The 112,841-nt window shown below is 67.2% G+C and carries 104 protein-coding genes and 2 pseudogenes (2 of these 106 cut by a window edge); 38 read left to right on the forward strand and 68 right to left on the reverse strand.

What is annotated here, in order from left to right:
* Together E5P2_RS33005 and E5P2_RS33010 are read right to left on the reverse strand one after the other, a co-directional pair.
* Positions 1–269, reverse strand: the start of a protein-coding gene (locus tag E5P2_RS33005) for a hypothetical protein (protein WP_162571295.1). Its footprint begins 610 nt before the window's first position; 269 of the gene's 879 nt are visible here — the first part of the coding sequence; its start codon is at positions 267–269; its stop codon lies off the left edge, out of view.
* A complete protein-coding gene (locus tag E5P2_RS33010; RefSeq protein ID WP_162571296.1) occupies positions 257–1,339 on the reverse strand; it encodes a type IV toxin-antitoxin system AbiEi family antitoxin in 1,083 nt (360 codons plus the stop codon). Before E5P2_RS33010 ends, E5P2_RS33005 begins: the two co-directional genes overlap by 13 nt.
* Positions 1,340–1,764: 425 nt before the next feature.
* Between E5P2_RS33010 and E5P2_RS33015 the strand changes: the two genes are divergently transcribed.
* The 4 genes from E5P2_RS33015 to E5P2_RS33030 are packed head-to-tail and all read left to right on the forward strand — an operon-like array spanning position 1,765 to position 8,282.
* Positions 1,765–5,499 carry an ATP-binding protein gene (locus E5P2_RS33015; RefSeq protein ID WP_162571297.1) on the forward strand — a complete coding sequence of 1,245 codons (3,735 nt, stop codon included), beginning with the start codon at positions 1,765–1,767 and terminating at the stop codon, positions 5,497–5,499.
* Positions 5,486–6,214 (forward strand): hypothetical protein, encoded by a 729-nt coding sequence (locus tag E5P2_RS33020; protein ID WP_197908645.1) that lies wholly within the window; start codon positions 5,486–5,488, stop codon positions 6,212–6,214. The genes E5P2_RS33015 and E5P2_RS33020 overlap by 14 nt, the downstream gene beginning before the upstream one ends.
* A complete protein-coding gene (locus tag E5P2_RS33025) occupies positions 6,211–7,488 on the forward strand; it encodes a hypothetical protein (RefSeq protein WP_197908647.1) in 1,278 nt (425 codons plus the stop codon). Before E5P2_RS33020 ends, E5P2_RS33025 begins: the two co-directional genes overlap by 4 nt.
* The gene (locus E5P2_RS33030; RefSeq protein WP_162571298.1) at positions 7,485–8,282 is read left to right on the forward strand and encodes a DUF7281 domain-containing protein; all 798 of its coding nucleotides are present in this window, start codon (positions 7,485–7,487) and stop codon (positions 8,280–8,282) included. Before E5P2_RS33025 ends, E5P2_RS33030 begins: the two co-directional genes overlap by 4 nt.
* Positions 8,283–8,356: 74 nt before the next feature.
* On the opposite strand, the gene E5P2_RS33035 is transcribed toward E5P2_RS33030, so the two are convergent.
* From E5P2_RS33035 to E5P2_RS33050, 4 genes are all read right to left on the reverse strand, one after another.
* Positions 8,357–8,620, reverse strand: a complete 264-nt coding sequence (locus tag E5P2_RS33035; RefSeq protein WP_162571299.1) for an ATP-binding protein — start codon at positions 8,618–8,620, stop codon at positions 8,357–8,359.
* Between the two features lie 209 nt (positions 8,621–8,829).
* Positions 8,830–10,383: a helicase-related protein gene (locus tag E5P2_RS33040; RefSeq protein WP_443083572.1), complete on the reverse strand. Its 1,554-nt coding sequence runs from the start codon at positions 10,381–10,383 to the stop codon at positions 8,830–8,832.
* Between the two features lie 517 nt (positions 10,384–10,900).
* Positions 10,901–12,457: a long-chain-fatty-acid--CoA ligase gene (locus E5P2_RS33045; RefSeq protein WP_162571300.1), complete on the reverse strand. Its 1,557-nt coding sequence runs from the start codon at positions 12,455–12,457 to the stop codon at positions 10,901–10,903.
* 31 nt (positions 12,458–12,488) lie between these two features.
* On the reverse strand, positions 12,489–13,685 hold the full coding sequence (locus E5P2_RS33050) for an ABC transporter substrate-binding protein (RefSeq protein ID WP_162571301.1): 1,197 nt from the start codon (positions 13,683–13,685) through the stop codon (positions 12,489–12,491).
* Positions 13,686–13,826: 141 nt separating this feature from the next.
* Here E5P2_RS33050 and E5P2_RS33055 point away from each other — a divergent pair, with 141 nt between their 5' ends.
* From E5P2_RS33055 to E5P2_RS33100, 10 genes are all read left to right on the forward strand, one after another.
* Positions 13,827–14,714 (forward strand): acyl-CoA thioesterase, encoded by an 888-nt coding sequence (locus tag E5P2_RS33055; RefSeq protein WP_232080967.1) that lies wholly within the window; start codon positions 13,827–13,829, stop codon positions 14,712–14,714.
* Between the two features lie 133 nt (positions 14,715–14,847).
* Entirely contained in the window at positions 14,848–16,059 is a 1,212-nt protein-coding gene (locus E5P2_RS33060; RefSeq protein ID WP_162571303.1) for an ABC transporter substrate-binding protein, read from the forward strand.
* A 14-nt stretch (positions 16,060–16,073) separates the two neighbouring features.
* Complete coding sequence (locus tag E5P2_RS33065; RefSeq protein WP_162571304.1) at positions 16,074–17,621, forward strand: acyl-CoA synthetase; 1,548 nt, start codon at positions 16,074–16,076, stop codon at positions 17,619–17,621.
* Positions 17,622–17,639: 18 nt separating this feature from the next.
* Positions 17,640–18,680 (forward strand): phosphotransferase family protein, encoded by a 1,041-nt coding sequence (locus E5P2_RS33070; RefSeq protein WP_232080968.1) that lies wholly within the window; start codon positions 17,640–17,642, stop codon positions 18,678–18,680.
* Between the two features lie 4 nt (positions 18,681–18,684).
* Positions 18,685–19,227: a hypothetical protein gene (locus tag E5P2_RS33075; RefSeq protein ID WP_162571306.1), complete on the forward strand. Its 543-nt coding sequence runs from the start codon at positions 18,685–18,687 to the stop codon at positions 19,225–19,227.
* Positions 19,224–20,345 carry a hypothetical protein gene (locus E5P2_RS33080; RefSeq protein ID WP_162571307.1) on the forward strand — a complete coding sequence of 374 codons (1,122 nt, stop codon included), beginning with the start codon at positions 19,224–19,226 and terminating at the stop codon, positions 20,343–20,345. The genes E5P2_RS33075 and E5P2_RS33080 overlap by 4 nt, the downstream gene beginning before the upstream one ends.
* On the forward strand, positions 20,345–21,358 hold the full coding sequence (locus tag E5P2_RS33085; RefSeq protein ID WP_162571308.1) for a phosphotransferase family protein: 1,014 nt from the start codon (positions 20,345–20,347) through the stop codon (positions 21,356–21,358). The genes E5P2_RS33080 and E5P2_RS33085 overlap by 1 nt, the downstream gene beginning before the upstream one ends.
* Entirely contained in the window at positions 21,355–21,825 is a 471-nt protein-coding gene (locus E5P2_RS33090; protein ID WP_162571309.1) for a hypothetical protein, read from the forward strand. The genes E5P2_RS33085 and E5P2_RS33090 overlap by 4 nt, the downstream gene beginning before the upstream one ends.
* Positions 21,826–21,866: 41 nt before the next feature.
* On the forward strand, positions 21,867–23,054 hold the full coding sequence (locus E5P2_RS33095) for an ABC transporter substrate-binding protein (protein WP_162571310.1): 1,188 nt from the start codon (positions 21,867–21,869) through the stop codon (positions 23,052–23,054).
* Positions 23,055–23,061: 7 nt separating this feature from the next.
* Complete coding sequence (locus E5P2_RS33100; protein WP_232080969.1) at positions 23,062–24,003, forward strand: MBL fold metallo-hydrolase; 942 nt, start codon at positions 23,062–23,064, stop codon at positions 24,001–24,003.
* A gap of 16 nt (positions 24,004–24,019) precedes the next feature.
* Here E5P2_RS33100 and E5P2_RS33105 read toward each other — a convergent pair whose 3' ends face one another.
* The 12 genes from E5P2_RS33105 to E5P2_RS33160 form a co-directional block, all read right to left on the reverse strand.
* Complete coding sequence (locus E5P2_RS33105) at positions 24,020–25,579, reverse strand: acyl-CoA synthetase (protein WP_162571311.1); 1,560 nt, start codon at positions 25,577–25,579, stop codon at positions 24,020–24,022.
* Positions 25,579–27,387: an AMP-dependent synthetase/ligase gene (locus E5P2_RS33110; protein WP_162571312.1), complete on the reverse strand. Its 1,809-nt coding sequence runs from the start codon at positions 27,385–27,387 to the stop codon at positions 25,579–25,581. The genes E5P2_RS33105 and E5P2_RS33110 overlap by 1 nt, the downstream gene beginning before the upstream one ends.
* A complete protein-coding gene (locus E5P2_RS33115; RefSeq protein ID WP_162571313.1) occupies positions 27,387–28,172 on the reverse strand; it encodes an ABC transporter ATP-binding protein in 786 nt (261 codons plus the stop codon). Before E5P2_RS33115 ends, E5P2_RS33110 begins: the two co-directional genes overlap by 1 nt.
* Positions 28,169–28,996 (reverse strand): ABC transporter ATP-binding protein, encoded by an 828-nt coding sequence (locus tag E5P2_RS33120; RefSeq protein WP_162571314.1) that lies wholly within the window; start codon positions 28,994–28,996, stop codon positions 28,169–28,171. The genes E5P2_RS33115 and E5P2_RS33120 overlap by 4 nt, the downstream gene beginning before the upstream one ends.
* The gene (locus E5P2_RS33125; RefSeq protein WP_162571315.1) at positions 28,993–30,069 is read right to left on the reverse strand and encodes a branched-chain amino acid ABC transporter permease; all 1,077 of its coding nucleotides are present in this window, start codon (positions 30,067–30,069) and stop codon (positions 28,993–28,995) included. The genes E5P2_RS33120 and E5P2_RS33125 overlap by 4 nt, the downstream gene beginning before the upstream one ends.
* A 4-nt stretch (positions 30,070–30,073) precedes the next feature.
* A complete protein-coding gene (locus E5P2_RS33130) occupies positions 30,074–30,949 on the reverse strand; it encodes a branched-chain amino acid ABC transporter permease (protein WP_162571316.1) in 876 nt (291 codons plus the stop codon).
* Positions 30,950–31,115: 166 nt separating this feature from the next.
* Positions 31,116–32,258 (reverse strand): hypothetical protein, encoded by a 1,143-nt coding sequence (locus tag E5P2_RS33135; RefSeq protein WP_162571317.1) that lies wholly within the window; start codon positions 32,256–32,258, stop codon positions 31,116–31,118.
* Positions 32,255–33,430, reverse strand: a complete 1,176-nt coding sequence (locus E5P2_RS33140; protein WP_162571318.1) for a CaiB/BaiF CoA transferase family protein — start codon at positions 33,428–33,430, stop codon at positions 32,255–32,257. Before E5P2_RS33140 ends, E5P2_RS33135 begins: the two co-directional genes overlap by 4 nt.
* A 1-nt stretch (position 33,431) precedes the next feature.
* Positions 33,432–33,830 (reverse strand): nuclear transport factor 2 family protein, encoded by a 399-nt coding sequence (locus E5P2_RS33145; protein WP_162571319.1) that lies wholly within the window; start codon positions 33,828–33,830, stop codon positions 33,432–33,434.
* A gap of 22 nt (positions 33,831–33,852) precedes the next feature.
* On the reverse strand, positions 33,853–34,269 hold the full coding sequence (locus E5P2_RS33150; protein WP_162571320.1) for a nuclear transport factor 2 family protein: 417 nt from the start codon (positions 34,267–34,269) through the stop codon (positions 33,853–33,855).
* An 8-nt stretch (positions 34,270–34,277) separates the two neighbouring features.
* Positions 34,278–34,733, reverse strand: a complete 456-nt coding sequence (locus E5P2_RS33155) for a nuclear transport factor 2 family protein (RefSeq protein WP_162571321.1) — start codon at positions 34,731–34,733, stop codon at positions 34,278–34,280.
* Between the two features lie 41 nt (positions 34,734–34,774).
* On the reverse strand, positions 34,775–36,340 hold the full coding sequence (locus tag E5P2_RS33160; RefSeq protein ID WP_162571322.1) for a class I adenylate-forming enzyme family protein: 1,566 nt from the start codon (positions 36,338–36,340) through the stop codon (positions 34,775–34,777).
* 288 nt (positions 36,341–36,628) lie between these two features.
* On the opposite strand from E5P2_RS33160, the gene E5P2_RS33165 reads away from it, so the two are divergent.
* Positions 36,629–37,234 carry a TetR/AcrR family transcriptional regulator gene (locus tag E5P2_RS33165; protein ID WP_162571323.1) on the forward strand — a complete coding sequence of 202 codons (606 nt, stop codon included), beginning with the start codon at positions 36,629–36,631 and terminating at the stop codon, positions 37,232–37,234.
* Between the two features lie 8 nt (positions 37,235–37,242).
* Here the strand turns inward: E5P2_RS33165 and E5P2_RS33170 are convergent, their stop codons facing one another.
* Genes E5P2_RS33170 through E5P2_RS33235 form a run of 14 tightly spaced genes read right to left on the reverse strand, consistent with a single transcriptional unit; the run spans position 37,243 to position 52,910 of the window.
* Positions 37,243–38,481, reverse strand: a complete 1,239-nt coding sequence (locus E5P2_RS33170; protein WP_162571324.1) for an NAD(P)/FAD-dependent oxidoreductase — start codon at positions 38,479–38,481, stop codon at positions 37,243–37,245.
* A gap of 11 nt (positions 38,482–38,492) precedes the next feature.
* On the reverse strand, positions 38,493–39,722 hold the full coding sequence (locus E5P2_RS33175) for a CoA transferase (RefSeq protein WP_162571325.1): 1,230 nt from the start codon (positions 39,720–39,722) through the stop codon (positions 38,493–38,495).
* On the reverse strand, positions 39,719–41,392 hold the full coding sequence (locus E5P2_RS33180; RefSeq protein WP_162571326.1) for an acyl-CoA dehydrogenase family protein: 1,674 nt from the start codon (positions 41,390–41,392) through the stop codon (positions 39,719–39,721). The genes E5P2_RS33175 and E5P2_RS33180 overlap by 4 nt, the downstream gene beginning before the upstream one ends.
* Positions 41,389–42,696, reverse strand: a complete 1,308-nt coding sequence (locus tag E5P2_RS33185; RefSeq protein WP_162571327.1) for a phytoene desaturase family protein — start codon at positions 42,694–42,696, stop codon at positions 41,389–41,391. The genes E5P2_RS33180 and E5P2_RS33185 overlap by 4 nt, the downstream gene beginning before the upstream one ends.
* A 53-nt stretch (positions 42,697–42,749) precedes the next feature.
* Entirely contained in the window at positions 42,750–44,270 is a 1,521-nt protein-coding gene (locus E5P2_RS33190; protein ID WP_162571328.1) for a 3-hydroxyacyl-CoA dehydrogenase, read from the reverse strand.
* Positions 44,271–44,279: 9 nt separating this feature from the next.
* Positions 44,280–45,092, reverse strand: a complete 813-nt coding sequence (locus E5P2_RS33195; protein WP_162571329.1) for an enoyl-CoA hydratase-related protein — start codon at positions 45,090–45,092, stop codon at positions 44,280–44,282.
* Positions 45,089–45,889, reverse strand: a complete 801-nt coding sequence (locus tag E5P2_RS33200; RefSeq protein ID WP_162571330.1) for an enoyl-CoA hydratase/isomerase family protein — start codon at positions 45,887–45,889, stop codon at positions 45,089–45,091. The genes E5P2_RS33195 and E5P2_RS33200 overlap by 4 nt, the downstream gene beginning before the upstream one ends.
* Entirely contained in the window at positions 45,886–47,091 is a 1,206-nt protein-coding gene (locus E5P2_RS33205; protein ID WP_162571331.1) for an acetyl-CoA acetyltransferase, read from the reverse strand. Before E5P2_RS33205 ends, E5P2_RS33200 begins: the two co-directional genes overlap by 4 nt.
* Positions 47,092–47,093: 2 nt before the next feature.
* Positions 47,094–48,584 (reverse strand): hydroxymethylglutaryl-CoA synthase family protein, encoded by a 1,491-nt coding sequence (locus E5P2_RS33210; protein WP_162571332.1) that lies wholly within the window; start codon positions 48,582–48,584, stop codon positions 47,094–47,096.
* 9 nt (positions 48,585–48,593) lie between these two features.
* Positions 48,594–49,529: an alpha/beta hydrolase gene (locus E5P2_RS33215; RefSeq protein WP_162571333.1), complete on the reverse strand. Its 936-nt coding sequence runs from the start codon at positions 49,527–49,529 to the stop codon at positions 48,594–48,596.
* Complete coding sequence (locus tag E5P2_RS33220; protein ID WP_443083573.1) at positions 49,526–50,272, reverse strand: SDR family NAD(P)-dependent oxidoreductase; 747 nt, start codon at positions 50,270–50,272, stop codon at positions 49,526–49,528. The genes E5P2_RS33215 and E5P2_RS33220 overlap by 4 nt, the downstream gene beginning before the upstream one ends.
* On the reverse strand, positions 50,273–51,103 hold the full coding sequence (locus tag E5P2_RS33225) for an enoyl-CoA hydratase/isomerase family protein (protein ID WP_162571335.1): 831 nt from the start codon (positions 51,101–51,103) through the stop codon (positions 50,273–50,275).
* A 44-nt stretch (positions 51,104–51,147) separates the two neighbouring features.
* Positions 51,148–51,642: an aromatic-ring-hydroxylating dioxygenase subunit beta gene (locus E5P2_RS33230; RefSeq protein WP_162571336.1), complete on the reverse strand. Its 495-nt coding sequence runs from the start codon at positions 51,640–51,642 to the stop codon at positions 51,148–51,150.
* The gene (locus tag E5P2_RS33235; protein WP_232081012.1) at positions 51,642–52,910 is read right to left on the reverse strand and encodes an aromatic ring-hydroxylating oxygenase subunit alpha; all 1,269 of its coding nucleotides are present in this window, start codon (positions 52,908–52,910) and stop codon (positions 51,642–51,644) included. Before E5P2_RS33235 ends, E5P2_RS33230 begins: the two co-directional genes overlap by 1 nt.
* A 178-nt stretch (positions 52,911–53,088) precedes the next feature.
* On the opposite strand from E5P2_RS33235, the gene E5P2_RS33240 reads away from it, so the two are divergent.
* The 4 genes from E5P2_RS33240 to E5P2_RS38000 all read left to right on the forward strand — a co-directional run bounded on the left by E5P2_RS33240 (position 53,089) and on the right by E5P2_RS38000 (position 55,140).
* Positions 53,089–53,391: a 2Fe-2S iron-sulfur cluster-binding protein gene (locus E5P2_RS33240; RefSeq protein WP_332107580.1), complete on the forward strand. Its 303-nt coding sequence runs from the start codon at positions 53,089–53,091 to the stop codon at positions 53,389–53,391.
* A gap of 381 nt (positions 53,392–53,772) precedes the next feature.
* A complete protein-coding gene (locus tag E5P2_RS33245; RefSeq protein ID WP_162571339.1) occupies positions 53,773–54,516 on the forward strand; it encodes a hypothetical protein in 744 nt (247 codons plus the stop codon).
* 104 nt (positions 54,517–54,620) lie between these two features.
* Positions 54,621–54,851, forward strand: a complete 231-nt coding sequence (locus E5P2_RS33250; RefSeq protein WP_332107576.1) for a BrnT family toxin — start codon at positions 54,621–54,623, stop codon at positions 54,849–54,851.
* Between the two features lie 73 nt (positions 54,852–54,924).
* Entirely contained in the window at positions 54,925–55,140 is a 216-nt protein-coding gene (locus E5P2_RS38000; protein ID WP_332107577.1) for a BrnA antitoxin family protein, read from the forward strand.
* A 407-nt stretch (positions 55,141–55,547) separates the two neighbouring features.
* Here the strand turns inward: E5P2_RS38000 and E5P2_RS33260 are convergent, their stop codons facing one another.
* The 3 genes from E5P2_RS33260 to E5P2_RS33270 are packed head-to-tail and all read right to left on the reverse strand — an operon-like array spanning position 55,548 to position 56,489.
* Positions 55,548–55,778: a hypothetical protein gene (locus E5P2_RS33260; protein ID WP_162571340.1), complete on the reverse strand. Its 231-nt coding sequence runs from the start codon at positions 55,776–55,778 to the stop codon at positions 55,548–55,550.
* A 43-nt stretch (positions 55,779–55,821) separates the two neighbouring features.
* Entirely contained in the window at positions 55,822–56,235 is a 414-nt protein-coding gene (locus E5P2_RS33265; protein ID WP_162571341.1) for a type II toxin-antitoxin system VapC family toxin, read from the reverse strand.
* Positions 56,235–56,489, reverse strand: a complete 255-nt coding sequence (locus E5P2_RS33270; protein ID WP_162571342.1) for a type II toxin-antitoxin system Phd/YefM family antitoxin — start codon at positions 56,487–56,489, stop codon at positions 56,235–56,237. The genes E5P2_RS33265 and E5P2_RS33270 overlap by 1 nt, the downstream gene beginning before the upstream one ends.
* A gap of 449 nt (positions 56,490–56,938) precedes the next feature.
* Between E5P2_RS33270 and E5P2_RS33275 the strand changes: the two genes are divergently transcribed.
* Positions 56,939–57,199 (forward strand): hypothetical protein, encoded by a 261-nt coding sequence (locus E5P2_RS33275; RefSeq protein ID WP_162571343.1) that lies wholly within the window; start codon positions 56,939–56,941, stop codon positions 57,197–57,199.
* A 189-nt stretch (positions 57,200–57,388) separates the two neighbouring features.
* Positions 57,389–59,941, forward strand: a pseudogene (locus E5P2_RS33280) (Tn3 family transposase); the annotation flags it as partial.
* A 529-nt stretch (positions 59,942–60,470) separates the two neighbouring features.
* On the opposite strand, the gene E5P2_RS33285 reads toward E5P2_RS33280, so the two are convergent.
* Positions 60,471–61,433, reverse strand: a complete 963-nt coding sequence (locus E5P2_RS33285) for a Bug family tripartite tricarboxylate transporter substrate binding protein (protein ID WP_162571344.1) — start codon at positions 61,431–61,433, stop codon at positions 60,471–60,473.
* A 37-nt stretch (positions 61,434–61,470) separates the two neighbouring features.
* The gene (locus E5P2_RS33290; RefSeq protein ID WP_162571345.1) at positions 61,471–62,337 is read right to left on the reverse strand and encodes an isocitrate lyase/PEP mutase family protein; all 867 of its coding nucleotides are present in this window, start codon (positions 62,335–62,337) and stop codon (positions 61,471–61,473) included.
* A gap of 111 nt (positions 62,338–62,448) precedes the next feature.
* Here E5P2_RS33290 and E5P2_RS33295 point away from each other — a divergent pair, with 111 nt between their 5' ends.
* From E5P2_RS33295 to E5P2_RS33315, 5 genes are all read left to right on the forward strand, one after another.
* Complete coding sequence (locus tag E5P2_RS33295) at positions 62,449–63,252, forward strand: N-acyl homoserine lactonase family protein (protein ID WP_162571346.1); 804 nt, start codon at positions 62,449–62,451, stop codon at positions 63,250–63,252.
* A 31-nt stretch (positions 63,253–63,283) separates the two neighbouring features.
* A complete protein-coding gene (locus E5P2_RS33300; RefSeq protein WP_162571347.1) occupies positions 63,284–63,607 on the forward strand; it encodes an antibiotic biosynthesis monooxygenase in 324 nt (107 codons plus the stop codon).
* A gap of 80 nt (positions 63,608–63,687) precedes the next feature.
* Positions 63,688–65,334: a thiamine pyrophosphate-binding protein gene (locus tag E5P2_RS33305; protein WP_162571348.1), complete on the forward strand. Its 1,647-nt coding sequence runs from the start codon at positions 63,688–63,690 to the stop codon at positions 65,332–65,334.
* 18 nt (positions 65,335–65,352) lie between these two features.
* A complete protein-coding gene (locus tag E5P2_RS33310) occupies positions 65,353–65,850 on the forward strand; it encodes an aromatic-ring-hydroxylating dioxygenase subunit beta (RefSeq protein WP_232080970.1) in 498 nt (165 codons plus the stop codon).
* Positions 65,851–65,864: 14 nt separating this feature from the next.
* Positions 65,865–67,139 (forward strand): aromatic ring-hydroxylating oxygenase subunit alpha, encoded by a 1,275-nt coding sequence (locus E5P2_RS33315; protein WP_162571349.1) that lies wholly within the window; start codon positions 65,865–65,867, stop codon positions 67,137–67,139.
* 2 nt (positions 67,140–67,141) lie between these two features.
* Here E5P2_RS33315 and E5P2_RS33320 read toward each other — a convergent pair whose 3' ends face one another.
* From E5P2_RS33320 to E5P2_RS33335, 4 genes are read right to left on the reverse strand one after another with little or no spacing between them, the layout of a single operon-like run.
* Complete coding sequence (locus E5P2_RS33320; RefSeq protein ID WP_162571350.1) at positions 67,142–68,146, reverse strand: Bug family tripartite tricarboxylate transporter substrate binding protein; 1,005 nt, start codon at positions 68,144–68,146, stop codon at positions 67,142–67,144.
* Between the two features lie 12 nt (positions 68,147–68,158).
* A complete protein-coding gene (locus E5P2_RS33325; protein WP_162571351.1) occupies positions 68,159–68,926 on the reverse strand; it encodes an SDR family NAD(P)-dependent oxidoreductase in 768 nt (255 codons plus the stop codon).
* Positions 68,926–69,789: a TauD/TfdA dioxygenase family protein gene (locus tag E5P2_RS33330; protein ID WP_162571352.1), complete on the reverse strand. Its 864-nt coding sequence runs from the start codon at positions 69,787–69,789 to the stop codon at positions 68,926–68,928. Before E5P2_RS33330 ends, E5P2_RS33325 begins: the two co-directional genes overlap by 1 nt.
* 29 nt (positions 69,790–69,818) lie before the next feature.
* A complete protein-coding gene (locus tag E5P2_RS33335) occupies positions 69,819–71,471 on the reverse strand; it encodes a thiamine pyrophosphate-binding protein (protein WP_162571353.1) in 1,653 nt (550 codons plus the stop codon).
* Between the two features lie 183 nt (positions 71,472–71,654).
* On the opposite strand from E5P2_RS33335, the gene E5P2_RS33340 reads away from it, so the two are divergent.
* Positions 71,655–72,629, forward strand: coding sequence for a tripartite tricarboxylate transporter substrate binding protein (locus E5P2_RS33340; RefSeq protein ID WP_162571354.1), 975 nt, complete (start codon positions 71,655–71,657; stop codon positions 72,627–72,629).
* 44 nt (positions 72,630–72,673) lie between these two features.
* Positions 72,674–73,447, forward strand: coding sequence for a glutaredoxin domain-containing protein (locus tag E5P2_RS33345; RefSeq protein WP_162571355.1), 774 nt, complete (start codon positions 72,674–72,676; stop codon positions 73,445–73,447).
* Positions 73,448–73,471: 24 nt separating this feature from the next.
* Here E5P2_RS33345 and E5P2_RS33350 read toward each other — a convergent pair whose 3' ends face one another.
* A complete protein-coding gene (locus E5P2_RS33350) occupies positions 73,472–74,275 on the reverse strand; it encodes an SDR family NAD(P)-dependent oxidoreductase (protein WP_232080971.1) in 804 nt (267 codons plus the stop codon).
* A gap of 115 nt (positions 74,276–74,390) precedes the next feature.
* On the opposite strand from E5P2_RS33350, the gene E5P2_RS33355 reads away from it, so the two are divergent.
* Together E5P2_RS33355 and E5P2_RS33360 are read left to right on the forward strand one after the other, a co-directional pair.
* Positions 74,391–74,672, forward strand: coding sequence for an FAS1-like dehydratase domain-containing protein (locus tag E5P2_RS33355; RefSeq protein WP_162571357.1), 282 nt, complete (start codon positions 74,391–74,393; stop codon positions 74,670–74,672).
* 105 nt (positions 74,673–74,777) lie between these two features.
* Positions 74,778–75,149, forward strand: coding sequence for an acyl dehydratase (locus E5P2_RS33360; RefSeq protein WP_232080972.1), 372 nt, complete (start codon positions 74,778–74,780; stop codon positions 75,147–75,149).
* Here E5P2_RS33360 and E5P2_RS33365 read toward each other — a convergent pair.
* From E5P2_RS33365 to E5P2_RS33385, 5 genes are read right to left on the reverse strand one after another with little or no spacing between them, the layout of a single operon-like run.
* The gene (locus E5P2_RS33365) at positions 75,122–77,719 is read right to left on the reverse strand and encodes a CaiB/BaiF CoA transferase family protein (protein WP_162571358.1); all 2,598 of its coding nucleotides are present in this window, start codon (positions 77,717–77,719) and stop codon (positions 75,122–75,124) included. The two genes, E5P2_RS33360 and E5P2_RS33365, sit on opposite strands and share 28 nt — an antisense overlap.
* Positions 77,720–77,727: 8 nt before the next feature.
* A complete protein-coding gene (locus E5P2_RS33370) occupies positions 77,728–78,939 on the reverse strand; it encodes an acyl-CoA dehydrogenase family protein (RefSeq protein WP_162571359.1) in 1,212 nt (403 codons plus the stop codon).
* Positions 78,940–78,965: 26 nt separating this feature from the next.
* Positions 78,966–80,315 carry an MmgE/PrpD family protein gene (locus tag E5P2_RS33375; RefSeq protein WP_162571360.1) on the reverse strand — a complete coding sequence of 450 codons (1,350 nt, stop codon included), beginning with the start codon at positions 80,313–80,315 and terminating at the stop codon, positions 78,966–78,968.
* A 5-nt stretch (positions 80,316–80,320) separates the two neighbouring features.
* Entirely contained in the window at positions 80,321–81,298 is a 978-nt protein-coding gene (locus E5P2_RS33380; protein WP_162571361.1) for a hydroxymethylglutaryl-CoA lyase, read from the reverse strand.
* Positions 81,299–81,314: 16 nt separating this feature from the next.
* Positions 81,315–82,976: a thiamine pyrophosphate-binding protein gene (locus tag E5P2_RS33385; RefSeq protein ID WP_162571362.1), complete on the reverse strand. Its 1,662-nt coding sequence runs from the start codon at positions 82,974–82,976 to the stop codon at positions 81,315–81,317.
* Positions 82,977–83,104: 128 nt separating this feature from the next.
* On the opposite strand from E5P2_RS33385, the pseudogene E5P2_RS33390 reads away from it, so the two are divergent.
* The 4 genes and pseudogenes from E5P2_RS33390 (at position 83,105) to E5P2_RS33405 (ending at position 88,302) form a co-directional block, all read left to right on the forward strand.
* A pseudogene (locus E5P2_RS33390) lies at positions 83,105–84,414 on the forward strand (NAD-dependent succinate-semialdehyde dehydrogenase).
* Between the two features lie 32 nt (positions 84,415–84,446).
* Entirely contained in the window at positions 84,447–85,421 is a 975-nt protein-coding gene (locus E5P2_RS33395; RefSeq protein ID WP_162571363.1) for a Bug family tripartite tricarboxylate transporter substrate binding protein, read from the forward strand.
* A gap of 38 nt (positions 85,422–85,459) precedes the next feature.
* A complete protein-coding gene (locus tag E5P2_RS33400; protein WP_162571364.1) occupies positions 85,460–87,079 on the forward strand; it encodes an AMP-binding protein in 1,620 nt (539 codons plus the stop codon).
* Between the two features lie 59 nt (positions 87,080–87,138).
* A complete protein-coding gene (locus tag E5P2_RS33405; RefSeq protein WP_162571365.1) occupies positions 87,139–88,302 on the forward strand; it encodes a CaiB/BaiF CoA transferase family protein in 1,164 nt (387 codons plus the stop codon).
* A 99-nt stretch (positions 88,303–88,401) separates the two neighbouring features.
* Here E5P2_RS33405 and E5P2_RS33410 read toward each other — a convergent pair whose 3' ends face one another.
* The 4 genes from E5P2_RS33410 to E5P2_RS33425 all read right to left on the reverse strand — a co-directional run bounded on the left by E5P2_RS33410 (position 88,402) and on the right by E5P2_RS33425 (position 93,521).
* On the reverse strand, positions 88,402–88,611 hold the full coding sequence (locus tag E5P2_RS33410; RefSeq protein WP_232080973.1) for a hypothetical protein: 210 nt from the start codon (positions 88,609–88,611) through the stop codon (positions 88,402–88,404).
* 61 nt (positions 88,612–88,672) lie between these two features.
* Positions 88,673–90,403 carry a hydantoinase B/oxoprolinase family protein gene (locus E5P2_RS33415; protein WP_232080974.1) on the reverse strand — a complete coding sequence of 577 codons (1,731 nt, stop codon included), beginning with the start codon at positions 90,401–90,403 and terminating at the stop codon, positions 88,673–88,675.
* On the reverse strand, positions 90,394–92,502 hold the full coding sequence (locus E5P2_RS33420; protein WP_162571367.1) for a hydantoinase/oxoprolinase family protein: 2,109 nt from the start codon (positions 92,500–92,502) through the stop codon (positions 90,394–90,396). Before E5P2_RS33420 ends, E5P2_RS33415 begins: the two co-directional genes overlap by 10 nt.
* Positions 92,499–93,521, reverse strand: coding sequence for a Bug family tripartite tricarboxylate transporter substrate binding protein (locus tag E5P2_RS33425; RefSeq protein WP_162571368.1), 1,023 nt, complete (start codon positions 93,519–93,521; stop codon positions 92,499–92,501). The genes E5P2_RS33420 and E5P2_RS33425 overlap by 4 nt, the downstream gene beginning before the upstream one ends.
* A 153-nt stretch (positions 93,522–93,674) precedes the next feature.
* On the opposite strand from E5P2_RS33425, the gene E5P2_RS33430 reads away from it, so the two are divergent.
* The gene (locus tag E5P2_RS33430; RefSeq protein WP_162571369.1) at positions 93,675–94,676 is read left to right on the forward strand and encodes a LysR family transcriptional regulator; all 1,002 of its coding nucleotides are present in this window, start codon (positions 93,675–93,677) and stop codon (positions 94,674–94,676) included.
* A 59-nt stretch (positions 94,677–94,735) separates the two neighbouring features.
* Here E5P2_RS33430 and E5P2_RS33435 read toward each other — a convergent pair whose 3' ends face one another.
* From E5P2_RS33435 to E5P2_RS33495, 13 genes are all read right to left on the reverse strand, one after another.
* Complete coding sequence (locus tag E5P2_RS33435) at positions 94,736–95,197, reverse strand: FAS1-like dehydratase domain-containing protein (protein WP_162571370.1); 462 nt, start codon at positions 95,195–95,197, stop codon at positions 94,736–94,738.
* A complete protein-coding gene (locus E5P2_RS33440; RefSeq protein WP_162571371.1) occupies positions 95,194–95,673 on the reverse strand; it encodes a MaoC family dehydratase in 480 nt (159 codons plus the stop codon). The genes E5P2_RS33435 and E5P2_RS33440 overlap by 4 nt, the downstream gene beginning before the upstream one ends.
* A 22-nt stretch (positions 95,674–95,695) precedes the next feature.
* Positions 95,696–96,112: a Zn-ribbon domain-containing OB-fold protein gene (locus tag E5P2_RS33445; protein ID WP_232080975.1), complete on the reverse strand. Its 417-nt coding sequence runs from the start codon at positions 96,110–96,112 to the stop codon at positions 95,696–95,698.
* A 2-nt stretch (positions 96,113–96,114) separates the two neighbouring features.
* On the reverse strand, positions 96,115–97,269 hold the full coding sequence (locus E5P2_RS33450; protein ID WP_232080976.1) for a thiolase family protein: 1,155 nt from the start codon (positions 97,267–97,269) through the stop codon (positions 96,115–96,117).
* Positions 97,266–98,504 carry a CaiB/BaiF CoA transferase family protein gene (locus E5P2_RS33455; RefSeq protein WP_162571373.1) on the reverse strand — a complete coding sequence of 413 codons (1,239 nt, stop codon included), beginning with the start codon at positions 98,502–98,504 and terminating at the stop codon, positions 97,266–97,268. The genes E5P2_RS33450 and E5P2_RS33455 overlap by 4 nt, the downstream gene beginning before the upstream one ends.
* Positions 98,501–99,751 (reverse strand): CaiB/BaiF CoA transferase family protein, encoded by a 1,251-nt coding sequence (locus E5P2_RS33460; RefSeq protein ID WP_162571374.1) that lies wholly within the window; start codon positions 99,749–99,751, stop codon positions 98,501–98,503. Before E5P2_RS33460 ends, E5P2_RS33455 begins: the two co-directional genes overlap by 4 nt.
* Positions 99,748–100,527 (reverse strand): enoyl-CoA hydratase/isomerase family protein, encoded by a 780-nt coding sequence (locus tag E5P2_RS33465; RefSeq protein ID WP_162571375.1) that lies wholly within the window; start codon positions 100,525–100,527, stop codon positions 99,748–99,750. Before E5P2_RS33465 ends, E5P2_RS33460 begins: the two co-directional genes overlap by 4 nt.
* A gap of 34 nt (positions 100,528–100,561) precedes the next feature.
* Complete coding sequence (locus E5P2_RS33470) at positions 100,562–103,105, reverse strand: CaiB/BaiF CoA transferase family protein (protein ID WP_162571376.1); 2,544 nt, start codon at positions 103,103–103,105, stop codon at positions 100,562–100,564.
* Positions 103,106–103,127: 22 nt separating this feature from the next.
* Complete coding sequence (locus E5P2_RS33475; RefSeq protein ID WP_162571377.1) at positions 103,128–104,036, reverse strand: NAD(P)-dependent oxidoreductase; 909 nt, start codon at positions 104,034–104,036, stop codon at positions 103,128–103,130.
* A 17-nt stretch (positions 104,037–104,053) separates the two neighbouring features.
* Positions 104,054–104,431 (reverse strand): 4-carboxymuconolactone decarboxylase, encoded by a 378-nt coding sequence (gene pcaC, locus E5P2_RS33480; protein ID WP_162571378.1) that lies wholly within the window; start codon positions 104,429–104,431, stop codon positions 104,054–104,056.
* Between the two features lie 54 nt (positions 104,432–104,485).
* Complete coding sequence (locus tag E5P2_RS33485) at positions 104,486–105,856, reverse strand: MmgE/PrpD family protein (protein WP_162571379.1); 1,371 nt, start codon at positions 105,854–105,856, stop codon at positions 104,486–104,488.
* Positions 105,841–106,620, reverse strand: a complete 780-nt coding sequence (locus E5P2_RS33490) for an SDR family oxidoreductase (RefSeq protein WP_162571380.1) — start codon at positions 106,618–106,620, stop codon at positions 105,841–105,843. Before E5P2_RS33490 ends, E5P2_RS33485 begins: the two co-directional genes overlap by 16 nt.
* Before the next feature lie 87 nt (positions 106,621–106,707).
* Positions 106,708–107,730, reverse strand: coding sequence for a LacI family DNA-binding transcriptional regulator (locus E5P2_RS33495; protein WP_232080977.1), 1,023 nt, complete (start codon positions 107,728–107,730; stop codon positions 106,708–106,710).
* 140 nt (positions 107,731–107,870) lie between these two features.
* On the opposite strand from E5P2_RS33495, the gene E5P2_RS33500 reads away from it, so the two are divergent.
* From E5P2_RS33500 to E5P2_RS33510, 3 genes are read left to right on the forward strand one after another with little or no spacing between them, the layout of a single operon-like run.
* Positions 107,871–108,671: an N-acyl homoserine lactonase family protein gene (locus E5P2_RS33500; RefSeq protein ID WP_162571382.1), complete on the forward strand. Its 801-nt coding sequence runs from the start codon at positions 107,871–107,873 to the stop codon at positions 108,669–108,671.
* Between the two features lie 19 nt (positions 108,672–108,690).
* Positions 108,691–109,731: a tripartite tricarboxylate transporter substrate binding protein gene (locus E5P2_RS33505; protein ID WP_162571383.1), complete on the forward strand. Its 1,041-nt coding sequence runs from the start codon at positions 108,691–108,693 to the stop codon at positions 109,729–109,731.
* On the forward strand, positions 109,732–110,502 hold the full coding sequence (locus E5P2_RS33510) for an SDR family NAD(P)-dependent oxidoreductase (protein ID WP_162571384.1): 771 nt from the start codon (positions 109,732–109,734) through the stop codon (positions 110,500–110,502). It begins immediately after the preceding gene.
* A 26-nt stretch (positions 110,503–110,528) separates the two neighbouring features.
* Here the strand turns inward: E5P2_RS33510 and E5P2_RS33515 are convergent, their stop codons facing one another.
* The 4 genes from E5P2_RS33515 to E5P2_RS33530 all read right to left on the reverse strand — a co-directional run.
* Complete coding sequence (locus E5P2_RS33515) at positions 110,529–111,509, reverse strand: Bug family tripartite tricarboxylate transporter substrate binding protein (RefSeq protein ID WP_162571385.1); 981 nt, start codon at positions 111,507–111,509, stop codon at positions 110,529–110,531.
* Between the two features lie 52 nt (positions 111,510–111,561).
* Positions 111,562–111,888: a non-heme iron oxygenase ferredoxin subunit gene (locus tag E5P2_RS33520; protein WP_162571386.1), complete on the reverse strand. Its 327-nt coding sequence runs from the start codon at positions 111,886–111,888 to the stop codon at positions 111,562–111,564.
* A gap of 67 nt (positions 111,889–111,955) precedes the next feature.
* Positions 111,956–112,666 carry an ABC transporter ATP-binding protein gene (locus tag E5P2_RS33525; RefSeq protein ID WP_162571387.1) on the reverse strand — a complete coding sequence of 237 codons (711 nt, stop codon included), beginning with the start codon at positions 112,664–112,666 and terminating at the stop codon, positions 111,956–111,958.
* A protein-coding gene (locus E5P2_RS33530) for an ABC transporter ATP-binding protein (RefSeq protein WP_162571388.1) crosses the window boundary here: on the reverse strand, positions 112,663–112,841 show its 3' end. The gene runs 592 nt beyond the window's last position; the window shows 179 of its 771 coding nt (coding positions 593–771); the start codon falls outside the window, past its right edge; it ends in the stop codon at positions 112,663–112,665. Before E5P2_RS33530 ends, E5P2_RS33525 begins: the two co-directional genes overlap by 4 nt.

Genomic DNA, 112,841 nt, shown 5'->3' on the forward strand with positions numbered 1-112,841 from the left:
TGACCCTGTAGCGATTCAATCAACATGGCGTATTCGCCGTCGCCCAATGCGTCCGCGTCCAGGCCGAGGTCCACGTCGAGCGTGCCGACGTGCGGCATGTCCTCGTTGCCCAGCAGCAACCACGGTACGGCGCCGCCGACGATGGCGAACTTGCCCTTGAAGCTCCCGAGGATCTGGCCGATTTCGACCAGCACCGTTTTGACCGCCGCTGTGGTGCGGTCATCGTAGTCGGCGGCGGACTGTGGCTCGCCGGGAGTCATTTCTGCCATGTCAGCCTTTCTTGTCGTAGGTGGTCGGCCGCCTCCCGCCCTCGCTCCCCGGCCGCGGCGAGGTCCAGGTAGGTCTGGACGGGATTGGTGCAGACGACGCCAGGTGCTGGCTCCACCGAATCGCGGAATACACCGAGGTCCTTGAGGACGGTCACCGTCACGTTCTCACCTTTGGAGCTCGAAGACAGCTTCAAGCCCTCATGCAGACGTTCAAGACCTGCATCGTCTGCATAGAAATACTGCATGCCCGTGCGGCCATACGGGGCGAGCCAATGCGCTGCAGAGAAAGACGCAAATACCGCTAGGCCTGACTCGCGATCCACGTGCAACACCCGCCGCGCGGCCTCCTCTAACGAACTACCGTGCAACGTCGTGTAGAAGCTCATTCGCCGGCCAGCCGGTGGCTCGTAGGCGTCGCACCACTCATCCAGAAGGGCATCGGGCTCAGACAGGTACAGGCCTTCGTCGGACACTTGTGCCCACTCACGATCCAGCAAACCTGTGCGCACGTTGCTCACATGCCCCAGGCTGACATCAGCGACTTGCGCAAGCTCCGTGACGCGCCATGCTCGGTGCGGATCACGAAGCATGGCGCGCAGCACCTGTGCGGACTTCGGCTTGAACAGCGACCTGAGTTCGCGCCGCTCGGCAACAGGCTTGCTTGCAACTTGGCGCTCGATGAAGATGCCGTCAAAAACCAGGCGCGCATTGCCTTCGAGATCCATAAAACCTACGTCCTGCTCGCGACATAGCGCTTGGGCTTCGGGCGTCAGATAGGGGGCGATGAAGACGGGCGTGGCATCCTTCGCCTGATGAGCCACGTAGTTGCGTAGCTGAAGCAACGCCATCCGAACATGGCGCGGCTGGCCACTGGACTTGACTTCGCAGACCAGCGCATGGCGCCTGCCAGACACGTCGATATGCGCCACGATATCGACCCCGGAGTCCTGTTTCAGCGTCTCGTGCTCAATGTCCAAAAGTTGGATCGCGGACACCTGCTCCAGCAGCAGCCGGAGAGCGTTTGCCGCTTGGCGCTCTACGTTCTTCATCGAATCACTGATTTTCAGCATCCGCTGAAAATACCATCTTTGGTGAAACTATCAAAGTAAATTTCACCATAAGAATGACTTTCAGCAAACGCTGAAATGGTACTGGTGGGTGAAACTGGGCAGCAGCGGAAATGACGACTCTGACCAGCGGCCTTCAAACACGCGTACAGGGCCGCCCGGCGCGGGACCTGTCGTAGCAACACATCCAAGGGCCATAACCCCGCTCGCTAGGGGTCAAGAACGCATGGGCAACGAAGCGCATGGTCGCGACAGCGCACCGGGCGACGAAAACGTCAAGGCAGACTGCAGGAAGGCTGGGCTTCTTTCACTCTTCGGTACATTCCGTATCAAGATGGTCCACAGAACCTTGCCGCGCCTCGTCTCGACCGGCACCTAGATGCTCCGGAAGCCGAGCCCGCCGCCCTGTCCTGAACGAAAGACGATCCATGCCCCATCAGCTGCGCCGCATCATCGGTGTGAACCTCTACAACCCGAAGGACGATCGCCCTTCCGGGCGAATCGCCATCATGGATCCCCGCGGCGGTGTCTTGGCCGTCGGGGTCAATGGTGCGGGCAAGACCACTTTCCTGCGCCTCCTTCCTCTCTTCTACGGCGCGACGGCCTCGCAGATCCTGCGCGGTACGGGCCGGCGCAGCATGATCGCGTACACCCTGCCGGACGCGAGCAGCGCGGTCGCCTTCGAGTATGAGCGCGAGTCCGAGGACGACTTGCGCACGGTGGTCATGCATTGCCGCCCCAACGAGGACGTGCCCCAGTTCCATATCGTCACCAGCGGCTTCAGGGAAGACTTCTTCTACGACGAGAACAACCAGTTCGTGCGGCGCGAGGATTTCAAGGCGCGCATCGAGGCCATGCGTCACGGGCCCAAAAACGACCAGACGATCGAGGTGTCGCCGAAGCTGCACCTACACCAGTACCGAAGCGTCATCCTCAATGAGCGCCTCGCCACCAAGGAAGCCGTGGAGTTGCGCCGACTGGCAGAACGCCACTCCCTGGGGCCCCGGCGACTGGTGAACCTTAACCAAATCGCCGCGGCCATGGCCAACGAGAAGATTTCGTTTCGGGACCTCCAGAACATCGTCATCGACCAAGTCTCCGACCTGCCCACCGAAGGTGCGGTCGCTGCGAACAACCGCGTGCTACTGAAGAACCGGGACGACGTGACGGGACTGCTTGACGACTGTGCCCACCTCGCAAAGATCATGAAGGCCGAGCCCACGGCTCAGGCGATGACAGCGAAGGCCGATGCCCTGAAGAAGCACCACTACAGCCTTTGCTCTCTGCACGTCGCCATCAAGGCCGCCTTCGGTCAGGTCGAGCGCGAGCTCGAGGAGCTGAAGGACAGTGAATCGGGGGTGAAAGCCGAGTATGAAGCCTCCCATCGCGCTCTCGTCGACCAGCTGGCGGGAGCCAACGATGCGCTCGGCACGGCCCGCAGCGAACTGCGTATCCTTGCCGAGACGGTGTCGACCGCCGAGGCGCAGCGCGCGAATTTCGACGCCAAGGACGCCGAGTCGCTCGCCTCCGAGCAGGACAACGAGGACCGACTGGCCTCGGAGCGCCAGGCGTTGCAACGCGAGCTCCAGCCACTCGAGGATGCCGCGGGCGCGGTGGCGGCCACCGAGATCAAACGCCTTGCCGAGGTGGACCGCGCGCATTCCGATCGCGTTGCGCAGATCGATCAGCGCCTGATCGAGGCGACGGATGAGGCTGCGGCACGTTCGCGCGAGATCGACGAAGCCAAGGATGCCGCCGGTGAAGCCATGGAGGCCCCGCCACGCCTTGCGGAGATCGCGGCCGAGACCTTGGCGCTCCACCAGCAGATCGGTGCCCTGGACGCCCTCGTCAGGCGCCCGGTGGAGTCGGAGGCCTCCCGCGCCGAGCTCGAGCGCACGAACGACGCCATGGGCGCGGCCAACGACGCATTGGCGACGGCCCGGGCAGCCGTACATGCTGCGAGCCAGGCGCAGCGCGAGGCGAAGGACCAAGTCGACCAGGCCCTGGGCCGTGTCCGAAGTGCCGAGGCGGAAGGCGTGCGCCTTGCCGAAACCCTTGCCGCTACGGAGCGCCAGGCGTCCCCGGTGCCGGGTTCCTTGCTTGAATTCCTGCGCAAGTCGGACCCAGCGGTTTGGGCTGGCACAGCCAAGATCATTGCGCCCGAACTGCTCGATCGGACGGACTTGAAGCCGCGGCTCCTGGAAGATCTGGCGGACCAGCCGGGCGATCAGGGCGTGGTCGCCGCGGGCGCGATCGCGATCGCCACGGGCGAGGTGGCAACGCCCGCCTGGGTCGACACTGCCGAGATCCAGGCGAAGCTGCAAGCGCTTCGCGCCGCCATCGTCGCGAACTCGGAGATTCTCGCGAAGGCTCGTACCGAGGCCGCCCGGGAGACCAAGGTGCGCGTTGTGGCGGACACGACCGTGTCACAGCGCCAGGGCGATGAAGCATTGGCGCTGGCAGCGCACGAGACGGCGGCAGCGAACCTTCGGCGCGCGAAGAATTTCGCCGAGGCCGAGCGTGGCCGCGTGGGCAGCGAAGCCGCTGCGACGAAGCGCACGGTCGAGGAGCGTATCCGGTCGCTCGGCAACGAAGACTTCATGATCCGGAACGCCGAGGAGGCACGGCGCGAGGCTGTGCGCCGTGAGTTCCAGACGCAGCAAAGGCGCGTTGAAGAGGACTTGAAGTCCGCGCGCAAGCGGCTCAATCAGGAGAAGCTGGGCGCCGGCGAGACCCGCACGCGGGAGCGCGCCCGGGTGGCCGACGACGTGAAGCGTGAACTCGAAGGCCTCGGCGTCGACCCGATCTGCCGAAAGGCCTTGAAGGACGAGATCGCCAGCCTCCATGAGCGCCTCACCCGCATCGAAGCGAACAAGCACGTGGTACAGGCTTGGCGCGCCTTCCTGCGCGACGTCGCACCCACGATGGAGGAAGCTCAGGCTCGCCACGATGCGCAGGTCAGGCGCTGCGAGGAGCTGGCGCGAAAGGTGCGCGAGATCGAGAGGTTCACGTCAGACCTGCTCAACGCATTCAGCCATCGTATCGGAGACATCGGCCGGGCCCGCGCGCGTCACGACGAGGACCACCACCGGCTATCCACCATGCTGGCCGGCCCACTGAAGGACTACCTGGACTATGTGCCGAAGAACCTGAGCGTCGACTGGGGCATCCACGAGCTCGAGCCGCAGGTGCGAAAGCACCTGACTGCCGTCGAGCAGGTCGGCGGTGAGCTCAGCCGCGAGCGCCGGCAGTTGCGCGACGTGCTGACCTCCAGGCCGGGCCCGATCGCCCACTGGGTCGAACTGGCCGAGCGCGACCTGCCGGACCCACAGATTCTGCTGGAACACCAGTACACCTGGGAGGCCGCGCTCCTCCTGGTCGCCTGGTTCCGGCCTGACGAGCATGGCCCTTACGTCAGTGCCATCAACACCGTGATGGATGGCTTTCTCAGCATAGCCAGCAGCTTCGTGCGCGATCTCGAACTTTTCGATCGGAAGGTCGAGTCGTTCAACAAGGAACTGCAGCAGGCCCTGAAGGGCACCGAGCACTTCGAGCGGTTTCGCAATCTCTCGGTCACGGTGCGCTCCAAGGTGAAGGACTTCAACGCCATGGTCACGCTGCGCAAGATGCGCGACGTGCACGACGCCAGCTTCTCGTCGTTCCGCACTTCAATTGGCCAGAACACGACCATGCCGAGCGACGAGTCGATCCAGTTGATCCGCGCGTTTCGCGACCTGCTGCCAGCCGATGGCGTCCTGCGCGTGAACCTGAACGATCAGATCCGCCTCGAGTGTTCGCTGGAGGAGAACGGCAAGCACCAGACCATTACTAACGAGGAGGAGTTCAAGGCAGTGTCCTCCAACGGGAACACCGCGCTCATCACGGCAATGTTCCTCATGGGCTTCGTTCAGATGATTCGGGGCAAGGACTCCCCGGTTCGGCTCATCTGGATCACCGACGAGGTCGGTAGATTCGATGCCGCCAATGTCGAGGCCTTCCTGCAGACGCTGGATGCCCATCGCATCGATGTCGTCAGCGCCTCGCCGAGCATCGATCCGGCGATCGCGAGATTCTTCCCGCGCATCTGCATGTTCGAGTCCAACGGACAGATCAAGACGTCGCTCACCAACCGGGCGCAGGAGGTTGACTATGTCGCAGCTTGAATCCGCGCTGAAGCGCCTCGCCGAAGGCCGATTCGTCTGCGCGACCCGCTACCCGGACGAATACGACGCGCTGAGCGATCCGGCGGGCCAGCGCAAGGCCGAGGAGTGGTTGTCGATGATCGGCTACCGTCTGGCGCGCCTGAGCGACGAGGGCGCATTCTTCATGGCCCATGCCGTCGTGACCACCGAGCTGCGCACCCGGGTACGGGCCGAGATGAAGAACGTGCGCGGCAAGCTCGAGCCGATGGTGAAGTTCCTCGAGACGATCCGCCGTACGCAGGGCCGCAACCCGCATGTGCACGCGGGCGACATGCTGTGGGGCACCGAGATCAGCGAGGTGGCGCGCTCTTCGGCTCGCCTCGAGCACCGGGTCACCAGCATGCATGAGATCAGCGGCGCGCGGGTCGGCGATTCGGTTCCGTTGCGCGTGGAGCGGATGCTCGACCAGATGGTCGCCGAGGGCTACCTGGTGGCCTCGCATCCCCAGACCCAGGGCTACACCGTCACGGGCAAGATCGACTACCTGTACCAGCTCATCGACTTCATTGCCGCGAACACCTCGCACCTCTCCGACGAGGACGTGGTCGACCAGCTCGACCCGCAAGCTCGCATTGATCAGCCGCCCGGCGCTTACGCGTCCAACTCCGATGCGGGCGACGTCGCATCCGGCGGCGGCCCATCGGAGTCGACCGAAAAGGCGGACGACGCTCAATGACCTCGCCGATTCGTGACCTGCTGGCCACGCTGAGCCGCCATTCGGAGGTGATCGAGCAGGCGCTCACGGCAAACGTGCTGCCGGATGCGGGAGCGACCGTGGCGGCCATCTCGGCCCTGCGCCAGGTGAGCGCGCTGCGTGCCGCCGGCGAGGAAGGCTACCGCCTGCACCCGCGGCTGCGCGAATACCTGTTCGATCACCTGCAGCTCTTCCCTGCATACCAGGAGCTCGCGGAGATCGGCTCGAAGATCACGCAGGTCGCCAGCCTCTGGAACGAGATCGAGCTCGTTCGCAGCAGCACGGACACGGAGGCGATCGACTCGCTGACCGAGAGCCTCTACACAACGATCTACGACATCGCGGACAACATGGATGGCAATGTCCTGTGGTTGCAGACGCTCATGAGCACGCGCTTCGGCAACGTGCGCTCGGCCGTCGCCAAGAAGAGCCAGAACCGCTACTACCAGCAGCAGTCCGCGACGCTGGCGCAGGACCTCGCACGGCTGTCGCGCATGGTGGCCAATGTCGAGCGCGACGCGGCCGCGCGCGGAATGCACGATCTGGCGCGCTTTCTGCGCCGCAGCTGCCTGATGCGCATCCTCGGCTGGCAGCAAGGCCTTTCCGAGATCCAGACCGAGATCCGCGCCGATCTCTACCGCACGCGCGAGATCGAGAAGAACCTGAAGCAGTTGTCCCGGATGGACATGCTGCTTCAGCAGCAACCGGCGTGGCAGGGGTTCTCGGCCACCCTCGATGGCGACATCCCGGACTTCCTGCTCGCCGCATCCTTGCCCCCATTGGATCCGCACGTCGAGCCGATGGACCACGACCGACAGATCGCGGAGGAGCTGGAATCGCTGGCGCTCGCGTTGCCTCCGCGGCGGCAAGCGCATGCCGAAGAGGAACAGAAGAAGCGGTATACGCGGATCGTCGACGAGGACGAGCCGGTGGTCGAGTCACCCACAGCCATGGCTCTCTCCCGCCTGGTGGGCGACGTCAAGGCGACGGCCGGGCCCCGCGGCCTCTCCATCGTCGAGTGGCGCGCTCGCGATGCGCACGCGCAGACGATGCGCCCCGACGTCTGGCTGGTGTTCGCGGTGGTGGGACTTCGAAGCCACCATCTGCGTGTCGAACTCGTCAATGATCTGCCTGAGGTCGGCGAGAAGTTCACCCACACCTTCCACGACGCCAGGGCCTACGGCTTCCATGCGGCCGCCGCCGGAGCTGGGGTCGCGGCCTCGATGGACAGGGGCCTCCAAGGCATCGACGTATGAACGCGAACGTGGTGTCCTTCCTTCGGAGGTTGGTGGCCGATCGGGCGCTCGTGCGCAGCCGTGGCAGCACGGCACTGGCGATCGCAGATGCCGAGGGCATCGGCCAGGTCAGGACCTCGTCGGTCACCTACACCGAGCAGGACCACGTAAAGGCTGCCAACCTGCTCGCCTCCCGCGGCTACGCGCTAGCAAAGCCCGAGGCGCTCGCCCCACGCAGCGATGCCGTCGGCGCAGATTCCGAGAAGTCCAATGCCCTGAGGGTCACCGACGACATGGTGGCCGTGGTACCGATCGGCATTCCCGGCGTCGAGTGCCCTCGGGCCGCCTTCCTGGCCATGGCAGCGCCCGCGGCTGCGGCGCTTCGCTTCGAGGTGCTTGTCGTGTGCGAGAACCTGGAGCCTATGCGGCGACTGCATGAGTACACCTGGCTCGGCGGCCTCTTGCGCGGCCGGCCCGCGCTCGCCGTCTTCCGCGGTTCACCAGGCTTCTTCCGCGTCGATGTCGCGTCCCGGTTCGTGAAGGGCGACATCCGCCCGACGCTGGCCTTCTTCGATTTCGACCCGAAGGGCCTCTCGATGGCCGCCAGCCTGCCTCGCAGGGAGGCGCTATGCCTGCCCTCTCTGAACGACTTGGTGCTCGAGACCAGGAAGCAGCGGCGCGCGATCCTCTTTACAAACTCTGCGGCCGCCAGCAGGCCGCACCTCGATCTGCTTGTCGATCCCGCCATCAAGGCGGCCTGGGAAGCGATGAAGCTGATCGGCTATGGTCTGGGCCAGGAGAACTTCCCTCGATGACCTGCTGCGGTATGCGATGTTTGCGCCTGCCCTCATGCCGCGCCGTCGCCCCTTTTAAAGGCGAGGCTGTATGGCTACAGGGCGGCGACTTGCAGCACCTCTGACGGGATGGCGCGCCGTGCGACTTCCAACAAGTGTTCATGGTGGGTAAATACAACCACTTGGCCGCCTTGCGAGAAGTCCGCCAGCGCCTGTAGCACGCAGCCAGCCCGGCCGTCGCTGGAGGTCATGAGCACATCGTCGAGCATCATCGGCAACTCCACCCCCGCATCGCGTCGCAGGCTGACCGCCGCTAGGCGCAGCGCCAGATACAGTTGATCGCGCGTGCCTTCACTCATGGCCTGTCGATGTGAAGGTCTGCCGCGTGAATGAATTTGAAGTCCATAGCTTTCATTCCCTGATCAATACCAGTAACTGGGGCCGAAGGGGGCCCCCTCGACAAAGACAAAAATGCAAACAGGGCTTAGAGCCCGGCCATGAGAGCTTTCCAGACGCTGCACTGATCGGACCTAGGGTGTGGACGAGAGGAGCGGCAACCCGCATGGCACTATGGCATCGACGCGGCAAAGGCTCGTGCCCAGCCAAGCGCCTCATCGATATCCAGGTGCACACTCGCGTAGGCGTGCCGAAGCAGGTTATCAGGAAGAGCCCAGTCCCACTTTTCGCGCTGGAGGTTCTTCACATCCGCGAGCAGCACGTCCAACGGGGGCGTCTCGTCCATCGCGGCGTCCTGAACTGCGTCAAGCACATTCTCGGTGGTGTTCTGGCCTTTGATGACTGCGACTCCTGGGCCGGCGGGGGTCGCCTTGAATCCTCTTCGAAGCAAGATGCACGCTAGCGCCTCGTGGGCTGCGTCTCCCAGCCAGGTCAGGAGCCGGACCTCGCGGCCCTCGTCCACGACAGAGGAACCCGCCAGGCCGCGGCTGGCGTAGTTCGCTTGAGCCTGTGAGAGAAATACCTTGGCCTGTCGGTCGAGAAAGCCGGGCATTTCGTTGCTCTCAAGAAGCTTACGCATTCGCTGTCGCACGACGGTATGGCAGCGGCCTGCCCCGCCGCTGAAGAGGGGCGGAACGCCGCCGCCAGCTCTTGTCACGAATATCGTCTTCTGCGGCTCGTCGACGTCTTGCACGAGCCAAGTCTTGCCTGCGAAAAGAATGCGCTGCCCGATGGTCAGCATCTGATCCACCGGGATGGTTCCCAGCGTTCGACCGCCGGCAATCACGCGGTACTCCTCGTCCGATGCGAAGGCCGCGTAGAACGTGTAATGGTTGACGAACTTTTCGCCAAGCCGACCATGCAGAAGAACTCCGGAGGAGTCCTGCATCAAGAGCTCACGTGTGCCCAGGTGGCGCACCAAGCCGGCGAACTCCGCCTTCGAGATCCCTGCAAAAGGCGCGTCTGGCGCACAGAGCAAGGCATACAGGTGGGCAATGGTCGCGCCTCCAGTCTGCGCGATGGCCGAGAGCAACTGCTGGATGAGCGTCGAATAGTGGCGACCCTGTGCCCTTGGTGGTTCGAACCAGCTTTCCGCGAGGAGCGACACCATCGCGGCCATGTGCACGGTGCCAAGCCGAAGGTCCGCCTCGAGGGACTGCGCACCTCCGAGTTCGTCCTCGACGCAGTATCCCCAAAGGGTTGCGGGTTCACCCTTGCGACGGCCAGATCGGCCAAGTCGTTGCCGCAAGCTCGCAACGGACGGAGCCGCCCCGACCTGCGCGACGCTCTTGACGGCGCCGATGTCGATGCCCAGCTCGAGTGTGTTCGTACAGATCGCCGTGGCTGGATACTCCTTCTGCTTGAGCGCGGCCTCGGTCTCTGCGCGGATTTCCTTGGAGAGGCTGCCGTGGTGCGGCCAGAACTCGTTCGGGACCTTCTGCTGCTCGCATAGCCGGTTCAAGAGATGGGTATATCGCTCCACCTCGCGGCGGGAGTTTGGAAACACGAGGTTGTTCGAGCCGCGCAGCCTGCTGAACATGTGCGCGGCGATCTGGCCCGGTGTGGTTGGCTCCTTGGGTTCAGGCCGAGCGTCGCCTGCATCCTCGCCAGCAATCTTGGGCTCTTCGGGGAGGACCAAGGGTTCCTCGTAGCCTTTCACCAGCACCTGGAGCTCGGGTCGCCGCTGCGCAGAGACGAAGACCTGGACTTGATCTTCACCTGGCGCGAGCAGCGCAAGGTGTCGCTGTCGCTCACCTTGAACTATGCGCGCGAGATCTACATGCTCGCGAACACGGCGGGCATCTGAATTTGGGTTTGACAAGCATGTGTAGGAGCGATTTGGCAATGTCGCGTTCCAGCCGAATTCAAATATCGCAAAGTCGCTCGGCCCAGGTTCTGGGCTTGGGGTACGGCCATGGCGACATCGACGGCGACCATCACGATGACGATGCGCGAGGCCACAATGCGCAGCGCAGCGCAGCGCGGCCGCGTCGTGGATGTCCGTGAGGCGCGGGAAAGCCAGCCGCGCCAGATTCTTGGGATCGCGGAATCATCGAGTTGCTGCTCGGCGCTCATCGTGCCAAAGGACTGTCGTCAAGACGGGCTCGCCACGAGCGAGTCGGACATCGCCCGGCTCGCCTTCTGCTGGTGGTCCGAAGGATGTTTCAGTCGATCGACTGCATTCAAATTTTTCGTGCCGTTCCGGTCCAATAAGGATCGCGCAGCACGTTCTTGCGGATCTTGCCAACCGGGGTTGTAGGCAATGGCGTGTCTCGAAATTCGATGCTGCGCGGGCACTTGTATCCGGCGATCAGCGTCCGGCAGTGCGCGAGGAGATCTTCGTAGGTCGCCTGCATTCCTTCCCGCAACACCACCACTGCATGTACGGCTTCGCCCCATTGCGCGTGCGGGATGCCGATCACCGCGGCCTCGCGCACACAGGGATGGGCATAGAGCGCTCGCTCGACCTCGACCGAATACACGTTCTCACCGCCCGAGACCACCATGTCCTTGATGCGGTCGGCGATGAAGAGATAGCCATCCTGATCGAGGTAGCCCGCATCGCCCGTGTGCATCCATCCATCGACGAGCACCGCGCGCGTCGCTTCGGGGTTGCCGAAGTAGCCGGTCATCAGGGCGTCGCTGCGAACCGCGATCTCGCCGACCTCGCCGACCGGCGCGACGCTGCGGTCCGGACGACGCACCTGGACCTGCACGCCCATCGCCGCCTGTCCGGCGGACCGCAGCTTGGTGCCTCCATCGGCCGGCAGCACGTGGTCGCGCCAGCGCAGCATCGTGGCGAAGCCGCCGCTCTCGGTCATGCCGTAGATTTGATAGAAGGACCAGGTGGGCAATTCCTTCATGGCGGCGAACATCAGCGCCTCGGGCATGGGCGCTCCCCCATAGATGCAGGTCTTCATGCTGGTGAGGTCGTACTTCCTGAAGTCCGGATGACTCATCATCATGGTGACCATCGTCGGGATGAGCGTGGCATTCGTGACGCCGTGCTCGCCGATCGCCTGCATCGCGCTGACCACCTCGAATTTCGGCGGAATCACATGGGTTCCTCCCGCGAGCGTGATGTACCACATGGGGCTCGCGCCGGAGAAATGAAAGAAGCCGCCCACGTAGAGGAACTTCAGAGACTCGATCGACGGCAGCATGGCCAGGTAGCACAGCGACGCGTACACGAGCGCTCCGTGCGAGAGCGCGACACCCTTCGGATGGCCCGTGGTGCCGCCGGTATAGAACACCACATAGAGCTCGCCATCCTTCACGCAGGCATCGGGCACCGGACCGCACCCTTCGACCAGCCGCTCGTAATCGGCCATGTCGTGGGGCGCTTCGCCCTCCCCCATGAACACGACGCGAGCGAGCGACGGGCAACGTGCCAGGAGTTCCTGCGCCTGGTCGAGATAATTCTCGTCGACGAACAGGATCGTCACCTGCGCGTCGTCGATCGCATACGCGTTCTCCGCCACCGACCATCGGATGTTGAGCGGCACGCAGGCGCCACCCGCCCACGGCACGGCGAAGAAGAGCTCGAGATAGCGATCGGAATTCATCGACAGCATCGCAACGCGGTCGCCGCGCGCCAACCCCAGCGACTGAAGGGCGCCGGCGAGCCGCGGGACGCGCTCGCCCACCTCACTCCACGTGCGCCGGCGGCCATTGCTGATGGTGGCGATTCGATCCCGTGATCCGGTCACGGCCTGGTTCAGCATCTGCGTAGCCTGCATCGCGCGCAACTCCTGGGAACCGTGTCCCGATTTACTGCTTCAACTCGAGGAAATCCGAGACCGGCACCCACCTGCCATGGGTCACCTGCGAGATCCGGACTTGCGAGCCGCCGAGACGGCGTGTCGGGCTCCACGCATAGGGGGGATTGTTGAGGAAGCTTCGGTCGTACTTCATGGACTCGAGCGCGGCCGTCACCTTGTCGGTCGTCGGCTCCGGCCCGGCGGCGGCGATCGCCTTGGCAAGGATGTCGATGATCACCCAACCGGTCGCGCTGTAACCGTCCGGTGCCATCGAGAACTTGGCCGTGTAGGCGTCCATCCAGGCATTGAGTTCCTTCGAATTCTTCGGATCGTCGCGGTACATGACAGGGTAGTCGGCGATCGCCTGGAAGCCCTCGAGCGGTGCGCCGCCCAGCTTGGCGACGTCGGCCTGGTAGGCCGCAATGCTGCCGAGGAATGCCCCGCTGTAGCCGAGCTGGCGCATGGCAGTGGCGGAGCCGATGGTTTCGCGCGTCGTGGTGGCCATCACGATCAGCTGCGGCGATGCCGAGACGAGGCGCTGTGCCTGCGAGGAAAAATCGGTCGCGCCGCGTTTGTAGGAGGCCTTCTCGACGAGCGTCAGCCCGTGCGACTTCAAGACCTCTTCCGTCGCGCGCAGGTTGTCGAGGCCGAGTTCATCGTCCTGGTAAAGAATGCCGACGCGCGTGATGCTCTTCTTCTTGATCAGCTCGTTCAAGCCGATCTTGATGCCCGTATCGAACGGCGTGATGAGCGCGAATCGAAGCCGGTTGAAAGGCTCGAAGTTGCCGCGGTGAGCACTGATCGGAAACAGATTGAGCACGCCCTTGTCCGCGATGATCGGCGCGACGGCCAGCGAGATCGCCGTTCCCATGTTGCCGACGAAGGCGAACACCTTGTCGCTGTCGACCAGCTTCTGAACGCCAAGAACGCCACGCTTGGGGTCGTAGCCGGTGTCTTCCACCAGCAGCTTGAGCTTGCGCCCGCCCACCCCGCCGGCCGCATTGATCTGCTCGACGCGCAACTGCATGCCGCTCAGGGTCGGCTTGGTGATCGACACCACCGGCCCCGAGAGATCCTGGACCGTCCCCAGCAGGATCTCGTCCTTGGTGATGCCTTGGGTCAGGCTCTGGGCCCGGACAGGAAGAGACAGGCCGAAGGCCGTGACGGCAGCGACCAGTGCCGCGCCGAGAAGCGCTCTGTGTTTCATGTGCATTCCTTGCATGTGGATGTGTCCTCGGTCGACATGAAGTAAAGTCCGACTGGACGGACTAATTATCGCGACACGCCATCGCGCGCAACCTAGCGACAACCCTAGGTCGTCGAGCCCCAAGGACTTTTCGCCTTCACCATGACCACCGCAATGACCGCCTGGGATGGCACATCCCTCGACACGCTGCTCGACCTGGAGCGCACCGGGCCTTCGACCTGGCGTACCCGATGGATCGACATGAACAAGAATGGCCGCGCCTACGGCGGGCAAACGCTCGGCCAGGCGATGGCGGCGGCCTGTGCAAGTGCACCCGCCGAGCGCCATCCCACCGCGATGCAGTTGATGTTCCTCTCGGGTGTGCGACCGCACGCGCCGGTGGACTTCGAGGTGACGGCCCTGCAGGACGGCAAGCGCTTCGCCTCGCGGCACGTGCGCGCTTCGCAGGGCACCCGACCGGTCGCCGATGCCCATGTCTCGTTCGAGGTGCCGACTGCCGGACGCTCGCACCAGGTCGACATCTCGCCGATCGAGAGCGATCCCGAGCGCTGCGTGCCGCTGTCGGCCATGCCGTGCGAGTGGGAAGCCAGGCTCAACCAGGTGAGCGGCTATTCGCTCACCGAGAAGCCATGCCTGGAGTTCCGCATCCCCGAGCCGGAGCGGCAACTCTTCGATCCGGCGGCGGGGCATCGCATCGAGTTCTGGACGCGCGTACGCAGTGGCATCACATCCACGCCGCACGCCCGCGCGGCGGCCTTCGCATACACGTCCGACTGGTGGCTCAACTACAGCGGCGCCGGCGGCCATCTGGCAGGCATGACGGCCAGCGAAGCACTCTACGGCGCCAGCCTGAACCACGGCCTGTGGCTCTATGCCGGCCTCGACCCCACCTGCTGGATGCTCTTCGCCAGCGCGAGTCCGCTCACGCGCGGCGGCAGGGGCTTGTCGGTGGCCCATGTCTACGATCGATCCCTCACGCTTCGCGCCATCGCCAGCCAGGAAGGACTCATGACGCCGGTCGCGCCCTGAGCGCGCTGCGCTCGCGCGTCCGTTCTCTCGGCCTTGTCCGATAGGCGTTCACCCCGTTGACTTTGTCAGGCCTCGGTGATAATTTCTTATATAGACCGACGCGTCGGCCTAATATACTTGGAGACTCGAAAACATGAAGACCCCATCCTCGCTACCCCACGCTGCGCTGTCGCGGCGCGCTTTCTCGGCGCTCGCGCTCGCCACCACCCTCCTGTCGCCGCTCGCCTTCGCGCAGGAGGTCCAGGGCATCAGCAAGGATGAGATCCTCCTCGGCTCGGTGCAGGACTTGTCCGGGCCCCTGGTCGCCGTCAGCAAGCCGTTGATGGGCGGCATGACCATGCGCATCGAGGAGATCAATGCGGCGGGCGGCATCCACGGACGCAAGCTGAAGCTGCTGATCGAAGACTCTTCGTTCGATCCGAAGAAGGCCATCGTCGCCGTTCAGAAGCTGGTCTCGAGCGACAAGGTGTTCGCGGTCGTCGGCTCCGCCGGCACGGGCATCGCGCTCGCGACCGCCCCGCTGGTGGTGGACAAGGGCGTGCTTCACCTGTTCCCGGCCGCGGCGGCCCGTGAAGTCTTCGAGCCGGTCCACAAGTACAAATTCGCGATGCTGACGCCCTACGACACGGAGACGCGCGCCGGCCTCGAATACCTGCTGGCGACCGGGAAATACAAACGCGTCGGCATCCTCTACCAGGACGAAGCCTTCGGTCTCGATGTGCTGCGCGCGACGGAGGCGGTGCTCAAGGAAAACAAGCTGCCGCTCGTCGAGAAGACTTCGTACAAGCGCGGCGCCACCGACTTCTCCTCGCAAGTCCAGCGGCTGAAGGAAGCGAACGTCGACCTGGTCGTGCTCGGCGCGGCCGTGCGCGAGACCGTCGGCGCCGTGACGGCGCTGCGGCAGCTCGGCTACACGGGCGACTTCATGGGAACCCAGGGAACCTTTCACAAGGACGTGCCGAAAATGGGCGGCGCAGCCATGGAAGGACTGATGTCCGTGAGCGGCTATCCGATGATGTACCGCGACGACCCGAAGAATTCGAAGGAACTCAACGCCTGGATGGACGCCTATCGCAAGCGCTTCGACGGCGACGCCGACCAGTACAGCGCCACGGGCTATATCGCCATCGGCATGCTGGCCCAGGCCCTGCAAAAGGCCGGCCCGCAGCCGACCGCCGATTCGGTGGCCGCTGCGCTCGAAGGCGTGAACTATCCGCACGGCTTCCTGGGCAATCCCGACTATGTCTTCGGCCCCAACAAACATCTGGGTGCGGCGACGGTGCGCATGTCGCAAGTCCGGAACGGCCGCTGGGTGGTCTCGTCCGACTATCTCCAGCTGAAATAGCCGCGGCCGCACCGATGCAGATCACTTCGACGCTGGAGCGGGCCGCGCAGCGCCAGGGCGAACGTCCCGGCACGGTCTGCGGCGAGCGCACGCGCTCCTGGCGCAGCGTGCTCGAGCGCACTCGCAGAGTCGCCGGCGCGCTGCGCGAAATGGGTATCGCGCAGGGCGAACGCGTGGCCGTGCTTTCGCTCAACAACGACCGCTACGTCGAGTTGCTGTATGCCGTGCCCTGGGCCGGCGGCGTGATCGTGCCGCTCAACATCCGCTGGTCGCTGGCAGAGAACCTGGTCGCGCTCCAGGACGCGGACGCGACGGTGCTGTGCGTGGACGACAGCTTCGCCGACATGGCCGGCCCGCTCGCGGATGCGCTGCCGGGGCTGGCGCGCACCGTCTACCTGGGCGACGCGCAGCTTCCGGACGGCATGCTCTCGTACGAGGCATCGGCCGCGCAGGCCGAACCGGTGGCCGACGCCCATCGCCGCGACGACGATCTCTACGCCATCTTCTACACCGGCGGCACCACCGGCAGGCCCAAGGGGGTCATGCTGTCGCATCGCAACGCCTATGCCGTTTCCGTGAGCTGGATGGCCTGCATGCCGCAAACCGAGCCGCCCACGCACCTGCACGTAGGAGGACTCTTCCACCTTTCAGGCGCGGGCTACACCTGGTACACCACCATGGCCTGCGGCACCAACGTGATGCTGCCGAAGTTCGAGACGACATCCGTCATGAACGCGATCGAGCGCCACCGCGTGACCAGCACCATGATGATGCCCACGATGGTCAACATGCTGCTGGCCGATCCAGCCTTCGCTCACCATGACTTGCGCAGCGTCAGGACTTGCATCTATGGCGGTTCGCCGATTCCCGACGCGCTGCTGGCCGCCGCGATCGAGAAGCTGCCGACCTGGGGTTTCGTTCATTCCTACGGCATGACGGAGACGTCGGGCATGACGCTGATGCTGCCGGCCAGCTTCTGCGTGCCGGGCGGCGACAAGCTGCGCTCCTGCGGCCGCGCCAGCCACATGGCCGAGGTGATCGTGGCGGGTCCCGACGGGCTGGCGCTGCCGCCGGGCGAGATCGGCGAGATCCTGATGCGCGGCCAGACCGTGACCACCGGCTATTGGCGCAATCCGGCCGGCAGCGCCGAGGCCCTGCGCAACGGCTGGATCCATTCCGGCGACGCCGCCTGGATGGACGCCGAGGGCTTCTTCTACATCGTCGACAGGCTGAAGGACATGATCGTGAGCGGCGGCGAGAACGTCTACTCCGCCGAGGTCGAGAACGCCTTGTCCACGCATCCCGGCGTGCTCGAATGCGCGGTCATCGGCACGCCGGACGAGCGCTGGGGCGAGCGCGTGACGGCCATCGTGGTGGCCCGCGCAGGACACCTGCTGGACGAGCGCGCACTGATCGCCCACTGCCGTGACCTGATCGCCAACTACAAGTGCCCGCGCGCAGTCATGCTGACCGATGCACTGCCGAAATCGGCCGCCGGCAAGATCAACAAGGTCAGCCTGCGCGAGCCGTACTGGGCCGGGCACGCCCGGCGCGTGAACTGAGATCCCGCATCGATGGACATGCCAGTCACTTTCCCGACGCCGTCCGCGGCCGATGCCGCGCTGCGTGCGCGCCTCGCGCGGTACCTGAGCGCGCAGGCTGCCGCGCCGGTGGCGGTCCGCTCGTTCCGGCGACTTTCCGCCGGCCTGTCCTGGATGACGGCGAGCTTCACCGCCGACTTTCCGTCCGGGCATCCCGCACCGGCCGAGCTGATTCTCAAGCTCGGTCCGCTACAGGGACTCATGGCGCCCTACAGCGCGTTGCCGCAGGCGCTCGCGGGGCTGAGCTTTGCCGGATCGAAGGTCCCGGTGCCCACGGTCCGCTGGCACGGCGACGACGAAGCTGCGCTGGGCGGCCCGTTCCTGATCTGCGATCGCGTCGACGGCGACGCGCTCAATCCCTTCGTCCCGGACTTCGAAGCGACCGAACCCGGCGACCTGCCCGCGCTGGGTGCGCGCTTCGCGCAGTTGCTCGCGCATATCCACGCGCTGGACTGGCGGCACGCACCGATCGCCGCACTGGCGACCGCCCGGCAGGACACGCATGCCGCGCAGGAATTGCGCTTCTGGCGCGAACGTGCGCAGCGCTGGTCGCTGAGGCCGGTGCCCATGCTCGAACTGGCAGGCAACTGGCTGGCGCGCCATGGACCCGCCAACCCGGCGCCCTGCGTCGTGCATGGCGACTACCGCGTGGGCAATTTCCTCCATCGGGGCCAGGATGTCACGGCGGTGCTGGACTGGGAAATGGTCCACATCGGCGACCACCACGAGGACATCGCCTGGGCCTTCATGCCCGAGTTCCGGCTCACCGGCCTCGTGGGCCTGGCCGAGTTCAAGCGGCTCTATGCCGATGGCGGCGGCCCGCCGCTCGACGACGAAGCGCTGCAGTACTACACGGTCTTCTGCCTCTACAAGCTCGCAGTCATCAACCTCGGCGCCGCCCACGGCGTCGAACAGGGCGCCAACGACCTGCGCCTGGCCTGCCTGGGCCTGACGGTCTCGGGCTATCTGGAGCGCCTCGGCCGCGCCCTGTCCAAGCGCTTGCGCGCGAACGAGGGCTGAGGCCTTGGTGAACAATTCCCTGGACCGGCTGATCGACGCCATCGCGCACGTGCTGGGCGAAGAGGCGCTGCCTGCGATCGAGGACGGCGCGGTGCGCTCCAACATCGCCGGCGCGCTGGTGCTGCTCGATCTGATCAAGCGCCGCGCGGCCTGGAAACCCGAATTCGCCGAGCGCGAGGAGTCCTGCCGGGTCGCCGCCTTCCGCAAGCTGCCGAATCTGCTGGCCGGTACGCCCTTCGTCTCCTTGCTGGGCGACCCGCCCCAGCGTTCGATCGCGCCCGCACCCGCCGAATCCTTCATGGCGGGCGTGGGCGGCTATGCCGATGACCTCGATGCCACCACCCACCTCGATCACGACTTCACGATGCGCATGGACGACTACGTGAGCCGCCTCATCGGCGCGCTCGACCATCAACCCGCCGTGTCCGAGAGACAGCGCGGCCCGCTGCGTCAGTGGGTGCTGGACTACTGCATCGCGACCGTGGCCGCGAGCGCCGAGAAGAGCGTGACCGCGACGGTCGGTGCCGTCACACGGAGTTCCCATTGATCACGCCACGCGACGAATTGTTCGGCCATGCCTCGGCGGCGCCGATCCATCAGGTGCAGGTCCGCGACACACCGCACTCGGTCTTCACCGAGCGCTTCTGGTACATGGGCACGGTGAAGCCGGCCGGCGACATGGTCTTCGCGCTCGGCATGGGCTACTACCCGAACCGGCGCGTCATGGATGGCTTCGCGGGCATCACCATCGGCAACGTGCAATACAACTACCGCGCCTCGCGGCGGGTCGGGGAAGGCGACCTCGCAATCGAGGCCGGCGCCTTGCGCATCGAGGTGCAGGCCGGCCTGCGCATGCACCGGATCGTGCTGGCGGCGAACGAGTCCGGCATCGAGATGGACCTGAGCTTCATCGGCACGATGGACATCAACGAGGAAGGCCGCGAGACCATCACCACGCGCGCCGGCGTCATCGCCGATCTCAATCGCTATGCCCAATGCGGACGCTACGAAGGATGGATCCGCGTCAACGGCAACCGGATCGATCTGACACCCGCGACATGCTGGGGTGCCCGCGACCGCTCGTGGGGCCTGCGCGTGGAGGCGCGCACCGACGAGACCACGCCGCCCGTCACGCACATCTCGCCCTTGCTCTACGCCTTCTTCTGCGCCCAGTTCGAGACCCGTGCCATCCATTTCTTCCTGAAGGAGAAGGCGCCCGGCGCCTATCGCTTCATCGCGGGAAGCGAATCGGGTCCGTTCGGCGAAGGCGCGCCCTGCGCGCAGGTTCTCTCCGTCGCGCACGAACTGACGTGGCACGACGACCCGCTCGGCCAATCGCTGAAAAGCGGCAGCTTCACAGTCGGGTTCGCCGACGGTCGAAGCAAGACGCTCCAGGTGCGCGCCCTGCCCGGCCGCTTCTTTCACAAGGGCGGCCTCTACGGAGGACTGCGCGGCTGGTTCCAGGGCGACGACAAAGGCATGCAGTATGCGGAGCACGACCGCTACGACCTGGCCTGCGCCGCCGATCGCACCGTGCTGCGCACGGCCGGCGAGCAGGTCATCGAGATCCGCGACGGCGACCAGGTCGGCTATGGCACGCTGCAGTGCGGCGTCAGCGCCGGCTATCCGAAGTATTCCTCGATCCAGCAACATCCCGCCATGTGATGCACGACTCTTCCGCCGCGGTTTCCGACTCCCTCGCCGCCTATATCCGGCACGCCACCGGCGCGCCGGCATCGGTGCGCATCCACAAGAAATACGTCGGTGGCTTCTCGTGGCTCACCTGGGGCTTCACCTTGACGACGCGCACAGGCGAGCGCGAGCTGATCCTGCGGCTCGGTCATGCCGAGGGGCTCCTCTCGCCCTACTCGGCGGTGCCGGAATACCTGGTGCTGAGTTCCCTCGCGACGAGCGCGGTGCCGCTGCCGCAGGTGCTCTGGCATTCGGATGATCCCTCGTGGCTGGGCGCGCCCTTCCTGGTGGTCGAGAAGGTCGAGGGCGTCGTCAATTCGCCGTTCGGCAGGAAGACCGACGAAGCGGTCGCGGCCGATCGGCACATCGGCGAACAATTCGTCGACGCGCTCGTGGCGCTGCACAACTTCGCGTGGCAGGAAACCCCGGCGCGGGATCTGCAACAGGCCGCGACAGCGCAGACAGCCGCAGCAGTGCAGATCGCGAAGTGGGAGCGAATGATTGCAGAGAGCAGGACGCGGCCGCTGCCCTTGCTTCACCACGCGATCGGCTGGCTTAAGCGCAACCAGCCGGTGGCGCCGCGCCTGTGCATCGTGCACGGCGACTACCGCTCGGGCAACTTCCTTCAGGACCACGCATCGATCACGGCGGTGCTCGACTGGGAACTCGTGCACCTCGGCGACCCCCACGAGGACATTGCCTGGGCGAGCATGAAGTTCCTCGCCGGCGGCAGCGATCTGGTGAGCGGCCTGATTGCGCGCGACCTGTTCATGGCCCGCTACGAGGCGGGCACCGGCATCCCGGTCTCGCCGCTCAGCCTGCGCTTCTACGAGGTTCTGTCGCTGGTCAAGATCTGCGCGATCAATCTCCAGGCGGCGGCTCGGGTCGAAAGTGCCACCGCGCCGGACGTGCGCATGACCACGCTGGGCTTCGGCCTGCCTCGGCTGCAACTCGAGATGCATCGAATCATCGGAGAAAACGCATGATCAATTCGGTCGGCGCGCTCTGTCGCGCACTCAACACTTCACTGCGCCACGAAGTCCTGCCGAAGCTCGAGGATTCGTTCGCGCGCGGGCAGTTGGCGGCCGTGATGTATGTGCTGAACAACCTCGAGCGCCAGGCCGCCTGGTCGCAGGAACTGCTCGGCCGCCATGCGAACGATGCCGAGTCGGCGATCGCGCAGGTGCGCTCGGCCTGCGCGGCGCTCGCACTGACCCCGCCGGCGGCCGCACCGCAAGCCGTACGCGATAGCAACAACGAAGCGCGCCGCGACGCTGCCAACGCGGAGATCTGCGCGCTGCTCGACTGGTTCTCCGGCCTCGAGATGGAGGGCGCCATGACGCCCGAGCTTCGCGCGCTGCGCGCCCGGTTGTTGGACAGCGCGGTCCAGGCCGTCCAGGAGGAGAAGCGGCTGGTTCCGCCTTCGATGATGCGCGAGATGTCGGGCGACTAGCCGATCCGATTTGCAGATCGATCAATCACAAGGAGACAAACATGCAGCGTAGAAAGATCGTCGGGGCCCTCGGGCTCGTTCCCCTCGCGATGGCGCAGCCGCGCCTCGCTTTCGCACAAGCGACGCAGGGCGTCACGGCCAACGAGATCCTGATCGGCACGATCCAGGATCTCTCCGGTCCCATCGTCTCCATCGGCAAGCCGCTCGGCAACGGCATGGCGATGCGCGTCGATCAGGTCAACGCAGCCGGCGGCGTCAACGGACGCAAGATCAGGATGCTGGTGGAAGACTGCGGCTACGACCCCAAGCGCGCCGTCCTCGCGGTGCAGAAACTGATCGGCAGCGACAAGGTCTTCGCCATGGTCGGCACGCTGGGCACGGCCATCGCGCTGGCGACGGCGCCGCTTGCGGTCGACGCCGGCGTGCCGAGCCTGTTCCCCGTCAGCGCGCACTCGGGCAATTTCGAGCCCTTCCATCGCCTCAAGTTCGCGATCCTGACGCCCTTCGAAGCCGGCATCCATGCCGGCATGATCGAGATGATCAAGCGCAACAAGTACCAGCGCGTGGCCATCCTCTATCAGGACGATGAGCTCGGCCTGGACATTCTCAAGGCCACCGAGGCGACGCTCAAGGAACAGAAGCTGCCGCTGGTCGAGAAGACATCGTTCAAGCGCGGCGCGACGGACTTCTCGTCCCAGGTGCAGAAACTGATCGCCGCCAGGCCGGACGTGGTGGTCATGGCCACCGCGACGCGCGAGACCATCAGCGCAGTGACGGTGGCGCGCCAGCAGGGCTACACCGGCGATTTCATCGGCAGCAGCGCGGCCTACCAGGCCGACGTGGCCCGGCTCGGCGGTGCGCCTCTCGAAGGCTTCCTCGCGATGGGCGAATATCCGATGATGTACCGTGACGACCCGCACAACAGCGCCGAACTCAATGCCTGGATGGATGCCTACCAGCAGCGCTTCGGCGCCACGCCCGACGTCTACGCGGCCACCGGCTGGGTGCTGATGGACATGTTCGCCAAGGCGGCCGCAGCCGCGGGCAAGGACCTGACCGTGGACAGCCTAGTCAAGTCGCTCGAGAGCTTCCGCTATCCGCGCGGCTTTCTCGGCAATCCCGAATACCGCTGGTCGCCGACCCGGCGGCTCGGAGGGGCGCAGATCCGCGTCTCGCAGGTGAAGAACGGCCGCTGGGTTCCCGTCACGGACTTCCTCGAATTGCGATAGGCCATCCATGGACCTGCATGCCGAGCGGATCGAATGCGCGATGCCGGACGGGCCGCCGGTGTCAGGCATGCGGCTGGGTCCGGTCGAAGTCTTCCTTGGCGCGCAGTCGGGCAAGTTTCCCGATGGCAACCAGGTCATCGTGCGCGGCAGCGACGCCATGGCCGTGTTCGACACGCCGATGGTCGCCAACCGGATCGCCACGCGCCTCGCCGATGCCGATCTCGTCATCCTCGGCCACGTGCATGAAGACCACGCGGCCGGCCTGCACCTCCTGCCGCACGTCCCGCTGCACGTGCCGCGCGCCGACGTCGACGCGATCCGCTCGCTCGATGGCCTGCGCCGGCACTACGGCTACAGCCCGGGCGTGGTCGACGCCATGGTCGAGCGCGCACGCACGGACTTCCACTTCGTGCCGCGCCCCGATGCGCTGGCCTACGACGACGGTGCCACCTGGGAGCTGGGCGGCCTTCGGGTGCGCGCCATCCACATGCCAGGACACACGGCCGGGCATTCCGTCCTGCTGATCGAGCCGCTGGGCATCGCCTTCATCGGCGACATCGATCTCTCGAGCTTCGGCCCCTACTACGGCGATGCGTGCTCCGACCTCGGCGCGTTTCGTCGCACGCTGACCCGGATGCTCGACCTGCCCGCGCGCGCCTGGATCACCTCGCACCACAAGGGCATCGTCATGGAGCGGGCCGGTTTCAGCGCGCAGCTCGAACGCTTCGCCGCAGTCATCGAAAGGCGGGACGAGGCCTTGCTCGCCGCATTGCGCGAGCAGCCTGCCACGCTGGAAGAGCTCGCCGCGCGGCGCTTCGTGTATCCGCCCTCCTTCAACGATCTCTTCGTGCCGGATGTGGAGCGACGGGTGGCACTGCAGCACCTCGAGGCGCTGATCGGATCGGGCCGAGTCGAACGCCGGGGCGCGCACTACGCCGCGATGGCGTAGGTCGCCGCTGCGCGCTTCAATGCACCCGGCGGCTGCGCCCGACCCAGAACGGCTCGCGCAGCGGGTTCTTCGCGATCTTGCCGGCGGCTGTCTTCGGCAGGGGATTGGCCGAGATGTCCATCGAGCGCGGGCACTTGTAGCCGGCAATGAGCGTGCGGCAATGCGCCATCAGCTCTTCCTGCGACACCGTGCGCCCTTCGCGCGTGACCACCACCGCGTGGACGGCCTCGCCCCACTTGTCGTCGGGAATGCCGATGACCGCGCACTCCAGTACCGCCGGATGCCTGTGCACGGCATTCTCGACCTCGGCCGAGTAGACGTTCTCGCCGCCGCTCACGATCATGTCCTTGACGCGATCGACGATGTAGATGAAGCCGTCCTCGTCCATGCGTGCCGCATCGCCGGAATGCATCCAGCCATCGCGCAGCACGCGCGCGGTGGCGGCGTCGTCGTTCCAATAGCCGAGCATCACGTTGTCGCCCCGGATCGCGATCTCGCCCACCTGGCCGAGCGGCACTTCCTCGCCGGCCGGATCGACGATGCGGACTTCGCAGACCGCGCTGGCGCGGCCCGCGGAGCCGATCTTTTGCGCCATCTCGCCCTCCAGCACGTGATAGCACGCAGGCAGCGTGGTGGCCATGCCGGCGGTCTCGGTCATGCCGTAGGCCTGGATGAAACGCCACGTCGGCAGCTTCTCCATCGCGGTCAGCAGCAAGGTGTGCGGGATCGGCGCGCCGCCGTAGATGCAGGTGCGCACCGAGGCCAGGTCGTAGTCGTCGAAAGCCGGATGCGCCAGCAGCATGTTGACCATGGTCGGTATCAGCACCACGCTGTTGACCTTGTGGCGCGAGATCGCCTGCATCACCGGTTCGGCCTCGAACTTGGGCAGCATCACGTTGGTGCCGGCGGCGGCCGTCGTGTACCAGACATAGGCCGCGCCGGCGAGGTGGAACAGGCCCGCGACATGCATGTGGACGACGGCCGTCTCGCCCGGCGGGTGCGCGGCGAGCCAGCTCCACGCGAGCGACAGCGCATTCCTGTGCGAGAGCATCACGCCCTTGGGATGGCCCGTGGTGCCGCCGGTATAGAAGATGGCGTACAGGTCATCGCCCTGGCGGCCGGCATCCTCCACCGGCGCGGCTTGCGCGACGGCCTCCTCGAACGAGGCGCAACCGGCCGGCACCTCGCCGTCGTCGAGGAAGAAGATCCGGCGCAGGGCCGGATCCTTGCGCAGTTCCTCGACCATCGGTGCGAAGGCGGTGTCCACGATCAGCACCGCCGCGCCTGCCTCTTGCATCGCATAGGCGATTTCGGCGGGCGCCCAGCGGATGTTGAGCGGCACGATCACCGCCCCGGCCCACGGGACCGCGTAGAGCAGCTCGGCATAGCGGTCGCTGTTCATGGCCAGTACGGCCACCCGATCGCCGTGATCGACACCGGCCGCGCGCAGGGCACCGGCAATCCGCGGCGCGCGCCGCAGCATCTGGGCCCAGGTCACGGCGCGCGCACCGCATTGAACGCCCACGCGCAGGGGTTGCATCCGCGCCGCGCGGCGCAGGGACTGAGTGATTTGCATCAGGCGTACATCGATTCGATATGTTGTCGATAGCGGGTCTCGACCGTCCAGCGGCGCAGCATCCGGGTCGGCGTCATCTCCTCGTCGCCTGGCTCGAGATCGACCTCGATCAGGTGGAACCGGCGCACCCGGTGCGCGGCCTCGAGCTGTTCGTTCGCGCGATCGATCTGCGACTGCAGCAAGGCACGCACCTCGGCCGCCTGCGTCAGGCCGCTGAAATCGGGGAACGATACGCCGACCTGCTGCGCGTGATGCTCCACCTTGTCGCGCGCCAGCAGGATGACGGCGCTCGGATAGGCGCGCCCTTCGCCGAACACGAGTGCGTCCTGCACATACGGCGATTCACGCAACAGCTGCTGGATGCGGCTGGCGGGAATGGGATCGCCCGAAGCCGCGGCCATGCGCTCGCTGACGCGACCCGTGACCTCGACGAAGCCGTCGGCATCGATCCGGCCCAGGTCGCCGGTGCGAATCGGGGCCGGCTCGCTGGCAAAAACCCCGCTCGCAAGCAGCTCGCCGCTGCGAGGGTCGATGGCGACCGTGGCGACCGACAATGCCTTCCCGACGAAGCCAGGCCTGAAGTCGGGCAGCGCGTTGACCGTCGCGATGCCGAGCGTCTGGGTGGTGCCCCACACCTGCACCACGGGAATGCCCATCGCGAAGTACCACTCGGCCAGCGCCTGCGGCAAGGTGGCATCGACCACGATCAAGTGACGGCAGCGATCGAGCCCCATGAAGCGGCGCACGTTGTTGAGAATGAAGGTACGTCCGAGCGCGCATTTCAAGCGCAATGCCGGCCCCGGCGCTTCGTTTCGCAACACCTTCCGCGCGACCTCGGCGCCGCAGGCGAGCGCCCATTCGAAGGCGGCACGCGGAATGCGGCCAGCTTCCTCGGCGGCGCTGCCGACCTCGGCCCTGAGTTTCTCGAGATGACGCGGCGTCGCCGACAGCAGCGTCGGCGACACCTCGCGCAGGTTCTCCGGCACGGTGTCCAGGCCCTCGGCGAAGCTGATGCAGGTGCCCGCGAGGATCGGCAGGTAGACGCTGAGCAGTCGCTCGTTCGCGCGCGCCCACGACATGAAGCACAGCTTGCTGTCCTGCGCCGTGTAAGGGACGCGTTGCTGTAGCGCGCGACAGGTCTCCAGCACGGCGCGGTGCGAATGCACGACGAACTCCGGCGCGCCGGTGGTGCCGGCGCTGCAGGACAGGATGGCGGGTGCCTCTGGCGACAGAGCGACCGCCGGCATCGTGGACGCAGCCTCACGGCCGAGCGCGCGCAGCGCCTCCCAGCTCGTCGAGCGATCCGAATCGGCGCGCAGCCCCTGATCGTCGGCCACCGTGCTGCGAAGCATGACGACGCGCAGGCCCGCGGGCAGCCGGCCCTCCCCATCACGCAGGCGATCGAGCTGCTCCTCGTCCTCCACGAAGGCCAGGACAGCGCCGATGCGGCCGCACAGCCCGGCCATGTCCCGCGTCAAGCCCGGCGACATCGCGGCCGAGACGGCGCCGATCGTCATGATCGCGAGATCGGCCAGGATGCACTCCTGGCGGGTGTGCGAGACGATGCAGACCACCTGGCCGCGCTCGACGCCGAGCGCGCGAAGGCCGGCGGCGGCCTCGCGCACGGCCCGTCCCGCCTCGCTCCATGTCACGCTGGCCCAGACGCCCAGTTGCTTGGCGCGCATGAAGACCTGTTCGGCCCGGCTGCCCGCCGCGCCGAAGAACACCGCCGGCAGCGTCTCGCCGGGCTGCAGCGTGGCGGTCCGGGCGGCGTGCTCGGCGCGCGCGAGATTCCACAGATGGATCATCACCAGACCTTCCTCTTCTTTCCGGCCGGCTGAACGCCTGCCGCCGGCGTCTCCTTGATGCCCAGGTAGAACGCCTGGATATCCTTGCGCTCGCGCAGACGCTCGCAGCTGTCTTCCATCACCACCCGTCCGTTCTCCAGGATATATCCGTAGTCGGCGACATTGAGCGCCATGTTGGCGTTCTGTTCCACCACCAGGATGGCGGTGCCGCGCTCCCGGTTGATGCGCACGACGATCTCGAAGATCTCGTGGGTGAGTCGCGGCGACAGGCCCAGGCTGGGCTCGTCCAGCAGGATCAGCCGCGGCTGGGCCATGATCGCGCGCGAGAGGGCCAGCATCTGCTGCTGACCTCCTGAGAGCAGGCCCGCCGGCTGCTTCGCGCGATCCCGAAGAATCGGGAAATAGCCGAAGACCTGCTCGATGTCGCGGCCGACCGCATCCTGGTCCTTGCGCGTGTAGGCCCCCATCAGCAGGTTGTCGCGCACCGACAGCAGCGGAAACACCTCGCGCCCCTCCGGCACATGCAGCAGGCCGAGCTTGACGATCTCCGCCGGATCGAGCGACGTGATGGCGCGGCCCTCGAAGCTGACGCTGCCCTGCAGCGGATCGAGAATTCCCGAGATGGTCTTCAGGATCGTGGACTTGCCGGCGCCGTTGGAGCCGAGCACGGTGCAGATCTCGCCCGGCGCAACGCGCAGGCTCACGCCGCGGATCGCCTTGACGGCGCCATAGGCGCTCTCGATGTTCTTCAGTTGCAGCATTGGCTCGTTGGCAGCAGCACTCATCGCACGCCTCCCTCGCCGTAGCGCAGCGGTGGATGGCGGCGAAAGCCCGACAGGTCGCCGGATGCGCCGAGGTAGGCCTCGATCACGCGGGCGTCGGACTGCACCTGCGATGGCGTGCCGAGACACAGGATCTCGCCCTGGTTCATCGCCAGCACGCGGTCCGAGACGCTGGAGACCAGCGACATGTCGTGCTCCACCATCAGCACCGTCACGCCGAGCTGGCGCTGGATGCTGCGGATCCACGCGCCCATCTGCGCCGTCTCCTCGACATTGAGACCGGACGAAGGCTCGTCCAGCAGCAGCAGGTCCGGCTGGGACACCAGGCCGCGCGCCAGCTCCACCACCTTGCGGATGCCATACGGCAGGCCGGCGACCATCGCGTCCCGGTAGTGCTGCATGCCGAGGAATTCGATCACCACTTCCGCCGCGCGGCGCACCTCGCGCTCCTGCGCGCGCGCCTTGCCCGTGAACAGCGCGTCCTGCCAGAAGCGCGTGGCGCTGTGCCGATGGCGGCCGATGAAGAGGTTCTGCAGCACCGTCGCGTGCTCGAACAGCTCGATGTTCTGGAAGGTCCGGGCGATGCCCTTGCGCGCGATGTCGTGCGGTGCGATCGCGGAGATGTTCTCGCCTTTGAATTCGATGGTGCCCATGCTGGGGTTGTAGATGCGGCTGATCAGGTTGAACACCGTGGTCTTGCCGGCGCCGTTCGGCCCGATCAGGGTGAAGACTTCGCCGCGCGCCACTGCGAAGCTGACGTCATTGACGGCGCGCAGGCCGCCGAAGCTCACTCCGAGTCCCTTGGCCTCCAGCAGTGTCGTGCTCACTTGACGCGCTCCGATTTCAGGAATGCCTTCTGGCGGCGGAACATGCCGCGGCGATACAGGGGAAACGACTCCATCCAGATGCGCAGCTTGAGCCAGCGCCCGTACATGCCCATCGGTTCGAGCATCACGAACGCGACCAGGATCGCGCCATAGACGAAGGCTTGAAGGCCGGTCGCCTGGCCGATCACCGCCGGCAGGAAGTTCTTCGCCCAGCCGATCACCGGCGGCATCGAGATCAGGAAGATGGCACCCAGGAAGGCGCCATGCACCGACCCGAGGCCACCGATCACGATCATCATCAACAGGTCGATCGACTGCACGATGTCGAACTGCTCGGGCGAGATGTAGTGCAGCTTGTGCGCGTAGAGTGCGCCGCCGATACCCGCCAGCGCAGCCGACACCGCGAACGACAGCGACTTGTAATAGGCCAGCGGGATGCCCATGCTCTGCGCCGAGATCTCGGAGTCGCGTATGGCAACGAAGGCGCGGCCGGTCGGCGAGCGCAGCAGGTTCAGCACGAACAAGGTGGCCAGCACTGCGCACACCAGGCAGATGAAGTAGAGCTGCAGTTCGCCGTTCACAGGCAAGCCGAAGGTCTGCAGCGTGGCAACCGTCTTGCCCGCATTACCGCCCGTCACCGATTCCCAGCGCGCGATGATCTCCTCGACGATGAAGCCGAAAGCCAGGGTGGCGATGCCGAGGTACATGCCCTTGACGCGAAGCGCCGGCAGTCCGACCACCACCCCGGCAGCGGCCGTGAGAAGCGCCGAAGCGGCGAGCGAAACCGGCAATGGCCAGCCGCGCGCGGCCAGGTAGGCTTCGGTGTACGCCCCGATGCCCAGGAATGCGGCGTGGCCGATCGAGAACAGGCCCGTGAAGCCGCACAGCAGCATGAGCCCGAGCCCGACGATGCCGTAGATCAAAATGAAGGTCACCTGCGACAGCAGATAGGGCGAGAGCATCCACGGTGCCGCCACGAGCAGGATCAGCAGCAGCAGATACCAGGTGCGCTGACCGGGTTGGCGGGCCAGGTCGATATCCTGGTCGTAGCGGGTCTTGAAGGGATAGCGCATGAGCTCAGACCTTCTTGCGCACGTTGTCGCCGAACAGCCCGTTCGGCTTGACCACCAGCACGATCAGCACCACGACATAGGCGGCCACGTCCTTGAAGCCTTCCGGGAGATAGAAGCCGGCCAGGCTCTCGATCAGCCCGATCAGCAGGCCGCCGACGATCGCGCCCGGCAGGCTGCCGAAGCCGCCGATCACCGCCGCGGGAAAGGCCTTGAGCCCGATGAACCCCATGCCGGCGTAGACGAAGGTGAAGGGCGACAACAACAGGCCGGCCAGCGTGGCCACCGCGGCGGCCAGGCCCCAGACCAGGCCGTTCAGGCGCTTCACCGGAATGCCCATGTAGTAGGCGGCGATCTGGTTCTGCGAGGACGCTTGCATGGCGATGCCGACGCGGGTGAATCGGAACAAGGCATAGAGCGCCAGCGCGAGCGCGATGGTCGTCCCGATGACGACGAGCTGCTCGGCCGGCAACACCAGACCGGCGGGCCGGAAGACCACACTCTTGTAGGGCACCGGCAGCGTATGGGTCTCCGTGCCGATACCCGGGATCATGGTGATCGCGCCGCGTGCCATGTAGCCGAGGCCGAAGGTCAGCATCACCACGCTGAAGGCCGGCTGGCCCAGGATCGGACGCAGCAGCAGCCGCTCGATCAGCATGCCCAGGCCGACCATCAGCACGACGGCCAGCAGGCAGCCCAGCAGGAAATGCAGCTTGAGCACATCGATCACAGCCCAACCCAGAAAGGCACCAAGCATCATCAACTCGCCCTGCGCGAAATTGATGGTTTCCGTGGCCTTGTAGATCAGGACGAATCCCAGCGCCACGAGTCCGTAGATGCATCCCTGGGCGAGTCCGCTCAAGATGATTTGCAATATCAACAAAGCCAGTTCCTTGTCTCTCGGGCAGGCCGCGCAACGCATGCTTCCGCGTTGCTCACCTTCGTTTAATTAGGCCGACGCGTCGGACTGTATATGGAGTATGGTCGATCGGCTGCCCGGTCCTATTGGGGTATCCCCGCATCCCGGTGCATGCCGCCTCGGCACGCCGCTACATCATGGGTTGCTGCTGGACCTCTGGATACTTGGCGAAGCCCTCGGCGACACCGCCTTGGATGGTGCCGTAGCCGACCGCATCGCCGTCGCTGAACTCGATGACCTGTTCGGCGAGCGTGCGCAGCTCGCGACGGGTTCCCGGGTCGGCCAGATTCCAGGCCTGCGTCGCGGTGTGCAGCGGACCCTTGTCATCGCCCTGGAACCAGCCCCGATAGCCTCCGTACATGCCGGCCTTGAGCGACAGCCAGCCCGGCAGTGCGCGCATGCGCAAGATCTTCCGGCGACCGTCCGCGAAGCGCAGGCGAAGCGTGCCGCCGGCGATACGTTGCGCGAACGGATCCTCCTGCCATTCGATGTCGTGCTCGACCTCGACGATCTCGCTCGCAGGCCGGCCTGCATGCGGGGGGTAGCTTTCGTTGGCGACGAGCGAGCGGACCTGGCCCGGCGCATCCTCCTTCAGGAACAGGTGGATCCCGTGGCCCTCGAACTGGGCACACACCCAGAGGAACATCATGGGCCGAAAGCGCGTGAGCGGCGGCGACGACGCGTCGGTGCGCGCCTCGGTGCGCAGGCCCCAGGACCGATCGCGCGCGCCCCAGCATTGCGTGCCGGCCACCTCGGTGCGCGAGCCCTCCAGCTCGACCCAGCCGGTGTAGTGGCCGAACTGGATGTAGCGCGAGACGTCGGCCATCAACTGGCCGCCGCGCACCACCTTGTCGCGACCCTCGTCGTTCGGCGCCATGGCGGCATTGAAGCGAAGATCCAGCGCGAGCCCCGACGCGTTGGCACCGAGCTGGATGCGGTGCGCCTTCAGGCCCTCCTCGACCGTGATGCGCATCGCGCCGATCGCGGACACGAGGGGATCGACCGCGCACTGGCGCGACGCGCTGAAACTGTACTGCCGGCCGCCACGGCTGACGCTGACATACCCGTCCATCACCTTGCGGTTGGCGTAGTAGCCGAGGCCCGCGCCGAAGACGAAGTCACCCTCCGGCACCAGCGCACCCATGTACCAATAGCGTTCGGTGAACATGGCATGCGGGGTGTCCGCGATCGCAGGCGTCGTGACCTGCTGCCCGTCGGTCGTGAAGTGATCGGCGCTGCCGTGTCCCAGCCCATCGTCTTGCGATGCAATCATTCAACAGCTCCCGCAACTTCGGCCGTGCCCAGCGCCACCAGTTCCCGGGCCTCGCTCTCGCTGTAGCCGGCGTGCACCAGCAGTTCGATCGTCTGGCTGCCGGCCGGCGGCGAGACGCCCGGCACGTCGCAGGCCGTGCGGCTGAAGCGGGGCGACGGTGCGGGTTGCGCCGCGCCATCGACCTCGACGAAGGTGCCGCGGGCGATGTTGTGCGGATGGGCGGGCGCTTCCTCCAGGCTGAGCACGGGCGCGAAGCACCCGTCGCCGCCCTCCAGCAACTCGCACCACGCGTCGCGGCTGCGCGTGCGGAAGACCTCTGCCAGCCTGCGCTTGAGCAAGGGCCATTGCGTGCGATCCCACTGGTTTCGAAATGCCGGGTCGTCGATGCCGCACCGCTCGAGCAGCAAGGCGTAGAACTGCGGCTCGATCGCGCCGATCGAGACGAACTTGCCATCGGCACACGCATAGGTGCCGTAGAAGTGCGCCGAGCCGTCGAGGAAGTTGCTTTCGCGGCCTTCCTGCCAGAAGCCCTTGTTGCGCAAGCTGTAGATGGCGGCCATCAAAGTCGCGGCGCCATCGGACATCGCGGCATCCACCACCTGGCCCTGGCCGCTGCGCGATGCCTCGAACAAGGCGCTGACCAGTCCGAAAGCCATCAGCATGCCGCCGCCGCCATAGTCGCCCACGAGGTTCAGCGGCGGAAGGGGCGGCTGATCGGCCGCGCCCATGGCATGCAGTGCACCGGAGATCGCGATGTAGTTGATGTCATGGCCGGCGGCCTGGGCGAGCGGGCCCGACTGGCCCCAGCCGGTCATCCGACCGTAGACCAGGCGCGGGTTGCGCGCGGTGCAGGCCTCGGGGCCCAGACCCAGCTTCTCGGCGACGCCCGGGCGAAAGCCCTCGATCAGGATGTCGGCCTTCGCGACCAGGCGCAGCACGGCCTCCGTGGCGCGCGCATCCTTGAGGTTGAGCGCGATGGAGCGCCGGCCGCGATCGACGATGCCGTCGTTGCGCATGATGCGTTCGAGATCGCCGCCGCCGGCGCTGCGCGGACGGTCGATGCGGATCACGTCCGCGCCCATGTCGGCCAGCATCATGCAGGCGAAAGGCGCCGGGCCGATGCCGGCGAGTTCGATGACGGTGACGCCCGCGAGCGGGCCGCTTCTTTTCATATCAGAGTTCGAGCTTCATCAGGTCCTGCAGGACGGTGGTCTCCATGAAGGCCTCGTCACGGCACAGCTGGTTGCCGCGAACCATGCAGATGTCCATGCCGCGCACGGTGCGGCTGGGCCCGCCCTCGCGTCGGCGGATCGCGCAGTCCCACAGCACGGCCTGTCCGTCCTGGCCTTCGAGCCGGTACTCCTCGGTGACCACGAACTGCATGTCCCAGCGTTCGAAGAACTTGCGCAGGTACCGGCGCAGGTTGGCCTTGCCGATGATGCGCTTGCCGGTCTTGGGGTCGCAGTAGATGACATCGTCGGTGTAGGTGTCGAGCGTGGCCTCGAGATCGAGGGTGTTCCACATGTCGATGCATCGACGGGTCGCGCTGAAGATCTCCTGGTCGGTCAGCATCGTGTTTCCTTCAAAGTGGTGGTCATGCGGCCGCGGATTCGAACAAGGCCTCGAGCGACGCCAGATCCATGTAGGACTCGTCGCGGCAGACCCGGTCGCCGCGCAAGGCACAAAGATTCATGCCGCGCTGCATCACGATCTGCTCGCCCAGCGCGCCATCCGGCATCCTGCGCCGCACCGCGCATTGCCAGAGAACGATCGCGGCGTCCTGGCCTTCGAGGCGATGTTCCTCGAGGACGGCGAAGCGCGTGTGGAAGCGGCCGAAGAAGTCGGCGAAGTGACGTGTGAGATCCGCCTTGCCCTTGATGCCTTTGCCGGCCTTGGTGTCCCAGTAGACCGCGTCGTCCGTGTAGATGTCCAGGATCCGGGCGAGATCGCCCGACTCGTAAGCCTCGAACCGGCGCGCCGTGGCCCGGCCTATTTCCTTGGTCGGCAGCATGTCGGTCCTCAGGCTTTCTTCCAGTCGGCGATCCACAGGGCCGAATCCCAGTAGTCGATGTGCTTCAGGATCTTGCCTTCCTTGTTCACGGTAGCGAAAGTGACACCGTCCACCGAGAACGACGACCCGTCCTGCGGCGAGATCCGGTCGTGGAAGCGCAACGCCTTCTCTCCGTCGTATTTGCCTTCCCACACCCATTCGGCCGCGAAGCCGTTCTCGCCCTTGATCACGTTGGTGAAGGTCACGGTGCAGTTCGGCGAAAAGCCGAAATACACGCGCATGAAACGCTTCATGGCGTCGGCGCCCCGGATGACGACGCCCGAAGCCTTGTCCACGTATTCGCCGTCGGGCGCATAGAACTGCAGCAGAGTGTCGGTGTCGCTCCAGGCATCGCCGTAGGCAGAAACGAAGTCCGCATCGGCAAAGGTGCGGATTCTCGGTGGGGTCGCAATGGGGGTACTCATGGAAGGTCCTTCATGGATGGAAATGATTGAGGATCGATCGCTCAGCTTCCGGCGATCCGACTGGCATGGCCCGACCAGAAAGGCGCCTTGAGCTGGCTTCTCTGCACCTTGCCGTTGGCCGTTCTCGGCAACTCGGTGGTGAAGTCGATGGACGTCACTTTCTTGACGCCTCCGACAATGGAACGCGTATGTGCCGTCAGTTCTTCTGCCGACACCTGCGCGCCGGGCCGCAGCACCACGACGGCCCTGGGCGTCTCGCCCCACTTCGCGTCGGGAATGCCGAACACGCAAGCCTCGGCGACGGCCGGATGCTCGTGCAATGCGCTTTCCAGTTCGGTGGGCCATATGTTGAAGCCACCCGAGATGATCATGTCGTCCTTGCGATCCACCAGGTACAAAAAGCCATCTTCGTCGAGATAGCCCATGTCGCGCGTCAGGACGCTGCCGTCGGCGAGCTTGCGGGCCACCGTGGCATCGGGGTCGCCCCAGATCCCCGACATCGTGCTCGGGCCCAGGACGGCGATCTCTCCGATTTCCCCGGCGGGCAAGGCGTGGCCCTTCTCGTCCCTGATGGTGACCGACACGTTGGCGCTTGCGCGGCCGACCGATCTCAAGCGGCGCAGCTCGGCTTCCGTTCCCTGCGTCACGTGCTGATGGGGAAGGAGCATCGTCGCCGGCACGGCCTCGCTCTGGCCATAGAGTTGATGAAGACAGGGGCCGAAGATCTCGATCGCTGCGCGCAGCGTCGCCGGCGCGATCGGCGATCCCGCATAGAGCAGGCATTGAAGCGACGACAGATCGAGTGAGCGGGCTTCGGGTTGGGCCACCATCTCCCGGATCATCACCGGCGCGACCGCCGCGTGCGTGATCGCTTCGGACGCGATCAGTTCGAGCGTGCGCCTGGGATCGAAGGCGATCATCGGAACGATGCGCGCGCCCACGGCGAGCGCACTCCACAGGAGGGCGACGCCGAGGTGCGCCAACGCGATGGGCACCAGGTACCGGCTGCGTTCGTTCATGGTCGGCGTGACCCACGCCCATTCGTTGTTGAATGCCTCCCATCGCTGGACCGTGTGAAAGATGCCCTTGGGCTTCCCGGTGGTGCCGCTGCTGAAGCGAATGATGTGGACGTCGTCCGGACGCACGGGGACCGCCGGGTCCTTGGGCTCGGCAGCGGCGATCGCGGACTCGTAGTCCTCCGCACTGTCGCCGCACGGCCCGCCGTAGACCAGGACCGCCTTCAATTCCGGCAGATCCCCCAGCAACGGGGCGATGTCCACGAAGTACTTGGCCTGGATCACCAGGATCCTGGCGCCCGTCAGGCCCAGCAGGTACCGGTTCACGGCCGCCGAGTTGTACGTGTAGAGCGTTGCGCGTGCACAGTTCGCGAGTGCGCATGCGGCTGCGATCTCGATGGTTTCGAATGCGTTGTCGGACAGGACCGCCACGCGATCGCCCGGCGCCGCGCCACGCGAGATGAACGCATTGGCCAGCCTGCAGGCCCGATCGAACAGTTCCTTGTAGGTCTGCTCCCGGCCCTCGAAGGACACGGCCACGCAAGCGGCGTAGCTTGTCGCCGCACGTCGAATGATTGCTGAGGGTTCCAACTGCGCATCTCCTTGTGTTGCTCGATGGCCTCTCGCCGGCTGCCCGGTTCAGGGTGCTGGTCGCCGATTTCTATTTTAGTCCGTCCAGTCAGACTAACAATGATTTTGCGTTGACCTCGGCAAATCGAACCTAGGGCATACCCGGATGCCGGCGGGCCATCGCATCAATGCCGCAGGCCCGATGACATGGCCGCGTCCGTCGTCGCGCCGCCTAAGTTAAACTGACGCGTCGGACTTGATGAGTGCGACGATGACGATCCGCGTTCTCCAACATTAAAAGCGGCACCTATGACACGCGAGAGATCCGAAGACTACGACAGCAAGAAGCAATTGATCATCGACCGGGCCGCGGAGCTCTTTGCCAAGAAGGGTTTCGAGCTGACGACCATGGTCGAGGTGGCCAACGCCTGCAATGCCTCCAAGTCGCACCTCTATCACTACTTTCCGGCCAAGGAAGACCTGCTCTTCGCGGTGGTCAGCGAGCACACCCGAAGCCTCACCGACATCCTGTCAGACGTAGTGAGCCTGCCGGTGCCGGCGGAGGATCGGTTCGCGAGGTTCGTCAAGACCTTCGTCGAAAAGGCTTCGGAGTCGCGCAACGAGCATCTCGTGCTCGTGAACGACCTCAAGTACCTGCCGGATGCCAAGCGCAAGCAGATGCGCAAGATGGAAGGCGACCTCGTCGACATGATGATCGGCCTGCTCAAGGAGATCAATCCGGCGATGATGAAGGCACCCAAGGTCCAGGGCCCCTATGCCCTGCTGCTTTTCGGCATGATCATCTGGACCTTCACCTGGTATCGCAAGACGGGCGAGATCTCGCCCAGGGAACTCGCCAACCGCATCTCCCAGCTGTTCCTGTTCGGCTTCAAGGACCACGCGTTCGAGGCCTGACCCGACCGTCAGCCAGGCAGCAGCGTCTTCAGCGCGACACCTTCGTCGGCAATGTCCGATGCAGCCAGCCGCGCGCGCGCAGCCACCAGCTTCCTGGCGACCATGAAGTCCGCCGGCTTGTTGACCACATCCGCCGCCAGCAGTTCGCCCGCTCTCAGATAGAACGCCGAGAATGCGCGGCTCGCCTTGTCGCCGCGCACCACGCATTCGTCGTAGCCCTGCGACAGGCCCACCATCTGCAGCTTGAGGTCGTACTGGTCCGACCAGAACCAGGGGACCGGGTCGTAGGGCCTGGGCTTGCCGCACATCGCCGCGGCCGCGGTGCGCGCCTGCTCGAGTGCATTCGGTACCGACTCGAGGCGGATCGTCCGGCCGTAGAGACCGCTCGGCATGACGGTGCAATCCCCGGCGGCAAAGATGTGCGCGTCCGAGGTGCGCGCGAAGGCGTCCACCACGATGCCGCCCGCGACCTTCAGCCCTGCGGCCTCGGCCAGTCCGGTGTGGGGGATCAGGCCGATGCCCACGACGAGCAGGTCGGCCTCGAAATCCTCGCCAGCCGCAGTCACGGCGGCCACGCTGCCGTCGGGTCGCTGGTGCAAGCCGATCTCGCCCACGCCGGTCAACACGCGCACGCCCTGCTCACGATGAATGTTCTCGTAGAAGCCGGACAGCTCGCTGCTGGTCACCCGGGCCAGCACGCGGGACTGGAGCTCGATCAGTGTGACCTCGGCCCCCAGCTGCCGCGCCGATGCGGCGACTTCCAGTCCGACATAGCCACCGCCGATGATGACGACGCGCGAGCCGGTGACGAGGCGTGCGCGGATCGCATCGGAATCGTTCTGGCTGCGCAGATACGACAAGTTGGCCGGCGGCCGTCCTTCGGCGTCAAAGGTCTGAAGCCGACGTGCCTCGCCGCCGAGACAGAGTGCGAGCTTCGTATAGGCGAGCGAGCTTCCGTCCGCGAGACTCAGCGCCCCGGCGGCCCGATCGATCGCCTCGACGCGCGTCCCGAGCCGCAGATCGATTCGCGCTTTGGCGTAGGTCTCTGCAGGCCGGATCTGCAACGCATCGGCCGACGACGCACCGGCGAGATAGGCCTTGGACAACGGTGGCCGGTGGTACGGCAGCTGCGGCTCTTCGCCGATCAGCACGATGCGTCCCTCCCAGCCTTGCTGACGCGCGGCGATCGCGAGTTCGGAACCGGCGGCGCCGGCACCGATCACGACGAGTGTCTCCACGGTGTCCATGGAAATTCCCATCAGTTCACGGGCGCTGCGATCACGCCCTTGTCGTGCAGGCGGCCGATCTCGCCGGCCGTCAGTCCGAGCACTTCGGCGAGCACCTCCTGCGTGTGCTGGCCGAGTCGCGGCGCGGCGCATGTCTGTGCTTCCTCGGCAGCGCCGAAGCGCAGCGGCTGCCCAGGCATCAGGTAGCGGCCCACGCCCGGCTGGTCCACTTCGCTGAACACCGAGGCGGCGCCGGCGCGCACCTTGTCCGATTCGGCCGCCACCCTCTGTCTCACCGTCTGATAGCGGCCCCAGCAGACGCCGAGCCTGTCGAAGGCGGCTCGTGCCTGCGCGAAAGGCGTGGCTGCGCACCAGCGAGCGACGATCCCGGCAATGTCTTCGCGCGCGCGGAAGCGATCGCCTTCGCGGTCGAGATCGAGGCCCAGGCGGGCGCCCAGCTGCGCCACCGCCTCCTCCATCTGCATCGCCTGGCACATCGTGCGCCATTGCTTCGACGTGAGCGCGACCAGCATGATGCGCACGCCGTCGGCGCAGACGAAGTCGCGACCGAAGGCGCCGAACAGATAGTTGCCATGGCGCGGCCGCTCCGCGCCGAGCTGCGCCTCGGCCACCAGCCCCAGATGGCCGGCGCAGGCGAGCGCGACATCCTCGAGCGCGAGCTTCACGTGCTGGCCCAGGCCCGTGCGCGTGCGCTGCCGCTCGGCGGCCAGCAGACCGGTTGCCGCCATCTGCCCGGTCACCAGATCCCAGGCAGGAAGGACATGGTTCACGACATCATCCCCAGCCCCGTGGCCGGTGAGGTACGGCAGGCCGATCGCGCAATTGACCGTGTAGTCGACCGCCGAACCGCCCTGCCTGTCGCCCTGGATCGTGAGCTGGATCAGATCGGGCCTGCGGCGCGACAGGTCCTCGTACGCGAGCCAGCCACGCGGCGGAAAGTTGGTGACGAACAGGCCGGCGTCCGGACCCGGCGCGCAGATGATCGCGGCTGCAAGCTCCCGCCCTTCGGCCGATGCCGTGTCGAGCGCCACGGAACGCTTGGACTTGTTGAGGCCGCACCAGAAGAGACTGGTGTCGTCCGGCGTGACCGGCCAGCGCCGGTGATCCAGTCCTCCCTGCAGCGGATCGATCCGGATCACGTCGGCGCCCATCTGCGCCAGGCTCATGCCGCCGAGCGGCGCGGCGACGAAGGCCGAGGCCTCGACCACGCGCATGCCGGCCAGGATCCGGCTGTTGCTCATGTCAGAGCCTCCTCCAACAGCGTTCGAGCCACCACCTTCAACGCAAGTGTCTCTTCCGCGCCCTCGAAGATCGACAGCACCCGCGCGTCGACGAAATAGCGGCTCACCGGCGTTTCTTCCGCATAGCCCATGCCGCCGTGGATCTGCAAGGCCTCGCGCGTGACGAGCTCTGCCGAGCGGCAGGCGAAGAGCTTGACCAGGCTCGCTTCCATGCGCCCGCGGCCCTGATCGAGCATCGCACCGACCGCGTAGGTGAGCTGCCGGCAGGCGGCGAATCGCGCCGCCATCCTGGCGATCTTGGAGGAGGTCAGCGGACAGTCGATCAGCGGTGCGCCGAACACCTTGCGATCGCCCGCATAGCGAACCGCTGCGTCGAGCGCGGCGCGCATCACGCCCGTGGCGCGCGCCGCGGTCTGCATGCGCCCACCCGTCATGCCGGCCATCGTGAAATAGAAGCCCTGCCCCAGGCCTTGCGCTTCGCCGATCACGCAGCGATCGGGCACGAAGAAATTCTCGAACGACAAGTCGAAGGAATGCATGCCACGGTAGCCGATCGTCGGAATCGCCTTGCCGCGCAGACGGCCGCCGCCCTCCTGTGCAATGTCGAAGGCATGCGCCTCCGTGGAGGGCTTCTCGACCAGCAGCACGCTCAGGCCCTTGTGGCCCATCGTGCGGTCCGGATCGGTCCGCGCCACCACCATGATCAAGCCCGCCTTGCCGGCGAAGGTGCACCAGGTCTTGGCGCCGTCGAGCAGCCATCCGCCATCGGTCGGCGATGCCTTCAGCGAGAGGCCGGCCACATCGGAGCCATGGTCGGGCTCGGTGATGGCGATGGCGCACAGCGGCTCGCCGGCCGCGATCCTGGGCAGCCAGGCGGCCTTTTGCGCCGGGGTGCCGCCAGCGATCAGCGCACGGCTCAGGATCTCCGGGCGCGTGATGAGGCTGCCTGCCGCGGCAAGTGAAGCTTCGGACAGCGTTTCGGTCACTGCGATCATCAACGGGTTGCCGTGGCCGGTCTCCGGCGCACTGCCGCCATAGGCTTGCGGGATCGCGAGCCCGAAGACCCCCATCTCGCGCAGCGGGCCGAGCAGCGTCTCCGGCACCGTCAGGTCCTGGCGGTGGATCTCTTCGGCCATCGGCGCCACCACCTCGGCGGCAAAGCGCCGGAAGGCTTCCTGCGCCATCGCGACGTCGTCGGCCATGGGGACCGGCCCAAGCGCGCTCTGGGTCGTCGCCACCATGCGACCGGTGGCGTCGAGCGCATCGATGCCGAGCGTCTCGCGCCGCAGCGCGATCGCCGCCGCGCTGCGCGCAAGCGCATGCAACGGTGCCGCGTCGATCCCGAATTCGAGGAAGACGGCGTCGAGGCGGCCCCCCACGCTCAGCATCGCTTCGGCCGCGAACAGCAGCGCCAGGCGCGCATCGAGCGGCGACGATGCGGGGTGCAGGCTTTCGAACGCAACCCGGGTTGCCAGCAATTCCGCCGCCGCATGGGCCAGCTCGAAGGCAGGCACCTGCACGCGATCCAGCAACTTGCTGCTGAGCCGGCCTTCTGGCGCGCAGGCGCGGGCCATCGCGTGCGTCGCCTCGGCGAGGTGTTCACGAAGCCGGGCCACCAGCGCGGTGGCAGCGCCGATGCCCTGCTCGCCGGTCCCGGCGGCAGCTTTCATGCGGGCTGCACCTGGGCGAAATAGTCGTCGACTTTCTGCGCAACGAGCTTGGCCGTCAGTGCGCACGCCTGCGTGCCGCCATCGCCATAGTCCTTCACGCCGTCGCCCACGTTCCACAGATTCGCCAGCGGCGTGTCCTGCGGCATGTCGTAGCCGGCGCAGGAGCGCTGTGCCGGCCACTCGCCGCGCATCACGCGCACCGATAGCATCTTCGCCTGGTCGAACTCGGGGAACTCGTCCCGCAGATCCTGGAGCGAAGCCTCGACTTCCGTCTTTTCGTCGAACTCGCCGATCGCCGGGATCGGCACGGCGTAGGCCACGTACTGGTACCAGCCTTCCGGTGCGATCTCCGGGCACGTGGCCGTGAGCTCGCCCATGTTGCACAGGCGGCGCGTCTTGCCGAAGGTCACGAGGCCGGGCGTGTCGAGCAGGCGCTTGCGCGTCGCGAAGTTGATGACGATGTTCGCGGCCGGCTTCAGCACGCTCTGCGTGTCCGCCGCGTAGCGGGCGCCCAAGGCGTCGCCCGCCAGGGCGACCAGTCCGCGCGGGCCGATGTTGCTGATCACCACGCCGGCCGAGACTCGGACCGTCACGCCATGGCGCTCGATCGCAACCGACGCGACCCGGCCGTCGTCCACCTGCAGTCCGGTCGCGGATGCGTCGAGCCAGATCTCGCCGCCCTTTTCCCGAATGCCCGCGGCCAGGTCATTCCAGACGCCGATGGTGCCGCGCGGACAAAAGCCGAAGCGCTTGAACGCGCCCTTGATCGCGAAGTAGGTGAGGAAGGCGCGCGCCGGCACCTCGTCGGAATTCGCTGCGAAGATGGCCGCGCACAGGTTGCGGAAGATCGCGTGCACGGTCTCGTTCTTCGTGTACTGCGACAGCCATTCCTTGGTGTTGAGCTTTTCCTCCGGCAGGTCACCCTGGCGCGCATCGGCGAACTTCGCACCGATCTTGGCGGCCTGCTTGGTGAACGTGCCCAGCAACAGGCCCCAGCCGCCACCCTTGGAGACATTGATGAGCTTCTTGTCGATGCGAAACACGGTCGCCGGCGAAGGCTCGCGCACATCGAGCGGCACGCCCAGCAGCTTGAAGGTCTCTTCGAAGGTGCTGCCGAGTTCGAGCGCGATCGCGCCGACGTTGACGTTGAAGCCCTCGATGATTTCGGTGGAGGCGCGTCCTCCGACGCGGTCCTTCGATTCGACCACCAGCACCTTGCGGCCCGCGGCTGTCAGACGCGCCGCGGCGCAGAGGCCGCCGGCGCCGGCGCCCAGAACGATGGCGTCGTAGTTTGCTTCAGTCATGTGGATTTCCAGTTCGAACGAAAGTTGAAAGACAGACAGATCGGAGGCGGTGTTCACGCGGCGTGGCGTTCGGCTTCCGGCGCAAGCAGGGACAGGCCGAGCGCGGCGCGGCGCGCGAGCCACGGGCTGGGCCGGTAGCGGGGATCGCCTGTCGCGGCCTGCAACTTGTGCAGGATCTCCAGGATCCGATTCGCACCCAGCCGGTCGCCCCAGCCGAGCGGTCCGAAGGGATAGCCCAGCCCCAGGCGGACCGCATCCTCGAGGTCCTGCACGCTGGCGATGCGCCGCTGCGCGATATTGGCGGCGATGTTGACGATGACGGCCAACACGCGCTGCACCACGAAGCCGGGGCTGTCGCCGATGACCGTCACGGCGACGCCATCGGTGGCCAGCATCGCGCACGCCGCATCCCGCCAGCGCGGTGCCGTGACGGCCGACAGCATCAGCGTGCGGTGCCGATCGAGGCCAGGCAAGGGGTCGACGCCGACGCAGCGCAACGGATCGAGCCCGCGCGCGGCACAGACGCTGGAGACGTCATGGCCCCAGGGTTGCACGACGAGCAGGCAGTCATCGGACGGGTCGGCGGCCAGGGTCGCGCCGGCCGCGCCGACGATCGCGCTCAATGCCGCGCGGTCGGCGGCTTCCTCGTCGATCCAGACCGCAAGGCCCGCCTCGGGCACCGGCACGGCTCGCGGCGCGGACACGATTTTCTGGCCATCGCGATAGCGGTACCAACCCTCGTCCGTCTTGCGGCCGAGCAGGCCCGCGGCGATGCGAGGCGGCACCAGGGCCGACGGCCGGAAGCGCGGCTCCTGGTGGAACTGGGCGTAGATCGATTCCATTACCTTGCCCGATACGTCGAGCCCGGTCAGGTCCAACAACTCGAACGGCCCCATGCGAAAGCCCGCAGCCTCGCGCAGCAAGGTGTCGACCTCCTCGACCGTGGCCACATGGTCTTCGACGATGCGCAGGCCTTCGGTGTAGAGACCGCGTCCCGCGTGGTTGACGAGGAAGCCCGGCTGGTCCTGCGCGACCACGGCGCGGTGGCCGGTCGCGGCGACCAGTGCGCGCAGCTGCTCGACCACGGCCGGCGACGTGCGCACCGCGGCGATGATCTCGACCACCTTCATCAGAGGCACGGGATTGAAGAAGTGAAGTCCGGCGACGCGCTCCGGATGCCGGCATGCGGCGGCGATGTCGGCCACGGTGAGCGAAGAGGTGTTGCTCGCGAGAATCGCGTCGGGTCGCAGCACCGCCTCCAGCATCGCGAACATGGCGCGCTTGGCCGCCAGATCCTCGACGATGGCCTCGATCACCAGGTCGCAGGCCTCGAGCGCCTCGATGTTCGGGCAGGCGCGCATGCAGGCCGCGACCTCGGCTGCCGCAGCCGCCGTCATCCGGCCCTTCTCGACCGCCCGGGCCATCATGTCGTTCACGTAGGCGACGCCCTTTTGCGCAGCACCTTCCATCGCGTCGAAGCACAGCACGGCATGCCCGGCCTGCGCCAGCCACTGCACGATGCCGCGGCCCATGGTTCCGGCGCCGATCACGCCCACGGTCTTGGGTGTCTTCATGGGCTCGCCCTATTTGCCGACGTAGGCCGGCTTGCGCTTCTCGAGGAAGGCACGCATGCCCTCGGTCTTGTCCGCGGTATCGAAGAGCAGCAGGAACTCGCGGTTCTCCATCGCGAGGGCCGCATCGAGCGGCAGTTCCAGCCCCTGGCGCAACACGCCGCGGGTCGCCTTGACCGCTCGGGGCGGCATGTGGGCGGCGCGCCGCGCGAGCGCCGTGGCACGCGCCAGCGCCTCGCCATCGGCGGCCAGGTCCGCTGCCAGGCCGAGCTGGAATGCACGCTCGCCACTCAACGGCTCGCCAGTGAGCAGCATCAGGCTCGCGACGTTCCGCCCCACCAGCCGCCCTAGCCGCTGGGTGCCACCGGCGCCGGGCATGATGCCGACGGACAGTTCGGGCTGGCCGAAACGTGCCGTGCGGTCGCAGACGATGAAGTCGCACATCATCGCCAGCTCGCAGCCTGCGCCCAGCGCAAAGCCGCTGACCGCGGCGATCACCGGCTTGCTGCAGCCTGCCACCGGCGCCCAGTACTGTCCCAGATCCATGTCGGCCACTTCCTGCGCGCCCTTGTCGACCAGCAGGTTCAGGTCGGCCCCGGCCGCGAACACGGTACTGCTGCCGGTCACCACGATGGCACGGATGGCGGCGTCCTGGTCCAGTTCGGCAAACGCCGCGGCAATCGCCGCGCGCATGGCTAGGTCGAGCACGTTGCGCTTGTCAGGCCGATTGAGAACCACCGTGGCGACAGACTCGTCGCGCAGCACCACCACCGGTGCGCTGTCTCCTGCATCGACTTTTTCCGGCGTGAGGACCGCACCGCTCATGGCCGGTTCTCCACCAGGTTGACGAAGTCCGGCGCACGCTTGTCCTTGAACGCCGCGAAGCCTTCCGCGAACTCGGCGGACTGGAGGCAGATCACCTGGTCGGCCTCCTCGCGCTCGAGCTCCTGGGCCAGCAGCGTTGCCGATAGCCCGAGGCGGACCTTCGTGCGTTCGAACGCCAGCGAGGGCAGCGCAGCGAGTTCCTGCGCCTTGCGCAATGCTGCGGCCATGACATCGTCGTCGGGCGTCAACGCGTCAGCCAGTCCGATGCGCTGTGCCTCGGCGCCGGACACCGGGATGCCCGCGCTCAGGACGCGGCGCGCCTGAGCGGGCCCGATGCGTGCCGGCAATGTCAGCAGCTGTCCCCAATCGGGCGTGAGCCCGATCTTCAGGAACGGAAACAAAATCTTCGTGCCCTCGCCGACCACGATGCAGTCGCCCAGCAGCGCAAGCCCGACCGCGGCACCGGCACCAACACCTTCGACCGCGCAGACGACGGGCAGCGGAATCGCCGCGATCTGCCGACACAGCCGATGGATGTGCTGCATGCGGGCGCGGGCGCCATCGGCGTCGAGTCCCGCCATGCTCGCCAGGTCTCCGCCCGCGGAGAACATGCCCCCGACACCGCCGAACACGAGCGCCCGCACCGACCGGTCGCCGAGCAGGCGATCGATCGCATCCATCAACGCCTGGCGCACCTCGAGGTCGATCGCGTTGCGCTTGTCGGGGCGATTGATCCGCAGGCGGGCGACCAGCGGCACCGGCCGGTCGACGACCACCACGCCCTCTTCCCGGCTCATGCGCGCCCCTCGAGACCGATGATGGACACGGAGCACACGTTCTGCGACGGCTGACCGCCAAGGTTGTGCGTCAGGCCGATCGTCGGATCCTTCAGCTGCCGCGCGTCGGCGCGTCCCTGCAGCTGCAGATACATCTCGTACAGCATGCGGATGCCGCTCGCGCCGATCGGATGCCCGAAGCACTTGAGGCCGCCGTCGATCTGGCACGGGATCGCACCTTCCGCATCGAACTTGCCGTCCAGCACGTCGCGCACGGCACCGCCGTCGTCCGACAGGCCCAGGTCTTCCATCGTCACCAGCTCGGTGATCGAGAAGCAGTCGTGCACTTCGGTCATGCTGATGTCGCGGCGCGGATCGCGGATGCCGGCCTCCTCGTAGGCGCGGCGGGCGGCGATGCGCGCCGTGTGGACATAGCTGCCGTCCCACGCGTTCGCCTGCATCTCCCAGCCGTTGGACACCACCACCTGCAGCGCCTTGAAGGTCACGATGTCGCGCTTGCCGAGCGCGCGCGCCATCTCGGGCGTGGTGACGATCACCGCGGCCGCGCCATCGGAAACGCCCGCGCAGTCGTACAGGCCGAGCGGCTCGGCGATGATCGGTGCGTTGATCACCGTCTCCTCGGTCACGGCCGAGCGGAAATGGGCCTTCGGGTTCTTCGCGCCATTGGCGTGGCTCTTGACGGACACGTGCGCGATCGCACGCTTGAGTAGTGCCGGATCGATATGGTGCTTGCGCTGGTACGCGCTCGCCAGCTGCGCGAAATTGGCAGGGGCCACCGCGTTGGGATACCACTGCGGGATGTAGGTGCCGACCGCCGACACCGGCAGGCCGCCGTAGCCGGTGTCCTTGAGCTTCTCGACGCCGAGCGCGAGCGCGATGTCGCACGCCCCCGATGCCACCGCGTAGACCGCGGCCCGGATCGCTTCCGAGCCACCGGCACAGAAGTTCTCGACCCGCGTGACGCCGATGTTCGGCAGCCGCAGCGCGATCGCCATCGGCGTGCCGCCGCGTCCGGTGCCCACGTCGTCCATGTGGGTCGAGAACCATGCCGCGTCCAATTGCTCGGGCGCGATGCCCGCGTCGGCCATGGCCTCGTTGTAGGCCTCGACCATGAGATCCTCCGGGCTCGCATCCCAGCGCTCGCCGAACTTGCTGCAGCCCATGCCGAGGATGGCGACCTTGTCCTTGATGCCTTTGGCCATGATTACTCCTTGCGTTGCGCAGCGGCACGCGTCGGGGTGCCTTTCCAGAAATAGCGCGTGTAGCCGCGCCGGTCGTCGATGTCCTTGATGCGGAAGACGAACTCGAGCTTGGTGCCGGCGGCGATGTCGCCCGGGTCCACATCGGTGAACTCCATGAGGATGCGGCCGCCGCCTTCGAAGTCGACCTGCCCGTAGGTGTGCGGCGGCGACCGGTGGAAGGACAGCGTCTCGGCGGACCAGCTCAGCACCGCGCCCTTGCGCTCGGCGAGCTTGTAGGGCTTCTGCGTGTCCTGCAGCGGCCGGCCCTGGTCGTAGGAGAGGCGCGACGGGGGAAAATGCACCGAGCCCGTCACTTCGCACCGTCCGGCGACCAGGCCGAGCAAGGCCGTCCGGTGGCGATAGGCCGTGCTCAATGCGGTCTTGCGATCCTGCTCGCCGCGCATCCCGCGCTCCAGTTGCAGCTGGTCCTTGAAGGACAGGAAGCGCGTGTAATTGTGTTCCTCGAGACCGCGCGCGATCCAGCCGCTGACACCGCGCGCCGGCTTGAACGAATCGATGGCCTGCGTCACGCGGAACGCCAGCGCCTGTGCGCCGCTGCCGAACTGCGCAACGAGGATGACCTCGCCCGGCCGCGCGCGCTCCAGCACCTGGGCGAGCAGCAGCATGGCGTGCGCGATGCCGGTATCGCCGACCTCGGCGGCCAGCGCGTCGACCACCGCTTCCGGCCGGATGCCGCAGCGCTTGGCCACTTGCGCATCGATCTTCCGGAAGACCGAGGGAAAGATGAAGTGGTCGACCTGCGCGGCATCGAGCCCGGCGTCGGCCAGCGCCGCAGCGATGGCGCGCGGCACCAGCTTCGCAATGCCTTCATCACGGACCCAGCGCTCCTCCCAGTGGTAGTCGATGTCTTCGCCAGCGGCCCGGAAGTGGTCGACGAAGTCCACCGACAGCGCGTGGCCGCCGAGGTAGTCGGCCAGCACGTTGCGAGTGCCGATCAGCAGCGCGGCGGCACCGTCGCCATAGTCGAGCTCCTGGGTGCTCGCGGGCGCAGCCTTGCGGCAGTCGGATGCCACCACCAGCACATCGCCGCCACCGGACCTGGCCGTCGCCAGCGCCTGACCGAGCGCAACCAGCCCGGCGCGCTGCGAGCCCCCCATGTCGGCAGCCTGGACGCTTTCATCCAGGGTGAGCGCCTCGCACACGATGCCCGCGTTGAGGCGCTCGGCGAACGGCAGCGTGCTCGACGCCAGCAACAGGCCGCCGACATGCGCACGGTCTTCCGACGCACCCAGGCAGTCGCGCGCCGCGGCGACGGCCATCGTGATGCTGTCCTCGTCCCAGTTGGCCAGCGAACGCGTGCCCTTGCCCTTGCCGGCCAGGCCCGGCGCATACCAGGCATTGGCCTCGACCACGGCGCGGCGACTCATCCGCAGTCGTGGCACATAGCCCCCGAAGCCGACGATGCCGAGCGCCTCCACTCTTGTTCCAGACATACCGTTTTCCTATCTCACTCGAAGAGGGGATGAAAGCCGCGCGCGCAGGAAAGCGCCCGCGGACTGCAATGCCTGGCGCGCCTCGGCCAGGTCATGGGGAAACTGCTGGAACACATGGATCATGTCGTCCCAGACCTCGATCCGCGCGTCGACTCCGGCAGCGCAAGCCTTGTCGACGAAGTCGGTGGCATCGCTGCGCACCGTCTCGCGGTCTCCCACCTGCACCAGCATCGGCGGCAGCCCGGACAGTTGCCCGAAGAGCGGCGATGCGTACGGGACGCGGGCATCGCCGTCCTTGCCCAGGTAGCCTCTCGCCATTGCGAGAATCATGGCCCGCTGGTGGATCGGATCGGCATCGGCGCGTGTCTCGTAGCTCGCACCCGATGCGCTGAGGTCCGTCCAGGGCGACATCAGCAACGCCGCCGCCGGCAAAGGCGCTCCGGCATCGCGAAGGGACAGCATCAGCGAGAGCGCGAGACCGGCGCCGGCGGAGTCGCCGGCCAGCGCGATGGAGGCTGCGCCCTTGCGCTGCCGCGAAAGAAGCCATGCATAGGCGGTGCGCGCGTCGTCGAGGGCCGCCGGATAGCGGTGTTCAGGTGCCAGGCGATACCCGACGCCCAGCACGCGACAACCCGAAGCGGCCGCGATGCAGGCCATCAGCTCGCGATGCGATGCGAGCGAGCCGACCTGGAAGCCTCCGCCATGGAAGTACAACACGGCGCCATCGGTGGCCTCGCCTGGCGGCGAGATCCACTCTGCAGGAACGCCGTTCGCGTCGACAGGCTCGACCCTGGCGTCGAGATCCGGCGGCGCCGCGAACAGCCGATCCCAGTCCGCCCGCATCTGCTGCACGGTGGTGCCACGGCCCCAGCGGCCATACACCGCCCGCACGCGGGCGATGACGGCATCGATCGGCCGGGTGGCCGCGCCTTCGACGCCGCTCATTGACCGCAGCCCATGCCGCCGGACACGCCGAGGGTCTCGCCGGTGATGAAGGCCGCCTCGTTGGAAGCGAGGAAGGCCACGGCCGCGGCCACTTCGTCCGGCGTGCCGAGGCGGCCGGTCAAGGTCGCCGAGGTCATGGCGTCGAGCAGGCCTCGCGGTCCGCCGGCGACCGCCTGCCGAAGCAGGGGCGTGTCGACCGGGCCGGGCGCGATCGCATTGGCCGTGATGCCCTTGCGCCCGTTCTCCCGGGCGATCGAGCGCGTGAACGCGATCACCCCGCCCTTCGCGGCGGCATACACGGCACCGCCGCGCGATCCCATGCGCCCGGCCTCCGAGGCGATGTTGACGATGCGACCATGGCCCGCGGCCTGCATGGCCGGCAAGGCCGCGTGGGTGGTTGCGAACACCGCCTCGAGGTTGACGGCGAGCAATCGCCGCCAGTCCTCCTGCGTCGTCTTCGTGAAGAATGCGTGCTGGTCGACGCCCGCGTTGTTGACGAGGATCGCGAAGGGTCCGGTGTCGGCGATCACCCGGGCCACGCGCGCGAGATCGGTGACGTCGAGCGCGACGGCCGAGGCGCCGATCTCCTCGGCGAGCCGCGCGGCCGCAGCACCGTCCAGATCCGCGATGACCACCTCGGCGCCCTGTGCGGCGAGCCGGCGCGCGATGGCCTCGCCGATGCCGCGCGCACCGCCGGTGACGAACGCGCGCCGGCCCGTGAGACTCAAGCCGTTCGGCATCATTCAGCGTCCCTTGAAGACGGGACGGCGCTTCTCGATCACTGCCGACAGCCCTTCCAGCGCATCGGCCATGCCCGAAAGACGGGCCTGCGCCGCGTTCTCCTCGGGCATGCAGGCGTCCACGCCCTGCCCGATGCCGTTCCACAGCAGCCGCTTGGTGTTGGCGAGCGCCGCGGGCGCGCCGGCTGCCAGCTGGCGCGCCAGTCCCATCGCCTCTTCCACCAGCCGATCGTCGGGCACGACACGCGAGATGAGTCCCATCGACAGGGCCGTGGCCGCATCGATGACAGGATTGAGCAGCAGCAATTCCATGGCCTTCCTGAAACCGACGAGTTGCGTCAAGGTCACCGAGACGCCGGCATCGGGCACCATCGCCACGCGGGTGGCGCCGGTGAGGAATTTGGCCGAGACGCCGGCAAGCACCAGGTCGGACGAACAGACCAGGCCCATGCCGCCGCCGCCCGCCGCGTAGCCATGAACCGCACTGACGACCGGCGCATTCAGGCGCATCAGCAACTGCGCCACCATCTGAAGGTAGGCCGTCGTCGTTCGGATGTAGTCGGGCAGCGCCTCGCCTTTCGACAGGAAGGCATGCACATCGCCACCGGCGCAGAAGTTCTTCCCCTCGCCGGTGATCAGCACGGCACGCACGCGGCCGTCGCCGTGGACCTGCACCGTCACCGCATGCAAGGCCTGAAGCAGTTCGAGGTCGAGACCGTTGGCCGCATCCGGGCGATTCAGCCGGATATGCGCAACGCCGTCGGCATGCAGGTCCAGCAGGACCGCGCCTTCGCTGACGAGCGCCTGGGGCGCGGGATGTATGTCTCGGGTCATGCGTGTCCTTTTCTTCTGAGGTCGTCGCCGGCGCAGCGGATGGGTCAGATCAGGAAAGCCATGGAGTAGAGGGCGGTCTCGTTGTTGACGAGGACCACCTTCTTCAGGGCCATCCGGATGCCGTCGGCCGTGAGGCGCAGCTTGTATTCGTTGCGCGAAGCCCAGATGGTGTCGCCCCGAATGTGCGACTCGAACACCATGGCGTTGGAAGTCACCAGCACGTGTTCGTCGCCCTGGTCGAGAATTTCGATGTTCGAGACGATCCGGCGCAGCCGCGAACGCGGCGTCTGGCTGAAGCGCTTGCCCGTATGGAACTGCCGGATGCGAAGCGAGATGCGCGAGCGGTTGTCGTAGATGATCGACATCTCGTTCTCCGGGTCGGTCCCTTCGCCGTTCGCCGGTATCCAGTAGATGCCATCGTCGGTCCAGAGCTTTTCCCACTCGTCGTACTGATGATCGTCCTGCAGGCGCGCCTCGCGGTAGATGAACTGCGTCACCGCTTCGATCAAGCTGCGCTCGTGCGTTGCGAAGCCGTGCATCAAGCCGCCTCCATCATCGAACGATAGTGCCGCCAGATGCCGCGCGAGGGCGTCTCGTCGGTGGCGTCACCCACCAGGAAGCCGTTCTCGTCCTTGCGCTCGCGCTTCTTGCCGCGACCGAGGAAAAGCCATTCCGGATTGCTGGCCTGCACGCCAAGCTGCGTGCGCTCGTACATCTCGGCATCGTCCGCAAGCAGGAAGCCGGCCGGCCCGACCGATCCCATGGTCTGCTGGCGCATCCGGCGATTGAGGTCCGGCGCACCCTTGAACTGGATCGCAGTCACGTGTTGCACGGTCTCGTTGACGGCCAGCGGCTGCAGCACGAAGAGCTGAATCTCCGCAATGAAGAGGTTCGGAAAGATCATCACGTGCGGCGTGCCTTCGATCATGATCTGCCGGGCCTTTTCCGCCCCATAGGCGGCTTCCATGCGCTGGGTGTAGTCGGGCAGCCGCTCGGCCGTCGTGTTGAACCAGCTCATCGGCCTGCCGCGCTTGCGGAACTCCGGACGCAGGTCGTTCTCGGTATGGCCATTGCCCATGTAGCGCGACACCGCCGTGGACTCCGCGCTGTAGAGCGATCCGATGCCGCTTTGCGCAACCTCGAAGATCGACGCGTGGACGAACGAAGGGTGGTAGCCGTCGGTCTCGTTCTCGACCAGGAACTTCCAGTTCGACTTCACCTTGTGCTTGAGGAAGCCCGCCGTGACCTCGACCTCGTTGTCGGGCGAGTTGCTGCACAGCAGGTCGATCGACTCCTTCGCCGCGCCCAGATGCTCCTCGAGGGTGGGGCCTTCCGCTGCAAACGACCCGAAAACGAAGCCGCGGTAGGACGCGACGCGCGCGACCTTGCCCAGACCCAGTTGCGTCCGGTCGACGCCCTCGTAGCCCGACGGAAACGGGTAGCCGCGCAGCGAACCATCGTTGGAGAAGGTCCAGCCGTGGTAGGGACAGGTGAACGAACGAGCGCTGCCCTTCTCGTGCATGCATACGCGGTTGCCGCGGTGCGGGCAGCGGTTGTGCAGCAAGTGGATTTTTCCGTCCTTGTCGCGGGTCATGAGGATCGGCTCCGGGCCGATCGACTTCTGCACATAGTCGTTCGGCCTGGGCAGTTCGCTCTCGTGACCGACGTAGACCCAGGTGCGGAACCAGATCTTCTGCAGCTCGGCCTGATAGATGTCCGGGTCCGTGTAGAGCGAGCCATGGACGTGCTCGGACTGGATCAGTTGATCCCACGCGCGGTTCGGCGGTGGCGACTTGTGGATGGGAATGACCTGGGCGGAAGTGTTCAAGCCGCAATCTCCGTGACCGTCCTCTGTGCTCATCGACGGCTGGTTGTTCGAAATGTCTGTTGGCGCAATAATAGACCGTCGCGTCGGACTAAGTCAACAGCGTTCAACACGGATTTGCCAGAAACAAGGGTCAAGAGACATGCCAACCGTTATCTACATGGAACACGACGGAACGATCCGTCGCGTGGAAGCCGCCGTCGGGCGCAGCCTGATGCAGATCGCACTGGACGGCTCGGTGCAAGGAATCCTCGGTGACTGCGGAGGATCCTGCAGCTGCGCAACCTGCCATGGCTACATCGATGCCGCATGGTCGGACAGGCTGCCGCCGGTCTCCGAGACCGAAGCCTTCATGCTCGAGGGCGTTCCGCAGCCACGCGAGACCAGCCGGCTTTGCTGCCAGATCAGAATGACCGCAGAACTCGATGGCCTGACGGTTCATCTGCCGGAAGAACAAGTTTGACGCCGCGGAGGATCGCGTTTGGAATACGCGTCGACGAAGCGGAACGAAATAGTTGTTCTCCGGGATGAGCGCTTGTTGTCACGCCATCGCCAACGCGTGGCGTGGGCTTCCCCGTCGGTGTGCTTGGCGAACTCGTTGCTTAAGGGCACGTCGCCCAGGCGAAACTGGCCTCGGCATCGAAGATTTTCCGGGGGCGGTTGGGTATGACTCAAATTCTCATCGGTCGAGGAGGATGGACTAGGTCGGCAATCGACATACGCGCGTCCGACGCGCCGAGCCGGATGACCGGGTCCGTTCTGGGCCCTCCTCCAATGCCGACAGTGGACGTTCGCAGGTTGCGAGAAATACGGCGCGAAAACATCGTCGACTAGCATGGTCGGTATGAGCCAATTGCAATTTGAACTTGATCGCCTGTACGGACTGGGCGCGAAAGCCGCAGATGGCGCCACCCCGAGCGTCGGACATGAAGGGCGCCAGCGTGGCATCCGAGCCTTGGTGCTGGAGTTGGCGCTACCCGCGAGTTGGAGACAGCTTTCTTCGGTCTGGAAGGGTGCCCAATCGGATCTCGGCCTTCCTGCACCTGCCATTGCGGTCTCGGGCGTCGACGGACTGCAGCTGTGGTTCTCCCTGGCCGCGCCGATTTCGCCGAATGCCGGCGAGCTTTTTCTGCAGGGTCTCCGTGCACGGTACCTGTCAGACCTCGGGTCGACCCTCGTACGTTGGATGACCGAGACGGCCAAATTCCCGGTTGCGCCGCCCGTCGAGATCAGCCCGGATCGCTGGTCGGCTTTCGTCGCCCCCGATTTGGCATCGGTGTTTGCCGATACGCCGTGGCTGGACTTTCCTCCCAACGCCGAAGGCCAGGCAACGCTTCTGCGCGCGCTCGAGCCCATTCAACAGGTTGCATTCGAAGCCGCGTTGAGCCAGCTTGGTGCAATCGAAGTGAGTGAGTCTCGCGAACCAGTTGCCTTGAAGGTACCCGCGCGGGCCGAAGTGCGGACGTGCGAGCAAGTGGACGCAGATCCGGTACGTTTTCTCAGAGGCGTCATGAACGACGAGACGGCGCCTCTGGCTTTGCGGATAGAAGCCGCAAAGGCCTTGCTTCTCGGTGCCAAGCGCTCATAGACAACACCGGGCCTGACCGATCTGATCACGGAGTCGGGGCGCCCAATTCGTGCGAAAAGTGGCCTTGCGCCAGATGGTTTGTGTAGCTGCAATAACCTATGCAGATGACCTTCGACCCCGTCAAGCGAGCCAAGACGCTTGCCGAGCGGGGTCTGGATTTCGCTGATGCCGCCATTGTGTTCGAGGGCAATACCTTGGAGGTTGAAGACGACCGCAAGGACTACGGTGAAATCCGAATCATCTGCTTCGGCCTCCTGGCAGGGCGCATGGTCGTGGTCGGATACACCCGCGCGTGTCGCGGATCGCCATATCTTCAGCATGAGGAAAGCCAATGAACGCGAACAAGAGCGGATCGGTCCGCAGCTTGGGGTCTGATCTGGCGAAGGTGGATGCCCACAAGGGGAGGCATTGGAATACGATGAGTTGCCGGAATTGACGGACGACATGCTGGCCCGGGCGACGGTGAACCGTGGCGGCCGACCGCGCTCGGCATCGAGCAAGGTGCTGCTGTCGGTGCGGTACAGCAGGGAGGTCGTGGACTTCTTTCGCGCCACCGGCGAGGGCTGGCAGTCCCGTATGGACGGAGCGCTGAAGGAGTACGTCGCGCAGCACTCACGCAGGTAGGAGGCTTGGGGGGCTTGAATCCAAGCACATTACGGCCCCGAAGCGTGTAGCTCTGCAGGGCCTTGGTCCGCGACCTACGGCATCGCGCGGCGGTGACGATCGCCGGCGTGGAGTTGCTGTATCGCATCCGCAAGGAACAGCTCAACCTTCGCCGGCTGCGCCTCAATGGCCAAGCCGCGCCTGCAATTTGCAATGCGGTGCTTTCAACCTGACCGGCAAAACGCTCTCGCGAAGTTGGCCGGCTGTGTGGAAAATTCGCACCAGAGCCATCTCGCTCGTGATGCTGCTCCTGTCAGGATTGCCGGAGCCGCCGGCGCGGTGAGGAATTTTTGCGAGGTCCTCAGGCCTCCATGTGTTCAGTGGCTACGGGATGACGCGCTGACGCGTGGCCCCGAGCTTCGATCGATTCATCTTTCTGCAGGCGGCGCGAGCGCGTATGCGACCGTCTTCTCCACGAAATGCTTGCCGCGGGTATCGCGTGCCTCGCAATCGGCCGCAGCCTGGACAAGCGCCGCAGCGAATCGGCGCAGCTGCTCGGGATACGCTTCCATCCCTTCCCCGGGCATATTGACCACGATCACGAGCGGCTTGTCTAAGCGATCGCGCGTGTGTCGGATTCGAAGCGTCTCGATGTTCAAGAAAACCTCCTCTCACTGCTTGAGCTTGATGTTGAAGCTGTCGCTAAGACAGCCAGGGATCGAGCACAGCGACGCCGGTGCCGGCGAAATCGGCGACGTTGCGCGTCACGACCGCGAAGCCATGTTCCAGCGCCGTCGCGGCGATCAGCGAGTCACGGTCCGGGCGCGGGTTCGGCACATGTAGGGCCGCGCAGCGCTTGGCGGTCGCCGCATCGATCACCAGCGTTCGATCGGCGAAGCTTGGTTCCACTTGCCCCGAAAGCCAGGCCCTGAGCATGGCGCCTTGAATCGGATCGCGGCGCTCGGCCAGCAAGACCCCCTTCTCCAATTCGAGCAAGGTGATCACCGAGATGAACAGCGCGGCTGTCGGCACGCCGTGCGCCCAGGCCAAGACGCGCGGGTCCGCGCGCGAGGCCCTTCGCAATTCCGAGACCACATTGGTGTCGAGCAGGTACATCAGCTCAGGTCCGCCGGCGGAAAGACAGGCTCGAAGCGCGGTGCTTCGAACTCGAGGTCTTCGCCACCCGGCATCGCCAGCAATTCGGCGATGCTCGCGCGCGGACCGGCCAGGCGCTGGTACTCCTCGATCGCGAGCAGCACATGAGCCGGGCGGCCGCGATCGGTAATGAAGACAGGACCATTCTGCGCGGCGCGCCGGGCGCCGCTGGAATCGCGATTGAACTCCTGGCCGGAAAGGGTGGTGATCTGCATGGCAATCTCCAAAAGTAGGATACATCATACCAACCCTCGATGACGTTGGCAACCGTCTTGCTTGGTGCCTCAGCCGTGAATCACCGTTCAGGGCGAGCACGACTTCCTGGGCGTGCAGACGGCGCGCGATGCCTTCGACTTCGCACGCGCAGTGGGAGTCGCTGTGGAGCTCAGGGTAATCCGCGGGGAGGAGACCGGCGCCGCTCACTGCCAAGCGGACAACCCGACACCGGGGCAGGAAATGATCTGGGATTGGTTCAAGGACACCCTTTGATGTCTCGAGCTGTCATGGGACCGCGTGCCACTACGAGGGCACCACGGGCGTCAACTTAATCACTGCATCCCGAGCAATCGAGCGGGTCCGCGCCAGGCCGTGAATTTCTACCTACCCTGCGCAGACAGTCCTGGCGCCAAATGAGCCCATTCGCACTAACCAAAGAAGGGCAGCCATGAAGAACGGACTTGAACTGACAGTCGATCAGCCGATCGCCGGCCACTTCTATTGGACGATCGTCTGGCTCGGGCAAGCCGGCGACACGCCACGCGTCGTCGACTACTCTCGCGGTCCGATGCCGACGCGCGGTTCGGCGACAGCCACGGGCCTCGCTGCGCTGCTGGTTCACCAACAGGCCAGCGACGAAGATTCACCACCGCTGCACTACATGCGCTCGGAACCGATCGCCGAAGCCGTGTCTCGACTTTTCCACTGACCTGCGGCATGACGGCCTCTCCTATCCGAGAGGATGGCTTCGCCGTTGCTACCACGTGCTCGTTTTCCGGTCTGCACCCATCGGCTCGCTTGTAGCCTTCAGTGCGTCCCAAACTTGGCTCATGGCACGTGGGGCGGTCCAGGGTCAAGCTCCACCACACCGACGCGGTAGCGCGCGACGAAACGCGGCCACCAGCGACGCGCCCTGGTGCGGTTGATGAGTGACGAGGTCGCCCGCTGCGCCGATCGCGAGCAACTCATCGTGTTTGCGCGACGCTGGCTGTATGAGCATCGACTGCTGATCGTCCACGACCGGGCAATCCGCGCCTTGATCGCTGCCGCCCTCGCCCGTTTCGAGGCCGAGACATCGACTTCCATACGAAGCGAGGTGCCTGCAGAGACGGTGACGCAGTGGTGCCGAATGATCGCGCAGCCTCACGCGACCGGCTTGACCCATCAAAGCTGGCTGTGGGCGGCGCCGGCTCGGCACTCGACGCGCCAGATCAGCGAGGCGCTCGAACGGATCACCTGGCTTTACGGCCTTGACGTTCATAAATTTCTCGGCGCCCTGCCCGACCTCATCGTGCGGCGCTACGCACTTCGTTTGGCCTCCAGACCTCCTTCGGCCGGCGCCAAGATCAGGGAACCAGCCCGCACCGTAGAGGTCGCCTGCTTCCTGCGCTACTGCCTGCTGACCGCCACCGATCAACTGATCCTGATGGTTCAGCGCCGCGTGGCCGACCTGTGGCGTCAGGCCGCCGATAGTGTCGGCGACACCGTCAACTGGGCTGACCTTTATCGATCGCTGCTCAACGAATTGACGAGCATGAGCGCCGAGGGTGGGATTCCAGACTCGGAATTGAGGGCTGGGTTGGCGGCTTTGGTCGCGAGCCACCGACAGCGTCGCCCGCCCGGGCGGGCATCGCTCGTGCGGGAGCGCCTGATCGAGGCCATCCGCCCAGTGCGATCCCTGCTGGTGGCAATCGCCAAGTTGCCATGGCAGGCGACCGGCGACCACCCGGTCATCGAATCACTGGCCAAGCTGCGCGATCTGTACGCTCGAAACGCCAGGAGCCTGCCAGAGCGCGTTTCGCCCCAGCTCGGATCGGTCTGGCGCGATGCGGTCTCGGGCTACGACCGCGAGCGCGCCTTCCGGGCGCTGGAAGTAGCCACGCTTTTTGCCCTGCGTCGATCCGTGCGCAACGGCTCGGTGTGGATCGAGCACAGCCTGACGTTTCGTGGCCGAGAGCGCCTGTTCCTACCCGCCGAGCGCTGGCAGGCCGAAGCCAAGCGGCACTACGCCCGGCTGTCGCTGCCGGCCGACCCGGAGGGATTCCTTGTTCCGCTCCTGGTGCGCGTGCATGCTGGCGTCCAAGCGGTGGCCATCGCCGCCCGTTCCGGCGTGCTGCGCATCGACGATGAATTGCACCTCTCGGCGCTCCTGGCGGACGATGAAGATCCGGAGGTCGGCAAGCTGCGCGCCAGATTCGACCAGCGCATCGGCGAGGTGCAATTGCCCGAGGTGATCCTGGCCGTTGACGCGCAAGTTCGTTTCAGCTGGATCATGCTGGGGCGCGAGCCGCGCTCGGCCGGCGAACTGCTGATGGCCTACGCCGGCATCCTCGCCCACGGCACCAGCCTCACGGCTGCCGATTGCGCACGCATGATGCCGCAGCTGTCGGCCCGGAGCATCCGCCAAAGCATGCGCTGGGCCGGCGACGAACGCCGACTGGGGCAAGCCTGCCAAGCGGTGCTGGAGTTCATGCAAGGCCATCCCATTGCAACGACGTGGGGCCGCTCTGACCTTGCCTCCTCGGACATGATGAGCATGGAGACCACCAAGCGTGTGTGGCAGGCCCGCCTGGATCCGCGGCGCAACACGCCCTCGATCGGCATCTACTCCCATGTGGGAGATCGATGGGGCATCTTTCACGCGCAACCCTTTGTGCTGAACGAACGCCAAGCCGGCGTGGCGATCGAAGGCGTCGTGCGGCAGGAGCGGATCACAACTTCTCAGCTCGCCGTGGATTCCCACGGCTACACCGACTTCGCGATGGGTCTGTCTCGCCTGTTGGGCTTCGATCTATGCCCGCGGCTGAAGGATCTGAAGCAACGACAGCTCTATGTTCCCCGTGGCATGCCGATTCCGGCGGACATCGCATCGGTGTGCGTAGCCAACGTGGATGCTTCGCTCATTGCGTCGCACTGAGACGCGCTCGTTCACCTCACAGCGTCGGTGATGTCCGGGCACGCCAGCGCAGTGGCGGTGATCGCGCGCTTCGGATCGGCCTCCAAGTCTGACCCGATCTATGAGGCCGGCGTGCAGCTTGGCAGGCTGTTGCGCACGGCCTTCCTGGCGGACTACTTCGTCAACGCGGCGTTCCGTCGCGAGCTGCATCGGGTGCTCAACCGCGGCGAAGCGGTCAACGCCTTGAAGCGCGCCATCTACACCGGGCGGATCAGTCCAGCGCAGGCCAGGCGTGTCGACGAGATGCAGGCCGTGGCCGACGCCTTGAGCTTGCTCGCCAACATCGTGATGGCATGGAACACCGCGCAGATGCAGGCGGTGCTCGATCGGTGGACAAATCGGCGCCAAATCGTCCCAGCCGAGCTGATGGGGCGGATCGCGCCCACGCGACTGGAAGGCATCAATCTTCGCGGAGTGTTTCGGTTTCCCATCGAGCGCTACGCCGATCAGCTCCTACCGTCACAAACTGCAGCGAAAAAGAGCGCCGGAGCCTGAAATCGACCACAGATCGGGCCGTCCCGCGAGGCAATTGGGGGTAACAGAATCTCAAGGTGGGACAAGGACTTAGAAGTGGCGATGCTTGGGAGGCCGCATTCTTGGCGGTGCCCTTACCGTCACTCATTGCACTGAAAACGAGTCGACCCCATCGGCGGCCGAGTCCGGCGTGCCGGATGCGGAGGTCGATATCGATCGCGTGGCGGGGGATTTGACGGAGGCGCTCATACTGTTTAGTCGATCGACCAAATCATACCGGTCGCGTGCGGGCCGGGACTCTCGAGGCAAATCCTCGTCACGTTCGCACGCCCACGATCAGCCCGCGTCGCACAGCCACCCGTCGTCCACCATCAGAAGCGGCGCCGTTACGCAAAGCGGCATCGGCAAGCGCAGGTAGAGCGTAATGGGCTGCTTGATGGGCCGCCCGCGGCTTCTGGACGTCGTTCGACCCACCGGCGCCGCAGGGAAAGACCATGCGGACCGGCCGACACGCTACGCAGGTCGCCTGACTGGATGCCAACGTGCCATCTCAGTCGGCGACGAGATTGCCTTCCACGATGACCTTCTTCCAGCGCGTGAACTCCGAGGCCATGAAGGTGCCGAATTCGGCTGGCGTGGTCGTGATGACCTCGGCGCCCATGTCCTTCATCTTCGCCTGCATGTCGGGCATGGCCATCGCCTCGTTCAGCGTCTTGTTCAGCTTGGCCACGATGGCCGGCGGCGTGTTCGCGGGCGCCGCGATGCCGAGCCAGCCGCTGACCTCGTACCCCGGCACGCCGGCCTCCGCCACGGTCGGAATGTTCGGCAGCGAGGGCAAGCGGCGGCTGCCGCTGACCGCGAGCGCGCGGATGCGCCCGCCCTGCAGGTGCGGCTGCGTCAGCAGCGGATCGCTGAACGCGAGGTCGATGTAGCCGCCCATCAGGTCGGTCAGCGTCGGCGCGGCGCCCTTGTACGGCACGTGCACCATCTGGAGGTGCGCCATCTGCGCGAACTGGACCATCGACATGTGGGGCGAACCGCCGGCGCCAGGCGAGCCGAAATGCAGCTCATTGGGATGCGCCTTCGCATAGGCGATCAGTTCCTTGACGTTGTGCACCGGCAGCGCCGACTTGACCACCAGCAGGTTGGAGAAGGACACCAGCCGCGCGACCGGAGCGAAATCCTTGAGCGGGTCGTAGCGCACGTTCTTGTACATCGATGCATTGATCGCCAGCGCGCCGATGGTGCCCATCATCAGCGTGTAGCCGTCCGGCGGCGCTGCGGCCACGAACTCCGCGGCGATGTTGCCGTTGGCGCCGGGCTTGGCCTCGACCAACACCGGCTGGCCGTAGGCGACCGACATCTTCTCGGCGACGAGGCGCGACAGGATGTCGGAGGCGCCGCCCGCGGCGCTCGCAACGATGATCTTGATCGGCTTGGTGGGATAGTCCTGCGCGGCGGCAGGCAGTGCGAGCGCGAGGCCGGCGACCAGCGCGGTCAGGTAACGGATCATCCTGTTGTCTCCTTTTAGTTGTCGTGCGAAAGCGGCGCTACGCGAAACTCTTCTCGCGCGCGACGGCGGCGTCGAGGCCGATGAAGCGATTGAATTCGTCGAAAGGCGTGATCAGGTGGGCGATCGAATCGGTCGAACCTTCGCGCAGGAAAGTCTCCATCATTTCCTTCACTGCCTTGTGCATCGCGAACACCGACTCGATCGGGCACAGCGCGTAATCGAAGCCCAGTTCATGCAATTGCTGCAGCGAAAGATAAGGACTCTTGCCCGAGCGCGCCATGTTGAACAGCAGCGGCTTGCCCAGCGGCTTGAGCCGTCGGCTGATTTCCTGGAGTTGTTCGACGCTGGTCGGAGCGTCGACGTAGAGGCCGTCGGCGCCCACGGCTGCATACGCCTCGAGCCGATCCAGCGCGTCGTCGAGCCCCGTCACCGCGACCGCATCGGTCCGCGCGACGATGAAGAAGTCCGGATCGCTGCGCGCCTCGACCATGGCACGCACCTTCTGGACCATCTCCTCCTTCGGCACCAGTTGCTTGCCCGCGAAGTGGCCGCATTTCTTCGGCACCGCCTGGTCTTCCAGGTGCAGCGCGGAAGCACCCGCCTCTTCCCAGAGCCGGATCGTGCGCTGGCAATCGAGCACGCCACCGTACCCGGTATCCGCGTCGGCGAAGACGGGCACCGTGGTCACGCGGCAGATGCGCCGGATGTGCTCGAACATCTCGGTCTGGCTCAGCAGCCCGACATCGGGCTCGCCGGCGATGATGGCCGAGGCGGAGAAGCCACTCACGAAGATCGACTTGGCACCCGCCTGCTCGGCGATCCGCGCCGTCACGGCATCGTGCGCGCCGAGGCAGGCGAATGGGCCTTCCTGGAACAACTGGCGAAATCGGGCCGATCGAGTCATGTGTTCTCCGTCAGTACTGAAATCACGAGACAGCGGGATTTGTTAGCGGTATCATACCATCTGAAAATCATCCGCAAGACACCTGCAAGAAATTTCTCGGAGAGCCCAAACATGACCGCCACGAGCGACGAAACGTACAAGGTCTATGCCATCAAGTACGGCCACCACGACCGGCTGTCCTCGGTCAATTTCCTCGGCGGCGACAGCCACGACACGCCGATGCCGCTCAGCTATTTCGTCTGGGCCGTGGTGGGCCCTTCGCGTACCTTCGTGGTCGACACCGGCTTCGACGCCGAGACCGGCGCGCGGCGCGGGCGCCACACCACCAAGCCGGTCGAGCAGGGACTGGCCGCGATCGGCATCGATCCCGCCTCGGTGGAGGACGTGATCGTCACCCACATGCACTACGACCATGCCGGCAACCGCGGCCTGTTCCCCAAGGCGCGCTACCACGTGCAGGACCGCGAGATGGCCTACTGCACCGGCCGCTGCATGTGCCACGCGACGCTCAATCATCCCTTCGACGTCGAGGACGTGGCCAGCATGGTGCGGCGCACCTTCGACGGCCGCGTGCAGTTCCACGACGGCAATTCGTCCATCACCTCGGGCCTCAGCGTGCACCGCGTGGGCGGCCACACCGACGGGCTGCAGGTGGTGCGCGTGCGCACCGCGCAAGGTTGGCTGGTGCTGGCCTCCGACGCGTCCCACCTGTACGCGAATATGGAGCAGAGCCGGCCCTTCCCGGTGGTCTACAACGTCGGCGACATGCTGGAAGGCTATCGGCGGCTCTACAGCCTCGCCGACGATCCCGCGTGGGTCATTCCGGGCCACGATCCCGATGTGCTCAAGCGCTTCCCCGCCGCGAGCCGCGAGCTCGACGGCTGGGTGGCCCGACTCGACGGCGCGCAGCGCTGAACCCCTTTTTTCTGAAAGCGAGTGAGAAGAAATGTCCGAGTGCATCGTGCTGATCCGCCGTTTCATCAAGCCGGAGCGCGCGCAGGAATTCGCGGCCTGGGTCGCGCGCCAGCCGGCCGTGACGGCGCCGGGCTTCATCAGCAAGGTCCTGACCACCCTCGATCCGTCGCTGGGCCTGCCGCCCGGCCTGAACAGCTTCCACATCGCCGGCAACGCCGATTGCGCGACCTTCGTGATGATCGAGCGCTGGACCTCGGTCGATGCCTTCAAGGCCTACGTGCCGAAGGCGAGCACGTCCGACCAGGACGAGTTCGAGTTGCTGCCGCGCCAGCGCACGATCCTGTCGGTGACATAGCGCACACCGGCGCTGCGCGTGCCGGCACGGCCGGCGACGGCCCGCCGCTCCCACCCTTCCATTGCAAGGATCCCCTCCTCATGACAACCCTTTCTTCCACCGACCTGGACATCGACGGCAAGCTGTCGGGCGCAGCTGCCGTCGTCGCGCAGTTCAAGGCGCGCGGCGTGACGCACATCTACGGCGTTCCCGGCGGCGACTGCAGCCTGGACATCATCGACGCGGCCGAAGCCGTCGGCATCGCCTTCGTGCTGACGCGCAGCGAGAATTCGGCCGCCATGATGGCCGCGGCCGCCTACCAGGTGACGGGCAAGCTCGGTGTCGTGCTGACCACCCGCGGGCCCGGTCTCGCGAACGGCGTGAACGGCGTCGCCTGCGCGATGCTCGACCGCTGCGGCATTGTCATCATCAGCGACGGCTACGAGAACGACCAGGCCTTCGTGAGCCATCAACGCTTCGACCAGCAGCGCGTGCTGGAGCCGATCGTCAAGGGCTCGCTGCGTGTCGAAAGCCCGACCGCGCTGCCCGCGCTGGGTCCGCTGTTCGACCTCGCCATGGCCAGTCCGGCCGGCCCGGTGTATCTCGAAGTCACGGGCCAGGGCATGCGCAACAGCGTGCCCGCGCTCTCGTTCCCGATCCAGCCTGCGCACAGCGCACCGCTGCCGGCCGCGCAAGCGACAGGCATCGCCGCGGCGCGCAAGCTGATGGCCGCAGCGAGACGGCCGGTCATCATCGCCGGCCTGCAGACCCGCGGCGCCCAGGCGGCCGAAGGCCTGCGCGCGCTGGCGGCGCAGTGGCAGTGCCCGGTGTTCACCACCTACATGGGCAAGGGCTCGATCCCCGATGCCGATGCGTTGATGATGGGCCACTTCATGGCCGGCGGCGCCGAGGCCGAGACCATGAAATCGGCCGACCTGATCCTGATGTACGGAACCGACCCGATCGAGCTGCTGCCCAAGCCGTGGCGCTATGAAGGCGCGGTGATCGACCTCGGCACCTATCCCTTCCCGCGCAATCACTATGTGCCCGCGGTGGCCCTGATCGGCGACCTCGCGGCCACCGCCAAACAGCTCGCGCAGGACCTGCCGCGCAGCCCGTGGAAGCCCGAGGCCATCAAGGCGCTCAAGGCCCACATGCGCGAGCGTGCCATCGCGCTCGAAGACGGCGTCATCACGCCGACGCTGCTGGCGCAGACCGCGTGCGGCCTGCTGCCGTCGAACGCCCGCATCACCGTCGACGCCGGCGCCCACATGCTGCCGGTGGTGGCTTTCTTCGAGGCGAAGAATCCGTACGACGCGCTGATCTCCCGCGGCCTCGCGACCATGGCCTATGCACTGCCCAGCGCGATCGGCGCCGCGCTCGCCGACCCGGCGCGGCCGGTGGTCGCCTTTACCGGCGACGGCGGCCTGATGATGTGTGCGAGCGAGCTCGCCACCGCCGCGCAGGCCGGCTGCAGGCTGACGGTCGTCGTCTTCAACGATTCGGCGATCGCGATGATCGGCGTCAAGCAGAACCAGCGCGGCTTCGAGCGCAAGGGCATGGACTATTCGCAGAGCGACTTCGCGCAGGTGGCCAAGGGCTTCGGCTGCGCAGGCGTTCGCGTCCACGAGCCGGCCGAGCTGGCCGCCGCGCTCGAGAAGGCGCTGGCCGGCGCCGGTACCACGGTGGTCGACGTGATCGTCGACCCTTCGACCTACCACTCACAGATCAAGTCATTGCGCGGCTGAGGCCGCGAGGCATCTACCATGGACATGAACCCTCCCCTGGCCACCACCGCACCCGGCCTGCGCGCCGAACTGCGCGACCTGTACGACGACTACGCGGCCGCGCTCGACGATCTCGACTTCGAGCGCTGGACCGGCTTCTTCACCGACGACTGCGTCTACCGCGTGGTCTCGATGGAGAACTTCAAGGAAAACCTGCCGCTCTCCACCATGGCTTGCCACGGCGCGGGCTCGCTGCGCGACCGGGTCGCAGCCATCCGCGAGACCGCGGTGTTCGAGCCGCGCATCCTGCGCCGCATGGTCAGCGGCGTGCGCCTGAACGCGACGGCGCCGGACGAGATCCGCGCGCAGGCCAACTTCGCGATCTTCGAAGCGCTGTCCGACCGCGAGCCGCATCTCTTCATGGTGGGCCGCTACCTGGACCGCGTGGTGCGCCAGGCCGGTCAGCTGAAATTGCGCGAGCGCGTCTGCGTGTACGACAACTACCGCGTGCGCACCTCCCTCGTCTTTCCGGTTTGAAAAAGAGCTCGAGCATGGACACCCTCACGAACACCCCCGCGGCACCGATTTCCACCTGGCAGATGCGCCGCTGGCCGCAGCCCGCGGAGACCAGCATCCCGGCCTGGATCTATTCCGACCCGTCGCTGTTCCAGCGCGAGATGGAGGTCTTCTACGACGGCCCGCACTGGAACTTCGTCGGCCTCGAATGCGAGATCGAAGCACCTGGCGCCTACAAGCGCAGCTGGATCGGTACCCGTTCGGTCGTCATGGTCCGTGGTGCCGATGGCGCGATCAACGTGCTCGAGAACCGCTGCGCGCACCGCGGCTCGCAGCTGTGCTGGGAAAGCAAGGGCGTTGTGAAGGACTTCACCTGCCCCTATCACCATTGGAACTACGACCTCGAAGGCAACCTGCTGGGCCTGCCCTTCCTGCGCGGCGCCATGGGCAAGGGCGGCATGCCGCGCGACTTCAAGAAGTCCGAGCACGGGCTGCGCAAGCTGCGCGTGGCGCGCTTCAACGGCGTCGTGTGGGCCACCTTCTCCGACGAGACGCCGTCGCTCGAAGACTATCTCGGCGAGGAGATCCTCGGCCTCGTGGACCGCGCCACCGGCCGCGGCAAGAAGAAGCTGCGGCTGCTCGGCTACAACCGGCAGCTGCTGCCGAGCAACTGGAAGCTCTATCTGGAAAACAGCCGCGATCCGTACCACGCGACGCTGCTGCACAGCTTCTTCCTGACCTTCGGCCTGCTGCGCACGGACACCGCCTTCAAGGCCGTGCCCACGCTCAAGGGCCGCCACGGCATCATGGCCTCGACCTACTCGGCGGCCACCGCTGGGCAGCAGAACGAGGTGACCAAAGAGCTCTCGAATCTGAAGAGCGACTTCATGCTCGAGGACATGGAAGTGGTGCGGCCGGTCGACGAGATGGGCGACAGCTCGATGATCAATTTCTCGGTGATGCCGTCGATCTTCTTCCAGCAGCATGGCAACTCGCTGGCGCTGCGCCACCTGATCCCGAAGTCCGCCTCCGAGACCGAACTCGCATGGACACACTACGGCTTCGAGGACGACGACGAGACGATGAACCGCCGGCGCCTCAAGCAGGCCAACCTCATGGGCCCGGCCGGCTACGTGGCGATCGACGACAGCGAGGTGCTGGCCAAGATGCAGCCGGTGGTCGCACACGCCCCCGAATCGGTGCAGCTGGTGACGATGGGCGGCACCGAGCACCAGCCGATGGACACCATGGTCACCGAGACGCTGATCCGCGGCTTCTACAGCTACTACCGCGAGCAGATGGGGCTCTGAGCCTATTCGGCCTTGAGGTTCGCGGCGCGCACGACCTTGCGCCAGCGCTCCGTCTCCGAAGCGATGAACTGCGTGAAGTAGGCCGGCCCGAGCGTCGGCACGAACGAGGCCATGTCGTTCGTCACCACGCGCTGGATGTCGGGCAGCTTCATCACGGCGTCGAATTCCTTCACCATCCGGTCCACGATCGGCTGCGGCGTTCCGCGCGGCACCAGCACGCCGACCCAGCCGGTCACCTCGAAGCCGGGCAGGCCCGATTCCGCCACCGTCGGCACGTCGGGCAAGAGCGGCGAGCGCTGTGCGCCCGTCACCGCGAGCCCGCGCAGCTTGCCGGCCTTGACCAGCGGCAGTCCCGACGCGATCGGCGTGATCTGGAACGGCACCACGCCGGCCATGGTGTCGGTCAGGCCCGGCGCCTCGCCGCGGTACGGCACGTGCGTGAGCTTGATGTGCGCGGTCTGCGCCAGCAGCTCGCCGGTCAGGTGCAGCGAAGTGCCGACGCCGTTGCCCGCATAGGCCATCGGCTCGGTCTTGGCGCGCTCGATCAGTTCCTGCATCGACTTCGGCCCCTTCTCGAGGTTGGCCACGATCAGGTTCGGATAGGCCACCAGCAGCGTGATCGGCACCAGGTCCTTCTGCGGATCGAAGGGCAGGCTGGCATAGAGGCTGACGTTGACCGCCATCGGCCCGGGATTGCCGAGCACCCAGGTGTAGCCGTCGGGCGGCGACTTGGCGACGAAGTCGGTGCCGATGTTGCCGCCGGCGCCGGTCTTGTTGTCGACGATCACCGCCTGGCCGAAGCGTTCGCCCAGCTTCTGCGCGGCGGCGCGCACGATGATGTCCGAGGTGCCGCCCGCCGCGTACGGGATCACCCAGCGAATCGAATGATTCGGCCATGGCGCGTTGTCGGCCCGTGCGTTGCCGCTGGCGGCGAGCAGGCCGCCGCCGGCACCGAGGGCCAGGGTCGCGAGGGCGTCGCGGCGCGAGATATTCCGTGATGACTGCATGGTGTCTCCTTGTTATCCGGCCCGGCAGAGCCGGCCGCCGTCGACGACCAGCAACTGCCCGGTCACATACGAGGCCATCGGCGAGCACAGATAGAGCACCGCGCCCACCACGTCGTCGGGCGTGCCGACGCGGCCCAGCGGCAGGCCCTTGGCGGCCGACTGCAATGCTTCGGGGGTGTCGAGCGTCGCGCGGTTGAAGTCCGTGAGGATGGTGCCCGGCGCGACGCCGTTCACGCGGATGCCGAGCGGCGCCAGTTCCACCGCGGCCGACACCGTGAGCTGGCGGATGCCGCCCTTGGTCACGTCGTAGGCGATCTCGGGCACGCGCGAGGCCACGAAGGCCGAGGTCGACGAGAAGGTCACGATCGATCCGTGGCCGCGCGCTGCCATGTGGCGCGCCGCCTCCTGCACCGAAAAGAAAGTGCCCTTCAGGTTGACGCGCGCCAGCGCATCCCAGTCCTCCTCCTCGTGTTCGAAGAAGGGCTTGACCTTGAGGATCCCGGCCGCGCACACGGCGATGTCGAGCGGCTCATCGAGCGTGCGGAAGAAGCTGCGCAGTTTCGGGATGTCAGCGATGTCGAGCTGCCGCGCGCTGGCCTTGCCGCCGGCGCGCACGATCGCGTCGGCCGTGTCGACGCAGGCCTCGGCACGGATGTCGGTGACGATCACCTGCGCGCCGCGCGCACCGAGCGCCAGCGCGATCTCGCGGCCCATGCCGCGGCCGGCACCGGTCACCACCGCGTTCAGGCCGGAGAAGTCGAAATCGCGTGCGGCGTCCATCACACGGCCAGCACCGTGGTGCGGTGCATCAGCCGCCGCTGCGGCAGCGCATAGTCGGCGATCGCGAGATGCTGCGTCGATGAGTTGTCCCAGATCAGCAGGTCGCCCTCGTTCCAGCGATGCCGGTAGGTGAACTCGGGCCGGGTGGTCTGGTCGACCAGCTTCTTCAGCAGCGCATCGCTCTGGCGCTCTTCCATGCCGATGATGTGCGTGGTGTAGCCGTCGTTGACGAACAGCGCCTTCTCGCGCGTGATCGGATGCGGTCGCACCAGCGGGTGCACCACCTTCGGCACCTCGCGCTTCTGCGCTTCGGTGAGGTCAGGGCGCTTGGAACCCGCGGCCTGCATGCGCGCGTAGTGCTTGCCGTACGAGTGCTCCGAGCACAGGTCCGCGATCTGCGCCTTGGTGGCCTCGTCGAGTGCCTCGTAGGCGGCAGTCAAGCTGGCGAACAAGGTGTCGCCGTAGCTGCGCTCGCCCTCGCGGGCCGGCACCTCGATCGAATACAGCAGCGAGCAGCGGCACGGGTTCTGCGTGTACGAAGTGTCGGAATGCCAGAACAGGCCCGCATCGCCGATGCCCAGCGGCTCGCCTTCGTCGTCGAGGAGGTTGGTGATGCGCAGGGTCTGCTCGTAGCCCGGGATCAGGAAGGGCTTGAGCACGTGGTCCTGCAATTTGCCGAAGCGCTGGCTGATCTCGATGTGCCGCTGCTCGCTCAAGTGCTGCTTGCGGAACAGCAGCAGGCCGCGCTCGTTGAACACCGATTCGATCTGCGCGAAGTCGTCGTCGCCGAAGTCCTTCGAAAGATCGAAATCCACGATCTCCGCGCCGACCGCCGGCGCCAAGGGTCGTACTTGCAATGCCATCTGTCGTCTCCGTTCGTTCTGTTCGCGGCTCAGCCGCGCAGCGCAGCGAGCTGCGCCGTGTAGGCGTGCGGGTTGACCACGGTGTCGATCAGCACCGGACCGTCGTGCGCGAAGGCGCGCTGCATCGCAGGCGCCAGCTCCTCGGGCCTTTCCACGCGCAGGCCGAGGCAGCCGAAGCCTTCGGCCACCTTGGCGAAATTGGCCGGCGAGAAATCCAGGCCGTCGCGTTCGAACTTGCGCTGCCGCTGCTTGACCTCGATCAGGGTCAGGCTCTCGTCGTTGAACACCACCACCACCAGCTTGCAGCCGTACTGCACCGCGGTGCCCAGCTCGCCGGCGCACATCATCAGCCCGCCGTCGCCGGTGAAGGCGATCACCGGCCGTTCCGGCTGCGCGAGCGCCGAGCCGATCGCCGCCGGCAGCGCGAAGGCCATGGTGGCGAGGCCGCGCGAGATCAGCGACTGGCGCGGCTCGGTCGCGTGCCACGCGTGCAGCACCGGCAGCATGTGCGCGCCGGCATCGAGCGCGATGCGCGCATGCGCGGGCGCCGCGGCGATCACGGCGTCGACCAGCGCCTGGGGCGTGATCGGGCCGTCGCCCTTGTCGGCGCGGGCGCGTTGCTTGAGTTCGGCGCGCGCGGCGGCCAGCACCTCGGCCTTCCATTCGGTGCCGCGCACCACGCCGGCGACCGCATCGGCAAATGCGGCCAATGGCCCGGTCATCGTGACCTCGGGCTTGACGATGTTGCGCGGGAAATCATGCGAGGTGAACTCGATGATCGGGCCGTTGTACAGCCACTTGTGGGCCGGGAACTCGATCGCGTCCAGCCCGTACAGCAGCACCAGGTCGGCCTGCTGCAGCAGCACGGCATCGGCCGCGCCCGCGGTGTAGCAGCCGACGGCCATCGGCTCGTCGGCCGACACGGTGCCGAGCGACTTGTAGGTCTCCAGCACCGGGCAGTTCCAGGCCTTCATGAGCTTGCGCAGCGCGGCCGAGGCCGCGGCATCGCTGGCCTGCAGGCCAGCGATGATGATCGGCCGCTGCGCCGCCGAGAGCAGTTCCCTGGCCTTGTCCGAAAGCTGCACCGGCGCAGCCTTGCGCACCGCGCGCGGCGCGGGCTCGCTCACCGCTTCGGCTTCGCGGCGGATCTCGCCGCCGCGCATCTCGATGTAGACCGGCCCGGGCGGATCGGCGCTCGCGAGATCGAGCAGCGCATCGATGTCGCGGCCCGGGTCCCTGCCGGCGAGATTGCAGCTGCCCTTGGCGAGCGGCGCGATCATCGCGTGCTGGTCGTAGCGCTGGTGCGCCACCGCGTCCATGCGCGGCGCGTCGTAGCCGTCGGCCAGCACCAGCAGCGGCGCACGGTCGAGCGCGGCATAGGCGACGCCGTTCATCGCATGGGCCAGCCCGGGACCGCGGGTGACCATGATCACGCCCGGCGCGCCGGTGATCTCGCCGGTCACGCTGGCCATCATGCCGGCCGCCGATTCGGTGCGCGCGAGGATGAACTCGATGCCGACCTTGGCGCAGGCGCTGATCAGGTCGAGGCTGCAATCGCCGCCCGGCACGCCGAAGAAACGCTTCACGCCGCGCGCAGCCAGACGCTGCGCGAGCACGTCGATGACGAGGACCGGATGGGCCGGGACGGCAGTCGCCCCGGCTTCTTTAGTTAGCGTTAACATTTTTGAAGGTGGGAAGTGGACGGGATGTGGCGCAACAAGGCGTGGGGAGAGCTTCACTGTAGGTAGCGCCCTGTGCATTGTCAATTCGTGCGGGCCTTGTGACAGCGCGCTTGACAGCCCGGGCCTCGCTCTCTAGACTGACGAAGGTTAGCGCTATCATGCATCGGCCTCGAACGAAAACATATGCACCGGATACTTCGCTTCGCTTGCCTCTGGATGGGGCTCGTCGCGGCGCTTCCTGCGGCGGTCGCGGCGCCGCCTTCGTACCCCGATCGCCCGATCCGCCTGCTGGTGCCCTTCCCCGCCGGCGGCAGCACGGATCCGGTGGCGCGCCTGGTGGCGCAGAAGCTCAACGAGGCCTGGGGCCAGACGGTCATCGTCGACAACCGTCCGGGCGCCAACACCATCATCGGCACCGAGGCGCTGGCCAAGTCGGCGCCGGACGGCTACACGATCCTGCTCACCGCCAGCACGCACGTCATCAATGCGCTGCTGCTGCCGCACCTGCCCTACGACAGCGTCAAGGACTTCATTCCGGTGGCGACGCTCTACCGCAGCGAGTTCCTGCTGCTGGTCCATCCTTCGGTGCCGGCGCAGAACCTGCAGGAACTGATCGCGCTCGCCAAGAGCAAGCCGGGCGCCTTGAACTATGCGATCTCGGGCACCGGCAATGCCAACCAGCTGGCAGGCGAACTGTTCAACATGACGGCCGGCGTCAAGCTGACCAGCGTGCCGTACAAGGGCGGCGGCCCCGCGATCACCGACCTGCTCGGCGGCCAGGTGCAGGCGATGTTCTCGGTGCCGGTGTCGGTCATCGGCCAGGTCAAGGCCGGCAAGCTGCGCGCGCTGGCCTACACCGGCGCGACACCGCTGTCCTCGCTGCCGCAGGTGCCGACCTTCGCGCAGGCGGGCCTGCCGGGCTTCGACATGAAATCGTGGACCGGCATCCTGGTGCCGGCCGGCACGCCCAAGCCGATCGTCGACAAGCTGTCGGCCGAGATCGCGAAGATCCTCGCCATGCCCGACGTCAAGGCCAAGCTGGAGGAGCAGGGGCAGGATCCCTTCATCCGGAACCCCGAACAGTTCTCGGCCCTGATGAGCGCCGATCGCGCGAAGTTCGGCAGCATCATCCGCGCCGCGAACATCAAGATGGACTGACGCCCGCGCGTCCCTTCGAACCTCGAACCTCTTCTGGAGACACCATGTCCCTCCCCACGCAGCAACCTGCCCACATCAAGGTCTTCTGGCAGCCCGGATGTTCCTCCTGCCTTCGCACCAAGGAGTTCCTCACCAAGCAGGGCGTCGAGTACGAATCGGTGAACGTGCAAGACAACGCCGAGGCGCTGGCCGAGCTGCGGCGGCTCGGCGCGCGCGGCCTGCCGGTGGTTTCGCTGGGCGACCGCTTCACGCTGTGCCAGTCCTTCGGCGACGTGCTGAAATTTCTCGATCTGAAGACGCGGCTCGGCGATCCGCTGCCGCCGGCGCAACTGTTCGAGAAGATCGAGCTCGTGCTGACCGCGGCCGCGCGCTACACCCGCCAGTTCCCCGAGACGCAGCTGAAGGAAGTATTCCGCAACCGCAACACCCGCACGCAGGGCGCGACGGCGTTCCATGTCTTCCGCGTGGTCGAGATGTTCATCGACGCGGTCGAAGGCGCGGGCTTGCACGTCGAAGGTTTCAGGGACGTGCCGCGGCCCGAGTGGACCGGCAAGGACATCGCCGACTGGGGCCTGAAGGTGCGCGACCGCGCCCTGGCCTGGTGGAATGCGCAGACCGATCGCGAGCTCAAGTACACCGTGCAGACCTACTATGGCCAGCGGCCCGTGCACGACGTGCTGGACCGCACGTCCTGGCATGCGGCGCAGCACACGCGGCAGCTGATCCTGATGCTCGAGAGCGCCGGCATCCAGGTGGACCGGCCACTCACGGCCGACGATCTGCGCGGGCTGCCGGTGCCGGACGAAGTCTGGGGCTGACGCGCGCTTTCTTGCCGCGGCGGATCAGGCGCCGCCGCTGGTCCTGGCCCGATCCCAGGGCACGCCGCCCGAATAGGTCATGTAGCTCACGCTCGCGCCCCAGCCGGAATCGACCGGCAGCAGCACGCCGGTGATGGTGCGCGCCTGCGGCGAGCACAGGAAGGCGATCGCGTCCGCCACGTCGGCCGTGATCGGCAGCGTGTCGAGCGCATGCACCCCCATCATCTTGCCGAGGTCGCGCTGGCCCGAATCGATGCGCGCCTGCAGCTCGGGCGTCATCACGTAGGTGGGTGCGACGCTGTTCACGCGCACGTGGTGGCGCCCCAGTTCGGCGGCGAGCAGTTGCGTGAGCCGCGCCAGCGCCACCTTGCCGGGGTTGTAGGCCGGCAAGGGCAGCGGCAGCAGGCTGTTGATCGAGCCGATCGTCACGATCGAGCCGCCGCCCGCGTCGATCATCCGACGGCCGAAGCTGCGGCATGCATGCACGGTGCCGAAGTAGTTGACGCGCCACATGCGGTCGTGGGCCGCGAGGTCCATGTCCATGATCGATTCGGTGTTCGGGATCATCGCGGCCGAGGTCACGAGCACGGCGGGCGCTCCGAGTTCGCGCTGCACGCGCTCGGCCACCGCCTCGACGCCGGCTGCGTCCGCCACATCGCAGTCGTAGTAGCGCGCTCGTGCGCCGCCCGCGCCGCCGTCGAGCGCGCCGGCCAGCGCATTCCCGAGTGCGGCGTTGACGTCCAGGATGGCCACCGGATGGCCGTCCGCGGCGAAGCGGCGCGCGGCGGCTTCGCCGATGCCGCGGGCGCCGCCGGTGATGACGGCCACGCCCGGGCTTCTGCCGGAACTTTTCGCGGAAGGATCGGAGGGTGTCGGATTCATGATGTCTCGTCGTTGGCTGGGTTGGCAGAGCGGATTATGATAGCGCTAACTAAATTCTTCGATGGCAGTCTTGCATGGGAATGATCACCGACGAAGTCAAAGCCTGCATCGGCATCTGGCCCACCTGCCGATACTCAACGGCGGCTCGGCGTTCGAGTTCTTCCGCTATGCGCGCTTCGGCGAGACCGTGACCGTGCGCCAGCGCTATGCCGAGATCTACGAGAAGGCATCGCGCAAGGGCGCCCTGATCGTCGTCGTCATCGAATCCGACATCCGCACCGGCGGCGGCGGCGGCGAGCCCTTGCTGCGCGCGCACCGCACCGTCCTGCGGAGGGACCCATGAAGCGCGCGACGCCCTGCTTCGAGGACGTGCCCGGTCGGGCTGGAACTGGCGCGGCTTTCCAAGGGCCCGCTCACCACCCTGCACCTGATGTGCTGGTCGGCCACGATGGAGAACTGGCACCGCATCCACTACGACCGCCGTTTCGCCGTCGAGCACGACAAGCTGCCCGACCTGCTGATCAACGGCTCCTTCAAGCAGCAGTTCGTGATGCAGCTGCGCAAGGACTGGGCCGGGCCGGCGGGCTGGGTGTGGAGGGCGTCGTTCCAGTTCCGCGCGATGAACAAGGTCGACGAGCGGCTCGAGATCTGGGGCCGCGTGACGGGCAAGCGCGAGGTGCCGGGCTTTGGGCTGATCGAACTGGAGATCGGCATCGTGAACGCGCAGGGCCAGGAATCGACGCCGGGCACGGCCACCGTCGCGCTGCCGCTGCGCAGCGGCCCCGCGCTGCCCTACCCCTTCGTGCCGCCGGAAGGCTGAGGCACGAGCCCCAGCTTCTCGCGGTAGTCGGCGTCCAGCTCATGCACGCTCTTGAGCCGCTGCAGCGCGGGCAGGCCCATCGAGTCGATCGGCGTCGACGTGTGGGGCTGATCGCAGACCACGCACGATGCGATCAGGTCTTCGGCGCGCTGCGCGTCCATGCCCAGCGTCTCGCACAGGATCCTGCGGTTGTCCTCGCCGTAGCGCGGCGCGGGCTTGCGCACGCGGATCTCGCGCCGCAGCAGCTTCCACGGCCGGCCCATGATCGGCCGCACGCCCATTGGCGCCGGATGCGCGACCCGTTCGTGGAAGCCGCGCGCGGCCAGGTGCGCATCGAGCAGCAGGTCGCGGTTGTCGAACACCGGGCCGCAGGCGATGCCTTGCGCCTGCAGCAATGCCATCAGCTCCCGGGCATCGTGGCGCTGCGTCCAGCCGCCCACCCAGGCATTCACTTCGCCGCGATGTTCGCGCCGTCCCGCCGCGCTCGCATGGCGCGGGTCGGGCACGAGACCATCGCGCGCCATCAAAGCGCACAGCGCCTGCCACTGCGCGTCGCTCACCACTGTGAGCGCGACCCAGCGATCGTCGCCGAGCGCGCGGTAGGCGTTGCTCGGCACATGCACCGCGTCCTCGTTGCCGATGCGTTCGAGGTCGCGGCCATCGAGCTGCACCTGCAGCAGCGGCTCGGGAATCAGCGCCGCGCCGACTTGGTACATGCCGAGATCGATAGCCTGGCCTTCGTTCGTGGCGCGCAGATGATGCAGCGCCGCGAAGAGCGCAGTGAGCCCGGTCCAGCAGGCCAGGAAATCGGGGTACGACTGGCCCGCCTTCCAGGGCTTGTCGCCACGGTAGCCCGTGTAGCTCGTGATGCCCATGGTGGCTTCGAGCGTGGTGCCCTGGCTCGGGAAACCCGACCACGGGCCGCTGGCGCCGTAGCCGGTGTTCGACAGCATGATCAGCGAGGGCTTGATGCGGCGCAGCGCGTCGTAGTGCAGGTCCCACGACCTCATCACGCGCGGCGTGTAGTTCTCCACCACGATGTCGCTCTTGGCAACCAGCGCGCGAAACACCTCGCGGCCCTCGGGCCGGCTCATGTCCAGCACCATCGACTGCTTGCCGCGGTTGAGCACCTGGAAGATGCCCGAGCGGTTCACCGCGTCCTCGCTCCGGTCGTCGTCGAGGTAGGTGGTGAAGACGCCGCGCCGCGTCTGGTCGAGCTTGTGCGGCGCCTCGATCTTGATCACTTCGGCGCCAAGGTCGGCGAGCAGGCCGGCCATGTAGGGCACGGCCACCACGGTGGACAGGTCGAGCACGCGCAGGCCTTCGAGCGGCAGCGTCGGCTTGGCCTTGCCACTCGCCGGTGCCGCGTCCGCGCGGGGGCGAACGTCTTCAGCGCCAGCCGGTGGCAACGCGGCCAGCACCTCCGCCGTGTGTTCGCCCAGCAGCGGCGAACGCCGGCGCACGGCCGTCGGCGTCGCCGAAAGCTTGACCAGCTCGACCGGAAAGCGAAAGCGCCCGGTGGCCGGATGCAAGAGCTCGGCGAAGAAGCCGCGCGCGGCCAGTTGCTCGCAGGCCAGCAGATCGTCGGCGCCCTGCACCATGCCGACCAGCAGCCGGCGCTTCGAGCCTTCCAGAAAGATCTCCTTCGCATCGCGGTCGCGCACGCTCAGTTCGATCTGCCGGCGCACCTCGTCCACATGCTGCGCACGCTCGATGTGGTTGGCGTACTTCGGATCGCGAAAGGCCTCGTTGCGGAACAGGTCCGCATACACCTCGAGCGGGGTCGGCCCGCCGGACTGGATCGCCACGTAGCCGCGCCGGGTCGGGATCGGCGCGCCGGCGAAGGGATCCTGCACCGCGAGCCGGCGGCCCTGCACCGCGCCCATGAAGGAGTAGTAGCTCTCGCACATCACCAACTCGGAGGCCAGGCACTCGTGGACCGACAGGTCGACGTGATCGCCGATGCCGTCGGCCACCGCCGCCGCGTGCGTCGCCAGCGTCGCGTAGGCCGCATTCAGCCCGGCGCAGAAATACGCCTGCGACAAGCCGTGCTTGAGCGGCTCGCGGTCGGCCTGGCCGCTGATCTGCATGATGCCGCTCATCGCCTGGTGCACGAGGTCGCTGCCGCGGTAGCCGGCATAGGGCCCGGCCTGGCCGAAGTCGGTGACCGAGGTGACGACCAGGCGCGGATTCCCTTCGAGCATCTTCGCCGGCGCCAGGCCCCATTGCATGAGCACGCCGGGGCGGAAGCTCTCGATCACGATGTCGCTCGCGCGCACCAGCGCCTGCAGCGACGCGCGGCCCGCGAGCGTCTCGAAATCGAGCACGATGCCGCGCTTGTTCCAGTTGAGGTACTGGAACAGCAGGCTCTGTTCGTCGGCGGGTGCGTCGGTCTTCAGCGGCGCCAGACGGCGGGCACTGTCGCCCTCGGGCGGCTCGACCTTGATCACCTCGGCGCCGAAGTCGCCGAGCAGGCGCGCGGCGAAGGGGCCGGCGATGCCCTGGCTCAGGTCCAGCACGCGAACGCCCGCCAGCGCGCGCGGCGCCGTGCGGCGATCGGGCGCATCCACCTTCAACCTCAACCCTTGAGCAGGCTGCGCGCGATCAGGATGCGCTGGATCTCGCTCGCGCCGCCGCCGATCTGCGCATGCCGCAGGTAGCGGTAGAACACGGTCAGCGGCAGCTCCAGCGATTCGCCCATCGCGCCGTGCACCTGGATCGCATGGTCGACGCAGCGCGCGCCCCATTCGGTCGCGCACAGCTTGACCAGCGCCGCCTCGGCGCGCACGTCCTCGCCGCTGTCGGCGCGGCCGGCCATCTCGTAGGTCATGGAGCGCAGCGACTGGATGTCGATGTGCATGTCGACCAGCTTCCACTGGATGGCCTGCCGTTCCGCGAGCGGCTTGCCGAAGGTCACGCGCTGCTTGGCCCATTCGACCGACATGTCGAGCGCGCGCTGCATCTTGCCCAGCGCGTACGGCCCGCGCAAAAGGCGGTCGTGGATCGTGAGCCAGCGCTGGCCGAGCGTGAAGCCCTTGCCGACTTCGCCCAGCACGTCCTCGTCGGGCACTTCGCAATCGTCGAAGTGGACCACGTACTGCGTCGGGTTCGGGCCGAGCCAGGTGCGGATGCCGGGCTCCTCGACGCGCATGCCGGGGTTGTGGCGATCGACCAGAAACATGGTGATGCCGCCGCGCTGGCGCTTCTCGGCATCGGTCACCGCCTGCACCATGAGAAAGTCGCAGCCGGCCGCGTTGGAGATCCACATCTTGGTGCCGTTGAGCACCCAGCGGCCGTTCTTGCGCACGGCTTTCGTCTGCATCATGCCGCCGGGATCGGAGCCCGCGTTGGGCTCGGTCTGGGCGAAGGCGGTCGTCTTTTCGCCCTCGATCACGGGCCGCAGGAAGCGCTCGACCTGGTCGCCCTTGCATTCGTAGAGGATGTTGCCGACGTTGGCCATCGGCAGCGGGATCGGGCTGTAGTTGAGCTGCTCGAGGATCGCGACCTGCGCCAGCATCGACAGGCCCATGCCGCCGTGCTCCTCCGGCACCATCAGGTACCAGAGGCCGGTGTCGCGTGCGATCTTGAACAGGCGCTCGGCGACTTCGGGCTTGAACACGGCGCGCACCATCGGCAGTTCGCGCATGCCGTACGCATGCTTGGGGCTGGCGAGGAATTCCTGTTCGAGCGGCAGCAGCTCTTCGCGCACGATGCGCTTGGCAAGGTCGCGGAATTCGATGACGTCGGGCGGCAGCTTGAAGGCGGTGGAATCGGTGTGGGTGGTATGCATAGGGTGTCGATCGGAGGTGAAGGTCTTCAGGATTCGGCGAGCCGGTAGAGGCCGGCCATGCCGGGCTGGCTGTCGATGGCGGCGAGCGCGTCGAAGAGCGGGCGCGCAGCGCCGCGCACGCCGCCGGCGGCCAGGCAGTTCTCGAACTTGGCGAACAGTTCGCCGGGACGCAGCGGCTGCTCGGGCCCGCCGCGCACGTAGTCGACCGCGCGGCTGAACTGCCGGCCGTCGGTGGTCTGGAACATCACCACGTCCTGCGGCGCCTCGCCGGGGCGCTCGGGGTCCTCGCGGTCTTCGGGCAGCACCTCGACGCGGCGCATCAGCGCCTGCACGTCGTCGCGCAGCACGAAGGCGTCGTCCAGTTCGGTGAGGCCGGCGCGGCGCGCGATGAGCGCCGACGCCATCGCGAAGTGCATGCTGAACTTGGCCTGCAATCCGGTGCGCGGCTGCTCGTAGCGCAGGGTCGAGCGGTTGCGGCGGCTGGTGGTGACGACGATGCGTTCGACCTGCGCCGGCGTGACCGGATGCTCGGCCAGCAGGTCGAGCATGCCGTCGAGCGCGCGGTGCGCCGCGAAGCACGACGGGTATTTCTTGATGTTGACGCCGCCGCGCGGCAGCTTCCAGATGCGTCCGGCTTCGAGCGGCGATTCGAGGTCGACGCGTCCCGCGGGCGAGATGCCGCGCATCAGGCCTTTCGGATGCTCCAGCGCCTCGGTCGATCCGGTGAAGCCGGCCTGCGCGAGCGCGGCCGCCACCAGTCCCGCGTTGGCCGCGCGGCCGGCATGGAAGGGCTTGGTCATGCTGCCGAAATTCGCGATCAGCCCGGCGCTTTGCGAGGCCGCGATCGCCAGTGCATGCGCGGTCATGCCGGCATCGAGTCCACGCAGCGAGGCGCAGGCCGCGGCCACCGCGATCGGCCCGAAGACGCCGGTGGGATGCCAGCTGTGGTTGTGATAGTGGTCGGGCTCGCGCCGGATCAGCTCGGACCAGGCTTCGTAGCCGGCGGCATACGCGGTCGCCATCTGCGGGCCGGTGGCGCGCAGCGCATCGGCTTCGGCCAGGATGGACGGCACCAGCACCGTGCTCAGGTGGCCGCGCTGCGCCGCGTCGTCGAAGTCGAGCGCATGCGCGGCGGTGGCGTTGAGCCATGCGGCCATGCCGGGTTGCGCAGTGCCGAGTCCGAAATACAGCGTGCTTTCGCCGGGTGCCGGTGCGAGCACCGCGTGCAGCTTCTGCGTGACCGGATCGTGGCGGCCGGCGATCAGCGTCGCCACGCAATCGGTGAAGCCGGTGCGGATGAAGGGCAGCGCGCCGGCGGGCAGGTCGTCGAAGCGAAGGCCGGCACAGAAGGCCGCGAGGTCCAGTGTCAGGGGCATGGGCTTCAAGCCGGCACCGCCTCGCCGGCGATCTTCTTGCGCAGCCGGCGCAGGCTGCCGCCGCTCTTGACCGCGCCGGGCAATGGGTGGCCGACGATCTCCTCGGCGAGCCGTGCCGATTCGAGCAGCGCTTCGAGGTCGACGCCCGATGTGATGCCCATCTCGTCACACATGAAGACGAGGTCCTCGGTGCAGACATTGCCGGCCGCGCCGCTGTGCGCGGCGAAGGGACAACCGCCGAGTCCGCCGACCGCCGCATCGAACAGCGCCACGCCCATCTCGAGGCCGGCATAGGCGTTGGCGATGCCCATGCCGCGCGTGTCGTGCAGGTGCAGGCTGAGCTGCAGTTCGGGAAAGGCCTCGCGCACCGCGCCGACCACGCGGCGGATCGACATCGGCGTGGCCCAGGCCATCGTGTCGGCCAGCGACAGCACCTTGATGCCGAGCCCGTGCTGGCGGCCGATGTCGAGCAGCTGGCGCGTCATGTCGACCACCGTCGCCACCGGGATGTCGCCTTCGAAATTGCAGCCGAAGGCGGCAGCGATCGAGATGCGCTCCACCGGCACCGCGTGCTTCTTGTACATCGCGACCAGGCCTTGCAGTGCAGCGAGGTTCTCCGCCAGCGTGCGCTTCTGGTTGCGCAGCAGGAATTTCTCGGACGCGGTCAGCGTGAGGATGCCCTTGATGTCGAGCTTGCCGGCGGTGCCGATCGCGCGCTCCAGCCCGCGCTCGTTGAGCCAGAGCGCGGTGTAGCTCACGCCCGGCGCGCGATGAAAACCCTGCACGACCTCGTCGGCATCGGCCATGCCCGGTACGTTCTTCGCGGGCACGAAGCTCACCGTCTGGATCTGCTTCAGGCCAGTCTGCGACAGGCTGTCGATCAGCGCGATCTTGCGTGCGGCGGGAATGGCGCCCTTCTCGAACTGGAAGCCCTCGCGCGGGCCCTCTTCCTTGATCGAGACGGTCTTGGGGAGATCGGACATCGAAGGGTTCCTCGCCTTATCTCGCCGGCACCACGTAGGGCGGAAATTCACCGATGCCCGACATGTCGACCTCGACCATCGCCGGGCCTTTCGCGGCCACCGCACGGCCGACCATCTCGCCGAGCTCGCGCGTGGCGCGCACTTTCCAGAACGGCATGCCGGCCAGTTGGGCGAGCTGGCCGAAGTCCGGCGACAGCAGATCGCCGTAGTGGCGGCGGCCTTCGTAGAGGCTGTCCTGGATGTGCTTGATGACGCCGTAGCCGCCGTCATTCATGACCAGGATCACGATGTCGAGTTTCTCCTGCACGGCGGTCCACAGCTCGGTCATGTTCATCGCGAAGCCGCCGTCGCCGGCCATCATCACGACCTTGCGTCCGGCGGCATTGGCCGCCACCGCGGCGCCGATGCCCAGCGGCAGACCCTGGCCGATGCCGAGGCCGATGGGATAGATGCCATCGTGCGGACCGTGGATCGGAAAGACCTTGTTGCCCCACGCGCCGTTGTGCAGCGTCACGTCGCGCACCCACACCGCATCGCGCGGCATGGCGGCGCGCAGCCGGGTCGGGAATTCGGCATACGGACCGAGCGTGGCCGTGAAGTCCGCCGTCGCCTCGACCTTGGCGGCCGCCACGTCCCTGCGAAAACCCGGATCGATCTTCAGGCGATCGCCGAGCCGCTGCGCCAGCAGGTCGAGCGTGGCGGCGCTGTCGCCGCAGACGAAGAGCTCGCTCTCGTAGGTCCTGCCGTTGGCCGCGGGATCGAGATCGATGTGCACCAGATTCTTCGGCAGGCGGCTCTGGCCATCGCGTGTCTCGTTGACGCGCAGGCGCGAGCCGGCCACCAGCAGCAGGTCGCAGCTGTCGAACAGCGCCTCGACCACCGGGTCGGCGCGGATGTGGCGGCTGCCGTTGAGCGCGCCCAGGTTCATCGGATGGTCGCCCGACACGATGCCCTGCGCTGCCTGGCTGTTGACCATGCCGAAGCCGAGTTCGAGCAGCCGGGCCGCAGCGGCGCCCGCGTGGCGCGCGCCGTTGCCCAGCCAGAGCATCGGGCGCCTCGCCTTCGCGACGTGCTCGATCAGCCGATCGAGCTCCTCGCCCTGCGGCACGCGCCGCGGCGGCAGCGGCAGCACGAAGCGGTCGAACGCGGCCGGGCGCGCGATCGCCGTGCGCTGGATGTCGAACGGGATCTCCACGCTCACCGGACCCATGCGCGGGCTCAGCGCGTCCACCGCGGCGCGCGTCAGCACGCCCAGCGCTTCCTGCGGCGAATTCACGCGGTAAGCCGCCTTCGACAGCGACTTCAGCATGCCGAGCTGATCGGCGACATCGTGCACCGCGCCTTGCCCGCGGCCGATGCTGCGCGTCGGCGTCTGACCCGTGATGTGCAGCACCGGCGAACCCGCGAAGCCAGCTTCGAGCAACCCCGAGGCCGCGTTCGCCGCACCCGGGCCGGTGCTGGTGATCAATGCACCCAGCCGGCCGCCAGCGCGGGCGTAGCCGTCGGCCATGTGGGCCGCGCCCATCTCGCCGCGCGCCATCACGAAGCGCAGCTTCCGCTGCTGCGCGATGCCGTCGAGGATCGGGACGTTGTGGACCGAGATGACGCCGAAGGCCGCCTCGATGCCGCAGCGCGCGAGGAATTCGGCGGCCAGGTCGCCGACCAGGTATTGACTCATGAAGGAAATCCTTGGAGACTGTCTCGCGTCGCGTGTTAGCGCTATCTTCCTGCTGAATATAGAGAGCCGTGGCGCCCTTGTCAATGCGCATCCGGTCAACTGCCGGCGCGCGCCCCAGGAGTGTTTCCATGTACGACAGCCCCAGCCTCTTCATCGACGGCGAATTCATCGCCGGCGGCGGCGGCCGCCGCGAGCAGGACGTGTTCGACCCCGCGACCGGCCGCGTGATCGGCCGCCTGCCGCATGCCACGACGGCCGACCTCGACCGCGCGCTGGCCGCGGCCGAACGCGCCTTCGATCCCTGGCGCCTCAGCTCCGCGCTGGAGCGCGGCGGCATCCTGCGCCGCGTCGCCGAGCTCACGCGCGCACGCGCCGACGAGATCGCGCGCAACATCACGCTCGACATGGGCAAGCCGCTGAAGGAAGCGCAGGGCGAAGTCACGCGCTGCGCCGAGATCCTCGAATGGCATGCCGAGGAATGCCGGCGCATCTACGGCCGCGTCATTCCACCGCGCCTGCCCAACGTGCGGCAACTGGTGCTGCGCGAACCGGTCGGCGTCTGCGCGGCCTTCACGCCCTGGAACTTTCCGTACATCCAGGCGGTGCGCAAGGTCGCGGCCGCGCTCGGCGCCGGCTGCACGATGGTGCTCAAGGGCCCCGAGGACACGCCGAGCGCGATCGTCGCCATCGCGCGCCTGTTCCACGAGGCCGGCCTGCCGCCCGGCGTGCTCAACGTGGTGTGGGGCGTGCCGGCCGAAGTCTCGCAGCACTTGTTGACCTCGCCGATCGTGCGCAAGGTGTCCTTCACCGGCTCGGTGCCGGTCGGGCGCCAGATCGCGGCGCTGGCCGCGACGCACCTCAAGCGCATGACGCTGGAGCTCGGCGGCCATTCGGCGGCCATCGTCTGCGAGGACGCCGAGGTCGAGCGCGCGGCCTCAAGGTCGGACCCGGCATGGACCCCGAAACGCGCATGGGCCCGCTCGCGCACGACCGCCGGGTGCCGGCGATGATGGAATTCATGGACGATGCCCACGCGCGCGGCGCGCGCATCGAGATCGGCGGCAACCGCATCGGCCGCGACGGCTACTTCTTCGAGCCCACCGTCGTCACCGAACTGCCCGACGACAGCCGCCTCATGACGCTGGAGCCCTTCGGCCCGATCGCGCCCTGCGTGCGCTTTCGCGCGCTCGACGAGGCCATCCGGCGCGCGAACTCGCTGCCCTATGGCCTGTCGTCCTATGCCTTCACGACCTCGAGCCGCAACGCGTTGCAGCTGCAGAGCGGACTGCAGGCCGGCAACGTCAACATCAACCACTTCGGGCAGGCGCTGGCCGAGGTGCCCTTCGGCGGCATCAAGGACAGCGGCGTGGACAGCGAAGGCGGGATGGAGACCTTCGACGGGTACCTCAATACCAAGTTCGTGACGCAGATGGACTAGAGCCTGTTCACCCATCCCTCCAAGCAAATCCCATGAAACGCCTGCTTCTCCATTCCCTGGCCATGTTCGCGGCAACCCTCCTGGCCGCGCCGCTCGCGTTCGCGCAGAGCAGCTATCCCGACCATCCGATCCGTGTGATCGTTCCCTTCCCGCCCGGCGGTTCGGTGGACCCGATCGCGCGTATCGTCGTGCCCAAACTGGGTGAGCTGCTGGGGCAGTCCTTCGTGATCGACAACCGCGCGGGCGCCAATTCGGCCATCGGGGCGGGCATGGTCGCCAAAGCCGCGCCGGACGGCTACACGCTGCTGTGGACCGCCGGCAGCACGCACGTGATCGTCCCGCTGCAAACGGCGCAGTCCTCCGACTTCCTGAAGGATTTCGCGCCGATCGCGGCCGCCTCGCGCTCCAGCTATATGCTGGCCGTGCACAAATCGGTGCCCGCCAGGACGCTGCCCGAATTCATCGCGTACGCGAAAGCCAATCCCGGCAAGCTGAACTACGCCAGTTCCGGCGTGGGCAACCTGAACCACCTTGCGGCCGAGATGTTCAACCTGCGCGCCGGCACGAAGATCGTGCACGTGCCCTACAAGGGCGGCGCCCCCGCGGTACAGGACTTTCTGGCCGGCCGCGTGCAGATGATGTTCACCAACGTGCCGACGCTCCAGCCCCATGTGGATGCCGGCGAGCTGCGCGCCCTGGCCTACACCACGGCGCGCCCTGGCGGACCGCCGGTTCCCACTTTTTCGCAGTACGGGCTCTCCGACCTGGAATCCATCGAACCGTACCTGGTCCTGCTCGCTCCGGCGCGCACGCCGGAGCCCGTGATCGCCAAGCTCACGGCGGCCATGCAGAAGGTGCTTGCGATGCCTGATGTGATCAAGGCCATCGAAAACCAGCTGCAGTCCCCGTACTACCTCGATCCGCAGCAGCTGGGCGAGCGGCTGCAGCGAGACCACGCCCGCGTCAGGGAAGTGATCGAGAAGAGCCATATCGTCCTCGCGCCCTGAGGGCCCGCGACGCAATCTCCACGAATGGTCCAGAGAACATGTCCGACCCGACAACGACCGCGCCGAAACGGCCGACAGCCGAAGAGACTGTCGTGCGCAACCTCATCGACCGGCATGCCCGGGATCGCGCCGACGAAGTCTTCGCGCTCTTCGAAGACGGCACGCGCTGGACCTTCTCCGAGCTGAAGACCCAGGTGGTCGCTGCCGCCGCTTTCCTCGCCGGCCAAGGGGTCCTGCAAGACGATATCGTCGCGGTATGGATGCCCAGCGGTCCCGATGCGCTGCGCACGATGCTGGCCATCAACTACCTGGGTGCCGTCTGCGCGCCCCTGGGCCTGGCCTCACGCGGCGGCTTCCTCGAACACATCCTGAACAACAGCGAAGCACGGCTGATGGTCGTCGACTCGCGGCTGATGGAGCGGCTGACCGAGGTCCAGGCGCGCTTCCTGCGCAAGCTGGTCGTCGCCAGGACGGGCAGCGATCCGGCGCCGGCACCGAATGGCTTCGAGATCGTCGAGCAGGCGTCGGACACGGGCGCACCCATCGCGTTGCCGCCGCTCGCGCGGCCGATCCAGCCTTGGGACCACCAGTTCGTCCTCTACACGTCCGGCACGACCGGGCCCTCCAAAGGCGTGCTGAGCTCCTACATGCAGCGCCATGCGCATGCCTTCTCGGCGCGCCACATTTCCGCGGCGGACCGCCGGCTGATCCATGCGCCGCTGTCGCACACGGGCGGCATCGGGAACATCTATGGCATGCTGGCCCGCGGAGGCTCGATCGCCCTGGTCGAATCGTTCAAGACCGACCGCTTCTGGAGCGACGTGCGGCGCTTCGGCATCACCACGACCTCGCTGCTCGGCGTCACCCTGTCCTATCTGCTGCAGCAGCCGGAGAGCGCGCAGGACCGCTCGCATCCGCTCAAGACCGTCCAGATCGCGCCGGTCGACGAGAGCGCCGCGGCGTTTGCCAAGCGCTTCGGCGTCGACGTGTTCGGCGTCTACAACATGACCGAGATCTCCGCGCCGTTCCACGGCGAGCCGAACCCCGGGGTGCGGGGCCTGTGCGGCAGACCGCGTCCAGGGGTCGAGGCCCGAGTCGTCGACGAGAACGACCTGCCGCTCGAGGACGGCCAGGTCGGCGAGCTGGTCATCCGCTCGGCCGAGCCGTGGACCCTGATGAACGGCTATCTGCGGGATCCGAAGGCGACCGCCGAGGTCTGGCGCAATGGCTGGTTCCACACCGGCGACGCCTTTCGCCGGACGGCGCAAGGCGATTTCATCTTCGCCGACCGGCTCAAGGACGCGGTCCGGCGGCGCGGCGAGAACATCTCGTCCTTCGAGGTCGAGAGCGAGATCGCGCGCCATCCCCAGGTGCGCGAAGTGGCCGTGGTCGCGGCCAGGAGCGAACTGTCGGAAGACGAGGTGCTCGCCGTCGTGTCGCCGGTGGCGGGCGGCTCGGTCGCACCCGAGGCGCTGATCGAGTTTCTGCGCCCTCGCCTGCCCTACTTCATGATTCCCCGGTATATCCGTGTCATGCAGGCGCTCCCCCGGACCGCGACGCAGAAGATCGTCAAGCATCAGCTGCGCGCCGAAGGCGTGACGGCCGACACCTGGGACCGGGAAAAGGCGGGCGTCGTCGTGAAACGCGACCGCCTGTGACCGCCGGCGCGAACGCTGGCCGGCAATCCGCCTTCCTGCAAAACAAGGATCGAACAACGATGTCATCTGTGGGTGGCCCGCTCCAGGGCTTGAAAGTCGTCGAATTCGCGGGACTCGGGCCAGCGCCTTTCTGCGGCATGCTGCTGTCCGATCTCGGCGCCGATGTGATTCGCATCGACCGCAAGGGTGCACGTCCGTACCTCAACACCTCCGTGACCTCGCGCGGGCGGCGGTCGGTGGCGGTGGACCTCAAACATCCCGGCGCGGCCGCGCTCTGCCTGCGCCTGATCGACCAGGCCGACATCCTGATCGAGGGTTTCCGCCCCGGCGTGATGGAGCGGCTGGGCCTGGGTCCGGACATCGCCCTCGCCCGCAAGCCGGCGCTGATCTACGGCCGGATGACCGGATGGGGACAGGAGGGACCGAACGCGAACAAGGCCGGCCACGACATCAACTACATCGCGCTGTCGGGCGCCCTGCACGCCATCGGAACGAAGGATGCGCCGGTGATCCCGATCAACCTGCTGGGCGATTTCGGCGGCGGCTCGCTGTACCTGGCCTTCGGCATCATGGCCGCGCTGCACCACGCCCGGGCGACCGGCAAGGGGCAGGTGGTGGATTGCGCAATGGTCGACGGCGCGAGCTCGTTGATGGGCATGATCTACGGCTACTTCACTTCCGGCTACTGGAAGGACGAGCGGCAGGTCAATTCGATCGATGGCGGCTCGCACTACTACAACGTCTACCAGTGCCGGGACGGCAAGTGGCTTGCGCTCGGCGCCTCCGAGCCGCAGTTCTATGCCAACCTGCTGCGCCACCTCGGGCTCGAAGGCCCGGACGTCCATCCGCAGCGCGACCGCACGAAGTGGCCGGAACTGAAGAAGCGCTTTGCCGAGACGATCCGCCGCAGGACGCAGGCCGAATGGCTCGCGCTCATGGAAGGCAGCGACTGCTGCGTGACACCGGTTCTCTCGCTGGCCGAAGCGCCGCACCATCCGCACAACGTCGCGCGGTCGACCTTCGTGGAGATCGACGGCGTGGTGCAGCCGGGCCCGGCGCCGCGCTTCTCGGCGACGCCGGGCGCTGTGCGCAACCCGCCGGTTGCCATCGGCGCGGACAACGTCTCCGGCCTGGTCGCCTGGGGATTCGATGCGGACGAGGTCGAGCGGCTCGCGCGCGAGGGGGCGGTTCAGGATTGCAGCGAGGTCGCTGCCACGGGGTGAGCGCGGACGCGCGAGTTACGCAATCCAGTCTGGTGCCCCTGGCGTGGCGAGGGTGCCCCTCCAAAGCCCCCGGCTTGCTGTGCCGGCGGCGGTCCAAGTTCAATTGACTTTCGCGGCGTCCAACTCTCGACGCTCCACCGTAGGCGGGCCGACCTCGCGACCGACAAGCGCCCGGGCGAAGAAGTAGTTGTTGCGAGCGCGCGTACCCAACGAATCCAGGTCGACTCGGCCCTTGGCATCGCAGGGAAAGACGAAGGTCCGGCCCGCATGGAACAGGTGATTGAAGCGCAATTCGTGATCGGTGGCCATGATCGTCATCTCCTGCGCGGACAAGTCGACCGCGACGTGAACAAGGTGGGCGCGATGTTCCTCAGCTTCGTGCGGGTGGCCGACGGGCTTCGCGGTTTGTGTTGACACACACGCCCTGGTCGACTCGGTCGTCGTTCGCGTAGATCGCGCTCGCGGCCTCCGGGCTGATCAATCCATCGCGCAGGTCCTGCGCGACCTTCTGGCGGTCTCGCTGCTTCGGATCGCCGATGCCGCCGCCACCCGGCGTCTGCAGGATCACGCGCTCGCCCGCCGGAACGAGCTGCCGCCCCTTGCCCTTCAGCACCGCGCCGGACTGGAGCGATGCGCGGCCCGCGCCGCCCGCAGCGCCCCCGTCCGCGCCGCGCGCGGGATGGGTGATGCGCTCGAAGGTCGCGCCCAGCACCATCGGCGCGGCGTCCGCATGCGAGAACTCGACCACCTGTCCCAGGCCGCCGCGCAGCGTGCCCGCGCCGCCCGAGTCGGTCGCGTATTCCTTGCGCCAGAACACCACCGGCGCCATGGTTTCGATGATTTCCACCGCCGTGTTCTTCACGCCGCTCGGAAACGAGGTGGTCGACAGGCCATCCTTGCCGGGGCGCGCACCGGTCCCGCCCGAAGTGAAGCTCACGATGGTGAAGCGCCTGGCACGCAGCGCCTGCGAGGGATCGACGCCGGCCATCAGCTGTCCGCCGGCGAGCCGGATGTTCCAGAGGTTCGATGCGCCTTCGGCCGGCACCCGGTCGGGCCGGACCTGCCGCAGGCAGCCGAAGATCACGTCCGGCAGCATGGTGCCGACGATGGCACGCGATTGCACCGCGAGCGGCGGCAGCGCATTCAGGATGCAGTTCTCGGGCGCCGCGATCCGCACCACGGACAGCGAGCCGGCGTTGTTCGGCACGTCGGCGCCGATGATGCAGCGCACGCCGAAGCTGCTGTACGCGTCGGTGTAGGTCTTCGGCACGTTGATGCCGCGCGCGACCACCGGCGAGGTGCCTGCGAAGTCGATGTCGATGCCATCGTGCGAGATGCGCAGTTGCGCCACCAGCTCGATCGGCGCGTCGTAGCCGTCGATCGTCATGCGGTGGCGCCACGAGCCCTGCGGCCATTCGCGCACGGCCTCCAGCATCGCGGCGCGGGAGCGCTCGATGATGAATTCGCCGAGCGCTTCCAGGTCCTGCAGCCGGTATTCGTCCATCATCGCGAGCAGCCGCTCTGCACCGATCCCGTTGCAGGCGACGAGCGCATGCAGGTCGCCCTCGACCTGCACGGGCTCGCGCACGTTGGCGCGGATCAGCTTGAGCAGGCCCGCGTCCGGCACGCCCTGGCAGGCGAATCGCACGATGGGGACGAACAGGCCTTCGTGGAAGATCTCGCTCGCATCGGGCCCGATGCCCAGGCCGCCGATGTCGACCACGTGCAGGGTCGAAGCGAACAGCGCGACCACCTGCCCGCCGCGGAAGACAGGCGTCACGAGCGTGAAGTCGTTCAGGTGCCCGGTGCCCTTCCACGGGTCGTTGGTCACGAAGACATCGCCGGGCCGCATGGTCTGCACCGGGAATTCATCGGTGAAGTGGCGCACCGATCGCGCCATCGAATTCACATGGCCCGGCGTGCCGGTCACCGCCTGCGCGACCATGCGCGCATCCGGAAGGAACAGCCCCGCGGAAAGGTCACCCGCCTCGCGCGTGGACGCGCCGAACGCGGTGCGCACCAGGATCTGCGCCTGCTCTTCCACGACCGATACCAGGCGGTTCCACATCACCTGGAATTGAATGCCCTCGGTCATGCGCATGACGTGTCCCGTCGTTCGGTACATTGAAGAATGAGATGACCGTGGGCATCGACCTGAGCGTCGAAGTCCGGTGGGACGACGGTCGTGGTCTGGTCTTCGCCGATCAGGGCCGGCCCGCACAGCGAGGCGCCGGCCTCGAGTTCGCTTCGCTCGTAGACCGGCACGTCGATCCATTGCGCCGTCGCGCTGTCGAAAAGGCGGCGCATGCCGGACTTCGGCGGGTTCGGCCTGGCGGGCGGCGCGGCCACGGGAATGATCGGTGCCGACACCGTGCTCACCGTCAAGCCCCAGCTCATCACCTCGACGGCGAGTTGCGGGATCACCCGTGAATAGAAGGCACGGTACTGGGACTCGAAGCGGGCCAGCAGTCCGGCGCTCGCGTCGTGTGCCAGCGAAGCGTCGGGGAGATCGACCGTGATCTCGTGCCCCTGGCCCGCATAGCGCATGTAGGCGAAGCGGCGCACCTGCAGTTCGCTGCCGGACGGAGCCGCGCTGCGCACCGCGCACAGGGCATCCGCCTGCATCTCCTCGAACAACCGATCGACCGCGGCGCCGTCGAAGTCGTCCAGGCGCTGGTGCAGGCTGCGCAGCGCCTGCCAGGCCACCGGCGCCCACAGGAAGCCGAGCGCCGAGCCCACACTCGCCGCGTTCGGAACGATCACGCGCCGGATGCCGAGCTTGCGCGCCAGCTGGGCGGCACGCAGTGGCGCCGCGCCGCCGAACGCGATCATGGTGTAGCCGTCCACGGCCTTGCCCAGCTCGATGGCGTGAACGCGCGCCGCATTGGCCATGTTCTCCGCGACGATCTCCTGGATCGCCATCGCGCCATGGACGCTGTCGAGCTCCAAGCTGCGGGCCACGTCGCGCTCGATCGCCGCATGCGCAAGGCTGTCGTCGAGCCGGATCTTGCCGGACGCGAAGCGCTGCAGATCGAGCAGGCCGGTGGCGCAATCGGCATCGGTCACCGTCGCGCGCCGGCCGCCGCGCGCGAAACAGGCGGGCCCTGGATCGGACACCGCGCTGTCCGGGCCGACCTGCACGCGCTGCAGCGCGTCGAGGCTCGCGATCGAGCCGCCGCCGGCGCCGATCTCCACCATCTCGATCACCGGGAGGCGCACCGGGATGCCCGATCCCTTCATGAAGCGGTACATGCGGCCGACATCGAAGCTGCGCGAGAGTTCGGGCTCGAAGTCGTCGATGAAGCAGATCTTGGCGGTGGTGCCGCCCATGTCGAACGAGAGCGCACGCGGCTCGGCGCATTGCGCGGCGACCTGGCGGGCGAGGATGGCGCCGCCCGCGGGACCCGACTCGACCAGCTTGATGGGCTGCTGCGCGCCGAGCTCGACGGAAGTGATCGCGCCGCCGGAGGTCATCAGGTAGAGCGGGCAGCCGAGGCCGATCTCCTGCAGGCGCACCTTCAGCCGGCCCAGATAGCCGGCCACGAGCGGCTGCACATAGGCATTGGCACAGGCCGTGGACGTGCGCTCGTATTCGCGCACCTCGGGACAGACGTCCGACGACAAGGTGACATGCAGCTGCGGCATCGCAGCCCGCAGCAGCTGCCGCACACGCTGCTCGTGCTGCGGGTTGGCATAGCTGTGAAGCAGTGCGACCGCGACGCTCTCGATGTCGTTCTTCTTCAGTTCGTGCACCAGGCCGAGCACGCAGGGCTCGTCGAGCGGCACCAGCACCTCGCCACGCGCATTGAGTCGTTCCGGCACGCCGAAGCGCAGGTAGCGCGGAACGAGCGGGACCAGCTTGTCCTGCAGGATGTCGTACTGCGCATACCGGTTCTCGTGGCCAATCTCGAGCACGTCCCGGAATCCTTCGGTCGCGATGAGCGCGGTTCGCGCGCCCTTGCGTTCGATCAGCGCGTTGGTCGCGAGCGTGGTGCCGAGGACGAAGCGGCCGATGTCCGAGGCCGGACAGCGCGCCTTGCCGAGGATCTCGGCGATGCCGTCGATGACGCCCTGCTCCGGCGCGCCCGGCGTGGTGAGGACCTTGGTGGTCCATTGCGAACCGCCGGCCTGAAGCACCACGTCCGTGAATGAACCGCCGATATCAATAGCGAGCACCGCCTGCAGGTTCTCATCGCTCATTCCGGCTTGATCCCCAGGCCCGCAATCAGCTTGCCGCTCTGCGTCGCATCGCGGCGCATCAGCGCCGTGAACTGCGCGGCCGTGGTGTTGTGGTGTTCGAGGTTCTGGCCCGTCAGGAAGGCCTTGGATTCGGGCGTGCTCATGCCCTTGTTGATGGCGGCGTTGAGCTTGTCGATGACGGCCGCGGGCGTGCCCTTGGGCGCGGCGACGCCGAACCAGACGGAGCGGTCGAAGCCGGGCAATCCCGATTCCGCGAGCGTGGGCACGTTCGGCAGCGAGGGGACACGCTGGGCCGACGTGACGGCCAGCAGCCGCAGCTTGCCGGCGTTGGCGAAAGGCAGCGCGGTGGCCAGCATCTGGAAGCACATCTGCACATCGCCCGCGACCGTGGCGGTCATCGATTCGGCACCGCCCTTGAAGGGCACGTGCACGATGTCGACGCCGGTCATGGCATTGAGCTGCGCGCCCGCGAGATGCAGCGAGTTGCCCACGCCCGGCGAGCCGAAGTTGAGCTTGCCCGGCTCCTTGCGCGCGAGCGCGATGAGCTCGCCGACGCTGTGCACCGGCAAGTCGTTGTTGACCACGAGCGCCATCGGGCCGTCTGCTGCCTGCGCCACGCCGAGCAGGTCGCGCTGGAAGTCGTAGTTCAGCTTGGCCCGCAACGCAGGCACCACCGTGTCGGCGGACGACACGAGCAGCAGGTTGTAGCCGTCGGGCGGCGAGGTGGCGACGCGCTCGACCGCGATGGAGCCGGTGGCGCCCGGCATGTTCATCACGATGATCTGCTGCCCGACGAGCTCGGAGGTTTTCTGTGCCACGAGCCGCGCGACCTGGTCGGTGCCGCCGCCGGCCGAGTAGCCGACATAGAGCCGGATCGGCCGGTCGGGAAAGGATGGCGCGGCGAGTGCCTGCAATGGCAGTGCGCAGGCCGCGGCGGCGAGCGCGGCCATCGCTGCGACGGCGCGGCGCCGCGCAGGGTCGATGCGGCAGTGCTCTTCGGTGATTTCGATCTTGGACAAGGTTGTCTCCTTTTTCTTGGGTTGGATGGCGCCGGGTTCCGCGGACAGTGATGTGCAGGATCCGCTCCCAGCTGCTATGGTTGCCCCGGCCGCCTCGTTCCAGAGGCCGCGAGTTTCTGCGACCTGATCACGCATGACCAGTGACATTTGCTCATGACGCACTTGAGCCGGACAAATAGGAGATCGCTCTCCGACCTGCAGTTGCTGCGGGCCTTCGTCGTGGTCGCGCACACGGGCAGCGTGTCGCGCGCGGCCGAGCAGCTCTTCGTGACGCAATCGGCCGTGAGCCTGCAGCTCAAGTCGCTGGCCGAGCAGACGGGCCTGACGCTCTTCACGCGTCAACCGCGCGGCCTGCAGCTGACGCTCGACGGCGCCGCGCTGTTGCCGAGGGCCGAAAGAGTGCTGGCCAGCCTGACCGAGTTCAACGATGCGGCGAACGGCCTGCGCGACAGCGGCGTGCACGGCCTGCTGCGCATCGGCACCATCCTCGATCCCGAATTCATCCGGCTCGGCGCGTTCCTGCGGCAGCTCGTCGAGGTCGCGCCGCGCGTGGAGACGGAGCTGCGGCAGGCCAAGAGCGGGACCGTGCTGGCCGAACTGCAGAGCCACGCGCTCGACGTCGGCTTCTACCTCTTCGATCCCCGCAAGCTGGACCTGCCGCCGGGCGAAGACGACGCCGTGGCATCGCGCGCACGCATGCTCATCGTCCATCCCTTCGCGGTCCGGGTGCTGACGCTGTTCGACTACCGCGTGGTCGCGCCGCAGGGCTGGGAAGCACGCGTGCTGGGCCAGGACTGGAAAGGCCTGGGCGCCTTGCCCTGGCTCGGAACGCCCGAAGCATCGCCGCATTCGCGTCTGCTGTCCGCGGTGTTCGGGCCCGGCTCGTCGACCGGCCTCACGCCGCAACGGGTCGCACTCGTCGACCAGGAATCGTCGATGCTCGATCTGGTGAAGTCGGGTGTCGGCCTCTCGCTGATGCGCGATTCGATCGCGATCCGCGAAAGCCAGACGCATGGCCTGGTGGTGGCCGACAAGGTCGCGCTGCGATGCGCGCTGACCTTCGTCTGCCTGCAGGTGCGCAGGGAAGATCCGGTCGTCGCCACGGCGTGGGATGCGCTCGGCGATGCATGGCAACTGCCGCGGATCGCCGGCTGAGAATGCGGTCCCCCTCTTGCTCCCTCTCCCTTTGGGAGAGGGAGCAAAACCTTCCGCCGTCAACGCCGCAGGTTGGTGGTCGACATCACGGCGCAGAGCTGGCCGAGCTGGTTGCGGAATTCGCGCCGCGTCACGATCACGCCCATCGCACCGGACTTGCCCCTCTTGACCGAGGTGCGCTCGACCGCCGCGCTCACGGTGATCACGTCGCCGACGATCATCGGCTCGTGGAATTCGTAGCTGTCCTCGCCGTGGAGCGTGGCCCGGCCGAAATCGAACACCAGCGGCGCCTCGCGGCAATTGAAGAAGATCAGCCACACGAGCGGCCACGGCGCGACCACGCCGCGGTAGCCGCGTGCCCGGGCCGCGGCCTCGTCGTAGTGGATCGGGTCGAAGTTGTCGAGCGTGAGCGCCATGCGCCGCACGGAGATCGATTCGATCGGCATCGAATCGACCGGACCGAGCGGGCCTTCCATCGCCTTCAGCGATCGCTCCATTTGGGCCAGCGTCTCGGCGCTCATCGCGGACTCCCGCGTCCGTCGGCGCGCAACGGCAATTCGGCCACCAGCACACCGGGCGTCGTGACCTTGTCGTGCTGGTTGGCGATGTGGCAATCGATCTGCACGAAGGCACGGCCGCCTTCCTGCCATGCGCGCTGGACGCGGGCATGAATATGCGCCATGTCTCGCGGCGCGGTGGGCCCGCTGTTGCGGTCCCAGAACGAGACCACGCGTGCATGCCGACCGAGCCAATGCCCGACCTCGGTCAGCATGTAGCTCGCCATGAACGGGCCCGAGAGCAGCACCCCCGGCAAACCTTGCGACTTCGCAGTCGCCTCGTCATGGTGGAACTCCGACGCATAGTTGTCGCAGGCACCGGCCCAGCGCACCTGATGGCCGATCTGCATCGGCCCCTTGGTCACGACCGGCATCTCGCGGCCTTCGGGGAAATCCTCGAAGAAGCAGGCCGGCGGCTCCTTCGTGTCGACCTTGAACATGCGGCGGGCTCCTTGCTGCGGATCAATCGGCTGCGCGCAGCCTGAACTTCGGAATCGTCACTTCGTCCGTTGCGCGATCGAACACGACTTCGACCGCATCGCCGATGCGCACCTGGTCGTTCGGCGTACCGACGATGTTGCTGTACATGCGCGGCCCTTCATCGAGCTGGACCAGCGCCACGTTGTACGGCAGCTCGTCGCGGAAGCCCGGGTGGTAAGCGCGATGGAAGACGATGTACGAGAACACGCTGCCGCGCCCGGACACCTGCGCCCATTCGAAGCCGCTGGCCAGGCAGCGCGGGCAGACCGGACTGATCGGATAGCGGATGTGCGCGCAGTTGTCGCAGCGCTGCAGGCAGAGCCGGCCGGCGCGGCAGGCGTCCCAGAAGGGACGGTTCTCGTCGGTCAGGGTCGGCAGCGGTTTGGCGTAGTCGCTCATGTTCAACTCCTCCGCAGCACCAGCGCGTTGGCGCAATTGAGCGCCAGGCCGCGCCCGGTGACAAGGCAGACCTCGGCATCCGGCACCTGTCGCGGGCCGCACTGGTGGCGCATCTGGTTCACGCCTTCGACGATGTGCAGCCAGCCTTCCATGAAGGACTCCGAAAGATTGCCGCCGGCCGTGTTGACGGGCAGCGCGCCGCCGAGGCGGATGCGGCCGCCTTCGCAGAAAGGACCAGCCTCGCCAGGCGCGCAGAAGCCGCCATGTTCGAGCCACAGCAGCACGCTCGGCGTGAAGTTGTCGTAGAGCTGGGCGACGTCGATGTCGGTCGGCCCGACGCCGGCCATCGCGTAAGCGTCCTGCACCGCGCGCTTCTGATGCGGCGCGTACCACCAGTCCTCGCTGCCGAGGTTCTGCGTGGTGTAGCCCTGGCCCATGCCCGAGAGCAGCACCGGTGGCTGCTTCAGGTCGCGCGCGCGCTCGGCGCTCGACACGATGATGCAAACGCCACCGTCCGAGACCAGGCAGCAGTCGAGCAGATGCAGCGGCTCGACGATCCAGCGCGAGGCCTGGTGGTCGTCGATCGTGATCGGCTCGCGCATCACGGCGTGCGGATTCAGCGAAGCATGGTAACGGCAGGCCACAGCGATTTCGCCGAGCTGCCGGCTCGTGGTTCCATACACCGCCATGTGCCGCGCCGCGGTGATCGCGCTGTTGGCCGCGGCCGCCATGTAGCCCCAGATCGACGACGAATCGCCCCAGCCCTGCGCGCGGTCGAAGCGGCCGCCGCCGGTGGCCGCCGCATCGCCGAACACGCAGGCCACATGCGTCGCCATGCCTGCATGGATCGCGAGCGCGGCCTGCTGGACCAGCGCGCCCGCAGTCGAGCCGCCCAGGTTCATCGTGCCCGCGAAGCGCGGATTGATGCCCAGCGTCTCGCCGATGCGCAGGAAGTTCTGCGTGCTCTCGGGCGAGGTCTGGCCCGGCAGCGTCAGCAGGCCGTCGATCTGCTCCTTGCGCAAGCCGCTGTCGTCGAGCGCCGCCTTGAACGCGTCGACCGCGAGCGTCAACGCGGTCGAGCCCGGCACCTTGCCTTGCGCGCTGGCGCCGACGCCGACGATCGCGCATTGATCGCGCAGCATCGTGCCGGCACTCACTTGAGCACTCCCTGCGCCTGCAGGCCGTCGATCTCGGCGTCGGACAGGCCGAGCAGATCGTGCAGCACCTCGCGCGTGTGCTCGCCGAGCAGCGGCGCCGGCCGGGTCGGCCGCACCGGCGTGCGCGAGAGCCGGAACGGCAGGTTGTTGTAGATCGATTCGCCCATCTCCGCATGCGGCATCCGCACCCAGTGCTGCCGGTGCGCGAGCTGCGGATCGACGCGCACCACGTCGTGCGCGTCCTGCACCGCGCCGGCCGGAATGCCGCGGGCCTGCAGCGATGCCATCAACGCCTGGGCCTCGTGATCGGCGGTCCAGGCGGCGAGGCAGCGATCGAGTTCGGCACGCGCGCGGTAGCGCTCGGGCATCGTCTGCCAGCGCGCTTCGAGCGCCCACGCGGGACGGCCCATGACATCGACCAGCGCCGACCACTGCGCATCGTCCATCACCGTGATCGCGATCCAGCGGTCCTTGCCGGCGCAGGGGTAGACGCCGTGCGGCGCAGCCCACGGATGGTCGTTGCCGCGCCGCTGCTGCAGCCGGTGGTTGACGGTGAGATCGAGGAAGGTCGGCCCCATCAACGCGAGCATCGGTTCGGTCTGCGCGAAGTCGATGAACTGGCCCTGGCCGGTGCGGCGCCGATGGCGCAGCGCCGCGAGCACCGCGAAGGCCGCGTGGCAGGGATTGGGCAGATGGTCAGGGTAGTTGGTGCCGGTGCCCGCGGGCACGCGGCCCGGCAGGCCGCTCAGCTCCTGGATGCCGGTCAGCGCCGCGATGCTGCTGCCGGTGCCGCGGAAGTCGCGCTGCGGCCCGAGCGAGCCCTGCATCGACATCGCGAGATAGATGATGTCGGGCCGGATCTGCAGACAGGCGTCGGGACCGAGCCCGAACTTTTCCATCACGCCGGCCGCGAAGTTGTTGGCGACGATGTCGCTTTGCGCGATCAGCTTGCGCACCACGTCGAGCGCAGCCGGATGCTTCATGTCGATCGTGATGCCGCGCTTGCTGGTGTTGCGATCGGCGAAGTAGCCGCTGCGATTGACGCCGGGCTTGCCGCCCTTGTAGGGGCCGGCGAGGCGCAGCGAATCGAGCCGGGTCGAGCTCTCGATCTTGATCACGTCGGCACCGAGATCGCCGAGGATCTTGGTGGTGTACGAGCCGGCGCCGATCCAGCAGAAGTCGGCGACGCGCAGGCCGGCGAGGGGAAGACCCGCACTGGGTTTCGAGGCGGTCATGCGGCGACTCCGGCCGAGAACAGTCTCGACATTTCTTCATTCGACACGCCGATCTCGCCCAGCACCTCGGCCGTGTGCTCGCCGAGCAGCGGCGCGCGGCGCTGCATGTGCCATGGCGTCTGCGACAGCACGTAGGGCGCACCGGGCATGCGCGCCGCCTGCTTCAGCAAGGGATGCACGAAGTCGACGAACACCCCGCGCGCCTGCAGCTGGGGGTTCTCGAGCAGGTCGGCCGGCGTGCTGACCGGCGCCAGCGGAATCAATCGCTTCTGGCCTTCGCTGTAGAGCCAGTCCTTGCCGTGCTGCATCGACCAGCGCATGAAGAGCTCGCCGAACACTTCGCGCGCCTCGTCGGTCTTGAGGTAGCCGAGGTCGGACCACTCGGCACCGAACAGCCGCTCCACGCCTTCCATGCCTTCGTCCTTGAACCATTGCAGGCTGCGCGACCAGGCCGGGCTGTTGCCGATGCCGCGCGAGCCGAGGTAGATGTAGCCGTCCTTGCACTTGAAGAGGCCGTAGCCCGCGAAGCGCTGGTCCGACAGCGGCCGTTTGCGCACCACGCCTTCGAGGTCGTAGGTCTGCGCCGCGTTCTCCAGCGCCAGGGTCACGCTTTCCTGCAGCGAGATGTCGACGTGCTGGCCCTGGCCCGTGAGCTCGGCATCCGTGACCGCGAGCATCGCCGCCACCGCGCCGTACATCGCGGCGCACTTGAAGGCCTGGTTGCCGTGCGCCTGCGTCGGCGCGGCATCCTGGTAGCCGCCCATCCAGAGCAGGCCGCCCATGGCGAGGCCGATCAGGTCGGTGGCCTCCATCTGTGCATAGGGACCGGTCTGGCCGAAGGGCGTGATGCTGGCGACCACGATCTGCGGACGCAGCCGTGCGAGATCGTCGTAGCCGATGCCGCGCGCGGCCATCCAGCCGGGCGGCGCGGTCTCGATCACGAGGTCGGCGCCGGCGGCGAGTTCGCGCAAGAGGCGTTGTCCGCTGGCTGTGTCGAGGTCGAGGCAGATGCCGCGCTTGCTGCTGTTCTGGTAGGCGAATTCGAGGCTGCGCTCGATGCCTGCGCGGTCGTCGATGAAGGGCGGCTCGCGCCGCAGCTCGCTGCCGCCGGGCGGCTCGACCAGCAGCACGTCGGCGCCCATGTCGCCGAACAGCTTGCCCGCGTAGTTGCCCATCGCGCCCGACAGGTCGAGCACGCGCAGGCCTGTGAGTGCGGCAGCAGCGGCAGGCACCGCGACTGCGCTCATCTCATTTTCCATACGGGTTCGCGCTTCTCGGCGAAGGCCTTGCGGCCCTCGATGCGGTCCTCGGTGTTCTTGAGCAGGCCGTACATGTACTTGTCGATGTGCAGCGCATGCACCAGCGGCAGGTCCTGCCCCTGAACCACGAGCTGCTTGACCGCGCGCACGGCCAGCGGCGCGTTGCGCGCGATGCGCCGGCCGATGTCGAGCGCCGTCGGCATCAGCTCGGCATGCGGCACCACCTTGCTGACCAGGCCCATGCGCAGCGCCTCGTGCGCGTCGATGGTGTCGCCGGTGAGCAGCAGCAGCATCGCATCGGTCTTGGCGATCGAGCGCGGCAGCCGCTGCATGCTGCCGCCCCAGGGGATGGTGCCGCGCCGCACTTCGGTCAGTCCGAACTTGGCGTTCTCGGAGGCGATCGCGATGTCGCAGGCCAGGAGCAACTCGGTGCCGCCCGCGAGCGCGTAGCCGTTGACCGCGCAGATGATCGGCTTGTCGGTTTCTAGGCCCATGAAGGCGCTGCCCGGATTGCCCTTGCCGAGCAGCGTCTCGGCATAGCTTTCGTCGTCGGGCAGGGTCTTCTTGAGGTCGGCGCCGGTGCAGAAGGCCTTGTCGCCGGCACCGGTGAAGATGATCACGTGGATGTCGTCGTCCTTCTTGATGCGGTCGTAGAACGCATAGAGTTCGACACGCATTTCGGGGTCGATGGAGTTCATCGCGTGCGGCCGGTTGAGTTCGCACACGCAGACCTTGTCTTCGACGGTGATGTTGAGGTTGGCCATCTGGCTGCTCCTTCCTGTCTGTGGGATGTTGATGCTATGAGGCCGCGATGCCGAGCTTGCGGCGGTAGTCCGGATCGACTTCGTGGATCGCACGCAGGCGCTGCAGCTCGGCCAGGCCCATGGCGTCGAAGGGCTTGGGCGAGGTGGGCTCGGTGCAGACCACGCGTGCCTCGAACAGCGCGGCGATGCGGGCCTCGTCCATGCCGAGCACGTCGCGCAGGATGGCACGGCCGTCCTCGCCGTAGCGCGGCGCGGCATGGCGGATCCGGACCGCACGCAGCGCCAGCTTCCAGGGCCGGCCCATGATCGGACGCAGGCCCATCGGTGCCGGCAAGGGCACGCGCTCGTGGAAGCCGCGCGACACGAGGTGCGGGTCGAGCAGCAGGTCGCGGTTGTTCATGACCGGGCCGCAGGCGATGCCCGCGGATTGCAGCCGCTCGGCCAGCGCCGAGCCCTGCTGATCGCGGACCCAGCCGGCCACCAGTGCGTTGACCTCGTCGCGCCGCGCGCGCCGCGCCGCTGCCGCGGCAAGCCCCGAATCGACCGCGAGGCCATCGCCTGCCATGAAGCCGGCGAGCGTCTGCCATTGCGCGTCGGTCTCCACCGTGAGCGCGACCCAGCGGTCTTCGCCCGCACAGAGGTACGCGTCGCTCGGCACATGCACGGCGTCTTCGTTGCCGATGCGCTGCGGCTCGCTGCCGTCGATCTGGTATTGCAGCAGCGCCTCCGGAATCAGCGCGGCACCGACCTGGTACATGCCCAGGTCGATCCACTGCCCCTGACCGGTCTCGCGCATGTGGTGCAGCGCCACGAACAGCGCGGCGAGCCCGGTCCAGCAGGCGAGGAAATCGGGATAGGACTGGCCCACCTTCCACGGCTTGTCGCCACGGTAGCCGCTGTAGCTCGAGATGCCCATGGTCGGTTCGAGCGTCGTGCCCTGGCTCGGGAAATTGCGCCACGGGCCGGTCGAGCCGTAGCCGGTGTTGGACAGGCAGATCAGCTTCGGATTGATCTTCAACAGTTCCTCGTGGCCGAGTCCCCAGCCGCTCATCACGCGCGGCGTGAAGTTGTCGACCACGATGTCGGCCTTCGCGACGAGTTCGCGGAACAGCGCCTTGGCCTCGTCCTTCGCCATGTCGAGCACGATCGAGCGCTTGCCGCGGTTGACGACCTGGAACATGCCCGATCGGTTGATCGCATCGGTGCGCGGGTCGTTGTCGAGGTAGGTGGTCATCACGCCCTGGCGGGTCGGATCGAGCTTGAGCGGCGATTCGATCTTGATCACTTCCGCGCCCAGGTCGCTCAGCAGCGCGGCCATGTAGGGCACCGCGATCACCGTCGCGAGGTCGAGCACGCGCAGGCCTTCGAGCGGCAGGCGCGGTGCCGGCGCGGGCACGGCCGGAGCGACGCGGGGAGCGGCCGGCATCGCGAGCTCATTCAGCACTTCGGCCGTGTGTTCGCCGAGCATCGGTGCGCGCCGCGCGACCCCGGTCGGTGTCGCCGACATGCGGGCCAGCTCGCCCGGGCAGCGGAACGAACGCCCGCTCGGATGTTCGACATCGACGAAGAAATCGCGCGCGGCCAGTTGCTCGCACGCAAGCAGATCGGGCGCGGTCTGCACCACGCCCATCAGCAGGCGCTTCGTCGAGCCTTCGATGAACAGCGCCTTGGCATCCAGGTCCTTGACGCTTTGCGCGACCAGCTCGCGGACTTCGGCCACGTGCTGGGAGCGCTGGCGGTTGCTCGCGAAGCGCGGATCGCGCAACGCCTCGTTGTGGAACAGGTCGGCGAAGGTCTCCGCCGGCATCGGGCCGCCGGACTGGAAGGACAGGTAGCCGCGGCGCGTCTCGATCGGCGCGCCCGAATACGGATCCTGCACCGGCAGCCGGCGGCCCTGGATCGCGCCCATGAAGGTGTAGTAGGTCTCGCAGGTCACGAGTTCCGAGACCAGGCATTCCTGCACCGAGAGGTCGACGTGGTCGCCGATGCCGTCGCGCTCGGCCGCGCAATGCGCGGCGAGCGTGGCATAGGCGGCATTGAGGCCGGCACAGAAATAGGCCTGGTTCAGGCCGTGCTTGAGCGGCGCGCGGTCGGCCTGCCCGCTGATCTGCATGATGCCGCTCATCGCCTGCTGCACCAGGTCGCTGCCGGTCCAGCCGGCATGCGGGCCCTTCTGGCCGAAGTCGGTCACCGAGGTCACGACCAGCCGCGGGTTCCATTCGAGCATCGCCGCCGGTGCCAGGCCCCATCGCGCGAGCTCGCCGGGCTGGAAGCTCTCGATCACGATGTCGCTCGCGCGCACCAGTGCCTCGACCGCCTGCCGGCCTTGCGCGGTCTCGAGGTCCAGCGCGATGCCTCGCTTGTTCCAGTTGAGGTAGGCGAACAGCAGGCTGCGCTCGGCCTCCGGGCCTTCGTCGATCGACGGTGCCATGCGCCGTGCCGGGTCGCCCCTCGGCGGCTCGACCTTCACGACCTCGGCACCGAAGTCGCCGAGCAGCCGCGCCGCCATCGGCCCGGCGATGCCCTGACTCAGGTCCAGGACCCGGATGCCCTGCAGTGCGTTGCGGATCAACGGCATGACTGCGCGTGGCAGGTCGGCATCAAGGCTTGGGCTTGGCCGCGTCGTTGCCCGCGGTCCAATGCTCGATCGAGGTCACGAGCTCGGTCATGTCGCGCTGCATGCCGTCCTGCTTGCCGGCGAAGTTCCAGAGCTGGCGCACCGTGTTGCCGACCCACATCGGCACGCCCAGCGCTTCGCATTCCTCGACCGCGAGGCCGATGTCCTTGCACACGCTGCTGATCGGAAAGCCGAAGTCGAAGGTGCGCGGCATCACCTGTTTCATGAACTTGTCCTGCGAGGCACCGCTGCGGCCGCTGCCGGCATTGATCGCGGCCATCATCACGTCGGGATCGAGCCCGCCCTTCACGCCGGCCACGAAGGCTTCGGAGGTGATGGCGAAGGCGGTGGACGAGAGCATGTTGTTGAGCAGCTTGAGCAGCTGCGCCTGGCCCGGCTGCGGCCCGACCATGAAGAGCTTGCCGAAGGCCTCCAGCAGTTCACGCACCTGGTCTACCGCTTCGGGACGGCCCGCGACCATCACCGCCAGCGTGCCCTTCTGCGCACCGGCGGCGCCGCCGCTGACCGGCGCGTCGACCAGGTCGATGCCCTTCTCCAGCAGGCCCGCGGCAGCGGCGCGCGTCGCGCGCGAGCCGACGGTCGAGAGGTCGACCATGATCTTGACCGCCGTGCCGTCCTTCACGCCGCCCGCGCCCAGCGCCACGTCGCTGAAGATGGCCGGGCTCGGCAGACTGGTGAAGACGATGGCCGCGCTGTTCACCACGTCGGCGATGCTGCCGGCGGACTTGGCGCCCGCGGCCACCATCGCGGCGACGGCGGCATCGCTCTTGTCGTAGGCCAGCACGGTATGGCCCTTGGCGAGCAAGTGCTTGGCGATCGGGTTGCCCATCACGCCGACGCCGATGAAGCCGAGGGTTCTTTTCTCAGACATGGTGTGCTCCTCGGGGCTCAGATGCCCATGTCCTTGAACACCTGCCGCGCGACCTTGAACGAGCCGAGGCCCGCGGGCATGCCGCAGTAGACGGCCACCTGCAGGAAGGCCTCGCGGATCTCTTCCTTGGTCACGCCGTTGTTGATCGCGCCGCGCACGTGCGTCGCCAGTTCCTCGGGCCGGTTGAGCGCGGCGATCATGCCGAGGTTCAGCAGGCTGCGGGCCTTGCGGTCGAGGCCGGGGCGGGACCAGACGTCGCCCCAGCAGTACTGGGTCACCAGTTCCTGCATCGGCATGCTGAAGTCGTCGGCGCCCTTGAGCGCTGCATCGACGTACGCGTCGCCCGCGACCGCGCGGCGGACCTTCAGGCCCTGGTCAAACAGTTCCTTGTTCATTCGGTTTCTCCTTTGAGGTGGATGTCGGGATTCTCGGGATTCGGGGATTCGGTATCAGGCCGTGCCGGCCGCCAGCGGCATCAGCGTGCCCGCGTCTTCGCGGCCGTCGAGCGACCAGAGCGCGCCGATCAACGGCGCTGTGGCGCAGCCGCTGCCGCCCCACGCGGCCAGTTCGATGAGCTTGTGTTCGAGGTCTTCGTCACGCAGCGGTGCGTCCAGGCTGCCGCGCGCCGCCTCGACATGGTGCGACAGCGCACGGCCGTCGCGCAAGCGCAGCGTCACCGTGGCCGACTCGATGCCGTACTTCGCGTCATCGATGAAGACCAGCCTGTCGGCGAACGCGCGCCAGTGCGGCTCGGCCACGCAGGCGTCGCTGAACTCGTCGAGGCCGGCCTTGCCGCGTTCGAGGCTCACCGCGACCGCATGCTGGGCGCTGACCTGCGCCTCGCGCCCGGAGTGCGGCGCGGCGCGGTCGGTGCGCTCGCGCAGCAGCGGATGGCCGATGAGCTCGATGCGCTCGACTTCGTCCAGCGCGACCGGCGATGCGCGATGCAATGCCAGGCAGGCTTCGATCACCGGGTTCAGCACCACGCCGCACGGATAGGGCTTGTAGGTGTTGTTCATCAGCTCCCAGCGTTCGCCGAGCCCTTCGGTGAGGGACGCGAAGTCGGGCGCTTCGCCCGTCACGCGCAAGAAGCCGCGCGGCCCTTCGACCGGCATCCGGGGTCCCTCGAAACCCTGCGCCGCCAGCAGCGCCGACAGCAGGCCGTTGGACGCGGCATTGCCGACGCCGATGCTCTTGGCCATGGTGCCCAGATTCTCGACCAGTCCGCACGACTGCGCCGACGCATTGCCGAGCGCCCAGAGCGTGCGCGTCTCGTCGAGCTGCATCGCGCGCGCGATGGCCGCGGCGGCGCCGAACACGCCGCAGGTCGAGGTGATGTGCCAGCCGCGCTGGTAGTGGCCAGGCGAGATGGCGTTGCCGAGCCGGCATTCGATCTCGACGCCGAGCACGAAGGCCAGCAGCAGGTCGCGGCCCGACAGGCGCTGCGTCTGCGCCAGCGCGAGCAGCGCCGGCGCCACCGGCGCGGTCGGATGGATGATGGTCGGCAGGTGCGTGTCGTCGTAATCGAACACGTTGCCGCTCATCGCATTGAGAGAGGCCGCGTGCAGCGCATCCGTCGTCTCTGCGCGGCCGATCAGGTGACAGGCGCTGCCGGCGCGAAACTGCGCGAACACGCGCGACGCGGCACGCAGCGCCGGATCGTTGCAGCCCGCGAGCGCGGTGGCGAAGAAGTTGACCAGCGCGCGCTTGGCCTCGTGCTGCACGTTGCGCGGCACCCCGTCCCACTGCGTGCGCGCGACGAAGCGCGCCAGGGCCGCGCTCTCGTCGCCCGCCGGCGGGTGCTTCAGCTCGCCAGCCATCCGCCCTCCACCGGCAGCACGGTGCCCGTGATGTCCCTGCCCGAGGGGCTGCAAAGGAACACCAGCAGATCCGCGATGTGGGCCGGATCGACGAAGCGCTGGATCGGCTGCTTGCCGGCGAGGAAGTGCTGTGTGGCCTGCACGCGGTCGAGGCCGGTTTCTTCCATCACCGCGTCGATGCGCTTCTCGCTGGTCGGCGTCAGCACGGCGCCCGGGCAGATCGCGTTGCAGGTGATGCCCTGGTTGATGGTCTCGACCGCGATGGCGCGGGTCAGGCCGATCAGCGCCGTCTTGGTCGTCACGTAGTCGATGCGGTTGGGCACGGCGCGCGCGCCGTAGACCGAGGTCATGTTGAAGATCCGGCCCCAGCCGCGCTCGCGCATGCCGGGCAGGCTCAGGCGAATGGTGTGGAAGGCCGCGCTCAGGTTGATGGCGAGCGCGCGGTCCCAGGCCTCGACCGGGAACTCCGCCACGCCGCAGAAGTGCCGCGTCACGGCGTTGTTGACCAGCACGTCGACGCCGCCGTGACGGCCTTGCACCTCCCTCACCAGCCGCTCGGCAGCCCCGGCCTCGGCGAGGTCGGCATGCACGTAGGCGACGCTGACGCCGTGCGTGCGCTCCAACTGCGCCTGAACCGGCTGCACGCTCTCGGGCGCCTCGATGCCGTGCAGCACGATGTTGCAGCCGGCCCGCGCGAGCCCTTCGGCCACGGCATGGCCGAGGCCGGCCGCGGAGCCGGTGATCAGAGCGGTTTTGCCCTTCATGATCGATGTTTTCCGTTCTTCATCACGATGTGATAGCGGTAACATTATCGCCGAAAACAAGGGCAGTGCAAGCAGTTTCCCCCGCCTTCAGGTGCTCTCGCGCTGGATCACCTCGAAGCCCAGGTCCAGGCGCACGGCTTCCTTGGACCCGCGCATCCGCTCCAGCAGGGCCTCGGCGCTGCGGCGGCCGATCTCCAGCCGAGGCAGGCGCAGGCAGGTCAGGCGCGGCACGGTGTGCTGCAGGATGTCGAGGTCGTCGAAGCCGGCGATCGCCACCCGGTGCGGCACCTTCCAGCCGCGGCGCTGGGTCTCGAAGAGCGCGCCGATCGCCAGCACGTCGCCGGCGAAGAAGATCGCGTCGACATCGGGCGCCCGCGTCATCATGTCGACCATCGCGTGGGCGCCGGAGGTCAGGCCGGGCGCGACCTCGCTGATCAGCAGCGTGTCTTTCTTCAGGCCGAGGGCGCGCAGGCCCGCGAGGTAGCCGCGCTGGCGTTCGCGGGCGCGGCGGTTGATCCGGGTGTCGAGCGTGACCAGGCCGATGCGGCGGTAGCCGCGCGAGCCCAGGTGCACGGTCATGGCCTTGGCGGCGTCGGCATTGGAATAGCTGACCACCATGTCGAGCGGTGTGCGCGGCATGTCGCCAGTCTCGATCACCGGGATGCCGGCGCGCGCGATCATCTGCAGCGCGCGCGGCGTGTGGTCGGTGTTGTGCAGGACCAGCCCGCAGACGCGCTGCGCGAGCAGGGCGCCGATCAGGGCTTCTTCCTCGTTCAGCGAGTAGCCGCTGTCGGCCAGGAGCAGGTGCAGGCCGGCGGTGCGCAGCACGTCGGAGGTGCCCTTGGCCGTATCGGCATAGAGCGAGTTCTGGATGCTGGGGATGATCTGGCCGACCACGCTGGAGCGGTTGGACGCCAGGTTGGCCGCGATGCTGTTGGGCACGTAGCCGATCTTCTGCACCGCATCGAGGACCGCCTTGCGCGTCTCTTCCGACAGCTTCTGCGGCTCGCGCAGCGCGCGCGACACCGTCATCAGCGACACGCCGGCCGCGTTGGCCACGTCGCGCATCCGTGCGCCCGCGCCGCCCGTGCGGACCTTCCCCTCAGCCACGAGGAATGCCTCCATCGGCGGGGAGGGTTTCGAAGGTCGGATGTTGTCGCATCGGGAAATCATACGTGACAGTTTTTTATGATAGCGTTACCATAGTTTTCCGGTTTTCAACCTCCTTCTCGCCCTCCTGGAGACAACGCATGGCGGCCGCCCCCGAGACCTATCGCGTGTTCGCGATCAAGTATGCCCATCACGAGCGCCGATCGGGCGTCAACTTCATCGGCGGCGACAGCCACGACGTGCCGATGCCGATGGACTTCTTCGTCTGGGCCGTGGTCGGCGAGTCGCGCAGCTTCGTGGTGGACACCGGCTTCGACCAGGCGATGGCGGCGCGGCGCGGCCGCTCGATCATCCGTCCGATCGAGGAAGGCCTGCGTGCCGTCGGCATCGACACCTCCACGGTCGAGGACGTGATCCTGACCCACATGCACTACGACCATGCGGGCAACCGCGACCTGTTCCCGCGTGCGCGCTACCACCTGCAGGACCGCGAGATGGCCTATTGCACCGGCCGCTGCATGTGCCATTCGCCGATCGCGCGCCACTTCGAGGCCGACGACGTTGCGGGCATGGTGCACCGCGTGTTCGAAGGACGGGTGCAGTTCCACGACGGCGATTCGCAGATCGCGCCAGGGCTGAGCGTGCACCGCGTGGGCGGGCACACCGAAGGCATGCAGGTGGTGCGGGTGCATACGCAGCAGGGCTGGCTGGTGCTGGCTTCGGACGCATCGCACTTCTACGCGAACATGGAGCAGCGGCGGCCCTTTCCCGCGGTCCACAACGTCGGCGACATGCTGGAAGCGTATACGCGCCTCTACAGCCTGGCCGACGCGCCGCACCTGGTGATCCCGGGACACGACCCGGACGTGCTGCGCCGCTTCGCAGCGCCCAGCCGTGAACACGAAGGCTGGATTGCGCGCCTGGATGCGTCCGCCCGCTGAACCGACAAGGATCCCGACCATGACTTTCGATTCGTCGCCGCGCGATGCCGCGCGCAAGGCCCCGGCTCGCTCGCTTCGCCACGCCATGGCCGCCCTCGCCGCACTGGGCATCGCCGCGCTGCTGGCGACCGGCCCGGCCGGTGCGGAAGAAACCGCGCAGAAATTCCCCAGCCATGCGGTGCGCCTGGTGGTGCCCTACCCGCCGGGCGGCAGCGTCGACCCGGTGGCGCGGCTCATGAGCCAGAAGCTGACCGAGCTCTGGGGCCAGCAGGTGGTGGTGGACAACCGCCCCGGCGCGAGCACCATCATCGGCACCGACGTGGTCGCCAAGGCGCCGGCCGACGGCTACACGCTGCTGCTGACGGCCAGCACGCACGTCAGCAACGCGCTGCTGTTCCACAACCTGCCTTACGACAGCTTCAAGGATTTCGCGCCGATCACGCCGGTCTACAAGGCGGACTTCGTGCTGGTCGAGACGCCCTCGGTGCCGGCCAACACGCTGCAGGAATTCATCGCCTACGCAAAGGCCAACCCGGGCAAGATCAGCTACGCCTCGGCCGGTGCCGGCAATGCGAACCACATGGCGGCCGAACTCTTCAGCCGCATGGCCGGCGTGAAGATGCTGCACGTGCCGTACAAGGGCGGCGGGCCGCTCATCAACGACATGCTGAGCGGGCAGGTGCAGCTCTATTTCGCTGTGCCGGTGTCGGTGCAGCAGTTGATCCAGACCGGCAAGCTCAAGGCGCTGGCGACCACCTCGGAAGCGCGCCTGCCGTTGATCCCGAACGTGCCGACCTTCGCCGAGGCCGGGCTTCCGGGCTTCGGCATGCGCTCGTGGATCGGCCTCTTGGCGCCGGCCAGGACGCCGAAGCCGATCATCGACAAGATCAACGCCGACATGGCCCGCGTGCTCGCGATGCCCGACGTGCGGCAGCGCATGGAGAGCCAGGGAACGATTCCTTTCTCGATGGACCCGCCGCACTTCGCCGCCATGATGAAGGAAGACCTGGGCACCTTCGACCAGATCATCAAGGCGGCCGACATCAAGATCGAACAGTAGATGCTGGCCGGCTACACGACCGTCATCACCGGCGCCGGCAGCGGCATGGGCGCCGCCGCTGCGCAGCGCTTCGCGCGCGAAGAGGCGCGCGTGGTGGTCTCCGACATCGACGAGGCCGCGGCCGTCGCGGTGGCGCGCGAGATCGATCCTTCGGGCGCGCGCGCGATCGGCGTGCGCTGCGATGTCGCCCGTGCCGCCGACTGCGCGCACCTGGTGGCCGAGGCCGAGGCTTTCTTCGGCACGCCGATCGATGTCTTCATGGCGAACGCGGGTGTCAGCTTCGCGGGCGATTTTCTCGACGCCAGCCCCGAGACGCTGCAGCGCATCGTCGACGTGAACGTGACGGGCAGCATCTTCTCGGCACAGGCGGCATTGCGCAGCCTGGTGCGCAGCCCGCGCGCTTCGCTGGTCTTCACCAGTTCGATCAGCGGCGTCACCGGGCGCGCCAAGCGCAGCGTCTACAACGCCTCCAAGCACGCGCTCGGCGGGCTGGTGAAGGCGCTCGCGCTCGAGTTCGGCCCGGCCGGCGTGCGCGTGAATGCGATCGCACCCGGCGCCACCGACACGCCCTTCCTGCGCGCGCACCTGGCCAAGGTCAATCCGGATATCGACAAGGCAGTCGCGGGCATCGTCGGCGTCATGCCGCTCGGGCATCTGATCTCGCCGGAGGATTTTGCCGATGCGGCGGTGTTCCTGGTCTCATCGGCGTCGCGCTCGATCACCGGGCACACGCTGGTGCTCGACGGCGGCGCGACGGCAGGACGCATGTAGCGCGCGGCGCCCCATGCGCGGGGCGCTCAGTCGAGCTTGACGTTCGCTTCCTTGATGATGCGGGCGTACTTGTCGTGGTCCGCCTTCATCACCCGGCCGAACTCATCCGGCGTCAGCTGGTAGCGGCCCATGCCGCCGGCATCGAGCTTCTCAAGCGTTTCGGGCAAGGCCATGATCTTGTCGATTTCCTTCGACAGCTTGGCCACCACGTCCTTCGGCGTGCCGGCCGGCGCGAGCAGGCCGTACCAGATGCGGATCTCGTAGCCGGGCAGGCCCGCCTCGGCGAAGGTCGGCACGTCCGGCAGCGAGGGCAGCCGGGTCGGGCTCGACACCGCGAGTGCGCGCAGCTTGCCGGCCTTGATGTGCGGCAGCACGATGATGGGGCTGCCGTAGGTGAACTGCACCTGGCCGCCAAGCAGGTCGGCCACCGCGGGCGCACCGCCCTTGTACGGCACATGCATTGTCTTGACGCCGGCCATGATGTTGAACAGTTCGCCGGCCAGGTGGTTGGGATTGCCGGTGCCGGCCGACGAGTAGTTGAGCTCGCCGGGCTTCGACTTGGCGAGCGCGATGAACTCCTTCAGGGTCTTGGCCGGCACGGCAGGATTGACGGTCAGGATCACCGGCGCGTCGCACAGCATCGACACCGGCACGAAGTCCTTCAGGGGGTCGTAGGTGGTCTGCACCAGCAGCGGGTTGGTGACATGGGCGGTCGCCGCCAGCAGCAGCGTGTAGCCGTCGGGCGCGGCGCGGGCGGTGAACTCGGTGCCGATCACCGCGTTGCCGCCGGGCTTGTTGTCGACGATCACCTGCTGGCCGAAGTCCTCCGTAATCTTTTGACTCAGCACGCGCGCGAGCGGGTCGACGCTGCCGCCCGGCGGGAACGGAACGATCAGCCGGATCGGCTTGGTCGGATACTTGGTCTGTGCCGGCGCCACGGTCGGCGCGAGCAGTGAGACGGCGGTCATCAGGCCGCTGGCAAGCAAGGCGCGTTTCTTGATCATCATCGATGTCTCCTGTCGCGGGCCCGAAGCGGCCCGCCCTGTTCGAGGGTACCGGCTAGCCTTCGACGCCTTCGATGTCGACCAGCACCTGGCCGTCCTCGATGCGGACCGGGAAGACCGGCAAGTCATTGCAGGCCGGCGGCGTCAGCACCTTGCCGGTCCTGACGTTGAAGCACGACTGGTGCATCGGGCATTCGATCGTCTCGCCGTCGAGGTAGCCATCCGACAGCTTCACGTCCGGCTCATGCGTGCACAGGTCGCCGATCGCATGGATCTCTTCGCCGAGGCGGTAGAGCGCGATGGGCTTGCCCGCGACCTCCACGGCCAGTGGTGCACCTTCCCACACTTCGTCGAGCGCGCTTGCGCGATGCCAGTCACTCATCTTTCGTCACTTTCATGATAGCGCTAACCTTGCGCACTTTATGCGCCGGCCGCGGGACTGTCAAGCCTCAGATCCCGAGCCGCGAGCGCAGGGCCGACGCCCTGGCCTGCAAGTGCGTCGACGCGAAGGCGTCGACGATGCGACCGTGCTCCATGACGTAGAAGCGATCGGAGATCGGCGCCGCAAAATGGAAGTTCTGCTCGACCATCACGATCGTCATGCCGCGCTCGCGCAGCACGCGGATCATCCTCGCCAGCGCCTGCACGATCACGGGCGCCAGGCCTTCGGAGATCTCGTCCAGCAGCAGCAGGTCGGCGCCCGCGCGCAGGATGCGGGCGATCGCGAGCATCTGCTGCTCGCCACCGGACAGACGGGTGCCCTGCGCGGCAGCGCGCCCCTTCAGGTTCGGGAACAGCGCGTAGATCTGGTCGAGCGGCATGCCGCGCCCGCTGCTTGCGACGACCGGCGGCAGCAGCAGGTTCTCCTCGGTCGACAGCGAAGCGAAGATGCCGCGCTCCTCGGGGCAATAGCCCACGCCCAGGTGCGCGATCCTGCGCGTCGGCATGCCGATCGTCTCGACGCCGCCGATGCGGACCGAACCGCGCCGGGCGTCGGTCAGCCCCATCAGGGCGCGCAGCGTGGTCGTGCGGCCGGCGCCGTTGCGTCCCAGCAGGGTGACGACCTCGGCGCGGTCGACGTGCAGGTCGACGCCGTGCAGCACGTGCGACTCGCCATACCACGCATGCAGGCCCTGGATCTCCAGCGCGGCCTGCGTCATCGCGCGGGCTCCGCTTCGGCCGCGGCAGTGCCCATGTAGGCCTCGGTCACCAGCGGGTTGGCCGCCACTTCCTCGTAGCGGCCCTCGGCCAAGACGGCGCCGCGCTGCAGCACGGTGATGCGGTCGGAGATGCCCGACACGATGCTCATGTTGTGCTCCACCATCAGGATGGTCC

The organism is Variovorax sp. SRS16 (genome assembly GCF_901827165.1).
GTDB lineage: Bacteria > Pseudomonadota > Gammaproteobacteria > Burkholderiales > Burkholderiaceae_C > Variovorax.

What these genes read in the sequence shown, in the direction of transcription:
- E5P2_RS33010 (WP_162571296.1), bottom strand. Translation starts at nt 1,339, where the DNA reads ATGCTGAAAATCAGTGATTCGATGAAGAACGTAGAGCGCCAAGCGGCA.
- E5P2_RS33015 (WP_162571297.1), top strand. Translation starts at nt 1,765, where the DNA reads ATGCCCCATCAGCTGCGCCGCATCATCGGTGTGAACCTCTACAACCCG.
- E5P2_RS33020 (WP_197908645.1), top strand. Translation starts at nt 5,486, where the DNA reads ATGTCGCAGCTTGAATCCGCGCTGAAGCGCCTCGCCGAAGGCCGATTC.
- E5P2_RS33025 (WP_197908647.1), top strand. Translation starts at nt 6,211, where the DNA reads ATGACCTCGCCGATTCGTGACCTGCTGGCCACGCTGAGCCGCCATTCG.
- E5P2_RS33030 (WP_162571298.1), top strand. Translation starts at nt 7,485, where the DNA reads ATGAACGCGAACGTGGTGTCCTTCCTTCGGAGGTTGGTGGCCGATCGG.
- E5P2_RS33035 (WP_162571299.1), bottom strand. Translation starts at nt 8,620, where the DNA reads ATGAGTGAAGGCACGCGCGATCAACTGTATCTGGCGCTGCGCCTAGCG.
- E5P2_RS33045 (WP_162571300.1), bottom strand. Translation starts at nt 12,457, where the DNA reads ATGCAGGCTACGCAGATGCTGAACCAGGCCGTGACCGGATCACGGGAT.
- E5P2_RS33050 (WP_162571301.1), bottom strand. Translation starts at nt 13,685, where the DNA reads ATGAAACACAGAGCGCTTCTCGGCGCGGCACTGGTCGCTGCCGTCACG.
- E5P2_RS33055 (WP_232080967.1), top strand. Translation starts at nt 13,827, where the DNA reads ATGACCACCGCAATGACCGCCTGGGATGGCACATCCCTCGACACGCTG.
- E5P2_RS33060 (WP_162571303.1), top strand. Translation starts at nt 14,848, where the DNA reads ATGAAGACCCCATCCTCGCTACCCCACGCTGCGCTGTCGCGGCGCGCT.
- E5P2_RS33065 (WP_162571304.1), top strand. Translation starts at nt 16,074, where the DNA reads ATGCAGATCACTTCGACGCTGGAGCGGGCCGCGCAGCGCCAGGGCGAA.
- E5P2_RS33070 (WP_232080968.1), top strand. Translation starts at nt 17,640, where the DNA reads ATGCCAGTCACTTTCCCGACGCCGTCCGCGGCCGATGCCGCGCTGCGT.
- E5P2_RS33085 (WP_162571308.1), top strand. Translation starts at nt 20,345, where the DNA reads ATGCACGACTCTTCCGCCGCGGTTTCCGACTCCCTCGCCGCCTATATC.
- E5P2_RS33090 (WP_162571309.1), top strand. Translation starts at nt 21,355, where the DNA reads ATGATCAATTCGGTCGGCGCGCTCTGTCGCGCACTCAACACTTCACTG.
- E5P2_RS33095 (WP_162571310.1), top strand. Translation starts at nt 21,867, where the DNA reads ATGCAGCGTAGAAAGATCGTCGGGGCCCTCGGGCTCGTTCCCCTCGCG.
- E5P2_RS33100 (WP_232080969.1), top strand. Translation starts at nt 23,062, where the DNA reads ATGGACCTGCATGCCGAGCGGATCGAATGCGCGATGCCGGACGGGCCG.
- E5P2_RS33105 (WP_162571311.1), bottom strand. Translation starts at nt 25,579, where the DNA reads ATGCAAATCACTCAGTCCCTGCGCCGCGCGGCGCGGATGCAACCCCTG.
- E5P2_RS33110 (WP_162571312.1), bottom strand. Translation starts at nt 27,387, where the DNA reads ATGATCCATCTGTGGAATCTCGCGCGCGCCGAGCACGCCGCCCGGACC.
- E5P2_RS33115 (WP_162571313.1), bottom strand. Translation starts at nt 28,172, where the DNA reads ATGAGTGCTGCTGCCAACGAGCCAATGCTGCAACTGAAGAACATCGAG.
- E5P2_RS33125 (WP_162571315.1), bottom strand. Translation starts at nt 30,069, where the DNA reads ATGCGCTATCCCTTCAAGACCCGCTACGACCAGGATATCGACCTGGCC.
- E5P2_RS33135 (WP_162571317.1), bottom strand. Translation starts at nt 32,258, where the DNA reads ATGATTGCATCGCAAGACGATGGGCTGGGACACGGCAGCGCCGATCAC.
- E5P2_RS33140 (WP_162571318.1), bottom strand. Translation starts at nt 33,430, where the DNA reads ATGAAAAGAAGCGGCCCGCTCGCGGGCGTCACCGTCATCGAACTCGCC.
- E5P2_RS33145 (WP_162571319.1), bottom strand. Translation starts at nt 33,830, where the DNA reads ATGCTGACCGACCAGGAGATCTTCAGCGCGACCCGTCGATGCATCGAC.
- E5P2_RS33150 (WP_162571320.1), bottom strand. Translation starts at nt 34,269, where the DNA reads ATGCTGCCGACCAAGGAAATAGGCCGGGCCACGGCGCGCCGGTTCGAG.
- E5P2_RS33155 (WP_162571321.1), bottom strand. Translation starts at nt 34,733, where the DNA reads ATGAGTACCCCCATTGCGACCCCACCGAGAATCCGCACCTTTGCCGAT.
- E5P2_RS33165 (WP_162571323.1), top strand. Translation starts at nt 36,629, where the DNA reads ATGACACGCGAGAGATCCGAAGACTACGACAGCAAGAAGCAATTGATC.
- E5P2_RS33170 (WP_162571324.1), bottom strand. Translation starts at nt 38,481, where the DNA reads ATGGACACCGTGGAGACACTCGTCGTGATCGGTGCCGGCGCCGCCGGT.
- E5P2_RS33175 (WP_162571325.1), bottom strand. Translation starts at nt 39,722, where the DNA reads ATGAGCAACAGCCGGATCCTGGCCGGCATGCGCGTGGTCGAGGCCTCG.
- E5P2_RS33180 (WP_162571326.1), bottom strand. Translation starts at nt 41,392, where the DNA reads ATGAAAGCTGCCGCCGGGACCGGCGAGCAGGGCATCGGCGCTGCCACC.
- E5P2_RS33185 (WP_162571327.1), bottom strand. Translation starts at nt 42,696, where the DNA reads ATGACTGAAGCAAACTACGACGCCATCGTTCTGGGCGCCGGCGCCGGC.
- E5P2_RS33190 (WP_162571328.1), bottom strand. Translation starts at nt 44,270, where the DNA reads ATGAAGACACCCAAGACCGTGGGCGTGATCGGCGCCGGAACCATGGGC.
- E5P2_RS33195 (WP_162571329.1), bottom strand. Translation starts at nt 45,092, where the DNA reads ATGAGCGGTGCGGTCCTCACGCCGGAAAAAGTCGATGCAGGAGACAGC.
- E5P2_RS33200 (WP_162571330.1), bottom strand. Translation starts at nt 45,889, where the DNA reads ATGAGCCGGGAAGAGGGCGTGGTGGTCGTCGACCGGCCGGTGCCGCTG.
- E5P2_RS33205 (WP_162571331.1), bottom strand. Translation starts at nt 47,091, where the DNA reads ATGGCCAAAGGCATCAAGGACAAGGTCGCCATCCTCGGCATGGGCTGC.
- E5P2_RS33210 (WP_162571332.1), bottom strand. Translation starts at nt 48,584, where the DNA reads ATGTCTGGAACAAGAGTGGAGGCGCTCGGCATCGTCGGCTTCGGGGGC.
- E5P2_RS33215 (WP_162571333.1), bottom strand. Translation starts at nt 49,529, where the DNA reads ATGAGCGGCGTCGAAGGCGCGGCCACCCGGCCGATCGATGCCGTCATC.
- E5P2_RS33220 (WP_443083573.1), bottom strand. Translation starts at nt 50,272, where the DNA reads ATGATGCCGAACGGCTTGAGTCTCACGGGCCGGCGCGCGTTCGTCACC.
- E5P2_RS33225 (WP_162571335.1), bottom strand. Translation starts at nt 51,103, where the DNA reads ATGACCCGAGACATACATCCCGCGCCCCAGGCGCTCGTCAGCGAAGGC.
- E5P2_RS33230 (WP_162571336.1), bottom strand. Translation starts at nt 51,642, where the DNA reads ATGCACGGCTTCGCAACGCACGAGCGCAGCTTGATCGAAGCGGTGACG.
- E5P2_RS33240 (WP_332107580.1), top strand. Translation starts at nt 53,089, where the DNA reads ATGGAACACGACGGAACGATCCGTCGCGTGGAAGCCGCCGTCGGGCGC.
- E5P2_RS33245 (WP_162571339.1), top strand. Translation starts at nt 53,773, where the DNA reads ATGAGCCAATTGCAATTTGAACTTGATCGCCTGTACGGACTGGGCGCG.
- E5P2_RS33250 (WP_332107576.1), top strand. Translation starts at nt 54,621, where the DNA reads ATGACCTTCGACCCCGTCAAGCGAGCCAAGACGCTTGCCGAGCGGGGT.
- E5P2_RS33265 (WP_162571341.1), bottom strand. Translation starts at nt 56,235, where the DNA reads ATGTACCTGCTCGACACCAATGTGGTCTCGGAATTGCGAAGGGCCTCG.
- E5P2_RS33270 (WP_162571342.1), bottom strand. Translation starts at nt 56,489, where the DNA reads ATGCAGATCACCACCCTTTCCGGCCAGGAGTTCAATCGCGATTCCAGC.
- E5P2_RS33275 (WP_162571343.1), top strand. Translation starts at nt 56,939, where the DNA reads ATGAAGAACGGACTTGAACTGACAGTCGATCAGCCGATCGCCGGCCAC.
- E5P2_RS33285 (WP_162571344.1), bottom strand. Translation starts at nt 61,433, where the DNA reads ATGATCCGTTACCTGACCGCGCTGGTCGCCGGCCTCGCGCTCGCACTG.
- E5P2_RS33290 (WP_162571345.1), bottom strand. Translation starts at nt 62,337, where the DNA reads ATGACTCGATCGGCCCGATTTCGCCAGTTGTTCCAGGAAGGCCCATTC.
- E5P2_RS33295 (WP_162571346.1), top strand. Translation starts at nt 62,449, where the DNA reads ATGACCGCCACGAGCGACGAAACGTACAAGGTCTATGCCATCAAGTAC.
- E5P2_RS33300 (WP_162571347.1), top strand. Translation starts at nt 63,284, where the DNA reads ATGTCCGAGTGCATCGTGCTGATCCGCCGTTTCATCAAGCCGGAGCGC.
- E5P2_RS33305 (WP_162571348.1), top strand. Translation starts at nt 63,688, where the DNA reads ATGACAACCCTTTCTTCCACCGACCTGGACATCGACGGCAAGCTGTCG.
- E5P2_RS33310 (WP_232080970.1), top strand. Translation starts at nt 65,353, where the DNA reads ATGGACATGAACCCTCCCCTGGCCACCACCGCACCCGGCCTGCGCGCC.
- E5P2_RS33315 (WP_162571349.1), top strand. Translation starts at nt 65,865, where the DNA reads ATGGACACCCTCACGAACACCCCCGCGGCACCGATTTCCACCTGGCAG.
- E5P2_RS33320 (WP_162571350.1), bottom strand. Translation starts at nt 68,146, where the DNA reads ATGCAGTCATCACGGAATATCTCGCGCCGCGACGCCCTCGCGACCCTG.
- E5P2_RS33325 (WP_162571351.1), bottom strand. Translation starts at nt 68,926, where the DNA reads ATGGACGCCGCACGCGATTTCGACTTCTCCGGCCTGAACGCGGTGGTG.
- E5P2_RS33330 (WP_162571352.1), bottom strand. Translation starts at nt 69,789, where the DNA reads ATGGCATTGCAAGTACGACCCTTGGCGCCGGCGGTCGGCGCGGAGATC.
- E5P2_RS33335 (WP_162571353.1), bottom strand. Translation starts at nt 71,471, where the DNA reads ATGTTAACGCTAACTAAAGAAGCCGGGGCGACTGCCGTCCCGGCCCAT.
- E5P2_RS33340 (WP_162571354.1), top strand. Translation starts at nt 71,655, where the DNA reads ATGCACCGGATACTTCGCTTCGCTTGCCTCTGGATGGGGCTCGTCGCG.
- E5P2_RS33345 (WP_162571355.1), top strand. Translation starts at nt 72,674, where the DNA reads ATGTCCCTCCCCACGCAGCAACCTGCCCACATCAAGGTCTTCTGGCAG.
- E5P2_RS33355 (WP_162571357.1), top strand. Translation starts at nt 74,391, where the DNA reads ATGGCAGTCTTGCATGGGAATGATCACCGACGAAGTCAAAGCCTGCAT.
- E5P2_RS33360 (WP_232080972.1), top strand. Translation starts at nt 74,778, where the DNA reads ATGGAGAACTGGCACCGCATCCACTACGACCGCCGTTTCGCCGTCGAG.
- E5P2_RS33370 (WP_162571359.1), bottom strand. Translation starts at nt 78,939, where the DNA reads ATGCATACCACCCACACCGATTCCACCGCCTTCAAGCTGCCGCCCGAC.
- E5P2_RS33375 (WP_162571360.1), bottom strand. Translation starts at nt 80,315, where the DNA reads ATGCCCCTGACACTGGACCTCGCGGCCTTCTGTGCCGGCCTTCGCTTC.
- E5P2_RS33380 (WP_162571361.1), bottom strand. Translation starts at nt 81,298, where the DNA reads ATGTCCGATCTCCCCAAGACCGTCTCGATCAAGGAAGAGGGCCCGCGC.
- E5P2_RS33385 (WP_162571362.1), bottom strand. Translation starts at nt 82,976, where the DNA reads ATGAGTCAATACCTGGTCGGCGACCTGGCCGCCGAATTCCTCGCGCGC.
- E5P2_RS33395 (WP_162571363.1), top strand. Translation starts at nt 84,447, where the DNA reads ATGAAACGCCTGCTTCTCCATTCCCTGGCCATGTTCGCGGCAACCCTC.
- E5P2_RS33400 (WP_162571364.1), top strand. Translation starts at nt 85,460, where the DNA reads ATGTCCGACCCGACAACGACCGCGCCGAAACGGCCGACAGCCGAAGAG.
- E5P2_RS33405 (WP_162571365.1), top strand. Translation starts at nt 87,139, where the DNA reads ATGTCATCTGTGGGTGGCCCGCTCCAGGGCTTGAAAGTCGTCGAATTC.
- E5P2_RS33410 (WP_232080973.1), bottom strand. Translation starts at nt 88,611, where the DNA reads ATGGCCACCGATCACGAATTGCGCTTCAATCACCTGTTCCATGCGGGC.
- E5P2_RS33415 (WP_232080974.1), bottom strand. Translation starts at nt 90,403, where the DNA reads ATGCGCATGACCGAGGGCATTCAATTCCAGGTGATGTGGAACCGCCTG.
- E5P2_RS33420 (WP_162571367.1), bottom strand. Translation starts at nt 92,502, where the DNA reads ATGAGCGATGAGAACCTGCAGGCGGTGCTCGCTATTGATATCGGCGGT.
- E5P2_RS33430 (WP_162571369.1), top strand. Translation starts at nt 93,675, where the DNA reads ATGACGCACTTGAGCCGGACAAATAGGAGATCGCTCTCCGACCTGCAG.
- E5P2_RS33435 (WP_162571370.1), bottom strand. Translation starts at nt 95,197, where the DNA reads ATGAGCGCCGAGACGCTGGCCCAAATGGAGCGATCGCTGAAGGCGATG.
- E5P2_RS33440 (WP_162571371.1), bottom strand. Translation starts at nt 95,673, where the DNA reads ATGTTCAAGGTCGACACGAAGGAGCCGCCGGCCTGCTTCTTCGAGGAT.
- E5P2_RS33445 (WP_232080975.1), bottom strand. Translation starts at nt 96,112, where the DNA reads ATGAGCGACTACGCCAAACCGCTGCCGACCCTGACCGACGAGAACCGT.
- E5P2_RS33455 (WP_162571373.1), bottom strand. Translation starts at nt 98,504, where the DNA reads ATGACCGCCTCGAAACCCAGTGCGGGTCTTCCCCTCGCCGGCCTGCGC.
- E5P2_RS33460 (WP_162571374.1), bottom strand. Translation starts at nt 99,751, where the DNA reads ATGAGCGCAGTCGCGGTGCCTGCCGCTGCTGCCGCACTCACAGGCCTG.
- E5P2_RS33465 (WP_162571375.1), bottom strand. Translation starts at nt 100,527, where the DNA reads ATGGCCAACCTCAACATCACCGTCGAAGACAAGGTCTGCGTGTGCGAA.
- E5P2_RS33470 (WP_162571376.1), bottom strand. Translation starts at nt 103,105, where the DNA reads ATGCCGTTGATCCGCAACGCACTGCAGGGCATCCGGGTCCTGGACCTG.
- E5P2_RS33475 (WP_162571377.1), bottom strand. Translation starts at nt 104,036, where the DNA reads ATGTCTGAGAAAAGAACCCTCGGCTTCATCGGCGTCGGCGTGATGGGC.
- pcaC (WP_162571378.1), bottom strand. Translation starts at nt 104,431, where the DNA reads ATGAACAAGGAACTGTTTGACCAGGGCCTGAAGGTCCGCCGCGCGGTC.
- E5P2_RS33485 (WP_162571379.1), bottom strand. Translation starts at nt 105,856, where the DNA reads ATGGCTGGCGAGCTGAAGCACCCGCCGGCGGGCGACGAGAGCGCGGCC.
- E5P2_RS33490 (WP_162571380.1), bottom strand. Translation starts at nt 106,620, where the DNA reads ATGAAGGGCAAAACCGCTCTGATCACCGGCTCCGCGGCCGGCCTCGGC.
- E5P2_RS33500 (WP_162571382.1), top strand. Translation starts at nt 107,871, where the DNA reads ATGGCGGCCGCCCCCGAGACCTATCGCGTGTTCGCGATCAAGTATGCC.
- E5P2_RS33505 (WP_162571383.1), top strand. Translation starts at nt 108,691, where the DNA reads ATGACTTTCGATTCGTCGCCGCGCGATGCCGCGCGCAAGGCCCCGGCT.
- E5P2_RS33510 (WP_162571384.1), top strand. Translation starts at nt 109,732, where the DNA reads ATGCTGGCCGGCTACACGACCGTCATCACCGGCGCCGGCAGCGGCATG.
- E5P2_RS33515 (WP_162571385.1), bottom strand. Translation starts at nt 111,509, where the DNA reads ATGATGATCAAGAAACGCGCCTTGCTTGCCAGCGGCCTGATGACCGCC.
- E5P2_RS33520 (WP_162571386.1), bottom strand. Translation starts at nt 111,888, where the DNA reads ATGAGTGACTGGCATCGCGCAAGCGCGCTCGACGAAGTGTGGGAAGGT.
- E5P2_RS33525 (WP_162571387.1), bottom strand. Translation starts at nt 112,666, where the DNA reads ATGACGCAGGCCGCGCTGGAGATCCAGGGCCTGCATGCGTGGTATGGC.